Here is a 115,343-nt window from a genome sequence, read left to right as displayed (position 1 = left end):
CCTCTATAAATGAGCTTACCTCCTCATGGGAGTTTTTATCATTTATAACAGAATCACCTATATTCAAATAATCACTCTTCAAGGACAGCAATGTTGAGGAATATTCTGCTTTTGCTTTTTTCATAGAATCATTTAATGTTTCAATATCTCCCAGAGGATTTTCATTCATGTCCATAACATTATTGTTGCTTAATGCCTGTATTATTGCATACTTTTGATTAGCATCCTTTGATAACTGCTGAGTCAACATTCTTTGTCTTGCGAAAAAATCTATTACGGCATACTCATCCCTTCTTTCTATGTTGATAAAGGATATTGTATGCATCAGGAACAAAAGCAAAAAAATAATTAGAATGATCATAGCAGCGAATTTTCTAGTAACAGATCTCATAAAGTTTTTATTTAATTGAGGCATTTAATATACATCCTTTCTCAGATTACTTCTTGCAATTATTCCTTTTAAAAAGTATATCATCTTTTTAAATAATTTGTCGATATATCTGTGCACATAAAATTAGACTAGACCGGCAGCATGGCCGGTCTAGTCTAAGCTAAGATCTCCAAATATGCCATAATGCATTATTTCGTCCTCTTGCAAATACATCCAATCTATTTCCACCCCAAGATACTGCTGCAGGTTCTGATGTTATTACTCCTCCAAGGGATTGCCAATTGCTCCATCTTGTACCGTTCCATGTCCTCATCAAGAGGTCTCCCCTTTGACCTTGTGCAAATACCTCAAGTCTGTTTACTCCTGTAGATGAAGCAGCGGGACCTGAGTTAATTATTCCTCCGCCTAAGTCTTCCCAATCGCTCCACCTTGTTCCGTCCCACCATTTATGCCACAATGATTGATTTTGTCCTCTTCCGAACACATCTATTCTGTTTGGACCCCAGGATACTGCTGCTGGAGCAGATGTCAACACTCCTCCGAGGTCTTCCCAATTGCTCCATCTGCTTCCGTCCCACCATTTATGCCACAATGCATTGTTCTGTCCTCTTGCAAATACATCTAGCCTATTTGGCTGCCAGGAAGCAACTGCTGGAGCAGATGTCAAAACTCCTCCCAAGTCCTCCCATTGGCTCCATCTGGTTCCGTCCCACCATTTATGCCACAATGATTGATTTTGTCCTCTTCCGAACACATCTATTCTATTTCTACCCCAGGATACTGCTGCCGGAGCTGACGTCAATACTCCTCCAAGGTCTTCCCAGTTGCTCCATCTGCTTCCGTCCCACCATTTATGCCACAATGCATTGTTCTGTCCTCTTGCGAATACATCTAGCCTATTTGGCTGCCAGGAAGCAACTGCTGGAGCAGATGTCAAAACTCCTCCCAAGTCCTCCCATTGGCTCCATCCAGTAACAGGAGGTGTTGGTGGAACAGGCACCTGATCGTCAATATTTTCAAGTATAAATCTGATTATATCTCTGAATATTTCATTGATTCGATTATTAGGTACACCAAAGCCTCTTAATGTGGTGAAAGCCCACTGCATATCTCTTCTCATACTATTTAATAACTGATTGGTCTTAGCAGGTATTGCTCCTGTATAATTTCCTTGATTTTGCAACACGTAGGATACTATATTCCTGAAAATGTTCTGCACCATCCATCTTGGAACTCTGTATCCCTGAAGTTCGGTGTAATAATTGCTGAACTGCCTATTTATTAAGTTCATCATTCGATTAATTTCTTGAGGACTTTGTCTTGTAAAGTCGTTGTCATCAAAATAGTCATAATAATCAAAGAGGTCATCATCATAATAGCCGTCATCAAAATAGTCATAGTAGTCATCATCAAAATAATCATCGTAATCATCCATATCATAGGGGAACAAATATGGATTTCTTGCATTGTAAAAAGGACATTCATGACTTGGATTCATTGGACATTTCATATATATCAACCTTCCTCCATAAAAAGTCATTACATAATATGCAATAACTTAATGGAAGGTTAATACATTTTTCAATACTCGAAGCTTTTTGCTGATAGTCCATGCTTTTATAGAAACATATTTAAGTTTGCTAATGCTTTAAATTACACCTGATTCCAATATGGTGAATGTTTTATTATTGCAATCTATTTCTGCTAATACTCCGTAGGGCAGTGTCATCATAGGCTCATTATGTCCAAAGGACATGTTGTAGATAATAGGTATGTGTTTTAAACCTAGTTCATTTACTACTACTTTTTTAATTACTTCTTTATACTCCTCATAGTACTTTTCCTGATAAGGTTTTCCCCATATAATACCCTTTGCCTTTTGAAATATTCCCTGGCTGCCATAATTTCTTAGCCAGTATTCTATATAGACAGGCTCAGGCATATCTTCTGATGTTTCAAAAAATAAAATGGCATCTTCAAAAACATCCAATGACGGCCATAGTAAAGTTCCTTTCATCATTTCCATAACTTCTATACATCCACCAATCAAAGGACCTCGTACCTTTCCTTCACCTTGAATAAATTCGTAACCCTGATTTTTCTTCATAGTTTTAGCCATATTCTTGTTCTCTTCCAACCATTCAATGCGTTCACCTGTCCACATTTCTGCCGGTGGAATGGCCCCAATTATAGAATTATCAAAGAGTGTCTTTCTTACCCAGTGCTTCGTATAATCAAATATCTTTATGTTCTCCGCAAACTCTGCCAATATGGAAGGGCCATAAAAGCTTGTTATGCCAGCCTTTAGACATATGAAGTGAGTGATTGTAGAATCAGAATAGCCTATGAAAATCTTAGGATTATTCCTGATGATATCAAAATCTATATAAGGAAGCATTCTGACACTATCATCTCCGCCTATGCATGAGAAAATTGCTTTTATGGATGGATCAGAAAAGGCATCCATCAAATCCTCTGCCCTCTTCTCCGGATGATTGTATATGTATTTAGAACCCTTCAGCGTATTGGACATCTCAACAACTACCAAACCAAACTCATCTTCCAGACGCTTCTTCCCTAATTCATATCGCCATCTCAGCTCAGTGTCACCGGCACCACCCCATGAAAGGCTTACGGTGGCTACCTTATCACCTTTATTCAACTTCTGCGGTTTTGTCAATCTTAACATGCTATATACCTCTCATTCTCCTGTCTATATAATTTTCTTCCACCTATCCATGAAGCATTTCTCCACAAACTCTTTCTTGCTTAAATAGTCTCTCAGTACATCCCTTATATATTCCGGATTATATCTCTCATTGCAGTTATTAGCCAGACTAGGATAGCCTGTGCCTCTTTGAAGATAGTCAGATGTTGCTATTCTATAGGTCTTTTCTTCTTCCAATTCCTCTCCATCAATCAATACTTTCAATAAATTTTTTCCATTATGCTCTATAACAACATTATTGGATACATGAAGCCTGCCAAGATATCTCCCTCTAAATCCTGAACCTCTGCCATCCTGGAGACATACATCAGCCTGAAGTGATAATTTCAATGCTTTCTTTATGTATTCTCCTTTTATCTCCATATATGTGGGATTCAATGGCGATGGACTTATTTCCAGAAGCTTTTTGTTGGAAACTTCTCCTTTTCTAATGCCTCCGCTGAGTATACCGCTGTTTATGATGCTGAAATCGCAATTTACCACATCTTTAAGGGCATCTGCCAAAAGGTTGGTAATAGGGTTTTCCTCAACCACATCATGCCATATATGACGATCTACCTCATAAAGAGGCTGGCTCAGATTCTCTATAGCTATATCCTTTTGCTTCAAAAGCTCATCAGTAATATCCTTGTCCATGGTCAATGACTCAATCTTGATATTTTCTCCTCTAAAGTTCACAATTTTTCCATCCACCACTTCAATATCCAGAACACCTAAGTGTTCTCCATAACTCCCTGATTGATGTATTATGGTACCATTTATCTTTTCTGCTTCTTCCATGAGAGTATGGCTATGGCCACCAATTATTATGTCAATTTCATCTATATTTTGTGCAATTTCAGTGTCTTCTTTTATCCCTAAATGACTAAGAAGTATTGATATATCATACTTACCCCGATTTTCCTCCAGTTCTTGTTTTATTTCTTCCATATAGTCTGTAGCATGCATATTGAGCAGCGAAAAGAATTCATTATATTGAGGACTTGCTCCTATTATCAGGAATCTAAGTCCTCCCCTATCAATGATTATACTTTTCTTTAATCCTTTAATATGACTCAAATCACTTCTATATAAATTACATGAAATAAAAGGCACAAAATTTGAGGTTGTCATGGTCTCTAGTATATCCAACCCTGCAAAGCCTTCATTGTTACCAACAGTTATTGCATCATATGCGGCCAGATTTAACAAACTACATCCTGCTTTTCCATTAGTACCTTGAAGCTCTAGTCTCATAAAATCACTAAAATCTCCAGCGTCCAGAATTATTGTGTTTTCACTCTTCAGTTCTTTTACTTTGGTAACAATCTTTGCGAAATTTTCAAATCTGCTGTGAACATCATTAGTATGCAGTATTCTTATATTCATGTTCTTTCTCCTTTTATTCTTTTATTCTAGCCATCATAATCTCATCAACATATTCACCATTTCTTATGGCTGCCTTTCTCTTGATGCCTTCTTTTTTGAATCCCAACTTTTCATATAAATGAATTGCTCTTGTGTTGTCTGCATATACGCACAATTCCACTCTTACCAGCATAAGCCAATTATCTGCTATATCCAGCAGTGTTCTCATCAAAGCTGAACCAACACCCTGATTCTGATAATCTTTATGCACTGAAATGCCGATACTTCCGGAATGTCTCATGCGTGGACTGGCAGATACGGTCAACCCTGCGGCTCCAATAACTTTTTCTTCTCCTGAATCATCTTTCACAATAGCAACAAATTGATGTGTATTTCTATCCAGGTTAGCAATAAAATCTTCGGCTCTATTCAACCTTTCAGATGGCAAGCCCAACGTGTTTTCGAATACTCCCGGCATGCGGCGAAGCTCACTTAATCCCTTAGCATCTCTTATTTCAATAGGTCTTATGGTGAAATTCATACTCTTTTCCTTCCTTTTTTCGTATTGCATAAAAGTTCCATTTAAAATATAAATTATTTTTCTTTGGCTTTGAAAACAGTCTTTATTGGTGTAAATCCGAAGTTATTTATAAGAAGCCCAATAATTATTACAATGCCTCCAACCCACTGCATACTGGTAAGCCGTTCATCTAAAACAACCCAAGATACAATAAGCCCGGTTATAGGAACCAGAAGAGAAAGAGGTGCTACTTTTGCAGCAGGATATTTGCCCATTAGGCTGCTCCACACACCATATCCAAACAATGTAGCACAAAAAGCCAAATAAAGTATTGAAAATACAGAAACAATGCTTATATTACTCAATGAACTTATTAGTGTTTCCGGCGAATCCAACAATAATGCCATACCTAAAAGCGGTATAGGTGGTATCAAACTTGACCATACAACCATACCAAACATGTCCAATGTCTTATCCTGTGCCTCAGCTTCCTTATTGGCATATCTTAATACTATGTTTGATATAGCCCAGAAAAAAGCCGCAAGAAGTGTTACTAAGAAGGCTCCAAAAGGAACGGTGGATAACCCTCTATCCCCTATAATTCCACCAATAAGGCAAAGCCCAATGGCAGACACTGCAAGACCTGTAATCTGACTTCCTTTTATAGGCTCCTTTAGCAGCATTGCAGCAAATAAAGGCGTCATAAAAGCTTGAGACTGTGTAACTATAGATGATATGCCTGCGGGCATGCCTATATCCATTGCATAGAACAAGCAAGAAAACTGACCTACTCCAACAGTTAAACCATAAGCTATTATGTATTTCCATTGTATTGACGGTTTCTTCACAAAAAATACTGCGGGAAATGCTGCAAAAATATACCTCATTGCAGCCAAAAGCATAGAAGGAATGCCATAAAGCCCTAACTTTATAACAGTGAAATTCGCACCCCATATGATGACTAGAATAAAAGCTAATATAATATCTCGTCTTTTCATAAATCAAGCCCTCCATTAATTGCATATCGCTAATAAATCGTTTCTTCTGATATTACCACATATTTAGAAAACAGTTCAATCTCCAGTTCACCTTCAAAATCCTTGTCTATAGACTGCATTACGCATTCCTTAAGCTTGTATCCATTTATTCCTATTTCATCATTTCTGCATATGAATCCTATGGATGAACAGCTATGTACAGGCTTTGCTTCCAGATAATCCTTCATAATAAATCGCAGCTGTATATCATCTGGAGTCTCATACTTTATTATTGCAAGGTTTTTACCTTTTGGACATTCAACTTCCAAAGCCTTGGTTATATTCTTTATCACATTTTCTCTCTCTACAGGATCTTCTATCTGCTTTGACTTCTCTATAATATCTTCATAAGGATCATAGGAATATATATCATCAATATAAAAATAACTCTCTTTGCCAAGAGTCTCGTCAAAATAAGCAACTTTTTTTCCAACGTCCTGCTTTCCGAACTTCACAACAAACGGATGTTGAATAGCTACTTCTTTTATATCTCTATCAATCCTCAGCACCACAGACAAATCCTTTGTCTTATCTATTTTTGGAAACTCTTCGGCTTCTATCTGTTCATATCTGGCAATTACAATATTTTCCAGACTTATATCATCCCATTCCTCGGGAATCAATCCTTTCTCAACAAAGTGCTGCAAATGCATTTTCTCTTCTGAACTCCCTTCATGAATGGGACTGCTAGTCCATAAATGGAATCCTATGGTATTACCTTGTATCTCCATCTCCTTGATGTTAAAATTTTTTCGTATATGGCTTTCCATTATGTAATGAAGAAACTCCTCCCTGTTAGTGACAAAGTCTTCCTTTTTCAAACTTAATTCCTGGGGATACTTTTCATCAAAACTTTCATCATGTAATTCATTATTTTCATACATTAACCATAGGCTCTTCCTATTCTTTTCAATAGTAAAGCTTAACAGCAAAACCTTCGTTCCACGGATGGTTACAGTTTTGTTGATAATATACTCTTCCACCGGAAGAAGCATTTGCTGCTTCAAATCTTTAAATATCATTAATCATCTCTCCCTTTATTCTCTATCTAATGCAATTTTTACTTATTTTCCAAACTTAATCAAAATCATATGAAGCTTAGTAATCTTTTTATGTTGATACTTTACATACTAGGTAAATTGTTCTATAAATTCAATAATATTTCTATCATTTTCATCCGGATAATCAAAAAATACCTCACCATGCGCACTATCATCAACTGTAAACATCCTTTTGTTGTCATGGGTAACAGAATTATAAATATCTTCACCCATGAAATATGGTGTAACTCTATCAGTTTTTGTATTTATTACCAATAGTGGTACTTTTGATTTTTCTATATGTTTGCATACATCCGCATCATCATATGAGAATCCTAATTTCATTTTAGTAACAATATTTCCCATAGACATCAAAAAAACTATGGGTATTCCTATGTCCATCCTTTCCATCTCTGTAGAAAACATATATCTCATATTGTTTATGGGACAATCAAGAATTGCAAAATCAACATTTTCATTTGCTTCATCTGAACCAAGATATATTCCTGCAGTTGCTCCTCCAAATGACATTCCCCATATGCCTATTTTCTTATCTGGACTGATATTATCTTTCAGATATGATACACAATCACCTAAGTCATGGCTTTCCAAATAGCCAAATGTATTATATGGGGCTGCATTTTCCCCTCTTCATTATTTTCTCTCCCTTATATATTAGAGATTATTTACTATAAACACATACTAACTTAATCTATGATTAATTTGTGCGACCCATTGTCAATGTCCCCATCATTGAAAATATACAATAGTTAAATAACCATACTATAAAACTATCATTAAATATTGTAAATATAGAAATAAGTCACCAATAAAGGTTTTTCCCACTACTATATGTTCTTTTATCAACATCTGATCAGTAATATAAAATAAATGATTTCATTGAAAAGATGTCGCTCAAACTCCACAATTGCTATTCCTTAAATATGTCTGTTTTATTATCAAAATCGCCTTTAATGCCTGTAAGTATAAACTCAAAACCCTGAAGACCGTTTTTGTTGTAATCTATATTGCAATCAGTATGTATTCTTCTAAATGCAATAGAATTTGAATCAAACAAGATCAAAATTCTATTCTTATTCATCTTAACCACCTCTTTTCTTTTTGGAAAATATATATAAGGAAGTGCAGGTAACTCTACCTTACTCCCATCTTCCAAAATATTGAACACTTCAAATCCAATCCAATTATCAACTCTATCAAATAGCAAAAAGGTGTTGACGCATTGGATTGTATCCACATTTATGCCATCATACTCTCTTAGATAAACATAGATCAGTGAAAGATCAGTATATTTCTCATGTGTAATGCGCATATTTCCCTCCAATTCTTCATGTAAAAAATCTTTATAGATTTATCTATAAATTCACCTCTACCCTATTGTATTCCATATTTCCTTTATACTCTTTAGAGCATAAAAAAGGTAAATACAGCAAGGAAAAAAATACGAAGTTTAATAACGAAACTTTCCAACCAAAAACATTATCCACACCCTCTAATCCGCTATAAATGACAGCACTTAAATTGTTATTTATATAATGAATCAATGAAATTGTCCATATGTTTTCTGTCTTCATATATACAAGTCCAAAGAAAATGGAATAGGCTATGCACACAATAAGCTGATTTAATATGAAATAAGGACTCATTGCTGGACTATTATAGAAAAGATTTACAGGCAAGTGCCATATACCCCAAATCAATCCTAAAAGGATGACTCCTTTCCTTTTCCCCACCTTTTCCTGAAGTATAGGTTGGAGAAAATATCTCCAGCCAAGTTCCTCACCTAAAAAAGGCATAATGGCGACAAAAAAGTCTAGAGGCAATAGAATAATCTTGAACAAAACTACTGGATCCAAAAGAGGAGCAAGAATATCTTTAGGCTCGCTACCAAGGATATAAAATGTTGTAGTTAGTCTGAATAAATAGAGTATAATAAATAGAATAACATACCGAAAGGATATCTTCCCATTTACAGATAACTTCAGCCCTGAATTTCTAATTTTTTCATCATTTTCATCAGCATATAAGATAATCAGAAAAATACTACCAAAAACCATCCAATAACTCAGATGCTTGCTTGGATCTCCATCAAATATAAGTATATGTAACACAAGATAAAGAACTGAAGTAATTGAAAAGAATAAATATCCTCCAAATAATTTTACAGGTAGAAATTTACGTATTTCCTTATCATACAATAAAGCCACCATTACACCCATTGCAGGGTAATACATTTGCAGTAATACAAAAGAATCTATTGGCTTCTTGGAATATAGCAAACCCATAACAATGCCCATAGCCATAGTAAGTCCAAAGGTAACAATTAAAAATATAACTATATCTTTTTTAGAAATACTATATCTGTTCATTTTATTTTCTCCCCCCACTCTAATCACATACACATATTATCAGTTTTACATTTTCCTTCTATATAACGTATATATAACCTAATAAACAAATACGATGTTAATAGTAACTATTAAGATTGCACTGGATTAAAATCGCTAGCATTACTTGATTACAACTCATCCAATCCAGGCAGCATCAACTGCTCATACTCATTTTTAACCTCAAACGTATGAAGATAGTTGAAGCACTTATTAGCATCACATAATATACCATGAGCTTCACATGTACTTTTTACTATACTCATCAACATTTGATTATTATGGCTATTTACCTCATAGGAATACTTATACTTCTCAATATATTTTTCTTTCATTCCTGGAAAATGTTCATCAAGCTTCTTATAGAAATATTCTCTGTTTCCCTCTCTTAGGGTCAATCCAATACCGAAACAGATAATGCCATAGACCTTAGCCTCTATACAATAATCCAGAAGCCCTCTAATATTCTCTTCATTATCATTGATATAGGGCAAAAATGGACTTAACCATACAATTGTAGGTATTCCATTATCCCTCATTATCTTTAATACTTCAAAGCGCTCTTTTGTTGTGCTGACATTGGGCTCAATTATCTTACACAATTCTTCATCGTAAGTGGTAAGGGTCATCTGAACCACACACTTTGTCTTTTCATTTATTTTTTTGAGCAGATCCAAGTCTCTCATGATTCTTGCGGATTTTGTCTGTATAGCTAATCCAAAGCCATAATGATAAATGAGTTCTATACATCTTCTGGTAAGTCCTATTTTCTCTTCCAGATGAATATATGGATCGCTCATTGCTCCTGTACCTATCATGCATTTCTTTCTCTTTCTCCGCAAGGCATCTTCCAGTAATTCAGCAGCATTTATCTTTACTTCAATATCCTCAAAATCGTGATCCATCTGATAGCACTTGCTTCTTGAATCGCAATAAATACAGCCGTGAGAACATCCACGATACATGTTCATTCCATTTTGAGCTGACAGAATACCTTTTACTTTCTTTTCATGCATATTATTCTCCTTTGCAACTCCATGGTTTATATTATTAATTCATATAGCAAATCTTGCTCAAACATGTTGTTAAGTATCAAAAACAATTTTTCCAAGGCTTGTCCCCAGTTATCATAAAAATCCCTTTCCATATTCTCGTCAGCATTATCCGTAATTACCCTTATTGATAATGCTTTAATTTCATTCAAATTTGCAGTCTTTATAATTGAAGATGTTTCCCAATTGCATGCATGGGCATTTAATGCGCTATGTAATTCATCTCTTGTAACTTTATCTTTTATTGTTTTTTCACCGCTGGCTATATTGCCAAATTTTATCCTTGCATCAATTAAATTTTCCATATCTTTCATTGCCATTTCAAAATATGTCTTTTTTTCCTTTGATATATTACAAAACATAGTCTTGCTCGTCAGCTCATGCTTAAATCTAACAAAATTCTCGATCTCACAAATATCATATTCGTATGCTTCTTTGGTGATGATTATATCGTTAAGTTTCAACTCATCGACTAATGAGCCTGTTCCTCCAACATCAATCATTATATCTGCATCAAATTTATCAATAGCTAATTGAGTTGCTGAAGCACACTGTATCTTACCTGGTCCTGCGAACATTGCAATTACCTCCCAAGATTTATACTTTTTCGAACTAACCTTTCTTCCACTTACATTGCTTTCATTTGATAAGTTCAGAATCAACTTGCATTTTTCATACTCTATTTGACAGGGACAAATAATTCCCGCTTTAAATAATGGTCTCAAACTCAAACCCTCCTTATATGCAGAGTATAATTACATTGCTATGCCTTCTTTATAATCACTAATCTGCCCTTGTATATATCTTCTTAGAAGTTTCATTTTCTGCTTCTTTCGGTTTATCTGAATTTCATCTATCTCATCTTTTTAAATAGCCCAGTATTAAATAGTAAATTTCTCAATTTTCCATTTACTGTGATTTAGTTTCTACATTGTTATCGAAAAACTTATCAGTACCCTTAACATTTACAACAAATATCTTACCGTTTCAGATCACGTTAACATCTGTTTTCCTTTCATGAATTCGTAATAAATCAATGTTCCAGTATCCTCTCTAAACTGGGATATGTGTTTTTTCTGTCCACAATATGAATATCTAAAAGACTGGGCAATTCATTACTCAAATCCTTCCCCAGATAATTTTCGTCTCTGCACAAATCTGTAGATGATATAAACTGAATCAAATCTAAGCTAGCTTTCTACCTGAAACATTAGCCTAGATTCTCTTTACTTAATTTTTATTCTAATCCATAAAATTGAAAAAGAGAAGCAAAATACATGACATGATTTTGCTTCTCTTTACAGTTGCAAATATAATTCTTGAACATCGCTCTACTCTACATTAAACCGTTTTGTTCCAAGGCAATGCTTGCATCCAGAAAAGGCTTAAGAGCTCTTGGGAGAATACCTGTGACATATGCAATGAGCACACCGTAATTAGTAATATATACTCCCTGTTGGCGAGCTGTTTCTACGCGATATTGCATTTCCCTTCTGTTTAACATGCAGCCGCCACAATGAACGATAACCACATACTCTGAAATATCCTTAGGATAATATGCACCGCTTGCCCATTGAAAGATTATATCATCACCTGCTATCTGGCGTATCCAACGAGGAATTTTTACTCTCCCGATATCATCTTCCTGTCGATGGTGTGTACATCCTTCCACAATAAGTACCTTATCTCCCGGCGACAAGCGTTCAATACGCTTAACGCCACGGACCATTTCCGCTAAGTCCGCCTTCTTTCGAGCAAACAATATTGAAAAGGATGTCAAGGGTATCTCAGGAGGGGTATCCTCAGATACCTTGGAAAAAGCCTGAGAATCTGTTATCACAATAGCAGGAGGTTGGCTAAGATATTTAAGGGTGTCTTTCAGTTGATTTTCCTTTGTAATTACGGCCATGGCATCATTGTCGATAATATCACGAATTGTCTGCTGCTGTGGCAAAATCAATCGGCCTTTCGGAGCCGATTTGTCAATAGGAGTAACTAAAACAGCAAGATCTCCCGGTCTGATAAGACCTTCTATCAAGGAAGGCTCTTTATCTTCATAGTTTGAACAAGCAATTATTTGCTTCTTAAGTTCATCAACTCCCATGCCACTTCTGCAACTAATGCAAACAAGGGGAGTTTTGAGTTCCTGCTTCAACTTTTCAAGTTCATCAGCATCAGGCATGTGTTTATCACATTGGTTCAGCACGCTTATGCAAGGAATTTTTCGTTTTATAAGCTGTTCAGCAAACTCTTTTTCCCATTGGGTTACTCCAGTTCCAACATCTATAACAACCAAGGCAAGGTCACATTTTCGCAATACCTCATAGGTTTTTTCAATCCTTAGCTTTCCTAACTCCCCAATATCATCAATACCTGCTGTATCAATAAATACAACTGGTCCGATAGGTAGAAGCTCCATAGCTTTATAAACTGGATCTGTTGTAGTTCCTGCAACTTCTGAAGTAACGGCGATATTCTGCTCTGTCAAAGCATTTATCAAAGAAGACTTTCCTGCATTTCTTCTACCGAATATTCCAATGGTAAATCGATTTGCCATTGGTGTTGAATTCATATTTTCCATTGTTTTTTTCTCCTTTCCCATGCTACTGCTGATTTAAGCGCCGTGCTGCATTTTGCATGTCCACGTAATCTCCCCTTGAAAAATCCGGTGTAAGCCCCATGGATTCAATATTGCGGACAAGTGCAGCCAGTTGCTCGGAAGACTCCAATCCAGTATAAAGCTTGTTATCATACAATGTATAATCGCCTCTATGCTCCATTGGTGACAAATTTGGCATTATAACATTTGCGCCGGCAGCAAACCCTTTCCTCTGTCCATTTTTGTCCACTGTTCCTAAAGCAGTTGTAGAAGGAAGCAAAGTTTTTGGAAGCATAATTCTGATTAAAGAGAGCAAAATCAGAGTATGCTGTGAAGACGGATTATAATATCCGGCAAACCTTGTATCTTTATGTGGTATAAAAGGACCGATGCCAATCATGTGAGGTTTCAGTTCTCGTAAAAAAATGAAATCTTCCGCCAATGTCTCATAGGTTTGAAAAGGAGAATCCACCATGAAACCGGCTCCTACCTGAAATCCTATTTCCTTAAGATCATATAAGCATCTTTTCCGATTTTCCAAACTCAATTCTGCTGGATGCAGCTTTCTATAATGTTCTTCATTGGCTGTTTCATGGCGGAGCAGGTAACGGTCCGCACCTGCATCATACAAATTCTTATAGGACTCTCTGCTTCTCTCTCCTGCAGAAAGTGTTACCGCACAATCAGGATATTTTTCTTTGATTTTTGAGATAATACTGCATAATCTAGAATCCGTAAAATACATATCCTCTCCGCCCTGCAATACAAAGGTGCGAAAACCTAATCTATAACCTCTCTCGCAAGATTTGAGAATTTCTTCTTCTGAAAGGCGATAGCGAGTTATATTTTGATTGCTTCTTTGGATTCCACAATAATAACAATCGTTTTTGCAATAATTGGTGAACTCAATTAATCCTCGAAAATATACTCTGCCATTATAATGCATATCCCGTGCCTCACAGGCCAGTCTATGCAATGCTGAGCATTCATTTTCAGTGGCATCTTCATAAAAAAAACTAATAATATTTGAAATATCTTTTTTGTTGGCAGATTCCATCCATTGAGATACTTTTTTTACATCTGTTAAGTCTATGTTCATATAAACCTCCTATAGACGTAAATCACGTTCACCTTTCTCTATTCTTGATAGCTTTTCAAGTATTATGTCATAAACCGGTTCTCCACGGAACTTCTCCACATGATTCTTCAGTACTTCTTCTCCTTTCTGCCTTGTTTCCTCTGAAGCATAATCAAGCAAATACTCCTTCAAAGTAAATATGGCATTAGGAATGCAGAAATTGTACACAAATTTGGATTTTGCAACTTTCATAAAATGTTCTCCTGTTCGACCGGCACGATAGCATGCAGTACAGAAGGATGGAATAGAATTCATATCGCATATTTCTTTCACCACATTATCTAATGACCTTGAATCCCCTATGGAAAATTGCTCCATATCGGGAAGCTGGTTGGCTCTCTTTGATCTTGCATAGGCACCTACACCTATACGAGTTCCTGCATCAATTTGTGAAACTCCAAAGGGTATAACCTCCCGACGCACATGCTCCGATTCACGAGCAGTACATATCAATCCCGTATAAGGAACGGAAAGGCGCAAAATAGCCACAAGCTTCTTAAAGTCTTCATCACTGACGGCATACTCCGGATGCTCTGAATATGGCGTACCTGTTGCAGGAGTTATTCGTGGGAAAGAAATGGTATGTGGTCCTACACCATTGAAGGTTTCCTCCAAATGAATGGTGTGGTAAAGAAGCCCCATTACCTCGAAACGCCAATCATATAACCCGAATAGAACACCTATGCCGTTATCATCTACACCTGCTTGCTGTGCTCTATCCATGGAGTATAGTCTCCAACGATAATGCCCTTTTATTGTTCCCTGAGGATGCAGCTTGCGATATGTGTCATGATGATAGGTTTCCTGGAAAACCTGGTATGTGCCTATCCCAACTTCCTTCAACCTTTTCAATTCATCAACAGTAAGAGGAGCGCAGTTTATATTTGCTCTTCTTATTTCTCCATGTTCGGTCTTTACGCTGTAAACCTTCTTGATGGACTCACATATAAAATCTATATTGGTAGCAGGTGACTCTCCATAAACCAGAATGGTTCGTTTCTGACCTTCTTCTATCATTATTCGAACTTCCTGCTCTATTTCATCCATTGTAAGAGTTTTGCGATGCATTTCTTTATTGCTGGCTCTGAAACCGCAATATAGACAGTTATTAGCACATTCATCGCTTATATAGAGAGGTGCAAAAAACACTATACGGTCTCCATATACTTCTTCTTTCAATTGGTGTGCAAGTTCGTACATTTCTTGTATTGTGGTCTTGTCCTTGTTCTGAATAAGTATTGCAGTTTCCTCCGGCTCAAGTCTTACACATTGCTCTGCTTTCTTCAGTACCCGCCTTACATCTTCCCTTGATGGATTTTCCCACTTGTTTAATTGTGCCCAAATCATATCATCGTCGATGAAATCATGGTCCTGCTTATCATACTCCTCAAATTCTTTCTTATACTTTTCTAAAAAATTCATAACAATGCTTCCTTTCATTTATTTATTTTTGGTTACCATGGATTTTACGGTTATTCCTGAGATTCTGCCAAGCTTGCCAGTCAACGCGCTTATCTCGTCGTTGCTTCCGTCTACAATCAGGGTTATTACCGATACTCCCCTTTCCCTATAGGGAATACCCATTCGCCCCACAATCAGCTCTGCATGTTCATGAAGGATGATGTTAACTCTTTCGGCTGCTGAAAGATCTTCCACCACAATGCCGACAATCCCGATTCTTTTATCCATCACAAAACCTCCTTATATCAAAAACTCCCTTTCCGCTCATACAGCGGAAAGGGAGTAAAACGGCACAAAAAAACTAAACACACATATCATATGCGCGCCTTTCCGCTCAGAAACACTTAACGGTTAGGTAGATAAACAAGCCCTGTATCCCCGACAGATAAACTGAAGCAGATACATTGCAAATTATCATTTATTCAATTCTAATATTTACCTTTACATAATTGATTATAATACAATATTAAAAGTTTGTCAAAAATTTATCGAAGTTTTTATAATAGATTAGTTCATAATCCTATTTATTCATTCTCTCATTTCCATGTTTAAAGTTACCGGTTACTTTAGCCATTATAAGTTGCGCTTCCATTGAATCTGCTTTTTGCACTTTTGATATAAATTTCTCGCTTTCTTTTCCTTTTAATATCATCACTTGCTTTCCATGCCAAAATATAAATACCTTATTGTCTTTAGATATTTTATATGAAAAAGGTTCTTCTTTAAGTTTATCTCGTTTATCAATATTACTCAATTCCTATTATCCTCCTCATCTAAATTCAATTTCTTCTGCCTGTATATCTTTCAAATAATATCTACCGCTCACATTGTAATGAACATATGTAGTATCATTTACAACCTTTAACAGTTCTTTTATTCTTCCTTCAAGCTCAATAAGATAACTATTTTGAATCTCAATGATTTGATGATGTAGCTCCTTATATTCTTCAGATTCTTTTATTGATTCAATAAGTTGCATGAATTTCTCTTCCAATGATTCCTTATGAATTTCCTCTAAAAACTCTTTAAACCTTTTTGATTCAAAATCTTCTCTAATTTTCTCTTGCAACTCATATTCATTGAACTTCAATGATGCGGTATTATCAACCCATGAAAAACAACACAGCCTTCTAGAGGTATCGTTTTATCGTTTTTGAATCATAAATACTATCTATGATATATACATACTTGTCATCTTTGCTCCACTGAGTTTTATACTCATCAAAGCTCCATTTTAATTATGGATTTACACTAATCTCCCTGTAATTCTCATAGATTACTCTTTCATCCTACTCCCCCTTAAAAGCAACACCCAATAGTAACATACCATAACTGCAAACTTCTGTTAAATTGCTTGCCTCTATGCCATAGCTTTAATATTTTTATGCTTTTTGCAATTATCTGACAAGGCAAAAATCAGTAAACACCCATCTGCCTTCTATAAGTTCATATGGAAAAGAATATATCTTTTTATCCACAACTTTTTCAAAATTTTCATCTAATATATCAACAGTTACTTCATAAATTATTTTCTTATCACTCTCACGGATAATTCTGTGATATTCTTCTCCAGCAAAAATGTCTGTTCCTCTAGCAGCATCAATAGTATATAAAACTCCATCGATATCTATATAACGATCAGTTTCTAGTAAAGAATCTATTATTTCATCAGAAAAGAAATCTTTCAAATATGCTTTCAAATCAAATAAGGATTCAAAACCATCTTGAGCAACTTTCCAATAGATATTTCCGTTGTATTCCATTTCGGTATTTTCATAATATGGCATTGTATATAAATCAAATCAGAAGTATGCTTCCCGTGCCTTAAGATATGCAAGCTTCACCTCTTCATCTGTAGGAATTTTTGAAACTCCATCAGACATGTATGCAAACTCTTCAGTATCGGATGTAGCCTTCTCATCTTTATTTGCAGGGGCTTCCAAGGGACTGCAAGCTACAAAACATAACATAGTCAATATAAAACACATACCTCTCAAAACCTTTTTCATAACATACCCCCCCACGCATTACAAGCATCTTTTAATCTTCTATTTTAATTGACCGAAAATCTCTCCATTGCAACAATCCATATCAAGAATTTTATATACTTATGCCATCATGTTTCTTTATCATAATCATCATTACCTTTATACCTTATAAGTCAATGCTTGTAATAGAACAGATCTACAATAGAACACTTGTAAAATATGAAATGGCGTTATACAAGGAATGAGCCAAAATGCAAACAAGCAATGACCCTGTGTTTATATAAAGCAATCCCAATATGAGGCCACATATTACCGCTGATATGATTTGAACAAAATTGAAATGAAGTATGGCAAATAAAAGTGATGATATGACGAGCGAAAGAATTAAACCATATTTATTCTGTAAGGAATTTAATATACAACCTCTTATTAATACCTCTTCCGCTACCGGAGCAAGCAAACATACGCGTATGAAGCTTACAACGGGAAATTGTCTCATCAGCTCTATCGTTCTTCTGTATTCTTCTGCGCTAGTAACAAAAATGCCATCAATAAAAGGATCTATAATCTTATCAAGCAAAATAAAAAATGAAACCGAACAGACGCAAGCCAATAATACTCCTCTAAATGATATATTGCTGAAAATCTTCACTTCTAACTTATATCTCATTATTAAAGTACGCAAAAATATGGTATTCAAAACAATAATCGTTAGAAGATTAATCCAAGCTGAAACCCCTTTATCTAACGCTCTCAAGATTATCACATCTAATGCAACAGGAATTATTCCACATACAATAATGTATACAGCTATCCAAGCAATTACATGCCTCACGCCAATTGCAGCTGAACCCAAATAATCGTCCCCCCAAAGTACATATATATTTTTTCATGTTACATTCTATCTTTTACCTCATAGCTTTCAACTTTAACAAACTCTTCCCCATCCCATCTAAAAATATCCTCAATATGTTTACCTGTTGAATTATCATAATACTGTCTCTTAAATGATATATCATCCGCTTTTTTTAGCTTAGTCGAATAATGTCCTGATTCATCACTGATGAATAATGTCGGATAATCTCTTATAACTAATTCTTCTACATTTCCTTCCTTTCTCAATGTAAACAGCTTGTAATCTGTACCATTGCTTGTTGCATACTGTCCTATTGTAAAATCTATATCCCCATCGTTATTATAATCATCAAATTGAATCTCAAATGGAGAATTAAAAATCAGCGGCTCTTCGAAGGATTTGCTTAAATCGGTAACGGCAATGGTGTTACCATGATCATCCGCCAGTTCAATAATGAAATAACCCTCCCACAATGTGCCCATATATGCACCCGGATTCCAGTTCTCATAATATTTCCCCTTAACCATTTTCAATCTTAAATATTGATGCTTCCCATTTATATTGAATAAATCATTATTGGATAATGTGATTGGTGAATTTACAACAATATCAGGATACCCCTCGTTACTTTCAGTAGAATCATTGGACCAAGTCATATCGCTTTCTTTTTTAGGCGAACATGACGTAAATAGAAATATTAATATACCTGAAAAAAATAGAAAACGGGTTATTCTTCTCAACATAAAATCACCTTCAGCCATTGATTTTTTAATTAACAACTATTTATTTAAATCTCTTTATACTTCCCTCTAAATTTACAGACGATAAACTCCCTAAATTCTTTTAGATTATCAATATCTTTTTTTCTTATTAATGAGGCTTGATTTACATTTAAATAAAAAATAAAATAATCTTTGCTTTCCATTACAGCATAGAACTGCTCATACTTTAGCTCACCTGTTGATTTAAGAGCCTCATTCTCCATAGCAATTTTATCATCATAGAACTTTAATGTATTAACACTGTCAAAAGCACCGGTTTTGTCTGTCTTAATCCGCTGGGCGTTCTTTCTTTCAACTCTAAAAGCAACAACTATAATCGACAAAGCAAGCAAAAAAACCCAACATAACAAAGTATATATCAAATTAATACCGTTATTTCGAAAATTTATCAAAATGCTTCCTATCAGACTGATTAAACATAGCATAGGAATTATCAGTTTGCTTCTCCTAAAGGTAGCTGTATACAAAAATTTCCTGTAATCTTCTTTGGTCATAATGGTATTTACTATGATTTTAGGTTCTTCCATTTCTTATCCTCCATTTCAATATAAACTTCGTTCAATGTTTATATGCAAATTATCTGACTCTACATCAATCTATAGATAATAGATTGCATTTTGCCTAATAAGTTAAAGGTTCGTATATGCTACCTGGAAGACTGTATATCTTAGTCTTTAATATCACTTTCTACTGAAATAAGGTCCACATAATCCGGTCTCATGGGTTTTCACATAGGTCCAATTAAACTCCTTGTCCACAACATAAACATCATGCTCATCCTCAAAATCGCTTGATTTCAATAATCCTGCATTCTCTAGGATTAAAGCATAATCTGTATGCTGCCAAAACACATAACAAGAATCTTTATTCTCATCATTAAAAAACTTTTCGGCCTCTTCTCCCTTCATACAGTCTTTTTTCTCATAACTGAACAAATGCCATAAATATCCGCAGAATCCACCATTGTCTAAAAGATAAATATCCCTTTTCTCTTTGTGGCTTAAATGATTTGCAAAATTGTCTTCCCATTGCTTCCTTAGATAGGTTCCCCATTTATTAATCTCTGTTACCATAACTCCCTTATTCCTAAGTATATTAACTAATTCCATATTATCCTCCTTGATATTTTTACTGTTATATATCCTTTGTTTAATAGATAAATGTGATTAAATCATACAACGGCAAAATTATGTGGATTTCTACATCATTACTCAACATAAAGCAATTTTTCTAAAAATCCTATAAACCATATAACAAACTATTATAAATACAGTAAAAACAGAAATAAATTGCATGGCAAAAGTATTTATAACTGTTGTTACCTCTTTTAGCAATTGGACCGGATTAAAGAATATATCCCAACTATTAAACCTAAGAAATCTTCCTATATAAACACCAATTGCAGATAATAATGAAACTATTAGTACTGTTAAAATAGACGTTTTCTTAGAAGTCATTACTTTCATATTCTGCTCAAAAATATATAAAGACTCCAATCCAACCAGTAAAGAAAATAGGAATCCCACTCCAATAATTAACAATTTAATCCAAATTAAAATATCATTGCCATAAACTACAGGTCTATCCATTGAATACTTTCTAACTTCTTCTATCCACATGAACTTATCTCCCGATATGTGAATAAAATCTGTTATCATGTAAACAGAATTTGGGAAAAACAATATCCATGCCACCATCCATAAAATCGAATATATAGTTTTATCGCTTTTCATACCAACCTCTGCTTTATGTATAAAAAGCAACGGCAATACTGCCAATAAAACATTCCATGATAACATTACATAAATGAAACTAATCTCTTGAAAAAAGGCTAAAAAACAAATAAACCAATATATTAACATGAATAATATTATATCTTTATACTTTTTTGAAAACTTCTCCATCATCACACCTGCCATGTTTGTTTTTCTTGATTAACAATCAAATTTTCGTTTTCAGCCATCAGGATATGAACAAAGCTTTAATGCAAAAAGAGATAAACCCAGCTGTAAAAACTCACCATTCAATATTATTTTGTCAATCTATATATACTCATAATAATCTCTGAACCGTCTGCTGTATTATCTACATAGGAAGCAATCCACAAATAGCCTGAAGAAACATACAATCTCCAATAAGTTTTATTTCCTTCCTTGCCACATATAGTATATTGCCACTCAACCTTGTTTCCATCTATAGCATCAGCATCATACAATGCAGACAAATTACCCTTAACTTCTTCCTTCACATAATCAGGAGATTTGATTTCAACGATACCGTCTTCAGATTCCATTTAAGCAAATCTGGTTCAATAATATATCTAGTCCCTGCCATCTTTTCATTGACATAATCAACGGTAGAAGATGAGAGAGGTGATAAATAGCTTACTTTTTCAAATTTGCATGTACCATAGAAATCCTGATTATCACTTATACTGCCAAGACAGACATATTTATGAGATTAATGCAATTATAGCATTAATGCTTTTTTCATATTTCATCCTTCCCCATTATTACATACTAGTTGATCATATTCATATCTGATCGACTCCATTCATCCCCTTGCGTCGCTGCTTGCAATTGTTATGAAAATCATCCGGTACAGCACATAACTTATATGCAATGAATCAGTTAGCCTATTTTTTTAGTCTCATAATTCCTGCACAATGTGATACCTGCAAATACGAAATCTTCTCTTTTGGAAAAAAATCTTTTAAATAATCAAACACAATGTAACTTTCTTCGGAGTCCCAATCTTCCAAAGAATTTATTCTGCCCTTTTCCAATAACTCTCTTGTTTCAAAGGCAATATCTCCAATGAGGATTTCACCATTATCCAATAGGTAATCAGTCAATTCATTTAAAAATTTGACTTTCTCCTCATCCTCCAAGTGATGGATTGCATAAGTGCTAATAATATAATCAAACCGTACGTTATCAAGTTTCTCCGGCAATCCTTTTGAAAAGTCGTATTGAAACAATTGAGCTAAAGGCATCTTTTCCCTTGCTATCTGAATCATTCTTTCTGAAAAATCAATTCCATATATAAAATATCCGTCATCATACAATTTTTTTGTCAAAGTCCCCGTACCAAAACCAATATCTAATACAGTCGCTTTTTCTTTAGTACAAACAGTATTGTAGATGATGTTTAAAACATCTTTGTATCCCGCAAAAGGGTATCTATTGCTTTCCTCACTTAAATTGACGCTTGCATCATAGCCATTAGCCCACAAATCAAAACCTTTATTATCTAGCATAAGAATGTTCTCCCTTACCAAAATAAAATATCTCAAAATTCATCATTTTTATTATGTCCTCCGCCAATCAACAAAAAGATCCTTTCATTCTCCTTTTTCCATCCAACCTACTGCATACATCTTTTATGCCTCAAAGCTTTACCTAGTCTAATATGGAAAAGCTACAACTGCCGAAAGCAAATAATTCAAATGCTTCTTATGCGCCATCCGGTATCAAGTAATTGCAATGCAAAGATACACCACTAAACATTATACTATAATGTTTATCATTAATGTATATATTTTACTAAAATTCTATAACTTTCTTTATCCCCATTTTATCCAATCAATTTATGATATCGTCAATATACTTACTGAAAACATACACATATAACTATTGCAATCAAAGATACTCTAAACAACTCCTCATTGAGTAGTTATCCCTACAAATAAATAATACCGCGTAGTAAAAAAAGAGCATCCATAAACGGTTGCTCCTACTAATATATAAGTATTATGTATATTCTACAAAGCTGTTGTTTGCTTTTTTTTGTCACTTTAAAGCCGTCGATTAGCTTTGGTATAAATCCAAGACCTTCACCATGAGCCATCTGCTTAAGCCTTTACCTCTATATTCTTTATCAGTCATGACTGTTCTCAGTTGAATATAACACTTTGCTTTGTCTTGCCATCTTGTATTTATTATATTAACAGATTAAAACTTTTTCTTATTTGTTGGTCATCTCTGATATCTTTTATAAAATCATACTCATTTCCATTAATATTGCGTTGCCTTTTCTCTTTAGTCCTCATTCTTTCTTATGAAAAATACGAATATTGTATGCTTTTCACTTCATATAATGCACCTTTTTAGTTAAAAATAAAATTCCCCTTCAGGCAACTCTTCTTTTATAATACAATTGCCCTTTGACCTCAATATATATGCTTTTCGCTTTTCATCTGCTTTTAATATTTGATATTTACCATCTATTTCAACTAATGCAGTGCTGTTTTCCAAAGCAAATCCAGGAATACTTTCGTTGAACATCATCCCATCAAATGTTTCCCTGCCTTCTTCGTTATAGTGAGGGCAATGGGCGGCAGGTATCAATCCTAATCCATAAACTCTTGTATATTGCCACTGATTTTGGTTTTTAAAATATTCGCTATCACTATGACCAAATACAAACCAGCAAATAGAGCCTGCACTTAATCCTGACAGCACAATTCCTTTCTTGTAGGCTTCCTTCAGATAAACATCTACTCTATGCTCTTTCCATTTCTCCATCATTCTTTCAGTATCGCCACCGCCCACATAAATGATATCCGAATTAAATATCTTCTCTCGAATTTGCTCATCGCTATAGATATTTGTGACTAAGCAAAGAGTATCCACCTTACATGCCAATTGACCATATTTATCTTTCACCAATTCAATATAACCCTCTGCATCATTGCTTGCAGTTGGTATGAAAAGCAATCTGGGAGCATCTTTCTTTGATAATCCAACAATAAATCTATCTATTTTTTCGGTTTCACCTTGCCTCAGCTCCCCGCCACCAATAGCAACAATTTTTCCCATAAATCCAACCTCCAGTTTTTCTTTTACAACATACCTCATATCTTATGGATATAGCTTTTATATCATTCAAATTTGCAGTTTTTATCACTGCAGATGTCTCCCAATTGCATGCATGAGCATTTAATATTATATATTCTTATCACTTTATTGCTCTTTCACCACTAGCAATCGAATTTTATATTTACATCAATTAAGCTTGTTTTATCTTTCATTATCATTTCAAGATAACCATATCTTTCTTTTTGAATATCACTTATAACATTCCTGCCTGTTAACTCATCCTTTTGTTTTGACAAATCCTCTATTCTACAAACATCATATTCATAAACTAGTTTTGCAACAATAAAATAGCTAAATTTTAACTCATATAGTACCACTTAACTTTTAAATATCACGATGAATCAAGATCGGTTTCTCCTGACTCAAAGGTAAAATTTCACCATGCTAACATATATGCTTTATAAATAATCTAACGGCTCCACAACTTCAAATAGTCCACTCTCATTAAGAAAATTGGATAATATTCCCACATGACTTGCACCAATCAATAAAAAAATCCTGTCATTTGGTCCTTCAATCAACTGAGACAAATGAGCAAATATTATAAGGTTTCTCTGATACCATCATATGAGCCAACCCATACCCTTATATCCATCATTGATTCCAACTCTCGCCAAGTTAACATAAGCTTTGTGTGTTTTAGTAATAAACTCCTTTTCATTGAATAAGCGATATACATCAGAAATTGCACAATTTTCATCAGGCGTAAAATTTAAACCATCAAATAAGTTCAAAAACTGTGGCTCCTCTTTTTTCATATATTCATAAACCTCACCCATTGTGCAGGCTGAAGCTCCTTTTTCCATCCAATCTACTGCATATATCCTCTTATGCCCCAAAGATTTAGCCAGCCTAAATGCAATTTGCTGTGACTCATGCATTTCCAAATCTGTTTCACCATTAACATATCTTATATATTTCTCATTTAACTCATCTTCATATTTATACTCACGTTCAACCGCTATTTTTGTAGGTTTGAACTTTTTAATTTTATCAACAAGTTCCATTATCTCTTTCTGTCTTTTATCACTCATAAGATCATCAAAATCAGTATTATATAGACTTTTATAACTTCCCATATGAAATGTTCCAAGAATCATTATTTTAGGCTTATCCATTTTCTTTGCATCCTCTCTCAAAAACTATTCTCACACTGCTTAACAAATAGTAGAAACTATCAAATTACTATAAAAGTTTTCGGCAGGATTTTACTTTGCCTTCATATGACTTTAGAGAGCGAGCTGCATCGCCAAGGACACGATTTATACATACTCCATTTACTTTCTAAAGCAGATGGTATAATGGCTTAGAATTGTCTTTTTATATCCTTATATACCATTAACTAACATTATATCACTATGTTATCATAAATGTATATGTTTTCCCGGCTTCTATGTACTTTTCCCTTCTTCATGTATATCAACTAATTTGCAATTTTAGGCATAATAAAAGCCCCACTGATATCTCAGTAGAGCCTTATGAATGGTATTAATCATTTATCAATATAATTTCCTCACCGTTATATCCTTGTCCTTCATGTATTACTTGCTCATCGTAGTAAACCAAAAATTGCTTTGTCTTCTCCAATTGTCCTACATAAATGTTAATATTACCATAAGTCTTATTTATGTCGACATTATTAATGTCCTCAAGCTCTTCAAAGTCTAATCTCCACAAACCACCACTCCAAGAACCTGTGACTGCCTGTTTATCAGAAGCATTAACTGCTTTTATATACCTAAACACTCCAGAATCAGATATTAAGCAATTATTCTCAGTATCGATCTTTATGTCACTTAGATATGGTAAGTCTGGGTTTGATTTTAGAATTAACTTTCCATCATCTTCTCTTACAATGCTTATAGTAGACTTCATACTTTCAATTAAGGTCATCTTATCCCCTGATGATATTAACTCGTTATATTCATCTTCGCTTATACCAAACTTCTCATTCCAAGGAAGAGTTTCTTTATCTCCATGCTCCCTCATGTAGTCGAGAAACCATTCTTGATTTTGTTGTACACTTTGTGCAAACTTTTTATTTATCTCATTTACTCTTTCGGCTATATCATTTGGTAGTCCTATTTGCATAATTGAAATATTATGTTCTCCTTCTGCAAACACTTTATTCAAAATATCTTGTGTATCAGTAAGACTGCTGCTTACAGACACGCCCTCTGAAATAGAACAATTGGATAAAAGAAAAGCACTAATAATTAAAACTACAAATGATACCGTTTTTATGTTTTTCACACTAAAACCCCCATATATCTTGTATTTACAAAATCTTTCACATAGCTACCTTCATTTGCTAATGCCATGAGCTGACACATTCCATGTCCTCATTACAGTTTATATCTTGTATCCACCTGCTCACTCACAAGACATCTGTATATCAAAATCAATGCCAAGGCTTCATTCTGCATTGTAAGCATACTAAGTTTAACTCGCCTATCACTCTGAGAACAGCCTATATCATTAAAATACATGTGTCTAACTCATTTATGAAGGATTTAGCAGGTATTATGCATAACTTACTAACTATCAATTAACATTATACTGCTATGTTTAGCATAAATGTATATGTTTTCCTTAGCTTCTACAAAATTTTACCTATATCCATTCCGTCCGATAGCCTTATGATGCTGCCAATGTATTTCTCGAGGATATGTGCACACACCATGATAGTCTTTCTATCATAACCACAAAGCCACCACTGTATGTACTTGATATAAATATTCCTTTAATAGCTAAGGAATGCTTCAGACATGACAGGATACAGTTTCTTGATATTAAAGCTTTAAAAGGAATCTTTAAATTATTGCTAAGTATCCTCTTTAACATCAGAAAAGTTAAATAAATCATATGGTTGAAAGCAAAAAGAGCCTCCAAATTGGATGCTCCTATAATATTAACCTCACTACGCTTGAGACAACAATGGAAACATAAGCATGTTTTTCTCAAATAGATTTTCTTTTCCTTTTAATATAAACAGTGTTGTATTGTCTTCTTCATGTTTCGCTACTTGAAAGTCCTTTGTTAGCTTTGGTGTAAAGCCAAGAATTACTTTTTCAGTATTTTCATTAGCCATTGTACATAGAATATCATCTAATGAACACTCCCCTGGGCAGTAAACATCATGGCAAATCAACTTTTCAGCTTCATGCTCAGCAATTACTACTGCTTTATATTCCTCAATGTAATAAACATTTTCCTTCATGAGTTGTGAGCAATAAAACATAAGCAACCCAGTATTGTTTTCCATAGGTAAAGCCGAAAAAGGATTTGAATACTTATATGCATCCAGCAGAAGCTCTATATCCTGTGCCAATGACATATCAAGTTTTTTAACATTAACAACCCTTTTGCTTATAGCTTTGCTATACTGATACTCTATTGCCTTTTCAAAACCGAACTTGGGGTAAAAGTCCAACACACTATCATTGGCAAAAAGATAAATAGCATGGCTTTTATCCTTCCAATCCTCCAAAACCTTCTCCATGAGCCATCTAGATAAGCCTTTGCCTCTATATTTCTTATCAGTCATAACTGTTCCCAGTTGAATATAAAGCTTCGCCTGATTATGCCATCTTGTATTTATTATATTGACGGAAACATTTGCCACCACCTTATCCCCGTCTAAAAGAACATAGGGAATATAGTCATTGCCCCAATAACCATTTTTATACCATTGCTCAAAGCTCAGGCCAAAGATTTCCTGTGCCAACCTATTAAAGCTTTTTCTTACCTGGTCGTCATCTTTGATATCTTTAATAAAATCATATTCATTACCGTTAATATTGCATTTCAATTTCTCATTTCACTCATTTCTTATGTAATATATATATACTATCACTACTTCTAACCATAGGAAAATTACCTTTTACAATATACCTTCTTTTTTAAGTTCTTTTATTGCATTTTTTACAGCCATTTTAATTGTAATATACAGTATCAGTATTGATATAGCAATAAATATTGGTAACGTGATGAAACTAGCAAATAGTTTTGACATTGATTATCCTTAGTGAGAGAATGTATTGTAATTACCAATTCCTCACTAAAAGTCACTTCCTTTCGTATCATAGTTGTTTCAGTGCATGACATGTTAATAGCTTTGATGATATTACATCATATAAAAGATGGTTAATTACTTTATATGTATGTTTCCTTTTAATTCTATATTTATAAACTATCCAATTTACCTTCAAATATCCAGTAGCAAGGAAATGAAAAATGTATATTTTGAAAGACAGGTCTTTCCATACAATTCTTGACAACTGCTGTAAGTCTAATAGGACAAGTATAGTTTTCTCCTGCAGCACTTTCTTTTAGTACGTAGGAAACACTTCTATGTATAGCGAATAATTTATCTTTTGATGATATATTTGCTTGAAACAAATTATCAATTTCGTCTAAAACCCGCTCATATAATTTTTCTTCTGTTAAGCTGCCCTTTAATAAACCACAAACAGTTACCCATGTAATTCCATTCTGCTTTGAAACAATAGCGTGTTCTAAATCTAACGCGAGAGTAGTTCCGCTATTCATGTCAAAGAATTCCTTTATTTGTTCTGCTCCTATACAGCATTTGTTGTCTGTCTCAATAATATAAGGAGCACTATCAATAGTGAAGTATTTGCTGATTAATTCTTTTGAAATATATTGCTGACCAAATAATTCTGTTTCTAAACTTTCCAATAGTGATTTTATTTCTTTATCTATCTGGCTCTTACTATTCAAATATTTATCAGCAATTGCATTTTGATTGTTATAATTGATAATGTACTCTTTAGAGTTTTCAAAACGCTCATCTGGAAAGTCTGATTTTGGAATAGAAAAGTGTATTTGAGCAAACTTCCACTTACCATTATCTTTTAATAGAACTCCACTTAAACCCAGAGCCCATAAATATTCTCTTTGTTTATCTATTCTTTGGTGATATGTTAGAGCTAAAACCCAGTTAATAAATGCAACTTTTTGTTTCCCTGTGAGTTCAGATTCTTTAGTTTTGTTTTTGATAAAATTTATATAATTATCATACCTTTCTTCTGTATCTTGAAAAGTATATTTAACAGTACCTGTAGTAGCAAACCAAGCAACCTCATTTTCAATGTCAATATGTATGTTCTCTAAATCTATATTGACATCTCCCCAATACTCCCAGTCATTTTTGAGCAATGTTTTTACCTGTTCAATACCTAAAAACAGTTCACCTGTTCCAGTTCCAAGAACATACGTATCATCACTTTTTATAAAGAGTTCTTTAACATAATCATCAATATTTTTTATGTCTCTCTTTGTATATCCAGCTTGAAATTGACGAAGAACCTCCCTAATCTCCAAACTCTCCGTATTAGACTCTTGCAACATATTGTTCTTTTCTACTGGTATTTCGGATAACTTATTTAGATATTGAATTCCAAAACTTTTCATTATCAAAAATCTCCCTTACCACATTTTAACAGTTTACTTCTCTAAATCAAAAAATTCTTTTGATAATGACATAATTTAAAAGTCCTTTATATCTTATTTTACAACTTCCTGCTTCTATATCAGATTTTTACCTCAAAAATACAGTCTTTACCACCACAAGCCACTGTTTCAATAATTCTTGATGAAGTATTTTCCTCACAAATCATGTTAATTATTTTTATAACATGACCATTGCAACATTCACACTTTGACATTGCCTATCCTTAGTGAGAGAATGTATTGTAATTACCAATTCCTCCCTAAAAGTCACTTCCTTTCGTATCATAGTTGTTTCAGTGTATAACATGTTAATAACTTTGATAATATTTCATCATATAAAAAACTAGTCGCAAGTAGAATCCATTATTTTTGCAATTCCCATACCATTGAATATTCTATTTCTTTGGTATCTTCATTCTCTTTTTCTTGTTCTATTTTAAATCCATGTTTTTTATAAAAGTTTACTGCTTTTAAATTTTTAGCATAAACATCCAATTTTAAAAAAGGATATTCTTGCTTACATCTATCAAGCAACTTTCCGCCTATACCATTAGATTGATATTTTTGCGAAACAAACAACCCTGCAATATATGAATTTTCAACAATACCTATGAATCCTTTTATTTCATCACAATCTTCATATACAAAAACAGTTGCATTTGGTAAAGCATCTTTCACATATTCATAGTTTGCTTCCCAATAATCTTTAGGGATAAAATCATGAGCGTTAATATTTTCTTCAGCCCAGATTCTCATTATATCATCTATTTTGGATATATCTAATTCTTTTATCATAACTTTTCTCCTTGCCTTATAAATTTAAAACTTTGCTTCACACTTAATTACACTTTATACTCAGTGATTTATATAATTATTCTCTTAATCTTTTATTTTCATTTTTAAGTTTTTCCATGGAATTTAGCTTTGATTTTGAGATGAGTATGTATATCAGATGTTTACTTCAAAAATACAGTCTTTGCCGCCACAAGCCACTGTTTCAATAATTTTTGACGAAGTGTTTTTTTCACAAATCATGTTAAATATTTTTATAACATGACCATTGCAACATTCACACCATGTTTCTGAAACCGGCTCATAGTTTTCTAGTTTGCGAAACATGCCACATACACATTTGCCCCAACCAAATGAAAAAGTAAGTGAGTTTTCATGTCTTTTTACATGTCCTGGAGAGAGAAAATCAGAATACTCTGTTAGTATTTCATCAATGCTGCTGCATCTTCCTTTAAGCTCTTTAATTTTTACGATATGCTCCTTTGGAACATTACAACAATGCTTATGTCTTACCCTTGAAATAGTTTCTTTATCTAATAGCTCATCCATTCTATCTGTTATTAACTTACCTAACTTAGCCTGTTCTTGTGAAGACATTTTATCCGGTAAGGTTGGGTATTCAGGAAATAGTTTTAAAACCATGTCTTCTCCTAGCTCTTCCTTAATACTCCTGTAAATTTGGTAAAACTTAAATATTGCCATTGTCATCACTCTCCGTAATCAAATTGATCCTATGCACGATATTCCTCATCTAATATTTCTTCTGTTTTAAATCGAGACCCTAAGAGACACAGCCCTCAGGGTCTTATATGCATTACTTTTAGTATCGGATATTTATTTTCCCTAATATTGGAGATTAAGTAGAATCGATATTTTAACTTTAGAAAAATATTGAGTTTTTATATAGTTAATATGCTGTCTATCCAGTTATAACAACGCTCAAGATCTTCATCTGAAATAAGTTCTTATCTATGCTCAAATAATATATTGCAAGTTATATTTTCTTTTCCTATTATACTGAGATAAGCTTCAACATCCGCCCAGCCTTCTTCCGGCAGCAAATGAGACAATGCCGGATAATAGCTGTTTTCTAAATTGGTGGTGACTTTAACATTCCATAAATGAATTACTTCAGCATGCTTGGCAAACTTCTTGGTAAATGTTAATCCATCAAAGTTTCTATCCAATTTATCTTGTAAATGTATTCTGCCTATATCTAACATAGCTTTATACGAGGATATTTCTCCAATAAAGACTCAACTAAATCGGATTCATACATGTACTTGTTCACTGCATCAAACTCCAATACTGGTGTGAAGTTATGTCTTATGCTGATATCATTTAGCCAATTAAAAAACTCCTCACTGTTGGACTTAAAGTCCTCGTATGGATATTCTGATTCCCAGTAATATTCTGTATCATCAGCAAATCTCCAATTTGACCAGTCGACTCTTTCATCCAATAATACTGGTTTGGGATAATGAAATAATAGATGCGCTATGTTAATATTTTTCAGTAAACTAATTTGATCTTCTATGTATTCATAAGAACTTCTCTTTATCTCTTCATTTTTAGATAAATATTGAGGATCTCTTAATCTCCAACCTCCGGTCTTAAAAGGAAAGTGAACTCCTATCTTAAAATTATCATGCTCTGCTTTTTTAATTAGCCTTTCTATATCAGCATCATCTTCTAGTAAGCAGGCTTCAACACCATAAAAATCACTTCTAAAATCTCTCAGTTGCTTTTCTTCATTATAACGGCCGAATTGGCCTATCATAAATCTTTTCGTTTAGTCTTCTCCTTAAAATTATTAGGTATTTTTATGGCTACTTTTTCTTGCATACATACAAATTATGCAGGCTATATCCTATAAGAGTTGGATTGCTATATGTCATAAAGTGATAGTCCAGCCATTTCTTAAACTCATCTTCATCTAAAGCGTTGATATTATCCCTCATCATGTGAACTATCCCGTCGGTCCCAACATGTTCTAGCTTATCTACATCAAAACTAGCCATAGTTTCTTCCATCTCATCGTAGGTTGAAAAATAAAACAATTTTTGACTTCATCATGCTTGAATTCCATTCCACATTCAGCTATATTACTTAAAGATTCATCATTAATATAGTTCTTATCTCTACTTATATGAACAACATATGCAGCATACCTGTTTATATAAGCAACAGCCAAAATACCGCCTGGCTTCAATACTCTTATGCTTTCACCTATACATTTAATTTTATCTTCTGATTTTGGAAGATGATAAATAGGCCCTAGACATAAAACAGCGTCAAAAGTATTTGAATCAAATTGGGATAAATTCCTTGCATTGATTGCTTTAGCTTTTCTTTCATTATTTCAACATTCTTAGGTACAATATCTAAAGCTGTTACTGCATGTCCTTCATCGAGGTAATAAAATGAATATCTTCCAGTTCTAGCTCCTACTTCTAATATTCTAGCACCTTTTTTTATTTTATCGTCCAGTGTATGAATCGTTGTAATAAACTCCACTTTATGAGAATTATCCTTAATCAATCTAGATTCCTCATCATATCCTTCATAATATTGTGCTATTTGATCCAATACAAAATCACCTCCATAGGATTATTGAATCTTTATAGATTATGTCTGACTATAATAATAAATAAGTTCACTAATACTTTTTAAAATTGAATCCTAATATTTCTACTTCATCTTCTTTGTCTAACCTTTTATCATAGTTCTTCCTCAATTGAATCAAATTTAGATGATCAAATCCCAATTCTCTATACAGTTTAATAGCACCAGTATTTCTCGGTATAACATCAACAAATATGGCCACCACGTTTTTCTCAATCATTAGCTCGTCCAATTTTTTCATAGCATATCTTCCGATACCTTTATTTCTATATTGCTCTAGTATGAATAAATCCTCCAACCATGCTGCATTTTGTCCACCAAATCTAACATAAAAAAATCCTACCACTTCGTTATCCAAAAACACATTATATACTGACCCTTCCTGAATCCACTCTCTTAAAGTTTCTTGAGATTCTTCATCAGTTTGCCAATATTCTTTTGGAGCATTATTTAACTTCCTATGATAATTCATTAATTTTGTAATCATTTTTGCAGTAGTTAAAAACAAATCATCTGGTAATTCCTTAATTTGAATGTTCATTTCCTTGTCCCCTTATCTGCTTATATTATGTTATCCTTATAGATTTTTCTTAAAACAGATTATTCTATTGGCTTCCTCAAAACCAACTTGCAAATGAAACTTTAAACTCTCCGTATTATCTAGTTCACAATCGCTGGCAAACTCACTGCACCCTTTACTTTTTGCCCATTCTTCACATTGGATGAGGAGTTTTTTCCCTATCCCTTTTTTACGGTACTCATCCTTTACATAGATACCTTCTAAATAGCCAACAGGACTGCTTTCTGTTCCCTCCACATAATCGTATCTTAAGCTGCATTGTGCAAACCCAACTGGCGTAGTTTCACTATAATATATAAAAACTGCCCCATCCTCTGAAGTAATGCTATTTATCATCTCTTTTTCTAAATCATTAACTTCATTATCCGGCCATAATAATATTGCCAATTCTGCAACGACTCTACTGTCATTTATACCTGCTTGTCTTATCATGAAATATAACCTCCACAATAACTCAAATGGTTGTATCTTTCGCACACTAAAACAGCCTGAATACTAGCGTCTTTATTAACAATAATATCTGTCAGAACTTTAGTACATCATAAATTCTCTCTAAGATAACAGATATATCATCTATACTATCAATAACAATCTCTTTTTCTAATGGTTCAATATTAAGTTTGTTATAATACTCATCTGCCTCTTTTGCACTTTTGAAAAGTTGATTGGGCAAAGGATTAGCCAATCTCTTTTCTATTCTTTTACACCATTCCTCTTTATCGCTGCAAATACATAGGAACTGATAAACTTTTGAATTCTTAAAATCGATTTTTGATAAGAACTGTTCATAATATGGATTATGAGCTAAGCTAATATCAACAATTACATCACTGCCAATATCTATATTAGTCTGAATAATTTTTGCAATAATATCATATGTAGCACTATTATTTATTGAGTGTTCCAGATTATACATTGACAAACTATCATAAATATCATCTTTACGGATAACTGCAATATTAAGTTTCTTACTTAGATAATTCGTTACAAAAGTTTTCCCTGTAGCTGCCTTTCCTCTGAATATAATAACTTTACTCATTAATCATTCTCCTAAAGAATTATTAGTCTCTTTATCATTATCATATGGTTTGCTTTATTTCAAAAACTTTTAAAAAAATCCTTATATCTTAGTTTCATATAACATCTAGTTTCTACTTTGTCCCTGATCATGACACAAAAAGAATTACCTTTGTAATATTCTTAATAAAGTGTGTGGCTCGCATATATAATATGCCTTATCGAATATTTTTACAAATATACGGATTATGCGAAGTATTTGCACATATCTTTTAATTAAAAATCATTTAGAATCTGTTCAAGACTTATGATTTTACTAAATACAAGCTCTTTTGTATCTGTATCAAAACGACTTTTAGCTTCCTTAATAGCTTTAATTATTTCAGAACGTTCTTGCTCTTTGTCGATTATAATATACGATATATCTTGAGGAGAAAAATCTAGGCTAATTGAATCATCGATTCTTCTATTCAAGTAATTCTTGTATGAATCATCATTTTCAAACCTAACCAGTTCATCACCTAAAATCCACACCTTTAATCCCTCATCCAATCTCTTTAATTCATCGATTGATGGGATATAGCGCTATTCTCTTTCGTCATAATACTTTTTCGGTGAAATACTTTTCTCAAATCTATTAAACTGCATTCCTATATAAGGTTTCATAAACCATAGATTATAATAATCTGATATTAAATCAGGATTACTTTCTCCATTGTTCAATTTCTGTCTCATATAAAGTAATGCTTTTGATAGATATTTCATAGCATGCGATTCTGGATTGTAATAATGAACTGGAGTTAATCCTTTCTTTAAAGCCCATTCTTTCTTCATCCCAATACCATATCTACCATACCACTTCACGTGTTCATCAATACTTGAAAGTGTAATATCACAAAAGCAAAGCATTGGTAAAGCAGCTTTAATCAACTCTCCTGATTCAACAGTAAACTTTTCTATTACATACCTCGGGCGAAAATTATTCTTAAGTATACTAATTAAATATTCCTTTTTTCTTACATAATGAAATAAAGTTTCCGAGCTTAATCTCGACATATTCTACCTCCTATTTACTTTATTAACATAAAGCAATTATTGAGGATGAAGTTTTCACATAACCGACATATGTGAATTCTAGATAACTCCTATCTCAGCGAAGACATATTTACCGACTCTATTCCGAAGCTTATCCTGCCAGCACGAAAGATCCTACTATATAAGGAGTCAACATGCTTATGATTACTTGATCGTTTTAATGTCTAATTTACTTCCCCATAATTTATCTCTTTCTTGATCGCTTAATGACCAAAATTTGTCAATTGAATTATTATTCAAAAACCTATCCAGCAAATCAGGATTTAAAAACAGTTTTATATATATGTTTCTTGCAATCTCCTCAAGCTTTCTTACATGGGAATCTATTATTTCTGATGCAACGTCTCTTGACATGGTTGGAAATACTTCTGTAAGAGGATGAATATGTTCTACTTTATTCCTTAATTCATAAATCTCTTGAAGAATTGCTTCGCTATCCGGATTTGGAATTACAAAGGTTTTACATCTATGGGCAAAATCTTTCTTTGTCTTACCAATCCTAGGTTTTATTAATGCTTCAATAGCTCTAACTAATTGAGAGATTCTGTAATAATTTTCTTTTTCTTTAATCGCTTTAAAATATGCATTTAGTCCATATCTTATCCTAAAATATTTGTCTTGCTTAATATTAGATTCACTATATATCTGAGATAATACTTTATATATTTTATAAATCTCAAATATATCCATTTTGTTAATAATTTTAGGATTACCATTGTAAACAAAATGAAAATAATCCAAATATGAAAATCCTCTTATAGAGACACTTTCTTCATTAATTGATCCAATAATCATATTAGCTTCAGAATATCTTGGAACACCATAAAGAGCTAATGAATAATAAAATTCAAGAACTCTTCGTTTAACATATTCATGTCCTTGATCAATTATATCTGGATTATCTGTTATCTTGCTGCTGTAAATAACAAGGTTTGAATTTTTAATTGCACTTATTTTTATGGCTCCTAGCCATTTTTCCCAGTAATCATCTATATTGAATGGCATTCTAGGATATATTTTTAATTCATCAGATAAATATATTTCTTCATTAATTTTTGATGAGCTTTCACTAAAAGCAATAAATGCAAATTTTTCTTTCATATTTCCTCCGTATTTTTATACTTACTAGTGGTTTTGAATAATGTATTAATATTTTAATAGCTAGACCCTTAAAGTAACAATCTTAGAGTCGTAATTGAAAAAAGTTGCATTTAGATATTTATCCACTATAACCTTTCAGTAAATACATGTCATATAAATCTCTTATTATTACAAATCAATTCAATATAAATTATGTAATATAATTTCTATGGTTTTATATTCCAAGTTGATATATAATCTTTTATTATATTTTTTGTTTCTTTCGACAATAATCTTTTTGAGTCTTTAAATAACTTTCTCATTTTAAAGTTTAAGCTGTTTGAATTTATGTATCTCATTTCCTTTAGCATAACTTTCAAAATAGAATTTCATAGAGTTGTTAATAACATGTCTATTTAAGAGATGATAATTCATCTCCAAAAAAGCTATAATAAATGAAAAGTTCAAGTTAATATCCATTTCATTTTTTTCTGCATCAATTTGTACCTGCTGCGAATAAACAGAAGCATGTGTGAACTGACACAATAATTTCCAAAAATTTTTAAATCTTTTTTGTAAAGACTCTGTTAGATGAGGAATAATTTCTCTTCCTAAATAAATATCCTCCCCATTTTCCCATTTTTTGATTAATATATAATTTTTACTTAAACTGCAATACTTCGCAAGTAATAAGTATTCAAAAGCATGTCTAAGAAGTATTCTGGCTGACCCATATTGTCCTTTTATATTTAAATCATAAGCACTATAAATACTTAATAGACTTTTATAAAAGCCACTCATGGTAACAGTGTAATTTTTTTTATTGCTTGAATTTCAGGTTTAACAGTCCAACCTATTAATTCAAAAAGTTCTATTTCTATATCAAAAACTCTATCTATAAGTAATATAATGTTTATAAACTCCTTGTTTATTTTAATAGAATTTTTATTAAAAATCTCGGTAAACTTATTCATAATATAATTATCCCTTCTAATTTTACTTTAACATTGTTGAATATCTAATATGCCTGTCATATCTTTACCTAAGATAAATCATATTTTGCAAGCATGGTGGATACCCTTCTTAGATACTTGTCCAAATATCATAAATAGTTTCACTGTGTCAGATACAACTATAATATCTGCTCTCTTATAATCTATAGTTCTTTGTGGGCCCATAAAGCAAATTATATTGTTCATATGCCATATTATCTGTCATTTCAGCAATATAATCAGTAATATTCCTTAAGAGTAGAGCCTTCCATCCATCATAAGGATTTTGATCATAATTTTTTCTTAGCACTGTCCTCATTTCTCCAACTGTCATTTCACTTTTCTCAAACATTCCATTCTTAATTATGTCATTAAAAAAATTTTGTATTACAATATCCGGTAATTGCTGTGGATTTGATAAGTATGCTTTAAATAACTGTCTAATAATATAATATGCCTTTCCATCCATGCTCTGTACTTTATGAGAATTTAGTATCGAATTATACAAATAGTCTTGAAATTCATCTTCTAATTCATAAAGCTCTTTATCATAGTTAATTAATTTGCTAATATCTACTTTGTTATAAATTTGTGACTTTAGATGATGAAAATCTTCGTTTGACTTTATATCAAAATTAATTATTAAATTTCTAATATTAACTTTAGATTGATTAATGAGATTCATTACAAAAAAATTGACTATTAGCTTTGAATATAATGGCAATAATAGTTCTAAATCTGTTTCATTTTTTATCGCTTCCAATATTCTAATATCTTCTTTTGTCATATATTTTCTAAATATATCTATGAACACATCATAAAGATCTGCAGATTTTATTAATCCAGCAATTAATCCATCCTCAACATCATGATGTCTTTGTGCTATTTCATCAGCAATTTTAACTACTAACGCTTCTATAGTCCAAGAGTTATCTATTTTTATTAAATCTATATATTTTTTATAATAATTGAACAGTAAATTACCTTCACTATTACATTTTTTTCGTTTGCTTCTATAATTACAAATGGTTTCATCGCTCGTACTCTTATCTTTATCTTTTACTAAATCATTTTTACACTTCATTTTTGCATTATACTTGCTATGAATTAATATTCCACATAATGTATAATTGGTTAAATTAAGACCTTTGTAATTATTAGAAATACTTTCAATATCTACAACTTGGCGAACTCCTTGAAAATTATGCTTAAACCCTTTATCGCTATCCTTTAACTTAACCCCAAACTTGTTAAGCGTTTCACAATTATTCATAATTAAGTTTAGTGCCCTTTCACCAGCATGTCCAAACGGTGTATGACCAATATCATGGCCTATAGCTATAGCTTCAATTAAATCTAAATCTAATCCTAAATTCTTCCCAATTGTTTTAGCTATTTGAGCAACTTCAAGAGTATGTATAAGCCTCGTTCTAGCATGATCATCATATCCTGATATAAAAATTTGAGTTTTACCACTTAATCTTCTAAATGCCTTTGAATAAAGTATCCTATCTCTATCTCTCTCAAACTTTGTTCTTATTGAATGTTCATTTTCATTAAAAAATCTTATCGCATTTTTCTCGTCAGCTTTAACCCAAGCAAACCTCATATATATCCCTCCTGTTTAGTAATTGTATAAAATATTTTAATAATCTTGATACTAATCCACTTAAAGCAGCTCCTTTTAAGAACACAAATGTGATGTGATCACACACTGATTTTTTCCTCCTTTAAATTATCATCGTGTTATTTAGAGCATAGAGTACATCCTTATATTTTTATAAGTTATAAAAAATCTAAATTGAATATTGAATATGGAACTCATGCATAGCTAATAAAGCAAAATAGCTTATATATATTACCCTGCTATTTTTACATCTTCTTATATTTCAAAGAAGTAAGATAATTTATATAGAGTATTAATTAGCTTGTGAAGAAGCTCATAATTTTCCCTTAGCCTATTATGTATTACAGACGTAGACATACGCATGTTTATGTGTTGCTAATGAATGTTGCAAGCAACAAAAATATACTTTTCTTTACAAATTTGCCCGGGAAATAGTCTCTCTAAGTCTATTTTTAAATATAGCTTGTCCTATTTTCCGCCGTATTGACACTCAATACTTTCCATACTTTTACTTATTACAATAAATATACCATATAATATTGGTTATTTCTACATATTATCTCTAATTCTGTAACATTACCACAAAAATGCAGCATGACGTTTGCCATGCTGCTATATATCATTCAGTGAAACCCATTGTTCATATAGGGTGTCAAGTTCTTCTTCAATGGTTGTTTTCTCATCATAGAGTGAACTCAATGCTTCATAATCATCACCTGAATTTTCCATAGATATGTTGATATCTTTTAGCTTTTCTTCAAGGCTGTTTATCAGGTTTTCTAACTCCTCCAGCTTTTTATAAGAATCGTCTTCCTTCTTATTGGGCTTTTCACCTTTCTCTCTCTTCACTTTTTCTTTTTTCACCGGAAGAGATTCTTTTTGCTCCTGCTTTATTGCTTTTCTTTCCTTATAGTATTCATAGTCGCCATAATAGTCTTCTATATTTCCGTCAACCATCTCACATATTCTGCTTGCAAACTTGTTGATAAAGTATCTGTCATGGGATACGAATACCAGTGTGCCCGAGAAGTCCTCCAGTGCACTCTCAAGCCATTCTCTTGAGACAATGTCCAAATGGTTTGTTGGCTCATCCAGTATGAGTAGATTCACATCCTTCTGCATCATGATGCAAAGTCTCAGCCTGCTCTTTTCACCACCGGAGAGATTTTCTACTGTTTTATGCACATCTTCCTGCTTGAATTTATATTTAGCCATGAGGCTTCTTGCAGGACCTTCCTGCATGTTTAACTCCTGAATCACCGTTTCCAAAATGCTTAGCTTTGGATTGTCAAAGGTTACAATCTGTGGAAGATAGGCAAATCTCATGCTATCCCCCAACTTTATGGTTCCTCCATCAGGCTTTACTTCCCCTGTAATAATCTTAATCAATGTAGACTTTCCTGAACCGTTATCCCCCAGTATTGCTACATTTTCATTCTTCCGAATGAGCAAATCCAGATTTTCTATAACCTTTTTATCTCCGTAATACTTTTTAAGTCCTTTAGCCAAAACTACATCTTTGCTTGAAAAATCACATTGAGAGAAACCTCCATTAATGCTTCTTTCACTTACAGGTTTATCTGTCTTTTCCATTCTCTCAATCCTCTTTTCTATGCTGAAAGCTCTCTTGTGCATGGCTCCGTTATCGGCTATTTTTGCCCATTCGTGCATCCTCTTTGCCGCTTCTTCCAACTGCTTTATTTTCTTTTGCTCCTCATTATATTTTGCCAGCTGTATTTCATATCTCTGCTGCTTTTCTTTCACATAGTAAGAATAGTTACCTTCATAAAGTTCAGCTTTTCCGTCTACTATCTCCACAATTCTGTTTACTACCTTGTCTAAAAAATATCTGTCATGAGATATTATTATAGCAGTGCCTTTATACTCACTGAAAAAATTCTCCAGCCATTCTATGGAACTCAAGTCCAGATGATTAGTCGGCTCATCAAGCAAAAGTATGTCCGGTTTCTCCAGCATGAGCCTTCCAAGCATTATCCTTGTCTTTTCACCGCCGCTTAACTTGTTAAATTCTCTTGATGCCATATCATTGTCAATCTTTAAGCCTATACATATGCGATTTATATTGCCTTCTATGGAATATCCATCTTTAGCTTCAAAAAGCTGCTGAAGATTACCATATCTTCTTAAAACAGCATCTGTAACCGCTTTCTCCATTATCTTTTCCAACTCCTTCATCTGATTATGAATTTTCATCAGATCATCAAAGGCGGAGTAAAGCACATCATAGACTGTATATGATTCTGGAAAATCAGGTATCTGATCAAGAAGACCAACGGTTGCACCTTTTCTGACCATTTTGCTTCCACCATCGATACCTTCCACACCCGCTAATATTTTAAAAAGGGTAGTTTTCCCTGCACCGTTTTTACCCAGAAGGCCTATTCTCTCTCCTTGCATGATTTCAAAAGTAACACCTTTCAGCACATGATTTGCGCCGTAATATTTCTCTAAGTTTTTTAAACCAATTTCTATCATATTATTAACTCCCTTCCACCTGGGTACAAAAAAGTTGCTTCCCATTTTTTTCGCTAGGGAATCCCATGATTCCCTTCGACGGATGCTTCGAATCTTGAGCACCATCCTTGGCCGGCAGGAGGAGTTACCCCTTGCATCCCCCTTTTTGAAGGAAAGCACACTTTCCTTCAAAATCCAAAATACCTGGGCAAGCGTAGATACTGCCCAGGTATTTCAGACTCAAACTTCAGATATGCAAGGTTATGATATATACCTAATGAAAATTGTTATTTGAGTATAATAAAACCCGGGCAAGCAAATCGTACCCGGGTATATTACAATATATATAAAATGATGATTCACTTGCTCAGTTAACATAATATGCAATTTACGACAGACTACCCCCTTGGATGCTATTATTTGCTGTAATTGAAGAAACAACATGAGCAAGTCTATCCAAAATTGTGTTAACCGAGATTATAATGTTCATCATTTCACCTCCTGATTGCTATTTCATAGTTTAGCAGAAACAAAAAGAATTTACAATGATATTTATATATAAAAAACCAGTTTTTTTTCTAATTAAATTGTTTTTCCCTATACTAGGTTGTTTCTGGCCAAATAAGAACAATTGCCATCAAAATCCTTCCAAATAAATTCACCATTCTCCAGCACTATATAACCGTTGTTGCTTCCACCTTTGGGTATAGATACAGAGCCCGGATTGATGTAATAATAATTCTCATGCTTAGTAAATTTAGGGATATGGGTGTGTCCATTTAGTAAAATATCTCCCTTTTTCAATGATGGTGGATTTTCTTCATTGTACTTATGCCCATGAGTGGCAAACACCATGCGATTATGAAGGTATAATATGCAGTACTCAGCCATTATAGGGAATTTCAGAACCATCTGGTCCACTTCTGCTTCACAATTGCCTCTCACACACAATATTTCATCAGCTATATCATTCAACATGTTTATTACCTTCTTTGGATCATAATCCTTAGGCAAATCGTTTCTGGGGCCATGATACAAAAGATCCCCAAGCAGCAATAACTTATCTGCTTTTTCTTCTTTATATGCATTTATCATCTTACCACAGTAATAAGCTGAACCATGAATGTCAGATGCTATCATTAATTTCATACCATTTCCTCCTCAAAGCTATAGATTAAGATTATGTTATCACATAAATTTTATTCTTTCTACATTTCTCACCTTTACCTGTTCATCATATGCTTTGTGCAAAGTACCCCAATCTTTTATTTAGATGAGATTTGTCAAGGGAATTTTATCCTAAAAGAATACCAAGTGAAAGAAGCAAGGCTTTCGTTCCTTATATCAACAGATACTCCTAAAAAGGTATTTTTCCATTAAGACAGTTGACCTACCCTTATATGGATAGGTCAATCGTTCTTGTCGCGATTCTCTCAGCCAGATGTTTATTATGTGTCACGGCAATGATTCCCATGTTTCTTTTTCCAGCCTCTTTTAAAACAACATTCCAAATCTGAGCCTGCGTAATCACATCCATCATGGTGCTGATTTCATCACAGATAATATATTCTGCACCGCTCATGAGTGCCCTTGCCACACAAAATCTTTGCAACTCTCCGCCTGAAAGTTCCCGTGGAAAACGATCAAGCCATGCTCGTTCAATACCAAAAGCGTCCAATACATCTTCTCTGAGTTGTCCGCTTTCTTCAAGAACTCGTTTCAATCTCCAACGTGGATTAATCGCCTTTTCCGGATGCTGATAGATTAGCTGCACCGGACATATTCCTCTCTTGGGCAACGGTTTCTCATCCAGCAGTATCTGTCCTTTCGCTGGTTCCAAATATCCCGCCAACAGCATGGCAAGTGTGGTTTTACCATAGCCACTTGGGGCGAAGATTGCCAAACGTTCACCTTTTTCAACTCTCACGCTGCAATCTTCCAGTATCCATGGCTGTTTACGATCATAGCGAAAATAAATGTTTTTTGCTTCAAGCGCCATGATAACACCTCACTTCTCCACCTCTGATCTCACGCACTGGTGGTACCTGTTTCTCACATTGTTCCGTTTTATATGGACAACGGGGCGCAAACAAGCATCCTTTCGGCAGACTTCCTGCATAGGGCTGAAAACCGGGAATCGGCTCAAAACCGTTTTGTGGCAGGGCTTTCCACAAAGCCTTGGAATAGGGATGGCGTAAAGCTTCGGGACCTGTTTTGAAATCGGAAGCCAGTGCTGTTTCAACAGTCGTGCCTGCATAAAAAACAGCAACACGGTCTGCAAACTCAAACGCCAAGTCCATATCGTGAGTAATAAGAATGACAGCCTTACCTTCATCCGCCATCTCTCGGAACATTCGCAAAGCTTCCAGTGCCTGTTCAAGACTCATACCTGGTGTCGGTTCATCCGCGATTATCAGTTCTGCATCTGTTATCAAGGCAGTTGATACCAGCACACGCCTTGCCATGCCCCCCGATAGCTGAAACGGATAGAGTTTTTCTGTATGTTCGGGTAGTTGAAAACGCTCAAACAGTTTTCTTCTCTTCTCAGTCGGCTTCGGTTTATAGTGTCCGTCTGCCTGTGGACCTATTTTCATCAGGGGATCAAGATATGCCACAGACTGAGGTACCAGAGCAATCTTGGTCCCTCGCAACTGTTTTTGACGTTCCCGAGTAAGTTCCTGTCCTTTATAGTGCATATGTCCCTGCACAGTTGCATTATCCGGAAGAATGTCCAGAATAGCAGATGCCAACAGACTTTTGCCTGAACCGGAAGAACCGGCAATCGCAACGATCTCTCCGGAGTGCACTGTCAGATGCAAATCAGAAATGGCTTTCAAATCCTTCTGCTCCAGTCCGTGATCATACATACGAAAGGAAACGGATAAATCATGTATTTCAAGTAGAGTTTCTTTCTTTTGTTCCATTTTGCTCTCCTTATTCCTGCGCACTGTATGGATCAAGTATCATACGCAGGTGATCTCCAAACTTGTCTATAAGCAATACGATCAACACAAGTGTCAGACCGGGCAACACCGCAATCCACCACATGCCTGTTGATAAATAACGCATGCTTTCCGATAAAATGATACCGATCGCTGGCTGTTCCGGCGGCAATCCAAAACCCAGAAAGGAAATGGATGCTTCATGCAAAATCGCATGGGGAAACATGAGAATCAATCCAACAAAGAACTGGGGAACCAAATGGGGCAGCAAGTGATTTGTCAGAATCCATCCGCTGGACTTTCCAAGCTTGCGTGATACGGCAACATATTGTTGTGAGCGAAGCTGCAAGACTTCTCCTCGGATCAGTCGGGCAAGACTGCACCAGTGCGTTGCTGCGATACCCATAAGCAAACCTTTCAAACCACGTCCAAGGGCAAAAGATATCAAAATAATCAAAATCGTATGGGGTACGCTCATCACGAGGTCAATGATCCAGTTGATCAGGGCATCGACCCATTTGGAACCGTTTGCTGCTGCAATCCCAACTAATACTGCAATCACAGCGCTTATGAGGGATGCAACCAATCCGACAGTGATGCTTACAGACAATCCTTTTAATGTGCGCAAAAACAGGTCTCGTCCCAGCGCATCAGTTCCAAAGGGATGTTCCAAACACGGAGGACGTTTCGCATTTAAGAAACTGCCTGTTACAGCTTCTTCCGAAATAAGTATACCGCAAGCGTAAACAGCGACTAATAATACAAACATGACAGCGGTCAGAATAACTACTTTTGTTCTGTGATTCAAACTCTTCATTCTCCCACCTCCCGAATCTGAGGATCAACCACACCATAGAGCAGATTGGCGATCATATTACCTACGCAGACAAACATAGCGGAGAATAAAGTCACACCAAGAAGCAATGGCACATCTCCCTGTAATCCGGCTGCAGAAACAGCACTACCAAGTCCAGGATAACTGAATACATTCTCAGCCATTACTGAACCACCGAACAATTCTGCGAAGGATGCAAACTGCAAAGTCAATGCAGGAAGCAGAATGTTTCGCAGGCCATGACGGCGCAATATAGTCCATTGTCCTTCCCCTCTGGCTTTGGCGAATAAGACATATTCGCTGTTCATGACATCCACCAGTTTCTGACGGGTATGCAGCGCAATATTAGCAAAAGACATCAGACTTAATGTAAATGCTGGCAGAATCAGATGATGAATTTTCTGCCATAATGTCACATTCTCACTAAGTACACCTACTGGGGAGGAAAAGCCAATGGGGAACCATCTGAGCCATACGGCAAAGATTAAAAGGAACAACAGTCCCAGCCAGAACATCGGCACGGAGCTGAGGATATAGCACACTTTTTTCAGTATCTTGTCCGGCAATTTGCCCCGGTACATGCCCATGATACAGCCGAGTGCAAAACCAATCACACCGGAAAACAGCCAAGCACAAAACATCAAAGCAAATGAATTGACAAAACGTTCTCCGATAATATCTGCAACAGGTCTACGGTAAATCGCAGATTCACCTAGATTTCCCCGCAAAAGCTCGGTAAGCCATGTAAAATACCGCTCCACAGGAGGTTCGTTGACGCCCCAATAATCCTCGATTTGGGCACGTTTTTCTGGCGATATTGCTGTCCCGAGTCCTAATATATACTGCTGCACAGGATCAATAGGAGACACAGTGACAAGCACAAATGATATAATACTCACAGCAAACAGCAATGATATGATTTTTATGCTACAAGTCACAAAGATACGGACAATCCGTCCCAATGTCCCTTTCATCACCACACCTCATTTCTATCAGCTTTTATAAACAAACGGCAAAATGTTCTCTTATAAAAACCGACAGAGCTTTTTTAAGAACAGCCTGCCGCACCAATATGATGCAGTAGGCTGATTCTTCATTAATAATTATTCAGTCCAAGCCCATTCGTTCAGGTTCTGAATCAGCGGCAGGCCGTGACCATGACCATGAATCGGCTGTTCACCTATGGAAAGACCATCTCGAACATAGGTTACATGATCCAGATTGACGATCCAGACCCAAGGACACTCGCCCTTCATAGCGGTACCGGTAATGCCATCCCACTGAACTTTCTGCCAGTTCTCATTGGCTTCATCTACTGTCAGTGCAGCCATTGCAGCATTAAGGTAACCATCAGTCACATCGTTCATGTAACCTTCCGGATTATAGAAGTCATCCAGCAAAGCGCCTTCAGAGCGGTACAGGTAGTAAGTTTCGTTCGGACTCGCAGAACCCCAACCCATCAAAACCGCTTCGGAGAACATAACCTTCATGATGTCATCCCAGCTCATGCCTTCAACATTTACTTTGATTCCGATAGCCTGCAGCTGTTCTGCAGCAGCCATGCCAATTGCCTGGCGCACGGAGTCGCCAGAAGGATAAACGCATTTGAATTCAGCCTTCAGACCATCTTTCTCAACAATGCCGTCACCATCGGTATCAGACCAACCAGCATCTGCGAGAAGCTTCTTGGCATATTCAACATCTGTTTCGATTTTGACATCAGGATTGTTCCAAGGCATACCGTCGTTTTCAGAATAGGCAGGTCTGCCGAAGCCGTTCAGAACCACATCAGCAATCTGCTTACGGTCGATAGCATGGGCGATTGCCTGACGGATTTCCAGATTGCAGGTAATATTATTACCGATCGGTACACCGCTTTCAGTAGTTTTTCCTTCGTTGGGAAGAACAGGCAGGGTGAAACCACGGTTATCAACAGAAGTGATCGCCTCTACATGGTAGCCCTTAACTTCAGTAGTGCCGAGAGTTGCGGTGGAGTAGGCAACATCAACTTCACCAGCCTGAACGGCAGCAAGGGCAGCATCCTCAGACATAAATACAACAGTTACATTTTTAATGGCAGGAACATCGCCGTAGTAATTCTCGTTTGCTGTAAAGATGATCTGTTCCTGTGGTTTCCATTCTACAAACTTATAGGGACCGGAACCGATGGGATTAGTGCCGTAATCCTCACCATATGCATGTTCCGGTACGATACCAATGGATGCAAGGGTATTGAGGAAAATAGAAGTCGGTTTTGAAAGAGTGATGACAACAGTGGTATCATCCTGTGCAACAGCACTTTCCATATAGGTAAGGTCAACAGAACCCTGTGCAGTTTTTGCAGTTTCAAGAGTAAAGGCAACGTCAGCTGCGGTTACCTTTTCACCATCAGTAAAATAAGCATCGTCACGAATGGTGAAAGTCCATATCAGACCATCCGGAGACAATTCATAACCCGTAGCCAGATCGTTCTCAAAAGTCAGATCCGCTGTGTATTTCACCAACGTGCTCTGGACGATAGGAGAATTACCATGTCCCCAACCCTGAGTCGGGTCAAGGGTTTCCGGTTCGGATCCGATCGCTATAACCACGCTGTCTTTTTTGCCATTATTGCTTGTTTCACTTCCGCAAGCAGTCATGCTTATAATCATGAACACAGCAAGAAAAATAGCAAAAAATCTTTTCATTCTCATATATAATTTCTTCCTTTCATGTTGAACTTGAACCAGAATCTTTCAGTAGAGGCACCATCTTACAGCCAATTCTCTGATTAGATTTATTTACTCACACCGACTTCATGCACAATGAAAACAAATCAGGATAGATAAGACCTCTCAAATAGTTCTTGATGATTTTTTCAAGGTTCAGCTCGCTCCACAAACCTCCCCTGAAGTTGATATTATCTACTTTTTCTCAATTTTTAACAAAACAGCCTCCATTGAAAGGTTATTCTCTTTTGCAATACTTGAAATATCTTCGTACTCATATTTTTTGCGTTCCACTCCGTAACCTGATGAAACCTTGCAGCGAACAGAACCGTAAGCAGTCTCTACTGTCTCCATGTGTCTATCAAGAACATATCTGCGGAGCATATTCTCACGGATACCGATGGTTGTTGTGTGTTTGAAAATGGTCTGAATGATGGTTTTCTTATCATTTTCACGGCACATAACATTAATCAGTATACCGGGACGGGATTTTTTCATTCCGATTGGAATGGTGTAAACGTCCAATGCACCGGCTTCAAACAATCTGTCCATGGCAAATCCAATGGCTTCACCGGTCATGTCATCCACATTGCAGCTCAGTTCACAGATATGATCCCCGGCATAATCAGTTTCGCCAAGCATCGCACGGATACAGTTGGCTGCTTCAAAGTCCTTTTTACCCATACCGTAGCCAATGCTCTGTGTTTTCATCACAGGTATGCTACCGAAACGTGTAGCAAAATGTTTGAGCAGAGCAGCTCCGGTAGGCGTGCAAAGCTCACCACGGATAGCACCACCATAAATCGGGACATCTCTTAGAATGTATGCTGTAGCGGGAGCCGGAACCGGCAGGATTCCATGGGCACATTTGACTTGTCCACTGCCTACATGGACAGGAGATACAATAACTTCATCAACAGCAAGGCGATCCATCAACATACAAACTGCTGTGATATCGGCAATCGCATCCATTGTACCGACCTCATGGAAATGAATTTCCGATACTGGAACTCCATGGACATGGCTTTCGGCTTCCGCAATCAGACCATATACAGCCATAACATCATCCTGGACTTTCCGTGGAAGTGCAAGATGCCCGCGAACGATATGCTCAATGTCATGCAAACCGTTGTGATGATGGTGACTGTGACCATGATTATGGTCGTGGTCATGGTTATGATGTTCATGATGGTGATCGTAGCTTTCTTCCTCTTCACCATTAACCGTTACAATCATATGCGTTCCGGTGATACCGCATTTTACAGACGGCTCATTTTTAAAAACGACACCCGGAATGTCAAGTGCATTCAATTCTTTTATAAATTCTTCAGGATTGGGAAGCAGCTCAAGCAGAGCAGCTGCCAGCATATCGCCTGCTGCCCCCATACTGCAATCAAGATACAATATTCTCATAATTAACTCTCTTTCCTCACATTCATGTGGTTGATCATATTTGCAAGATACCCGGCTCCAAATCCATTATCAATATTGACTACCGACACACCGCTGGCGCAGGAATTAAGCATGGATAAAAGAGCAGAAAGCCCGTTAAAGGACGCTCCATATCCTACACTGGTCGGAACAGCAATAACCGGACAGTCGGCAAGACCTCCGATCACACTGGCAAGTGCGCCTTCCATTCCAGCAATGGCAATGATGACGCTTGCACTCATAATGTCATCAAGATGGGCAAGTATTCGATGCAGACCTGCCACACCGACATCATAAAGACGTACTACCTCATTGCCAAGAACTGCTGCTGTTAAAGCTGCTTCTTCTGCTACAGGAATATCACTGGTACCGCCGGTGGCCACAACAACTTTCCCGCTGCCGTCAGGAACGGGCATTGGGCCAATAATTCCACATCGTGCATCTTTGTAGTAATTCAGAGGATGGTATTTGCCTATTTCAGAAGCTGTTTCTGCTGAAAGACGAGTAATAAGAATGGTGTTCTGTCCATTTTTCAGCATCGTCTCAGCAATTCCGATTATCTGTTCCGGTGTTTTTCCTGCGCCGTAGATCACCTCTGCTGTTCCCTGCCGCAATTTTCTGTGCATATCCACTTTTGCATAGCCAATATCCTCAAAAGGCTTTGTTTTCAGCTTCAAAAGGGCATCATCAATGGATACCGTTCCATCACTGACACCTTCCAGCAGTTTTCGAATATCTGTGTTCATCCTCTCACCTCCAGATCAAGAACCACGGATTTATAATACATCTTCAGTTTGTCCATAATGGCTTTTCTATGTTCCAGAAGCAGCGGCCATTGATCCTCCAGCAATTGGATTTTTGCGTTTCCATCCTGCCAGCGAACGCGGAAATCCGTAAATCCCAGCGAAAACAGAAAATCTTCTGCTGCTTCGGTTGCTTCCAATTTTTCAGAAGTTATTTTCTCGCCGGTTGGAATTCTTGTGGCAAGACAGGCATAGGCAGGCTTGTCCCATGTGAATAATCCTGCTTCTTTAGATAATCTTCTAATTTCTGCTTTCGTCAATCCGCATTCCCGTAAAGGGGAGAAGACGGACAATTCATGCAATGCTTTCATTCCAGGACGATCATCGGCATCATCCGACGCATTTGTTCCATCCAGCAACACCAAGAATCCATCTGACTTTGCAACACGGATGATTTCATTGAAAATTGCTTTTTTGCAATAATAACAACGATCAGTCGGATTATCACTTACACAAGGAGCCTGAAGAACATTAATATTCATTATTTTCAAATCAGCTTTCAGTTCATCTGCCAATCGGACAACATCGTCAAGCTCAAATCGGGGCTGGAATTGGGATTTTACATAGTAAGCACATACCTTCTGCGCATACTGCTTTGCCGCATACAGAAGATATGAAGAATCCACGCCTCCGGAAAATGCAACTGCAACTTTCGGATTTTTCACAAAAAAATCATATAGAGTCAAATAATCACCTCAATTTCAAAAAAATAAAGCACAAACATCCCCTTCAGAGGATATGTGTGCTTCATTAGCATACGATTCACGCAATATTGATTCTTGTTTTGTCTCAAAAACCTAATGCTTCTGCATTAGCAAGGACAGCTTCTTACTGTCCAAATCATTGTAACATATTTCTTCCTTGAAAACAATATCCAACTTCAACGAATAGGCGGTAGTTGCTTACATATTTTCCCTATTTCATAAGTAACATCCTGGATCAGCTTGCCAATATTCAAATCGTTAGCACCCACAGGAATATTATCGCAATTATTGCTCAGAGTCGGAATACGCTTGGCATGGCTCTGAGCAACTGCTTCATTATAGTAGCTTGAACAGCCCTATTGTAACAGAAAGGCGATTTTTGCGTAACTTCTGTCGATCCCCCCATAGCGTGCAGTTTATTGTTTCCCATGGCTTATTTCTCCCTCGAGAAACCCGTTCATGCTCAACAATTTAAAGCCTATAATCGAAAAGACCTGAGAAGCATATGACACTCATATGTTCCCAGATCTTTCTGCAGTTATATCTCAAAATTCTTTATCTGCTTGAGATACATGGTTTTTGCAAAGACATAGTAAAGGGTCTGAAATACTAAATATATGGCCACAACTGTTAGAAAATACAAGGTTATATTGTTTCCAAGGAGATTGCTCAAAGCAATTATGGCAAAGGTTGAATGAGCAAATGCCACCGCAAAGGGTAGAAAGAACACAATAAAAGATTGCCTTGATACAATTTGTTTTATCTCGTCGTAGGCCATTCCTATCTTCTTTAATGATATAAACTCCAATCTGTCATTTCTGATTTCGTTGAACATTTTAAAGTATATGATACTTCCTGTAGCAATGAAAAATAGTATTGATATGAAGGTTCCTATGAATAAGAACAAGGACATACCCTGCATTAGGTCAACGAAGTCTCTGATTCTGTCATTAAATATAATATTTTCATTTTCAGGTACTATTGAAGCAATTTCCTCCACGGCCTTTTTGGATCTTTGCCAATCCTCAATATTATATCCATAATACATTATTTCGTCTTCTTTTTCAGCTTTTGCCCTAAAGCTTTCATAATCCTTATCATTGACTATAGCTACATTGGTCTTATTGTTATCAGCATCAATTACTCCTCCGATGGATTCATCTTTTATTTTAAACTTATAATTCTCTCCCTTTATACCTAATGTAATAAACTCATTGCCTACAAAAACCTTCTCGCTTTTAATCCCTATAATGTTAAACTGGTGGGAGTTTATATAAACCTCTCCTTGGGCTAATGTCACTTTTTGCTTCTTAAATTGTTCTGCCAGTTTATTATAATCTGAATTGGCCATTATATAAAAATCCTCTGTATTTGGCTTCAAATATGGATTTGACACATTTCTACCCTTCTGTAATTTTAGCTCGCCTTGTCTTGTGGCTTTTATTAACAAAACCTGATTTTTATGCTTCAGCAAAAGCCCATGTTCTCTAAATATATCTTCCGTTTTTTCTAATATAGACATATCGTTTAACCCCGCTCCGATTTCCATAAAGCTCACATCATGAGGATTCTTTAGAAATAATTTATATTTAATGCTCTGCTGGATTGAATAAACTGTAGCAGAGGCAGTAAGAGTAACGGCTCCAAGGATGGCTACTATAAACAATACTTTGGCATTGTCTTTAAGCCTGTGTACTATCTGTGATAAAGTGATAATGTTAGTTCCTTTATAGAAGGTTCTTTTGTTATTCTTAATCTTTGTAGTCATAAAAACACTAAATTGGGTAAATAAGAAATAAGTTCCTGTAACAGTAAAAAACAATATAGGAAACATTGTCAATATAATCATATATCCTGATAGTATGGCCATAATATAGCCGACAGCAATAAACACTATAGCCAGAATAGTTTTAGGCATTGAGAATTTGGGTGCTTCCTGGGCGACTCTTGAACCTTTCAATAATTCAGCTATATTATTATTTTTTATTCGCAGTGTAACAAGAACGCTCATTCCCTGAAACAAAGCAACAAAGCTCAATATCGTTGTTCCCACAGCCTTTAAGGATATGCTAAAGGGGATTTCTCCATCAAAAGCCATGATAACTGTTATAGCCATGAAAAACAGCTTAGAAAACAATATTCCCAAAAGAAGTCCGGTAATAACTGATACAAAGGTAACAATAAGATTTTCATATATTACATATTTCCTTATATCTCCTTTAGTAAGCCCAAAGGTTGATAAAAGGCCAAACTCTTTTTCCCTTGACTTCAGAAAGCCGACCATGGAGTAATAGGTAAACAACACAGTAAACACCATTATCAAAACTTCACATAATATCATAGAGTTTGCTACCATAACACCCTTTAGGCCAAGCGTTCCTACTTTGGATACCGTAGGATTGAATATGAAGTTGGCAAATATGAAAAAAACCATGACTACAAGGGTATTGCTGAGATAGTACATCACATATCTGTTAAAATTACCTTTGATGTTTTTATATGCAATATCACGCAATGTCATTATAATTACCTCCCAGCAAAGAAAGAGAATCCAATATTTCTTTAAAAAATGCATGCCTGTTACTGCCTTTTACTATTTCCAAGAAAAACTTGCCGTCCTTTATCATCACAATCCTATGGCAGAAGCTGGCTGCAAATGGATCATGGGTTACCATCATGATTGTAGCTTTTCTCTCTTCATTAAGGCTTTTAAGAGATTCCATGACTTCATTTGAAGCTTTGGAATCCAAATTTCCCGTTGGTTCATCCGCAAGGATTATGGATGGATTGTGTATAAGAGCACGAGCTATGGCTGCCCTTTGCTGCTGACCCCCTGATACTTCATAAGGTTTTTTATTCAAAATATCTTTTATATTTAGAATCTCTGCCATATCATTAACCTTATCTTCTATAATTTTAGGATCTACTTTTTCCAAAGCTAAGGGAAGTATGATATTTTCTTTAAGAGACAATGTATCCAATAAATTGTAGTCCTGAAATATGAATCCTAAGGTCCTTCTCCTGAATAGAGCTGTGTGTTTTTCATCCAACTTCATAGGATTAGTATCATTTATATATAACTCTCCGGAAGAAGGTGTGTCTATTGTGGCCAATATATTCAACAAAGTGGTTTTTCCACTGCCTGAAGGCCCCATTACTCCTACAAACTCCCCACTTTCTATGTTTATGCTAAAATTATCCAGAGCCTTTACCTTCAATGCTCCTTTTTTACCGCCGTATATCTTGGTTATGTTTTCAGCCTTTAATACCGACATGTTCATTACCTCCGATTCATCTCAACATTTATCCCATGGGTTAACTTTCATGTTTATTTTAAAGAAAAAAAGGAAATCTTAGTATCGATTTTCCTTTCATAAATAACTACTTATCTTACAGTTTTGAAATATAAGTACAACTAGGCTTCGGTGTTGAATATGGTTTTGCCTTTATAAAAAATGATAAAGAACTTGGTCCCTTTTCCCTCCTCTGATTCAAAGGTTAAGCCGTGTCCCAGCTCGTTGCATATTCTCTTGGATAAATACATTCCCATTCCTGTGGATTCCGAGGTCTTTCTTCCGTTTTTGCCGGTGAAGAAGGCATTAAACACTCGACTCCTGTCTTCCTTTGGTATGCCAATTCCCTGATCCTCAATGGACAGCACTATCTTATTTCCTTCATCCTTTATTTCAAATGTTATATGTTTTTCTTCCAGATCTACATCCTTTGAATATTTGATGGCATTGACCAATATTTGGTTTATTACAAAAACTATCCATTTGCTATCGGTTTCTACATATACCGGTTCTGAACAAATTATTTTCGGATATATGGAATGTCTTATCAGGGATTTCTTATTGTTGTTTATAACCTGTCTGACAAGGGATAATATATCTACCTTGTCAACCTTAAAATCCAGATTGAACTGAGTTAATCTGGCATTATACAACATCATTTCAAGGCCATGGGTTATTTTTTCATTCTCTTCTGCTATGCTTTCCAAAGTACCATTTATGTTTTCATTTGATTTATCCTGAATTAGAAGATTGATTACGGATACAGGGGTTTTCATCTGATGTACCCACTGGTTTATAAAATATACATATTGTTTTTGATTTTCTTCATATTTCGCAAGCTTATCAGCATAACCTCTATAGGATTCTTCCAATATTTGATTAAAAATTGCCTGTTCTTCCGTTCGGGTTTCAGAAATATTCAATATGCTGTCTAAATCACCTTTTCCATCTAAAGCTCTGTTTAAGTAGCTATAAAAGGGTTTCATCCTTAAGTAGTCATATATCATGAATATTATAAATAGCACCGTTGATATGAGGAATGCGTATAATATGTTTCCTCTTGTAACATGCACATGACTGATAATCAAAGTCAGATTCATAGTTAGTATTATCAATAGGGTGTTTATAAAATAAACTATCAAATAGCCTATTCTATCCTTCATATGCTTAAGAAAGTTCATCAGACACAGCTCCTATCTCATCTTTTGTCCCAGTTGCTTATCATCCTATAACCCTGTCCCCGCTTTGTCTCAATGGCATCTACGATTCCTATGTCTTCAAGCCTTTTTCTCAGCCTGGTCATATTCACTGATAATGTGTTATCGTCTACAAAATCAATATCATTCCATAATATTTCCAGAAGCTGCTCTCTGGAAACTATGTTATTCACATTCTTCAACAGCGAATAAAGAAGCAAAAATTCTTTGCTGCTAAGTTCAACCTTTTTTCCATTGTACTCTACAATATTTTTATTGATGTGCATATAGAGTCCATCTACCTCAAAAATCTCCATGTGGTTGTTTTCTGAATACTCGCCATAAACTCGTCTTATTACTCCCTTTATCTTTACTATGAGCAAATCATAGGAAAAGGGTTTTGTAATATAATCGTCGCCACCGTTTTCTATGGCCATGACTTGATCCATGTCTGAATCCCTGGCAGAGATGAATATTATAGGAACCTTTGAAACGGTTCTTATCTCCCTGCACCAGTAGAATCCATCAAAGTATGGGAGATTGATGTCCATGAGAATCAAATTAGGGTTATTGTTTATAAATTCCTTTTTTATATCTGAAAAGTCTTTAACTGTACATGTTTCATAACCGTATTTTTCCAGATGACTCCTGATAAGCTCCTGAAGCTTTTTATCATCTTCGATTATCATTATCTTATACATAGCAACACCTCATATTGCTTATGATCGTATTACATTTAAACTTTATCATATTTTGGGTTGAATTGGCTAGGGTATTCCTATTCCATTTTGCTAAGGGCTGTAAGCTGGGTGCTACGTGATATTAGTGTAATCCTTTTGGGTATTTTGAAACCTCTAAAAGCACTAAAGAGCACTGTTTTCTCTTATACCATATAGATAATAGAATAAGCATTTGTGCAAATAATAATATATATTGATTTTTCATAAGCTCTTATCAAAATGTTCTTAGAAATATGGTATGGGCAGCACGGATATTATCCTAGCCTTCCAGGACATGGGTATCCATTGAAAGGTGTTAGATTCTTACCAGAATATGATCTTTAGAGTTTACAAAATCAATACCTTTGTGAACTGCACAAATGCTTGTTCTATTTTGCTATAGTATATAATTTGTACACTTCATTGTATTTCGTGACTTCTAATGGTCAATAATAAAATCCGTGTTTCTCAAAATATTTATATGCTGTATTCACATCTTTGTCTCCACGTCCAGATAAATTGATTATTACTATTTCATCCTTATTCATTTTAGGAACTTCCGAAACTGCATAGCCCAATGCATGGGAGCTTTCTATGGCAGGGATTATCCCCTCCGTTTCGCAGAGCATTCTAAATCCTTCCATGGCCTCATCATCAGTCACTGAAACATACTTTACTCTTCCTATATCCTTGAGATACGCATGTTCCGGGCCTATTCCAGGATAATCAAGCCCTGCGGATATCGAGTAGGCAGGCTTAATATTTCCATTATCATCAGCCATTATATAGGTTTTCATTCCATGAAGTATGCCTATCTTTCCTCCCTCAATGGCACAGGCATGCTCTCCTGATTCAATGCCATGGCCTGCCGCTTCAACTCCTATAATTCTTACTTCATCATCCTTGATAAAATCATGAAACAATCCTATGGCATTACTACCGCCCCCAACGCAGGCTATTATATAGTCAGGCAACCTTCCTTCCACTTCAAGTATCTGAGCCTTGGCTTCCTCACCAATAACCTTTTGAAATTCCCTCACCATCAGGGGATAGGGATGAGGACCTACTGCAGAACCAACCACATAAAAAGTATCATCATATCTTTTCATGTACTCTTCAAAAGCTTCATCCACTGCTTCCTTGAGGGTTCCTGTTCCGTATGCGACAGCTTTAACTTCCGCTCCCAGCATCCTCATTCTAAAAACATTTAGCTTCTGCCTTCTCATATCCTCTTCTCCCATATATATGGTACATTCCATGCCAAACAATGCTGCTCCGGTGGCCGTTGCTACGCCATGCTGCCCTGCACCCGTCTCAGCAATTACTCTTTTCTTGCCCATATACTTTGCAAGAAGAATCTGGCCTATAACATTGTTGATTTTATGTGCTCCTGTATGATTTAAGTCTTCCCTCTTCAGATAAATCTTTGCTCCTCCCAGTTTTTTTGTTAACCTATCTGCATAATAGAGAAGTGATGGTCTTCCCACATATTCTTCTAAATATTTTTTATATATATTTTTAAAATCTTCGCTATAACAGTAATTTTCAAATGCTTCCTCCAATTCAGCAAGAGGTTCTACTAAAGCTTTAGGCACATATTGTCCTCCAAATCTTCCAAAATTCTTATCCATACTAAATTTCCTCCCTACAAAAATTATTCTAATTTCTTTTCATTGATTTTCATTTATTGCACCAAAACATGATTTCACCTCCATTTTTACAAATATATAAAGGCCTGTTCTCATCCACATATGGGACGAAAACAGGCCTTTTCCGCGGTACCACCCAAATTAGATTGAAGTAAATAAAAAGCGCTTCGCCCTATCAGGACGAAACGCTACATGTTTCGCTATGCCACCTAATTTACTCCAAATCTCACTTTTATCAGATACGAAGCATATATGCTTGATATCCTACCCCAATAACGCAGGGATGCGGCATCAGATACTCCAATTTTACTTGTTTCACCTTGCATCTCATGAACCCATTCCTTATGGTTGAAATGCTCCGAACCTTGCACCATCCGCCGGCTCGCTGTGCCACCCTTCCATAAGTACTCTTTCAATCATTGATTTTTCATATAGTTTATATTATACTGCTCTATACTCTTTTTGTAAATATGTCATACTTGAATAATATGGTATGACATTATGAATTAGAACTATTTGCCCAACTAATTATCAAAAAACTCCATCTGTGTCTTGTATTCTTCCACTCCTGTTATCTCATACAATCTATTGAGAAACTCTTTTGCTTTATCATTATTTCTCTCACAATGCTTGTAGTACTGAGTCAATACGTAGAGAGAATGACTATCCTTTGGATTTCTATCAAGATAATCTAAAAACCAGTCCCTTGCTTCTTGATATTTTTTTCTTTATCAATTTATCTCCTTCAAGTTCTTGACTAATCAATACAAAATATCTTGGATATTTCTCCGATTTTATAACAGGCATGCTGCTCCCTATGAGGTTGCCATCCTCATCGTAGGCTTCAATACCATATAATACCTTTGCTCCACCATAAAAACCCAACAATGTCTCAGGTGTAGGAGTATCATCATCATAAAAGGATAAAAACCCCATAAAGTGAGGCCCAAGCTGCTCTCTATATATAGTCACTTTGTTGGAATCAGTATCAGCTTTACCATCAATATCTTTCATATAAACAGAGCTTATATATCCATTTTCATTTATTAATCCTATCACAAGACCATAGCTTGCAGCTCCACCAATCTGTCGCCAGCTAATATCCATTCTGTCCTCCACTACTTCTATTTTGTCATCAGGAGATAAAATCTCTATGGCAGTATTGAATTCAAAATTATTTACCAAAACTCCCGCCTGTTTAAGGATACTTAGGTTGTCTTTGCTGCCTAAGTAGGCTTTACCAAATATTCTCTCAGGATTTATGCCTATTCCAATGTCATATTCCCATGGCAATAAATTATCAATTAAATAGTATCCTTCTTTATCAGTTAGTGTAAAGGGAAGGCCAATGCTGCCGCCAATGAACTCTTCCTCATATATGAATTTATCCTTAATATACACCCTTACACCTTCTACGCCTATTCCATCTACTATGACTCTCCCTCTGCATTCACCGGTTATAACTTCTCCCTTTCTCAATTCTTCTGCCTTTGCAATTTTTCTATTGAGTCTTTCCTTTTCTATTGTAGAACATTCTTCTCCTTCATATCTTTTTTCAAAATCTTCAATTCTAGCTAACGCTTTTTTATAAGTTTTTATGGCCTCTTCATACTTTTGAGATTGAATATATAACTGAGCCAGGTTATCATAATAATCAATATCAAAATTGCTATTATTGCTCTGAATCAAATCTTCCAGTAATTCTATCCCCTTGTCATATTTTCCCCATGAATTATACAGATCATAGATGAAATTAGAATCTGCCTTGTCTTTTTCTGACAGCAGATACTTTTCCGCCTCTTCATATTCTCCCATATAAAGATATATTTCCGCCAGCCTTACATAAGCCCGTTTAGCCCAGGGGTCATAACTGTGATTTTCAATAAGATTTCTATAGAGATTTATCGCTGTATTCAAAGCTTCTTCTGTAGGTACCTTGTTGTTTCCTACTCCACCATTTCCATAGGGGAATATTTTGCATAGAGAGTATTCTGTTGCACCAGCGGACAGAATACTTGCGTAATCATAAATATTCTTACCGCTTCTTAAAAATCAGGAGTTAGAAACAATGATTTCTCATAAAATACTGCAGCATGCTCTTCAACATGCTTCTACCTCTATGGAGCTTACTTTTTATAGTACCTGAAGGCTCACCTGTATATGGCTTATTTCTTCAACCTTTAGATCTTGGTAATAATGCAATATCAATACTTCTTTGTACTTACTAGGGAGATTTTTTATCAAGCTGACTATATTGGCTTTTTGAATTCCTTCCAGCAGCTTGTTCTCATCCCAGACATCATCAGGAGTATCTTCGAAATAATCCACATAGAACTCTTTCTCACTCCCTTAGTTTAGACACCAATGCTGCCATTTCAGTTGCATTTTTTGGATAAAATTAAAAAGTTTGCTCCAATAAACTTAAATAGATTAAAATGAAAAAAGACAATATGTTTAACATTGTTGAAACTGAAAAGACATATGTATGTTTAGTTGAATGAATCAACAAGAGTTAAAGAGGAAAATGATCCTCTTATAAAGGGGTTGTAATTGCAAATGAAACACATATATGCATTTGAATCAATGGATGAATATAAAAAACATGAAGATACCATACAGCAGTTATGTAAGAAATTGAATGACTATCGTGAAATACTCGAAAGAGAATATGCTTTGGTAGATTTACCCAAGGGTGTTTTATGGACAACTGAAGAATTAGCAACTACTGTTTTTTCCGAAATACCTATCCCAGCCTACACAAATAAAGACTTAATTTATATGGTACCTGATATAGAAACATGGCGGAAAATTTTTATAAAGCAATTAGACGGGAAAAAACTACCCCATGTGCAAAGATTTTATGAAAACCATACAGAGTCGGAACTGCTTATTATATTAACACACGAGCTTACACAGCACTCTGATCTATTTCTAGATGACTTTGATGACGAAAAAGAAAGCGGTATATGGTTTGAGGAAGGCATGTGCTTTTATCTGCCCAGAAAAATATTGTTAAGTGAAGATGAATTCAATGAGATAACTGATATAGAGAGGGAATTGTTTGAAGCATTTAAAGATGAATATGGGAATCATTCATTGAAGGACTTTGGAAGTTGTTCCTATCAAGGCACCTTATCAAGTACTATGTTTGATTATTGGCGCAGTTATCTTGCAGTTAAATTCTTGGTAGAAGTGCATGCCAACAACGATATAAAGTTAGTTTTTCATGAATATCATAAGTGGTTTAAAGAAGGTAAAAAAGTAACCTTAACAGAGTATTTTGATATAAACTCTTTATTTTAGTATAAAGGCCTTTACTACATTAGATTATTACAAAATCACTCAGAACTTCCAGCTGATTGGAAGTTCTGCCCTTTTTCATTGAAATCAACATTATCCTTTAAATAAATCAACTTATTACAGTGATATTATAAATGCTTATCCCTTCAAATCATAGGAATACACTATATTAAAACCATTTTCATTCACAATGGATAATTCCAATCTGCTGATCTTGCCAGTAGACTGGACAAAAGTCTTGGACATTTCACTGATTATGGCTGCCAATTCATCTTTTTCGCTGCTGTATGATGATATATGGGGCAACCACATTCCTTTGCTGACACTTGTCCATGCATTGCAATAGGAATCGTATTCCTGATGGTATTCTTTATAATATTCATATAGTTCCAATGAAAATGAAGGTATACAAGCAATGCACTTCGTTGTTTATAGTGCTAATGCTGAGCAGTTGATATTAAAGGTTCTTTTATCGGCTGCATATTTTTTGGTATATTGTATTATCTCATCTACATCCACAATAATGAAATATGAAAAAGTAATATGGCCATAAATAGGGTTATATTCAATACCAAATGTATCCAAAATCTTTAAAATATCATTCAATTTTGTATTGGTTATATCATCTAATACCCAGATGGCACATACCTCATTACCCATCTATTTCACTCCTTTATGAGAAGCAAAAATGTTACTCATATATCTTTTCATGTATTTTAACATTTATTGGTTATAATGGCAACTTTATAAGTGCCACATTGCTGCATTAGATAAACATTTTATCTACATAAAAAATTGTTCACAAATAAATAAAAGTTAATTCCACCATATAAGTGGTAACTAACTTTAAAATATAGTAATAATTATCAGAATCACTGTGAAGTTTTAATCCCAATTATCTTCTCTTTCAACTTTTAGTATCCGCCCTGTTATGGCATCAACATGAACTTCATATAAACCTGATTGATTGCGTATATCAACCTCATAAACCAATCTACCATTTTCATAGTCTAATTCAACTTTAACCACTCGGTCGGGAACTCTCTGCAATGCAATTTGAATGGCTGCCTCGCTATTAATACGGTTGACCCTCCAATAATTATCCCAGATACTATAATACATGTTATTGTTGAAGCCATAAAACATCTGATAAATCCCTCCAAAACAAAAATCCTCATTATTATTGTATTCATAAGCTTCTAATGTGTTCCTCAATTAATGTATTTAGCTTTATTCTTAAAAGGATATATCTCCTGTTAAGAAGGATAGTATACTTTACTATGTGATATAAAAAAAGATAGGAGCTTATCCTCCTACCTCTCAGCAATTATTTATCTTTCTATCCGCCTTACCGGTCTTGCTTCAATATATCCTCTATAGCCTTGAGGTTCTAGCTGAAATCTTGGACTGTCTTCATCGGCCCATTCAAATCCATACAGCTTGGGATCATAGCTTTTCATAACTTCCCATATTTCATCTATAGCGTCTTCAAACTTTTCATCATCATAGGGCTGACTCTGGAATACCATCATTTTGCAAGGTTTAAGTTCTATTATTTCAAATCCTTCAGGCACAGGTCCTGCATAATCTGCAGGAACTTCTACCCCTTGTGCATATACTGAGGTTCCCGGTTTTATGAGATTTTCTGGCAGCCACATGCCTATGGGTTCATAGAGTGCTTCTTTTATGCCTGATAATATATCCCAGACATCACACCCCACTTCCTCACAGTACTCAAAGTAATGTGTAGCCTTAATCCCTCTTTTTAGTATTAGTTTTCTTGCAGGTCTGTCAACCACTTGAACAAATACAGTATTCACATTATAATCCTTAGACATTCTATCGTCTCCTTTTTGCTTTTTCAGGTAATAATCACGAATACGCTCAGGCATGAAAAGATTAACAGGTTGCACTACCTTTTTATAACTATGGGGAGATATGCCAAATTGCTTGGAAAAAGCTCTGGTAAAGCCCTCGTGGGAGTCAAATACAAAATCAAAAGCCACATCTATTACCTTAACATTCTTATCTCTTAGCTTTTCTGCTGCCTTTGAAAGCCTTACTAATCTAATATACTCAAAAGGAGTCTTACCTACCAGTTCTTTGAAAATTTTTGAGCTATACCATGGCGAATAACCTGAAGCCTGTGCCAACATCTTAAGAGTAATGTTTTCATTGATATGCTTTTCAATGTAATCCTGCATTCGCTGAACCCCATTAATCTTTTCCCAGCTTTCCATGATTTCACCTCTCCATTAAAATATATCACTTGTAAAGCACCAATTTCTTGACCTGCGTTGTCATGATGTTGCCAAACCAGAACCGCTCCATTTGTCCTACTTTCTGTAGCTCCTCCTATTTTGTTATATCCAAGGTTGTCTGAAAATTAAGGCCAAAATCCAAAACATTCATTATCTCTTACAACTATAATGATAGTTTAGTACATCAAAATTCATAATCCTTCGACTCTCCTTATCCATGCATCCATCTTTATATATACCGACCAAAATGCTGTCATAACATGGTAAACTATTATTATAAGTTTATCAAAAAACTCAGACAGCTATATATTAACCTCAAGGTAACATGCTTCTCTCCTTAGCTTTTCTTTGAAAAACACTCTTCAAATCCAATTCTGCATTTAGAACACTTATCAGCATGAGGAAAGCACCTGCATATCCTCTTGGAGCAAGTGTTTCATTTAAAAATATGTTTGATAATATGGCGGAAAAAACCGGCTCCAATGACAGTATAAGACCAGTGTGAATTGCAGTTGTATATTGCTGTGCTGTAGATTGGACAATATATCCTACAGCAGTGCAGAATATGCTTAGCATCAAAACAGAAAGCCAGGATATTGGAGTATCTGGAAACTTCATGTTTTCAGTGAGCACGGATATGATTATGCAGAAAAATCCTGCAAAACCAAGCTGTAAGATTCCTAATGCCACTGAATCCACTTCTTTTGTATATATTCCTAACACCACTACATGAACAGCACAAAAAAGTGCACACAATATGCAAAGCAAATCTCCCACATTAATTCTGAACTGGGTATCGAGGGTCAATAATGCTATGCCTATAACCACTAAGCATATACTTAAAATGATTCTCTTCTCAATGTTCTGCTTTAAAAATAAATAAGAAATAATAGGTATCAGAACCACAGAAAGACTTATGAGGAAACCGGCATTTGAAGCTGTAGTATACTGCAAACCATAGGTCATGGATATGAACATGCCCACCAAAAGCATACCTAATATTAAAGAATATTTAATAGTCTTCTTATCAGCTGAAAATACCTGCTTATGAAATACAACCGCTGATAGTACAAATGCGATTATGAACCTCAAGGCAGTAAGATTAAATGGCTGCAAATTTCCAAGGCCTAATTTTGTAAGCATGTATGAAGCTCCCCAGAAGACCGTAATCAAAAGAAGCATCAAATCCGCCTTCATCTGCTTTTTCATAGTATATCCCTCCTTGCAAGTTAAAAGATTGCTTCTCAGCATTTTATCTAGGAAACATTATTGCTCCCTTGGACGGCAGAGTCTCTTATCTTTTAAGAAAGCACATTTCCTAAGAATACAAAAGCCATAAATACGCACGTACCTATGGCTCTATTAATATTCAAAACTATAGTTTACATAATACAGCAATACTTAGCTATAGGTCGCGCAATTTTATAATGGGATTTAGCAAATAATTTTTTCATATTGACGACCTCCTGCTTAAGTATTTCCATTTATCATTATATTACTCTTAGTCGGGAAACTCAATATTGCTTTTCAATGACTTTAAAAAGCTTGTCACATCCGTAATTACTTCATCTGCTGATTGACTTCTCAATATTTGATGACCACCCTTATCATAGTATTTTATTTTCTTATTTTCCGAAGACAAATACTCATATAAATAGTCAACACTTTTCATTCTCACAGTATCATCATCCTTGGCTTGAATAAGCAATACGTTGCATTTCACATTGCATAATAAAGGTTTAGTCTGATTGAGAAGAAGCAGGAAATTATACATAGCAGCAACAGGCGAGTTTTTCCTTGCTCTCATGTATCTCTGCAAATTGTCAGTCTTCCTATTCTTTATATCTTCTATCAGATTTAGAAACACCCTGTTCAAATTCCAATAATGTATAGGTGTGTTTATTGTTACTAAAGCTTTAATATCATGTTTACAGGCAAGATTAACTCCAATAAGACCACCCATAGAAAAACCAACGATTGATATGTCATCAGCTCTCTCTTTCAACTTCAATAGCTCTTCCTCTGCCGAACTTATCCAATCTTCATATGTAGCTTTTTTCATATCTTGTATTCTTCCTGTATGTCCACTCAATTGCGGACATGATACCACAAAACCTTCCTTAGCCAGATATTCGGCTAAGGGTTCAACTTCATATATGCTTCCACCGAACCCATGAATTATAAGACATCCGACTTTGCTATTCTCCATGTATCATCCCTTTTAGCCTAAGTATTCTTCCTTCAATATTGAATAGTATTTGCAATCTACCAATTGACCTTGGCTGTTTCTGCTTATTTTTCTCAATGTACCCTCATATTTAAGACCACATTTTTCCATAACACGGCCAGAAGCATCATTGTTCACATGATGACGTGCTGTTATACGTTTAAAACCAACTTCTTTAAATGCAAAGTCTATTACAGCCATGAATGCCTCAGTGACTAATCCCTGATTCCAAAAAGCCCTGCCTATGCAGTATCCCACTTCACAATTATCTATATTATTATCAATATTCATCAGGCTGATACTGCCTATTACACTTCTTTTTTCTTTGAGTTCTATTGCCCATTGATAATATTCAGGGTTATCATAACTACTTGCCCACATACCAATAACTTTTTTTGTTACATCCAAACTGCTATGGGTAAGCCAGGTAAGATACTTGGTCACCTCGGGATCAGATGCCCAATTGTTATACATATCTACAGCATCCTCTTCAGTAAATGGTCTAAGTATAAGTCTTTTTGTTTCCAGCTTTTTTGTTCCCATATGATTTAACATATGCTTTCACTTCCCTTCAAGACAAAAATTAAATCTTGTTTTATATTATATACATAGTTTTATACAGGTAAATAGGAAATGAGTAATCCACCTGCTATCAAGCTTGCAATATTAGCTAAAATAGCATATAAGACTGCTTTTCTTTTTTTAAACTCCTTCACTAATGATGCAAAGGCTATAGCTTCTGTAACTATAACAATAATCTCACTAAAAATGAAAGCAATCACCCAATAATTAGCTAAATCAGGCCCCGTCAAGAGAACATTCAAACCTCCCTGAGTAATCAAATTAATGATAAAAAAAGTAATCCAACTATCTTTCTTTCGATATCCAAATAAAATAAAAATCAAACCTTCAATTATCAATGTGAACACCACCCGCATTGAAACCAACAGCGGGACTCTTAACGGTGATTGACCTATTTTGAGGCTTTCCTGTTCTAAATCCAGTGTAAGCAGATTATTATACATCTTAAAAGTTGTTGTAGGCAAAGGACATTGAAAGCTTTTCTCATCGGACTGAACTTTAAGGACAGCCTTTTCTAGATTTTTACTTCTTGTAGGGTTCATATGGTAATAGAAACGGTAATATGCTTCCCACCCTTTGCCTTCTTTGCTTAATAAAATTGGAGCTACTCCCTGTTCATCCGGAAAGAGTATATATAATGACAAATCTGCAGGCGGATTTGATACTATGATGGTAAAACCAGGTGGTTCTGCCGAATTAGCGAAAACTCCTGCTGGATATATTGCACTTAGCACAAATATCAATATAACTAACCGGTTGATACCCCTGAACATTATATCCCCCCTTAGATACCATAAAACTTTAGAAACTGTACCAATTTTATCCTTCTTTTTATTATATACCAATCATTTCTGTTTGCCTATGTTTCCTTTAATTGCATTCTAGCAGTAACCTTAACTTCTTCAATTCATAATATGTAATTAGCGGATAAAAAGGGGGTTTATCAATGTTAGAACGCTTATCACAATATAATCTTGTATACCTTGGTATAATCGCAAGTACATGCACAGGCTTGGCCACAGGCATTGGATCCTTGCCTATATTTTTCGCTAAAAACATCTCACGAAAGCTATTAGACGCTCTATTAGGAGCTGCTGCAGGAGTAATGCTGGCTGCCACATCCTTCAGCTTGATAGTTCCTGCCATAGAAAAAGGTGGCGGAGGAATACCTGGAGCCACCATAACGCTAATAGGAATTTTATGTGGAGGATTCTTCATTGACTTTGTTGATAAATTTTTTCCGGATACCAATTTGCTAACTAATGCAGTAAACGGTAAGGAACATAACGGAAATGGATACAAGAAAAGCTTTCTGTCCAAATTTGAGATGAGTCCTGCAATGCGCAAAATATGGCTTTTTATTGTTGCCATAACTATACACAACTTTCCTGAAGGCCTCGCAGTGGGTGTTGGATTTGGTGATGGAGATATAGCCAATGGTATAAGCTTGGCTATTGGTATAGGACTTCAAAATCTTCCTGAAGGTTTAGCAGTAGCTTTGCCTTTGCTTAGAGAAAAATGCTCAAAATTCAAAGCATTTCTAGTGGCTTTAGCCACAGGATTAGTAGAACCCATCGGAGGCCTTATAGGAGTTACACTGGTGCAAATAGCAAAACCTGTCTTGCCCTTTACCTTGGCTTTTGCAGCAGGGGCTATGCTATTTGTCATAAGCAATGAAATCATACCGGAAACTCAAAACCATGAAGGCAGCTCAAAACTTGCCACTCATACATTACTTATAGGTTTTGTAGTAATGATGTTTTTGGATAATACATTAGGTTAACATATCAAAGCCCTATGCCAGAAAGTCAAGAACAAAGATGTAATGAGATAGGCTTCCCAGCATGACAAATATGTGGAATATTTCATGAAAACCAAAATATTTGTTATTACGGAGAGGCCATCTCAATCCATAAATTATGGCTCCTATAGTATAAAATATGCCACCCGCAACAAGCAGTCCAACTCCCCTCAAAGGTATGGCCCTTATCAAAGGTGCAATGGCTATAATTACAATCCAGCCCATCAAAACATAAAAGGAAGTATAGATCCATCTCGGAGCATTAAACCATACCAGTTTCAGTATTATACCTATTATTGCTAAAGACCAGATGCCGATGAGAAGTCCTATACCTAACCTGTCTTTTAACCCCATCAAACACACAGGAGTATATGTTCCTGCTATCAGTATATAAATCATCATATGATCTATTTTTCTTAGAATCTCAATACCCTTCTTGGATATGGAAAGCAAGTGATATAGTGAACTCGCGGTGTATAACAGTATGAGGCTTAATCCAAATATAGATACTGAAACAATACAACTGGCACTTCCTTTACTGACTGCAGAAGACACAAGAAAAAACATTCCGACAACAGATAAGATTGCTCCTATGAGATGAGTCAATCCACTTACAGGCTCTCTTAGTTTTTGTAACATTTACATCATCCTTTCTACTCATTTATCGTAAACTTGATTATGTAGTATTTAATACTATATGTTATGTTTATAATAACTCTTTTATACAAATTATTCAATAGTTTAGAAAAAATATATTATTATTATTTTTATTTATGTAGTATTATATTGTTGGATGAGTTTCATTCAGTAAAGGATATGACTCAATAAGTATTGGTCAAATCCGTACTGATTTTATCGTTTCTAGGACAAATTTAAGAATATTGGTTCAATATTGAATATTAAAGTGGAGATGATGCAAATGAATAAAGATACATTGTTGAGTATGGTGGAAAGATTATCATCATGTAAGGATATCCAGCTTTCTGATATACCTAGTATTGATCTATATGTAGATCAGGTAACAACATTATTTGATGATAAGCTTGGAGATACAAAAAGGGAACCATCTGAAAAAGTTCTTACAAAAACAATGATAAATAACTATACAAAATCGAAAATTATTATGCCCCCAAAGAATAAAAAGTATAATAAGAATCATATGATTCTTTTGTCTTTGATCTATAACTTGAAACAGATATTGTCAATCAATGATATAAAGCTACTTTTTGATCCACTTTTCAATAAAGCCAATGATACTAAAGGGCATCTTAAGAAGAATTTAGACGAGCTATATGCTGCATATCTTGCAATAAAGGAGGATGATATGAAAAACTGCAGCGACTATTTCAGCAATGTGTTGGACCACGTTTTAGCCATATCCTCTGAAAAGAATATTGGTTCCAATAATGATAAAGATATCTTAATGCTTCTTGTTTTAGCCCTTACTGCCCAAGCAGCTTTTAATAAAAGGCTCGCAGAAAGCATAATAGATGAGTATTTCAGTGATAAAAATAATTAGTATATAAAATATAGAAGGCGGTTTATATGTTAATATACTTTATTGTTTCATTATTCTATCTGGAGACCATACTAAGAGCCTCCCTTGGAGAAGATTTCTTTTCCTCGGGTTTTTTGATTTCACTAATATTTTCTGTACCCTTTGCATTTATTTCTTATATAATATGTACCGCTTTCAGCAGCAGTATCAATTATATTATCACTATGGCTATTATGATATTGTGGGCTCTTATATTTGCCTCCCAAATACTTTATTATAAGTTGTTTAAGACATTTTACACCTTATTTTCAGTAGGTAATGCAGGACAGATCATAGAATTCTGGAGAGATATACTAGCTCTAATGGCTAACAACATATCATGGATTATATTATCATTCATTCCATGCATATCCATGATCTGGTTGAAGGAGTTCATGATTTTTGCCGGCATAACCATGAAAACCAGACTTATTATAATTTGTGGTGCCATTGTATTCCACATAATCGGTGTTGCTTTTATATGTTCAGGACAAAAAAATCAATATTCAGCCTACGACTTATATTTCAACAACGATTATCCTCTCATGTCTGTGAAAAAACTTGGATTGATCACTTATATGAGGTTGGATATCCAAAGGCTTATATTTGGCTGGTCTCCTAAAATAGCAGAACCAAAGGAAATAATACACTCTGGGAAAATCATTGATGAGCCCGACCCTACAGCTGAGGAAATCAAATATAACACATTGGGCATAGATTTTGTGAAACTCATTTCCAACGAGCAGAATGAAACAATAGAGAAAATGCACAATTATTTTATGAATGTAAAGCCTACTAAGAAAAATGATTATACGGGAAAGTACAAGGGATATAATCTTATCCTCATTACCGCAGAATCCTTTTCTCCCTATGCTGTGCATAAGGATGTGACTCCAACTCTATACAAGATGGTCCACGAAGGTTATCACTTTACAGATTTTTATACGCCAATATGGGGCGTAAGCACTTCCGATGGTGAATATGTGGCATGCACAGGTCTGATACCTAAAAGGGGAGTTTGGAGCTTCATAGTATCTGCCAATAGATACATGCCTTATGCCATGGGCAACCAGTTAAAAAAATTAGGTTACACTACAAAAGCTTATCATAATAATACCTATACATATTACAAAAGAAACTTATCTCATCCCAATATGGGCTATGAATACAAAGGCGTTGGAAATGGACTTGATATAAAGACATCATGGCCAGCATCAGACCTTGAGATGATGAAAATGACAATACCTGAGTACATAAACAAGGAACCTTTCCATGCATATTATATGACTGTCAGTGGGCATATGAGATATAGCTTTACCGGTAATGCCATGGCAGCAAAGAATAGAAAACTGGTTGAGAATCTGCCATATTCCCAAGCTGGCAAGGCTTATGTAGCCTGCCAGATAGAGTTGGATAGAGCTTTGGAATATTTGCTCAATAAGCTGGAGGATTCAGGTGTGGCAGACAGAACTCTCATAGCCTTAAGTTCTGACCATTATCCCTATGGTCTGGATTTAAAAGATATAGATCTGCTTGCCGGTCATAAGGTGGATAGAGATTTTGAATTGTATAAGAATCATTTCATACTCTATACAAGCGGAATGGAACCTGTTACAATTGATAAACCTTGTTCCAGCTTAGATATACTTCCCACCATTTCTAATCTCATGGGGTTGGATTACGATTCTAGGTTACTTATGGGTAGGGATATTTTTTCTGATGCGGAACCTCTCGTCATGTTTGAAAGCAAGAGCTTTATCACTGACAAAGGCCGCTATAATTCTTTGAAAGGAATCTTTACACCTAAACCTGATGCAAAAGTTGATGAAGATTATGTAAATAATATTAAGAATATAGTAGATAGCAAATTCTATTATTCAGCCAAAATTCTTGAAACGGATTACTATAAGTATGTGTCTAAATAGTGATAAAGTTTTATATGAGGAGTGTTTATGTGAATAAAGGATTATTAAAGAAGATATTTTATGTTCTATCGTATGCTGTAATAATATTTGCTTCTTTTTATGCTAAACGTTATGCCAGTGCCTATAATGATCTAAAAAGCATAATGTATTATGATTTTGACCATTTTGGTAAAGAATTAGAAAATCTCAATGATAACATATGCCAGTTATTGCTTCTTGATCATACATTTAATGAAAATAATGAGTTTATAAATAAAAACATCCTTAGGAATTTGACCAGATCAAATCTCTATACCTCTGATTATGGAGATGGTAAAACTATATATGACTTTTATGAGTTTTACTTCCAGTTGGATGATAACATAAAGAGCATAATAAGTGATAGCAGTATTGATGTCTCAGAGCAAAGATATCTAGAAATTCTATATGACTATAATACTGAATTGATTAAAGAGCATAAAAGTATTATGGGAGATCTTAACGATAATTGGAATATTAAGAAATATAAGCAAATAAAAAGGGATATTATAAAAATATACAGCAGCTATTGTCAGAAAGCTGATGATCTACTCAATAATGATAAATACATAATGCTGAAAAGTTACAAAGGAAGTTTCAAAGATGATGATTTAGAAGAGGCAAAGTTTTACTGTGAACAGATATTTTCAAAACTCGTAGAGCCTAAACCACTGGAATACGATAATAATTCAGGACAATACATTGATGTATATAGATTCTATACCAATACTGAAACTTCATATGAAAAAAAACCTGGCATAAGGGATAATGAAGTAAAATACGAAATCCTCTATGAAAAAAATACCGGCAAAATCACTGTTCAGGCCATAGAATTCTGGGTGCCCTCAAACATATACTCAGAAAACGAACTGGATAACAGAGCTGACACGATAGTATCAAGATTTAATGATAGAGTGTTTCTGTATGACAAACAATCAAAATATGACGATGAAGGAAAACTGGATAGCATAGCTTATTCATATATTAGGAAAATTGATGATATATATGATGAAATGGAAAAAATTACTCTTGTTATTGAATCTCATGGCATAATAAGCAAGTTTGAGATAATCCATCATGAAAATAAAGAAATTACAATGCCTAGTATAAATAAAGAAGATATTATAAACAAGCTTAATGACAAATGTCAGGTAAAAGAAATTATCCTAATAAGAAATATAGCAGGACAGTTAGAATATGAAGCACATGTTGAGTATAAAGGTACATTGTATTCAATAGTTTTCGATGGCGATAATGGACATCTGAAACATTTTGGAAGAGAAATGAGAAATTATAATATCAATTAAAAAATAACCGGTATTTTCATACCGGTTATTTTTCTTCATCTGCCTTATGAGGCTGTTTTATAGCTCTTATTTTTGTTATTCTTTTATCTTCCACTTCTTCAATTCTGAAATATACATCTTCAAATTGAACTTCATCTCCCACTTCAGGCATTTTGCCTGACAGGCTTAAAAACATACCGCTTATGGTATCAAACTCAAGTTCATCTTCAGGTAGATCAATATCCATTATGTCATTTACTTCATCTATGCTGAGCATACCGTTTATAAGGTATGTATTATCATCAATCTGTTCGAATTCCAATACTTCGTCATCATATTCATCGAAAATATTACCAACGATCTCCTCAAGAAGATCTTCAATGGTTATGAGTCCTGCTGTACCACCATACTCATCAATTACTATTGCAATATGGATCTTTGACTTCTGCATTTCCTTAAACAGCTCATCAATTTTCTTATATTCGGAAACAAAATAAGCAGGTCTGATTAAATCTTTTAGTTCAGCTTTAAACTCTTTTCCGTTTTTCATCATGCTGAATAGATCTTTAATATACAATATCCCCACTATATTGTCAATTGTTTCCTCATATACAGGTATCCTGGAGAAATGCTCTTCCAGTATTACATCAAGTATTTCGTCTAAAGTAGCATCTATGCCGACAGCTGCAATATCGGTTCTAGGTGTCATTACTTCCTTTACAACTGTATCGTCAAATTCAAAGATGCTATTTATCATCTCTGTCTCCGTTTCTCTGATAATGCCTTTTTCTTCTCCTGCATTTATCATAAGACGAATTTCCTCTTTGGTTATCTCGTCTTCATGACTTTTTGAAGTTCCACCCATCAGCTTAACCACAAGGTTTGTTGAACCTGTCAATAGTCTAACTATGGGATATGCAACTTTGGAGAAAAACAAGATAGGCCTTGCAACGAAAAGTGCGATTTTATCAGACCATTCCAATGCCAACCTCTTAGGTACAAGCTCACCCAAAACCAGAGTGATATATGAGATTATAAGGGTTATCACAAGAAAGGCTATTGTGTCTGCATATGAAGTTATTACCGGAATATTTGACTTTTTCAAAACATCGGCCAAATATACCGCAATGGTTTGAGCACCCAAACCGCTGGCAAAGAATCCTGCAAACGTAACTCCTACTTGAATGGTAGCAAGCAATTTGCTTGGTTCTTGGATAAATCTGTCTACGATTTTTGCTGCTTTATTTCCGTCTTCAATGAGAGGTTTCAGCTTAGATTGTCTGATTGATACTATTGCCATTTCTGATGCAGCAAAAAAAGCATTGACACCTATTAATAATAAAATAACTAAAATTTGCGACCACAGGTCTACGTCCATTAAAAAAATTCCCCCTAATAAAGTATTTTTTATATATTATACTATTTATTCATATGCGTGCCAAGCTAGGATTAACCCCAATTTCTAAGGATATATTTTAGTATTGCCTTTTTAGATTGATTTTTATCTTCTGTCATTAATAATCTAATGCAAATAATGTATTATTGACAAAATTTAGACAAGAGCCCTTATCTAAAAGATAATAGTTCTTGTCTCAAACCGGATATAAATATAAATACCAGTAAAGCCAAAAAGATTTTATCACATTTATGTTCTATGATAAGAATTATTAATAGACCAAGCAAAAATAAATCTTCAAATGTAAAATTCGTTGAAATAAAATTAACGATTTTTATCAAATCCAACTTTATCTACCTACCTTAAAACCCAGTTTTTCCATTATGCAGATGATATTCATTGCCTTAACGCAGTCATCCAGGGCTTTTTGTCTCCTCTCCGATACAAAGGGTTTAATTGAGTTTAGCAATATTATTCTCTTATCACTTTTATTCCCTTCAAAAAATTTTTCCATAATATTATTTAAAAGGGCATCATCGAATAGTCCAGTTAAAGCATTCTGATAGTTATTCTCCGCCCTTTTATCAAAATTGTCACTTATGTCATTTTTTTTTTGCTGGGTCATACCTTTTATGAGCATTCCCATCAATTCTTCTTTTAAACCTTCAAAATCATTTGTTTTTAGCATATTGCTCAATTTTTGACTCTCAGCACTGTTCTGGTTATCTAAATACCTAATAAGTTCATCTTTTAGTCCATCGATATCTCCTCTGTTTATTTTATCCCTCACATCGTCACTGATATTGATATTTGGATTATTGTTTATCTGATCCAAAACAAATTTCTGCATTTGCTGTTGATCTATATTATCAAGGTTTACTCCGGGCATATGCTGGGAAATTTTTTTCTTAATTTCCTCAATATCCTCCTTATTATATCTGTTATTGTTTCTACCATATATCATGCAATTTACCTCCATCATGCATTTTTAATATACGAGCCGCCTTCGCTCTCTTTTTCCTCTTGTACTTCTATATATGATGCTCTCATTGCATTGACAATCTTCTACGCCACAATCTTTCTTTTTTATAATGGGCTCTGAGCATCTTTGGGGAAATACAAATACCAGCAGAAGCAAAAGAACCACCCAAATTATGTCGTCGTTAAGTAAGTCGTCTAAAAAACCCATACCAAACCCTCCTCGGGATAGATTCTGTTCTCATTACATTTTATTCGCCAAGCATATTTTGGTTACAGCTTTTCCCTGTGAAGTTTTAAGCCCGGCTTAAGCCGGGCTTTTATTAAAAGAATTTTTTACCACAGAAACATATAAAAAATAATATAATCAATATAAGAATAGTGTTATTTCCGAATATATTTCCGCCTAGTAAGCTTCCACCGCAGTTTCCACCAAATCCACCGCAGAAAAAGATTATGGCTATTATTATCCAGATCCAGTTAGAACCAAACAGCCCTGCTGTAGGTTGACAGCAATCCTGTGATGCTATGCCCATATAAGCACCTCCTTATGGGCCAATGCCATCTTGATTTATAGAGGAGTTCCGAAGAAAGTTCTTTCAAAGCCTCCAAATGCTATTACAGCAAGTATTATGATGAAGAAGAAGTTGCTTTCTCTTCCTGATGTTATGCAAGAAGCTAATAGTATAAAGAGCACAAGCAGCAACAAGAAAGAGAATTCACCTGGCTTGCATTTGCAAAAATCCGTAATACCGGCTACAGGACCACCGCACCCGCAGCTTCCAACGCCTGCTACATTGTTAGAATAACCCATGTCTACACCTCCTCAAATATCAATATTGACTATTATTTATTTCAAACCCAGGTTTCCCTGGGTTTGCTATTAACTATGCGCCAAAGAAAGTTCTACCAAAACCTCCAAATGCTATTACAGCTAAGATGATGATGAAGAAGAAATTGCTTTCTCTTCCCCATGTTACACAGGATGCTAGCAATATGAAGAGTAACAGTAAGAGTAAAAAGGAATTTTCATCAAATGCACCTAATACATTATTGAAATTTCCTGACATAAGAGCACCTCCTTCCGAATAGAAGCTTATAATCTTGCTATCATGCTATACAGCAAATCCAAAGGTTCTTCCAAAGCCTCCAAATGCTATAACTGCCAGGATGATGATAAAGAAGAAGTTATTTTCTCTTCCTTTAGTTACACATGATGCTAACAATATGAAGAGGAGCAATAAAAGTAAAAAGGAATTACTTCCCGGACAGCACTTTTTGTCTTCTACTCCTAATACAGGGCCAGAGCCACAGCCACAGCCGCATCCGCCACTTCCTATACCTGCTACATTACCGTAACCCATAATTGCACCTCCTTCCGCTATTTGATTGTTATAGAAGGAAGCTGAGTTTATCCCCTGCACCAAGGCCTAGGATGGCAAGGACTATTATAAATAGTAAATCGCTATTTTTGGCTCCACTAGCTATTAAGATAACCAGCGCCAATAGTAGCAAGGATATATCTTTCATCATTGACCTCCTTCCACCCAAAGGGTTGTTCTCTCTCTTCCCACTTCCATACTATGTACATGTCTTTTTTTTGTTACTGCATGGCTAAATAATTTTGAAATAAAATTCATGCACACTCAGGTTGAATTTTTTTGATCAATGCCTTATTATTGAATAACAACAACATGCCATGGTGATACATGATATGACAGCTATGTTTTTCAGCTTATTCTAGTAGAAAGGATGTGCAGAAATGTCTAAAATTCAATTCAAGCCCGGCACTATGCTATATCCGGTACCTGCGGTGATGGTATCCTGCTCAGATGGTGAAGGCAACTACAACATAATTACCATTGCCTGGACAGGAATAATATGTTCAGACCCACCTATGCTCTATATCTCTGTAAGACCTGAAAGATATTCCTATGAAATGATAAAAAATACCAAAGAATTCGTAATAAATCTGCCAAATAAAAAATTATGCAAAGCTCTGGATTTCTGCGGAGTCAAATCAGGCAGAGATGTGAATAAGTTTCAGTATCTCAATTTAACTCCTGAGAAATCAAATTATGTTAATGCTCCATCAATTGGAGAAGCTCCGGTAAACCTGGAATGCAAAGTAAGAGACATAATATCTTTAGGTTCCCATGATATGTTTATAGGAGAAATTGTCGGTGTTTCAGTTGAAGAAAAATTGATGGACGAAAAGCAAAAACTCCATCTTTCAAAGGCAGACTTAATATGTTATAACCATGGAGAATACTGGTCCTTGGATGAAGCTTTAGGTTTCTTCGGTTATTCAATAAGAAAAAAGGCGAAAATCAAAAGGGAAAGAGATTGATTATTCTCTTTCCCCAAACTTATTTCCTATATAACTAAATATAATCCTTGACTTCTCACTTATTGAACTTTTAGATACATTGTATTTATCAGCCAACTGTTGCTGGGTCACTTCCTTGCATGTAAATTTGCAATAGGCAAACTCCAATGCTGCTGCCCATATCTCTATTTTACCTATTTTTGGAACATAGGGATAGGATGATCTAATAAAATCGTACCAAATATCTTCTACAATCTTTTTATATGGAGTTTTATAGCAGTTTTTCATCATTTTCAGAGTTGTATCTTTTACATCTTCCCATTCTTTCTTCCATTCATCCCTAAGAAGAGTATCAGATTCAATGGTTATGGCTTTTACATCTCCATCTATCAGCACATGATAAGGCTCCTTGGCTCCAATCTTGTTTAATAAAAACACAGACTCAATCTTTATATTTTTATCCACATCAGGCCTTAATATATATTTTCTAATTACATCCTCAAGCTCAATGATTTTTTCCTGTTTTATCTTTTCAAAAAGCATCCTTCTAAGAACATATTTATCAAAACTTATAACAAAGTAAATTACATTCTTAATGCTTTTATCATTGTTTAAGAGTTCTCTTATTTCATCTCTATCCAAAGTTAAGAATTCATATACTATGTCTATTCTTCTTCCTACTTCCTCCTTAGGAAGTTGGCAAATGTACGGCAAATACCTGAATTCTCTAATACCTTCTTTGGTTTCATCAGCTATGTTATAATAATATTCTCCCAAATATCCTTCCTCATCATACTTTTTCAGCTTTTCCCATAAGTTCAATGCCTCATTGTATTTTTTACAGTTAAAAGCTGCAATTGCCATGAGATGTATATATTGAGGATTTTTATCATCCATTCTGATAAGCCTTTTATATGCGTCATAAGCTTCCTTATGTCTATTTAAGCATCCTAAAGTATCAGCGATTTTATAGGCATAGTCTTCATTTTCCGGATAGAGCTTCTTGATTATTCTTATATGTCTCTCCGCCATATTGCTGATCCCAATCTTGCTGTAAAATATAGCAAGATTGCAATTGGCATGTATGTTTTCCTTTTCATAATCCAAAACTTCTTTGGCTATAGTTATAGCAGTGCTTATATTACCCAAATAATAGTGGGTCAGAGACAAATTATTCTTAGCTGGAATGGCATTTGGAAGCTTAGAGACTACTTCCTCAAGGTTTTTCATGGCCTTCTCGTATTCTCTTCTCTCCATGTATTTTATTGCTTCTTCTTCTATCTTGTATATGCGTTCCAGTTCGTCGTCATCCAGATTATTATTGGCTTCTATTATCAAATAAAGCATTTCCATCAAGTGTTCCGCTTCTTCTGCATAATCTCCATAGGGGGCCAATTTTAAGTATTTCTCAAAGCATTCCAAAGCTTTTTTTATCTTTTGCATTTGAAGATAATTGCAACCTAATCCGAAATAACATTCATCATAGCTGGGATCCAGATTATTGACTATGTTCAAAAGAACGCTGGTAGATTGCTCTATATGTCCTAATTCTGCTAAGATTCCTGCATAATTGTATTGCATATAGCTATCATCAGGTTTTATTTTTACTGCTTTTTCTATATATCTTAAAGCAGTTTTAAGCCTACCATTTTGAATATGCTTGAAGCTCAAACCAAAATAAAAATCTGCTCCTCTTTCAAAAGATACTACTTTTTTGTTCTTCATAATACACCACCTAAATGCCTCAGGTCTATTAGTATAAAATACTAAACCCGCCTGGCAATATTACCTTAAACATGTTTCTTTTCTCATTATTTATAAATCTTACCTTGCCGTAGTCCACAAATGAATCCTTGATACGCCTCAGTCCTGATCCTGTCTTCAAAAATCTGTTCTTCTCGTCTAAAACAAGCAGCCTATGATAAAGCCAACTATTCCTTCTATATGGGTTGTTCTCCTTTAATAATGAATGTATATCACTTTTATTATAAAGAGCTCCCGGGTTACTGATTTCTATATGATTTTTTGAAATATATACCACTGTCTCTCTACCATAGCTGAAATAGTCTCTATGAACTACAGAATTGGCAATAGCTTCTGCTATTGCTGCCATAGGGTAATCCTGTTTCTTAATGAGATTTGCCAAATAATCCTCTACCTTATCCAGCATGGAAGTAATATCACCATAGAAATACTGACCTGTATTGTTCTTTCCATCTACAACCTTTATTCCTGTATGAGGGAGAAACTGTTGAGGTCTATTGCCAAACACAAGAAGTCCGCCTATAGTTGGATGATATGACTCCCCATCTTCTTCTCCTGATATTATACCTAATCCTTCCAAAAGAGGATATAGGTTTTCAAATCTATCATATTCGATTTTTAAGCCGGATTTTTCAAGATACTTTATAATAATATCCCTATCAAGCTGATCTATACTTACATTGTTCAAGGCTATGGTCTCATATTGCAAAAGTCCTGAATCCTGAAGCATACCGGCTATTTCTTCTCTCCGAGCTATGTCAGTAGTTGATCCTCTTCTCAGATAGAATGAACCATTGTGCAGTATTTGATGAGGCTTTTGATTGCTTTTATAAATAGTAAGTACTCCAACTGTCTTATCATCATAGTTTACTAAATCAAATTTTACTGTTACGGGTGGATCACATCTTTGGCTTACTATCTGCTGGATTTGTTCCTCCTGATATTCCGGTACATTTATGCCAATGATCTTCTTTGTTTTATCTTGAACACCGAAAATAATGTACCCTCTTCCGCCCTTTGAATTTGCAATGGCAGTCACATCTTTTGCTAGTTCTTTCTTCTCCCAGTCAGTTTTCAAGGACAAGCTTTCTTTAAAATCCAGTTTTGTTGATTCATTCTTTGCCAGAAGAGCTGCAAGTTTTTGTTTATTCATGCAATGCACCTCATTTTGCAAATTCTTATATTAGTTTACCATATTGAGTATAAATAACATAGCCTTTATACATTATATTTAATCAATATATGGTTAAATTGTAAAATTAGTTTACTTTATAAATTTAAAAATACAGCGATATTGCTACCGCTGTATTTTACTTCCTTTAGACAAGTGATCTTAATAAAATTTGGATATCTAAATCCAAACTGGCTGTTTTTTTGCCATTTATGATTTTCTCAATATTTTCATATATAGATACCCAATTATCTCTTTCTATTGAAACTGATGAATTTCTAATCTCTTTGCCATCATTTCTTCTGGAAAGAGTAACATACAATTCGTTTGCAAAGTTCATAATATAACCCCTTTCTTTCTCAATAATTCTCTGTCTTTTAACTATTAGCATTTCATGTTCTCCCTCTTAAATGCCATCTTAATCATTAATGTCATCCCCTCTCATTTTTGCACGCAAAAAGGCCATGGATATCCATGACCTTAATTGCATGCAAACATATTTAATAATAATTAAAGTCACAGACTGTTTAGCCTGCGACTTAAATCCATAATAATATGATAATAAATAACTAACATAATTACAACATATTCTATAGCGGATCTAAAATAATCGCAGGCAGGAATATGAAATTGTATTGAGCATTTACAGTGATTAATCTTGTCATGTTCATTTTTCCTACCTCCTTCTTAAATAGTAGTTTTGTCATTTGCAACACATAATTACTATACCATGTAAAATATTCTATGGCAATATATTTTTCAAATGTTAATTATTACAATTCCGTTACAAAGTCTTTCCATCACCATTTTATATTATTCTTGTATGCATATATGGCAGCTTTAGTCCTATCATTCACATTTATTTTCCTAAATATGCTTGATACATGATTTTTTACTGTCTTTTCACTTATGAAAAGCTTATCAGCTATGTCTTTGTTATTCATACCATCTGCTATAAGCGATAAAACCTCATATTCCCTTTTTGTCAACTCATTTTCATTGTTGGTTTTATATGTCTTTGAACTGTTGAATTCTCGTACAAGCTCTGCCGCAAGCTTCGGCTGTATGTAAGATATGCCTTTATAGGCATCTCTTATGGCTTTGGATAAAGATGCTGAATCCGAATCCTTAAGGACATATCCCAAGGCTCCCAGTTCCAAAGTTTCCATCAGATATTCTCTTCCTTCATGTATAGTCAATATTACAGTCTTAACTTCAATATTTTGCTCTTTTATTTTTCTTAAAGTAGGTATGCCTCCCATTACAGGCATGTTTATATCCAAAAGTAAAACATCCGGTTGAAACTCCTTAATCTTTTCCAATGTTTCCAAGCCATTGGCAGCTTGTCCTACCACTTCAAAGTCCTCTTCCAACTCAAGTAGCTGTTTGATTCCTTCTCTAACAAGAGAATGATCATCAGCAATTAGTATTTTAATTTTATTCATGTTGTACCTCCCCATATATATCAATTGGTATACTTACCAATATTTTTGTCCCTTTACCTGGTGAAGAACTTATATCTATCTTTCCATTTAAAAGAGTAATCCTTTCTTCCATACTCATAAGCCCATATCCGCCACTTTCATCAGCTTTTTTTACGTATTCTCTGTTGAAACCTATACCATTATCACTTATTACAACATTTATAGTGCTTTTTGTAATTTCAATTTTAACTAAAGCCCTAGTTGCTTTAGAATGCTTTCTGATATTATTTAGGGCTTCCTGAATTACTCTAAAAACTGCAACTTCAATAACTGGTAATAGCTTTATTCTTTCACCAAAAACTTTAAACTCTACAAAAATCTGGGACATTTCGTTATGTTGAGTTATAAGTCTTTCTACTGTAGGAATCAGACCTAAATCGTCCAAAGACATAGGCCTTAAATCGTATATTATCTTTCTTACATCCTTCAGACTGCCGCGCATAACATCTCTAAGTACTTTTAGTTCTTCCTTGGCTTTATTTGCATCTATATCAATGAGCTTTTCGCACAACTCTGTTTTCAACACCAAATTTGCTAATACCTGTGCAGGGCCGTCGTGTATCTCCCTTGATAGTCTAAGTCTTTCTTCCTCTTGAGCTTGAATTACTCTTATGCCAAGATATTGCTTCTCCTTAATATCTTCAAGTTGTCCGTAGATGTTTTTTAAGTCTCCGCTCAAATAACCCAAAACAATACTCATCTGCGACATTAATTTTTCTGCTTTTCTGAGGCTCTCTCTTGCAGCTCTTAATCTTAACTCCATTTCTGTTCGGCGTTCTATCAGAACCTGTTCCTCATTCTTCTTCATCATCAACTGAAGCTGCAGTTCTTTAGCCCTTTCATATACTTGCTTAATATCCTCTTCACTAAATTCCCTAAAATTCTTGTTGACTATCATGAGCTTGTATCGTATATCCTTTTCAAGTTTTGTAAGCTTATCAACTTGAAGAATTATTTCCTCCGTTCTTTTCTTTATCCTTTGCAGCTCTTCCTCTATCATCTTGTACTGGCTTCTTGATTCTTCGACTATTTCAAAAATCTGCTTCTGACTGTTTTCTATAGCCTTTAAGGTTTGCTGTATTATTTCCGTTAGCTTATCTATCACTATCATCCCCTTTATAGAGCTTCTGCTGCATATACAGTATTTCAAAAATATCATTAAATAATGATATTTCGCTATAACATACTATATTATACTATTTTTTTTCATTTGTTGTAAGTACATTGTAACAAATTGTAACCTTAACAGTAATTTATTCCCATTAAGTTAATACTTATGCACTAAAAATGTCATGTTATATAGAATATTGCGCTTTTTTATACAAAATAAAAGCAGCTTTTGCCGCTTATTCAATAGGTTCCAATTCTGCAATATACCAATTTCTATTATATTTTTCCAATGCTATCTGATAGTGGCTCTCTACTACCTCAGTTCCCTCATAACCTTCCATGTTCCATATTATTTTCCCTTTGACTATTGCTTTATTTTTTTGCTTTTCTATCTTCTCGGGAAGAAGTTCAAGAGATTTTACCCTTTCCATTCCAGTGGGATTTTCTTTTAAGTATGAAAAAGTCTCCAAATCTTCTACTAAAAGCTCCGCTGTAGCAACAGAGCTTATTTCATTGTAAAAATCACTATAGCTATAATCCTCACTTAAAATATTATTCCAGGCTTCGGCTCTTTTCATTAAAAGTTCCTCACTTATAGTGCCTATATCTTTAGAGTCACCAAATGCAAAAAAACTGAACAGCATTACAAAAATAAATGAATAATACACACCTTTTTTCACTATCTCACCTCGTTGAAAACTTGATGAGATAATTATACAATGACTGTCTTGTAAATTTTGGCAATTCTTGAATCCCGTCAAATAGATTTTGTCTACATAATTTTATCAATTGCTTATTTTATCGCTACTAAACAAAGTAATGCGGCAAAAGCCGCATTACTTCAAGTCAAATTATAAGACTTTACATTGCTTCTAAGGACTCTTTTTCCTTATCACTAAATAGCTTGTCCAGATCAAGCAGAATTAATATCCTCTCGCCAATTTTACCAATTCCTGTTATATACTTTCTATCAATTCCTGCAATGATCTCAGGCGGATTTTCAATATCTTCTTCATTTATGGTTCGCACTTCTGAAGCATCATCTACTATGAAGCCTACCTGTTTAGAGTCAATGTTCATAACTATTATTCTGGTTTCATCACTTAATGATTCTTCAGTTATATTGAATCTTTTTCTGAGATTCACTATAGGTATGATCTGGCTTCTCAGGTTTATTATGCCCTCAATAAAGTTAGGGACATTAGGGACTTTCACAGGTTCCTTATATGGCACAATTTCTTTGACTTGCATAATGTTGACACCATACTCCTCATTTCCCAATTTAAATACTACAAATTGAAGCTCGGCCATAATTATCTCCTCCATACTATAATTGATATTTTAATGTTTATGACAATCACAATCGGGACCATGTTTATGATGGTGACCGCAATTACAATTGGGTCCATGTTTGTGATGGTGACCATCAGAATCCACTATTTCTATGGCATCCAATTGTGTTCGAACCTGAAGTTTAATCCAATCTATATATTTTCTTCTCAGCATTTGCTGCTCTTTCTTTTCGTCATCTGTTAGGTTTTCGGTCTTGGATTTTCTAGCGAGAAAATTAATTCTGTCGATATCTTCCTTCGTTATCATGAAATCATCCTATCTATATTAATTTTAATTACTCCAGCTCTCCTAGTTCTTCTTCTACAACTTTTACAAACGCTCCTGCTTTAATCATTTTATCAATCTTATCCATGTCAATATACATTATTCTATCATCATCTACAGGGGCCACATTTTTTCTGATCTCTTCGTAGGCTTTTCTTGTTCCCCTTCCTAATACCACATCTTCCCTGAAGCTTATGGCCTGCGATGCTGCAAAGGCTTCTATGGCAAGAACTTTTTCAACATTATCAAGAATAGCTCTTGCTTTTCTGGCAGCTGTTGTTCCCATGCTTACATGGTCTTCTTGGTTGGCAGAAGATGGGATCGAGTCTACACTGGCAGGATGTGCCAATACCTTATTCTCAGATACCATTGAAGCAGCTGCGTATTGAGTTATCATGAAACCGGAGTTCAATCCTCCTTTTTTTGTCAGGAATGCAGGCAAATCGTTAAGTTGTGGGTTTACGAGCCTTTCAATTCTTCTTTCTGATACATTTGCCAGTTCAGATACTGCTATGCCTAGAAAATCCATTGCCAAAGCTATTGGTTGTCCGTGGAAGTTACCGCCTGAAATGACCATATTATCTTCTGCAAAAATCAAAGGATTATCTGTTGCCGCATTAAGTTCTATAGATATTATTTCCTTGACATAATTTATAGCATCTCTGCTGGCCCCATGTATCTGAGGTATACATCTCAATGTATAGGCGTCCTGCACCCTTAACTCTCCCTGTCGAGTTGTGAGATTGCTTCCTTCAGTTATCCTCAACACATTTCTTGCCGTAGCCATTTGTCCTTTTTGACCTCTTGCCTTATGAACTCTTTCATTGAAAGCATCTGTTATGCCTTTTAAGGCTTCAAGTGTCATAGATGAAATTATATCTGCGGTTTTCATCAGATTCATGGCATCATAAACAGCTAATGCTCCTATAGATGTCATCACAGGTGTTCCGTTAATCAGTGCCAATCCTTCCTTTGATGTAAGCTCAATGGTTTTTATACCGGCTCTATCCATGGCTTCTTTGCCAGGCAATCTTTCTCCCTTGTAAATTGCTTCACCTTCACCAAGCATGACAAGAACCATATTGGCAAGAGGTGCTAAATCTCCGCTGGCACCTAAAGAGCCTTTCTCCGGTATTATTGGATGAACTCCTTTATTAAGCATCTCCAATAAAGTATTCACTGTCTCCAACCTTATGCCTGAGTATCCCTTAGCCAATGCATTAGCACGAAGAAGCATAACTCCTCTAACGGTCTCCTCAGGTAGTGGATTTCCCATGGAGCATGCATGGCTGACGATAAGGTTTCTTTGAAGAGTTTTTGTATCTTCTCTTGATATATAGGTATCACTAAATTTGCCAAAACCCGTGGTAATTCCGTATACCACTTGTTCTTTCTCCACAAGATTATCCACATATTCCCTTGATTTTTTGATCTTTGTTACCGCTTCAGGCGATAGCTCAACCAAGAAGCCTCCTCTTGCTACATTGACCACATCCTTTATGGTCAGGTGTTCTCCGTCGATGTACAAATGTCCCATCTGAATACATCTCCTTTTCCTTTTAATTTTTCCTTCTTGCTTTTTTGCCATTTGCAGCTTTATTGATTGTTTTCTTATTTTTTGGCTTTATAAGACACTTGCTTCCAAAACCTATAAGATCAGTTCTGTTTGCAATGCTTAGAGCCTTATACACCAAATCATAATTCTTAGGATTCCTATATTGTATCAATGCTTTTTGCATTGCTTTCTCAGTTGGACTCTTCGGAACATAAATCCTCTCCATGGTCCTTGGATCCAACTCTATATAATACATGGTTGTAGATAAGCTGCCAGGAGTAGGATAGAAATCCTGTATTTGCTCCGGATTGTATCCCATATCTCTGACATACTCAGCCAATTCTATAGCTGCTTTCAAATCAGATCCAGGATGAGCCGACATAAGGTAGGGAACCAGATACTGTTCCTTCCTTATTTTTCTATTTGTTTCGAAATATTTCTCCTTAAATCTATCATACACTTTTTTGCTTGGTTTTCCCATAAGTTTTAAAACTTTTTCTGATACATGCTCCGGTGCTACCTTTAGTTGCCCACTTACATGATGCTTGCATAATTCAATAATGAAATCATCCCTCTTGTCTTGAATCACATAATCATATCTAATACCTGACCTTATAAACACCTTCTTTACTTTAGGCAGATGCCTCAATTTTCTAAGAAGTTCAATGTAATCACTGTGGTCAACTATAAGGTTTTTACATGGTGTAGGAAACATACACTGTCTATCTGTGCATACTCCGTATTTCTCCTGTTTTTTGCAAGCAGCATGCCTGAAATTGGCAGTCGGACCTCCTACATCATGGATATATCCTTTAAACTCGGGATCTTCTGTCATCAGTTTTGCTTCTTCTATGATTGATTCATGGCTTCTGCTCTGTATCACTCTGCCTTGATGAAAATTCAAGGCACAGAAAGAACAGCCTCCGTAGCAACCTCTATGGGATGTTATGCTGAATTTTACTTCCTGTAATGCAGGTATTCCCCCCTGATTTATATATATGGGATGATAATCCCTGGCATAGGGAAGAGAATATACATCATCCATCTCATATTGATCCAGAGGCTTAGCAGGAGGATTCTGAACAAGGAATCTATCACCATGAGGCTGTACCACTATTCTGCCCGTATGATAATCCTGTTCTCTTGATTGCTTCAAAAAAGCCTTGGCATATTTCTTTTTATCCGCAGCAACCTCTTCATAGCTTTCAATGAATACTGCATCTTTTAATCCTGCTGTGGAATTTGTCACATAGGCCGTACCATCTACATAATTCACATACTTTATATCTATGCCGCTGGATAAAGCTTCAGCAATCTGTCTAATGGGCCTCTCTCCCATACCATATATGAGCAAATCTGCTCTTGAATCCAGAAGTATTGAACGCCTGACTCTATCATCCCAATAGTCATAATGTGCAAATCTCCTAAGGCTTGCTTCCACTCCTCCAATTATTATGGGGACATCCTTATAGGCTTCCCTTAATTTATTGCAATATACTATAACAGCTCTATCAGGTCTAGCTCCTGTTTTTCCCCCTGGAGAATAAAGGTCCTCTTTTCTCCTCTTTTTTGAGGAAGTATAATGATTAACCATAGAATCCATATTTCCGGAAGAAACCAGAAAAGCATATTTGGGTTTTCCCAGTATCATGAAGCTTTCTTTTTTCCGCCAATCAGGCTGAGGTATTATTCCCACTTTATACCCCATATGATCCAGAATCCTTGTTATTATCGCATGTCCAAAGCTTGGATGATCTACGTAAGCATCACCGCTTATATATATAAAATCAAATTGTTCAATTCCTCTCTCCTTCATATCCTCTCTTGATATGGGAAGAAAAGCTGAAGTATCAATATTTTTCAATAAATTCACCTATCCTGTTTTCTATTGACCTATTAACTTAAAAGTAGATATGGGTGTATAGACCCTTCTCCCTTGAATCTGTTCGCTTTTTATCAACGAAACCTCTCTTACATTTATGCTTGGTATCCTGCTCAAGTCAAGAGTTTTTCTCAATTCGTGAAAATCCTTATTGAGCAGAAGATCCTGGGCAATGGTTATATGAGGTGTATAGGTTCTTTTCTCCTTTTCAAAGCCTAATACACTTAGACCATCTTCAATATTCTCATATAAAGCATTTAAAGAATCCAAATCCCCTCCAAGCCCTAACCAAAGAGTCCTGATGTTTGCACCTTTCCCACCAAAGAAGCCTAACTTTTCAATAATCAGGCTGAAGTCGCCCACATTATCTGCTGATCTTTTCAATACTTCATTAATTAGAGGAATCTGGTTCTCAGTTATTTCACCCAAGAATTTCAAAGTCAGGTGAAAATTAGCCACATATTTGAATCTGCCTCTAATAGAATTTTCTTTCACAACAGATTGAAGATTTTTAATCTCATCTTTTATCTTCATATCAAAATCAATACCTATAAATGTTCTCATAAAAACCAACCTTTATTCCTTTTTCATCTTATAGAAAGATAATAGGATATAAAATACAATCCTATTCCCACTAATAAAAGCACATAACCCCAATTTACCTTCTTACTTGACCCCGGTTCCACATTTTCATATATTGGAGTCCTCATAACCTTTCTTTTAAAAATGGTAAAAGATGCTACTACAATAATACCCCCAATAAAAGCCATAATAATTCCTATCCAAAATAAAATATCTATGAACATTGACAAGTTCATCTAAAAATCAACCTCTCATACTGAAGTATGCTTTTCTATATAAAGAAAAATAAAGCATGTTAAGGTTTCACCTTATACATACTTTATTTTAATATATTTTTTGCATTATTACTACTTCTGAATATCAATTATCTGATTATATACTTCCTCAGGTGTCATTCCAGATGCATCTATAACCTTTGCCTTTCCTACAACATCCTGTATTCCCATAATATTTATATCAGCGCCTGAAACTACTACTGCATCATATCTGTTCATGTTCCATGCGGAACTCATCTTCTTGCTGTCAAATTCCTTTACATTTATATCATTCTCTTCAAGGTACCTCTTCACATTGCTTAAGCTAGGCTCTACTCCCACTTTAAGTTTTCCCATGCCTTAACCTCCTTTAAATTATGACTTTTTCTCTTAACATTATTTATTAAACAAATTCAACTTAAATATTCATATTTTATCCCATATGCTATTTTTGTCATTTTTTCGTGAAGACTTTTCTTTTTGGTTTACAAATTTTGTCTTGTACACCATTATCTCTTTAGTTAAAATATATTTGTATTGCAATCGTGTTACAAATTCTATTCTTCTTTTCTGCTTTCTTTAATGTAAAGGGAATATAAAGGGTGATTATATTGAAAAAAGCCTTCACAACTAAGAAAAATAGACATGTTAATTTTTTCTATATACCGGAGAATGGGTCTTCGATATAATCCATACGGATTCCTATTTGGGGTCCTAAGGTTCTAATTCTGTTATTAGGAGCACTAATTATATATTCATCCTTTTCTGCATATGCATTGAATAACATTTACAATAAATATGAAGCAAGCTTGAAAAACATTGAAGAACTTACCAAGATAAACAATCGCCAGAAGATTGAAATAGAAAACCTTAATCTTAACGCAGCAAAAATTCAAGATCAATTGGAAGAAAATATAGCAGCTTTAGAAGAAGTAAAAGCTGCAGTAGGCTTAAAAAGCAAAACCTCCGAAAAAACTGAAGAAGCAAAAACTTCGAATAATATTTCACATAACTCTCTAAATAATACATATTCTTCTAATACCACCAAAAATAACTATGATTTGTCGAGTGAAATATCTGATCTTAAAACTTCTCTAATCAGTTTATCAAAGCAAACTTTAAGTCAGAAATCAGAAATTGATGAGTCCATAGTTTCTGTAAGCGATAGATTGGATTACCTGAGACATGTTCCTTCCATAGCTCCGGTAAATGCAAAGATTACAGCAACTTACGGTTACAGGAAAAATCCATTTACCAGCCGTGGCAGTGAATTCCATGAAGGAGTTGACTTTGGAGCCCCTTATGGTACAGATGTTGTAGCTACTGCTGATGGCACCGTATCTTTTGCCGGATATAAATCAGGATATGGAAAAATGGTTGTCATATCACATGGTTATGGATTTACCACATGCTATGCTCATAATTCAGCTATCCTTGTAAAGGAAGGAGACAAAGTGAAAAGGGGACAGGTTATATCCAGAGTAGGAAACACAGGAAGAAGCACCGGCCCACACCTTCATTATGAAGTAAAACTTAACGGCAAAAATGTAGACCCTGAAAAATATTTTTAGCAAAGGAGATTTGATTATGTTTACTTCAAATAAGAAAACTACAACTATCAATACAGATAAAATAGATACCTTAATAGGCAAGAACACAGGTATTGAAGGTACTTTAACAGCAGAAGGCACTGTCAGAATAGATGGGAAAATGAAAGGTGATGTTACTCTCTTAGGGAATCTTATAGTTGGTGAAGACGGCTCTATTAAGGGAAATATAAAAGCCGATAGCGTAATACTATCGGGTATAGTAGAAGGAAATGTAACTGTAGAAAATCATCTCCATATAACTTCTACAGCTAAGTTAATAGGAGATATCAATGCCAAAAACATAGTAATCGACGAAGGTGCAATATTCAATGGCAATTGCAGGATGGATCTTTCCATTGCAAAGGCTGAAGCGGCAGCAACCAAAGACACTAAAGATACCAAAGAAACTAAAGGGAAATAGTAAAGTTTTCACATCTTGTGCAAATACCATTTAAGACTGTCTATTTCATAACGCAGCTCAAAAACTTTAATTACACCATTGTCAGAGGTTTCGCAGGTATATTTCATCATGGAATTGCCTGCGAATTTATCTTTGTCTTTTTTTATTACCTTGTTCACCTTTACTACACGCAATTCCTCATCTTCATCCTCATATCTGAATCGTATGGGAACTGCATTTCCCTGAAAATCAAACCAGGCTATAACTTCTATGGGTTTTCTCATCAACTTCATAGTTCTCACTCCTTAAAACAATTGATGTAATTATAATATGCTGCCCATCATTACATAATCATCTTCTCCTACGCCACCTGAAACCGGTGAAAACTCGCCATCCGATAATACTGCTCTCATTATAGAATTCTTGCCATATTTGCATCTTATTGAATCTATGGCAAAGTCCAATGCTTCTCTTTTTTGCCTGTTTCTATCATCAAACAATGAAAGTTGAACAAAATCATCCCCTGAAAGGTCACTTACTCTTACTCCTAAATGTCTTATTCTCTCTCCTCTCCAACATTCCTCAAAAAGCTCAGCAACCGTAGCATATATTTCGCTGGTTATACAGGTAGGCGTCATAAGCTTTCTCTGGTGAGAATAGCAATTAAGCTGAGATGTCCTTATTTCCACGGATACTACACTACAGCAGGCTTTAGCTGCTCTAAGCCGCATGGCTACTGACTCTGTAAGAGAAAGCAATACCTTGAAAGCTGTTTTCTTATCATCTACATCAAATCTTATGGTAGTGCTGTTTCCTATTCCTTTAATATTGGTTATTCCACTTCCTGCTACCGGTGAATCCTCTATACCGTTGGCATACTTCCACAAGAGGTTACCAAAAGATTTAAATTTACTATATAAAAACTTTATATCTGTATTTGCCAGATCCCCTATAGTTTTTACGTTTATATCGTATAATTTTTTCTTTGTTCTCCTTCCTACCATAAACAGATCCTCTACAGGCAAAGGCCACATTTTTGAAGGTATTTCATAATCATAGAGAGTATGAACCATATCCGGCTTTTTTAAATCTCCAGCAATCTTAGCTGTAAGCTTATTTCCTCCTATGCCTATATTCACAGTAAATCCTAATTCCTTTTTTATCCTGTCCTTTATCTTGTGAGCAGCCTCAAAAGCTTCACCAAAAAAAGGCTCCATGCCTGTATAATCCAAAAACATTTCATCTATAGAAAAACGCTGAACCTTTGGAGAATATTCTTTGATCAGATTATACAATGCATTGCTTGCCTTCATATAAAGCTCATAATTGGGTGGCACTACTACAAGACCGGGACATTTCTGCTTAGCCTGCCATATAATTTCTCCTGTCTGTATTCCAAAAGCCTTGGCAGGTATGCTCTTTGCCAGCACTATACCTCTTCTTTCTTCTTGGGAACCTCCTACCACAGCAGGTATTTCTCTTAAATCCACATCAGCTCCTCTTTGCAAGTCGTACACAGCCTGCCAAGACAGAAAAGCAGAGTTGACATCTATATGCATTATTGTCCTTTTAGTCATCATATCACCGCTTTTATCAAATATTACTTTCTCTTGCCACAAAGCATCTTAATATAATTATATGCAAATTAATACGAACATATGTTCGTATTAATTATAGCATCTTTATCCAAAAAATAAAAGACCTTTCTTAAAGAAAGATCTCGGCACCATCTATTGAATATAACCATAAAATACAGCCATAAAATATGGGCATATAATAGAACCATATAAGCTATATAATAACGCAATATAAAGCGCGTAATATCAAATTTTACAATACTGTACCATTACACGCATTATATTAATCCCATAAATGCCAATATAATTTTGGCAGCTTCCGCTCTAGTGGTAAAATCATTTGGAGCAAATATATTACCTGGTTTCCCACTCATTATATTTAACTCATACATAAGTTTTACGGCATCAACTGCATAATGGGAAATGCTGCTGCTATCTGTAAAACTATATCCAGAACCTGTATCTATATTCTTGCCAAAAAATCTCAATGCTCTCATCATTATTACTGCTGCATCCTGTCTTGTTATATTGTTTTCTGGATAGAAATATCCATTGTAACCTTGTATCAATCCGGCTCTTGATGCTGCTTCAATATATCCCGCATAAGGGTTTTTTGACGAAACATCCTTATAGCTTCCACGTCCATCAATTTCTCTGAGCCCTATAGCTTTTGTAAGATAAGCAGCAAATTCAGCCCTTGTTATATATTCTCCAGGTTTGTACATGCTGCCTTCCTTCGGGAGAACCACATCTGCTTCAAATAACTTCTGGATATAGTCCTGAGCCCAATTTCCTTCGATATCTGTAAGATATTTTTTAGATGCGTTAGTATCTTTAGGAAGTAACATTATCCTTTCCTCACCAGATATAAGCTTCATATCGACGCCATCTGATTCATAGTAGGAATACTGAACATCTATATCATTTTTTATAGGATTGCTCATATAGCTGATTATCAAGTGCTTGTCTCCGGCTCCTATATTGGCAAAATACTTTTCATTGGGAACGCGCTTTCCGTTATAAGTATATAAAAAGCTAGGCTCTACAGGAATCCATCCTGCTCCTGGAAGATAGAATTCACTCCATGCATGTCTTCTGTCAGATACATCAGTCCATTTGCTTTCCTTCACTTCCCCTTCCAACCAATATCCTTCCACAACTCTGGCAGGTATTCCTGCAGCTCTGCACAACGCTGTAAACAGAGAAGCATACTCATCACATACTCCTCTTCCGGTTATAAAACCGCTAAGAGCTCCTTTGTTTGCATAGTTAGGATCCGTATCATATTTTATATGTAAATTCACAAAATCATATATCTTCTTTGCCTTCTCCACAATGGTGCCCGTTTTAGCAAGTTCCAATGCTTTTGCCTTAATCTGTGGGTTATCACTCTCAATCTTCTCTCCCGGTAAAATATATTTAGAATTTGAAGGATTGCTCAAGAAATACTTATAATCTGCCTTTACATGATAAATGCTTTTATCATAGAAAATTCCCCCATTTAATATTTCCCTATCAACAATCACATCAATTTTCTGCCCCGGTTTCAACTCTTTAATATTGATATAAGCATATGTATTTCCCCATTCGTCCTTTGACAAGGAATCAGGAAATGGATATATGCTAAAAGTTAAGTTCTTCTGATATGGTGAATCAGTATGTGAACCTACAAGAACCTTTATATTCAAGTTATATACGTCTTTAACACCATCATTTATTATTTCATAAGCATTCCTTATAATATATCTTCTTTCATCCTGTATGATGTAGGAGTCAGCACTTACAACAGAAACTAGAAAAATCAGTACCAAAATAAAGGGAATGAATTTTCTACAAAATCTCATAAACAAACCTCCATTATGTCCATACGATAATTAAATTATAACATTAACCGTCATGTTATTATATTAAAAATATATTACAGTAAGAAAGTTACTTCACAGCTTTTTTTCGTCAAAGAACCCTATGTTTGCCTCTTATGGATGCCTCTCACCCTAAGCCTTCCCTACCCTCCATTGTACAGTAAATTATGCTTTTTTTGCACAAAAAAGAAAAAACGGCTTTTTCGCCGCTTATATTTATAGATTTAAGAATTTGCTTGCAATTTCAAAATATATCGATAAAGCTAAAACATCAACAAGGGTAGTTATCAACGGTCCTGCCATTATAGCCGGGTCTAGATGAACTTTTTTTGCTACCATAGGCAATACTCCTCCTACAAGTTTAGCCAGTACAACTGTGCATAAAAGGCTAAAACAAACCACCAAGGCCATTAAATAGTTTACATGCTCAAATATTACCAATCTAAAAAAGTTCACAACCGCTAATACGCTTCCCGCAAGTATGCTAACTTGAAATTCCTTTAAAAAAACTTTCAACATATCAGAAGTTTTTATTTCTCCTAAAGCCATACCTCTTATTATAAGGGTTGAAGCCTGTGAACCAGCATTTCCCCCTGTATCCATGATCATTGGAATAAATGAAGTCAGTATCACCATGGATTGAAGCAATTTCTCATATTTTTGTATTATAATGCCTGTAAAAGTAGCTGAAATCATCAAAACCAAAAGCCATACTATTCTGTGTTTTGCCAATATAAAAGGGCTGGTTTTTAGATATTCCTCTTCCAAAGGCTCCATAGCCGCCATTTTGTGAAGGTCTTCAGTGTTTTCCTGATCTATAATATCGATTATATCATCTATGGTCACAATTCCTACAAGTCTGTGTTCATTATCCACAACAGGGAGAGCTGTCAAGTCATACTTCTTAAACAAATCTGCAACTGTTTCCTGATCGTCCAATGTGTTGGCATATATGACATCCTCATTCATTATATCGCCAATTATAACATCTTCTTCGGCCAATATGAGCTTCCTTATGGATAAAACACCCTCTAGCTTTCTTCCTTTGTCGATGACATAACATGTATTTATGGTTTCCTTATCTACCCCTGTTGCTCTGATATGGTTTAAAGCTTCTTTTACTATCATTTCCTTTTTCAGATCTACAAACTCTATGGTCATTACGCTTCCTGCAGAATAGTCAGGATAATTGAGAAACTGATTTATCAGCTTTCGTGTATCTTCATCCGTGTTTCTTAATACTTTCTTTACCACATTGGAAGGCATTTCTTCCAAAAAATCTACTGCATCATCTATAAACAAGTCATTGACTATATTGCTTATTTCCTTATCTGTTATGGATTCTATAATATACTGCTGCAGTTCCAATGATACATAAGAAAATACGTCTGCTGCAATTTCTTTGGGGAGGATGCGAAATAGTATAAGAAGCTTTGTTCTGTCTAATTCCATTATAAGTTGAGCAATATCTACTATATTCATCTCAGCGATTTCATTTCTAACTTCTTTGTATCTGTTCTCCTCGATTAACTTCATAATGGTTTCCTGCATACTTTAACCTCCTTCGAGGAACCGAAGGCCAAAAGGTGGCAACTATGGTTCCTGATTTATTATTTGATTTTTTCCGATAACTATTAGGTAAAGGGCCAGAATCCATATCTACCACCTCCAAAATTTCATCTAAACATAAAATCCCTTTGCCCGTAAGCAAAGGGATAATAAAAAGCACAATAAAAATAGCATCCCTCTCGTACAGTTTTAGCACCCTGCAACTTTGGGATATCCCAGCTGCATTAGATTAAACCTTAATCCGATAAAATCTGTTAACCGTCGTGGCATCTCTCGATGTTTAGCGGCAGCAGCGTATATTTGCAAGGTAGCCTCACATAACGGGCTATGTTTTATTATATGCACTTCATTATTTATTTGTCAACCTTAGTATATTCATCATTTTTTATTTTTTAGAATCCATAATAAAAGCTGTCATTATACCAATTATGCCTGCAGGAAAAAATATTAAGGCCATAATAAATTGACCCAAACCTTCAAATCCTTTTGATGGTTGCCTCGACATATAAAATAAGTATAATGATACAACTATGGCCATAATTCCAATTACATATTTTACCCACCTTGTATGTTTGAATAATTTCCCCAACAAATAAGTCATCAGCATCACTATAGCAGCTGCAATAAATATCACAAGCAATAACCTGATCATCTTAATAACCTCTTTATCTTATACTATTAATGATAATGCTTTTTTCAGATGTTAACCATTCATTTATAGCATCCTTGCCAAACCTATAGGCGTCATCAATGCATATATAGGGTATGCCTGATCCTTTATTATTGATAATATGGTACACTTGATCCAACTCAATATCCAAGTATTGAGCCAATTCTGTAGGAGACATAACATCATCCCATTTTTTATCTCTTTCGTAATTTACATAGTTGACATTTGATCGATTCTGTCTCTGAATCTGTGCTATTTGATGACTAATACCCTCCATCTCCATCCTAATCTTACTCTCCACTTTATAACTTATATATTGTGCAGTAATAGCATTTGATAATACCACAACAATAGATAATGCTATAATTATCATTATAAGATTTCTTCTACTATTCACCATTACAACCTCCTTTTACTCCATTATTTATTTTAACTAAATATTTGACATTAAATAGATTATATTAGTTGCAGCGGATTTTTGATAATCTAAATATAGGCAGGTTTTATTAAAATGCATTGTGAAATTATATAGTTGATTCATGATTTTTTCATGTAGAGTTTATCCTAAATTATAAAATTACAACTCAATGGGAAATTAATTAAAATTAAATATGGTTATTCCTGGAAAATAATTTATTCTTAATGGCAATCGAGAAGTTCCTAAACCTCTGGATATACAAAATACCTTTTTGCTTGTTACCTTTAAACCTATATGATAGTACCAATACTTGTTTTTTAATTTATTCACTATAGGTATATTTATTTGATTTATATGGGTATGACCAGCTAATAACAAATCATATTTTATATGGTTTTTCTCTATAAATTTAATAATATTAGGAGAATGCGCAAATAATATTCTATAATCAAACTCTGATGCTTCAAGCCCGAAGTCATGCTTTTCATTGCCATATATAGAATTGTCAAATCCATAGAATAGGATTTTCAAATTATCTTTATTGTAAATCTCACTTTCATTTATTAAAACTCTTATTTTTTCTCTATTCGTATCCTCCCTAACCAAGTCTTGTCTATTATCTATTCTTTTTCTATGTAAAAATCTTGATTCGCTTCTTTCACTATTTCCAAGTGCAATTAATATTTTGCAATTAACTTTTATTTTCTTAATCTCCTCTACAATCTTTTTATGTTGAAATATATTATTGGATAAATCTCCTGTTATAATTAGATAATCCAGTTCATACTTGTTGATAATGTTGCTTAGTTTCCCATTAAGAAATAGCACTTTTTAAGAAATAGCACTTTTCCATGAATATCTGAAATTTGTCCGATTTTTAATCGGTATTTTTTTAGTATTATTTGTTACAGTTATTTTCTCTACTTTGATCAAATTTGTATTTACAAATACATATATAAATAAAATTAATAAAACAATTACTCCCATAATTACTATCATTCCTTTTAAATATTCAATATATGAAATTTAATTATTACTTTATCAATTCAATTCCATATCATGGTAATTTTCATTAAAATTCAACCAAAATCAAATTCGAGTAGAATTCATAGTTTTATGTATTAAAACAAAAGTCTTTATTATTAATTTTATATTAAGTAACTTTTGTTGAAAATCATAGACTAATTAAATTCGGGTAGAATTTAATTTTACGATGCATTATAATAATTACATTAGTAAAAGATTGTATTTTTGAGAAAGGGATGATGGTCATGGATAAGATATTCAAATATTTTGAAGAAATATCTAAGATCCCGAGAGGTTCAGGAAACGAAAAAGGCATAAGCGATTATTTAGTTGACTTTGCTAAGAAACATAACTTAGAATACATACAAGATGAAGTACTCAATGTTATTATTAAAAAACCTGCTACACCTGGTTATGAAAATGGACCTACAGTCATACTTCAGGGACATATGGACATGGTATGCGAAAAGAATAAGGACAAAGTTCATGATTTCACCAAGGATCCCATTACCCTAAGATACATAGACGACATGATTTATGCAGATAACACAACCTTGGGAGCGGATAATGGTATCGCTGTTGCCATGGCATTGGCTTTATTATCCTCCGATGATGTAAAGCATCCTGCTCTAGAAGTTTTAATGACAGTTGATGAAGAATCAGGAATGACTGGTGCCAGCGCTCTCAACCCTGAACATTTAAAAGGAAGAATTCTTATAAACATGGATTCGGAAGAAGAAGGTGAACTTCTGGTAAGCTGTGCAGGAGGCTCTAGAACAACCATCTCTTTTAAAGCTGACTGGAAAAAACCAGAAAATAACTTGAAAGCATATACGGTAGCAATAAAAGGTCTCAAAGGCGGCCACTCCGGTATGGAGATAGATAAAGGCAGAGGAAACTCCAACAAGCTTATGGGAAGAGTATTACAGGGCATATATAAGGAAGTACCTTTCCAACTATCGCATTTAAGCGGCGGTTCAAAGACCAATGCTATACCAAGAGAAGCGGATGCAGTTATTTTTGCTCCTGACGACAAATATGAGAAGCTTGTGGAAATAATAAAAGAATGGAATAACATTCTCAAAAATGAGTATAAGGTTACAGATCCTGATGTAACAGTTACTTTAAGCAAGACCGAAGAAAATTATGAAAATGCCATGAGTTATGATGCCACTGAAAAAGTTCTCGCCTTGCTGATGGCTATACCCAACGGAGTTCAGACCATGAGCAGCTCAATGGAAGGCCTTGTTGAAAGCTCAAGTAATCTTGGAGTAGTAGCTACTAAAGAAGAAGGAATATTTTTCGATTCTTCTATCAGAAGCTCTGTAGATAGTCGTAAGGAATATATAAAAGAACAGTTCTGTGCAGTAGCTAAACTTGCAGGCGCAGACTTTGGTGCCCATGGAGAATATCCAGCTTGGGAATACAATCCAGACTCCAGAATCAGAGAAGTATTTAAAAAAGTCTATAAAGAAAAATACGGAAAAGATCCTAAGATAATAGCTATACATGCTGGTGTAGAATGCGGTTTGCTGGGCAAAAAGATTGAAGGACTTGATATGATATCCTTTGGTCCAAATATGTATGATGTTCACACGCCTAACGAACATGTTTCCATATCGTCAGTGAAAAGAACCTATGAGTATTTATTAGCAGTTTTAGAAGCATTAAATAGTTGAATATAGAGTTAACAAAGGAGAGATAAGATGAATCAAAATAAAGTAAGAACAAGATTTGCTCCAAGTCCTACAGGATATATGCACGTAGGAAATCTTAGAACAGCCCTTTATGCTTACCTTATTGCAAAGCATAATGGAGGAGACTTTATATTAAGAATTGAGGATACAGACCAAGAAAGATATGTAGAAGGTGCAGTAGATGTAATATATAATGCATTAAAACTCTCTGGATTGAAGCATGATGAAGGTCCGGACATAGGTGGTCCAGTAGGACCTTATGTCCAGAGTCAAAGAAAACATATATATAGAGAATATGCAGAGAAGTTAGTTGAAAAAGGCGAGGCCTACTATTGCTTCTGTAGCGAGGAAAGATTAGAATCATTAAGAAAACAGTCTGAGGCATTGAAGACGCCTTTTAAATATGATAAACACTGTCTAGGTCTTTCAAAAGAGGAAATAAAAGAGAAACTGGATAGAGGCGAACCTTATGTAATAAGGCAGAACAATCCTAAGACAGGAATTACCACCTTTAACGATGAAATATATGGGACCATAACCGTAGAAAATTCAGAGCTAGATGATATGATACTTATAAAATCCGATGGAATGCCTACCTATAACTTTGCCAATGTTATAGATGATCATCTTATGGGTATAACTCATGTAGTAAGAGGAAGCGAATACCTATCCTCCTCACCTAAATATAACAGACTTTATGAAGCCTTTGGTTGGGATGTTCCTGTTTATGTGCACTGTCCACCCATAATGAGAGATGCCCATAACAAGCTGAGTAAGAGAAAAGGCGATGCATCTTTCGAGGATCTTATAGAAAAAGGATTTTTGAAAGAAGCTGTTCTTAACTATATAGCTTTACTTGGCTGGAATCCTGGAACAGACCAGGAAATATTCTCTCTTGAGGAGCTTATAGAAATATTTGACTATAGAAAGATAAACAAGGCTCCAGCAATTTTTGACATAGAAAAGCTAAAATGGATGAATGGCGAGTATATAAGAAAACTTTCCCTGGATGAATTCCATGAGCTGGCAATGCCATATTATAAAAAAGCTCTTAAAAAGGAATACGACTACAAAAAGATAAGCGAATTGCTCCATACCAGAACCGAAGTTTTGACAGATATACCTTCACAGCTGGACTTCCTTGATGAGCTTCCTGAATATTCCATAGAAATGTACATCCATAAGAAAATGAAAACCACATATGAAATAGCCATAGACAGCTTGGAAAAGGCCCTCCCTGTATTGAAATCCATAGAAATATGGAATCTGGATAACATCCGGGACAACATTACAAAGCTTATAGAGGAAATGGGCATTAAGAATGGTCAAATGCTCTGGCCTATAAGAACTGCTGTATCCGGCAAAGCCTTCACTCCCGGTGGAGCCTATGAGTTAGCAGAAATACTTGGCAAGGATGAAACCATAAGAAGAATAGAGATTGGCATTGAGAAGCTGAAGAATGAACAGTAAATGATGCAAAACCTGCCGGCAGTGTATTCTGCCAGCAGGTTTTATTCTATTTTGATTTCTCTATTATATAAATTACAAAGTAAATTCAAAATGATTTATCGAATATCAGTCTCAATCTCCACATAGTTCATAGAACTATACTCTGTCCATTTATCCAGGTGCTCTTTGTAAGAAAGGCTTCTTTTTGGAAGCGTTTCTTATAATCAAGGTAGCCTTTCTTGAAACCCATTACGGAAAGTTATTATTAAGCTAGAATTATACTTCCCTAGCATTATAAAAATATTTTTCACCATCAATGGTAATATGGGATAAAAACCTGAAGGTATCATAGTTACTAAACTGTTTTCAAAGAATATAGCCCATTCATTTGGGAATAGCAGAACGCAACTGCTTTAATATTTAACTCATTTTAATAACATACCAATAGCTATGACTGTGTATGGCTTCTTCTCCATTAAACTATTGAAAATCATTATAGAACTTTTTCAAATCTTCCTTTATATCATCACTCAAATAATGCCATCTTATGCCTTGAATTGCTCCTTCAAGTGCATACAGAGTATTGAGACATGTACTGCTATCCATATTTCTCAGTGAAATAAAAGCATCCTTGCTCCCGATTTTCTTTAATTGTTCCGAATCCTTAATCCCAGCTTCGATAAGTCTTTTTTCGAGAGCATTACCTATATTGGGCAATTCACTCAACTTCACGACTATTCATTCCTCCTCTCGTCATTTTTTCCGCATATATTATAGCTTTTTAGATATCCTGCTTTTTTCATGCAAACTTTACCGTACTTTACTTAAAAGCTTTAGCAGGTATTCCCTACTATAGCTTACGGATTTTCCGAGTCTTACCTATAAATTTATTTTAGAGGAAATACTATTTTTGTCAGCAACTCACTCTCCGGAACTTCTACAGGTGAATTAAAATAGAATTCGTAAGCTACTCCTGTAGGAACATAACCCTTCTCCATAACCCATTTCGACATCACATCATATGCAGCTACTGATGCTTCATATGAACCTTGGTGCATACAGGATACTTGCTTGCCTGAAGGTATTTGGCTTGCTTTGATTTCATCTTTCCCTTCAAGAACTTTGGATACAGGGAATCCAATCTCTACATCCAGATTCTCCATATCCATGTTATAGTATGCTGTAAAAGGAGCTCCTGCTGGCTGCTCGCCAATTTCATTCAGATATTCAGCAATTGTCTGGTAAGCCCTTCCTAGTTCTTTGGGTAAATTCCCGACTGATGTTCTTGTTCTTATTGATAATACAGGCTGAGCTGGTTGTTCTGTCAATTCAATTTTATAATCCATTTCTTTTCCTCCTTATATTATCTTTTCTTTACAATAAGGAAGCAAACCAGACAACTATATGTCATGTTTTATAAATATTTTTTATATATTTTTTCAGATATTTCTTTTATAATCGTTCTTATATGTATTGGACTTATAACTTCTACCTGATCTCTAAAGCTCAATATAAATCCATAAAGCCAGTTATCCTCTGGCATAACAGCATTTACCAGTATCCTCCCATCGTCTCCATATTGGTAATCATAACCAAAATAATCTATGACTACATCTTCCATTTCTTTTTCAAAAGCAAGCTGGAAGGAAACTAAATTATCAGTATTTTCCCACTGTTCCTCCCATGGACACTCCTTCGATGGTAATTCCCTTTTTAAAAAGCTTTTATCTGATATCATAAGCTCTCTCATTCTAGAAAGCTTAAAAAGCCTGAAACTCTTCCTCAAACTGCACCAGCCATATAAATACCACTTCTGAGACTTCAGGATCAATGAATATGGCTCTACTATGCGAAAAGTCTTTTCACCCTTTGCATTAATGTATTTAAATCTGATTTCCTTAGCATCTTCTATAGCCTTATATATCAGAGATGCATTATATTTTATAGACGAATCTTCTCCCCATGGAGAATGATCTATGATAAGTCGATTAGCCTTTGAATAAACCTTCTCAATCTGAGAGGTTGATAGCGTGTTCATAAACTTCTCCATGAGTACTTCATGCCTGCTATTAGGCAGCATCTTTGCCAATCCTCTAAGGGTAGATATAATTTCAGCCATATCATCTTGTGTCAATACACTTTTATCTAGCCGATATCCTTCGGCAATACCTATTCCTCCATTGGCACCTTGGTAGGTGACAATAGGTACCCCGGCAAGGTTTAAGGTTTCTACATCCCTCAGTATGGTTCTCACAGATACTTCAAATATTCTAGCCAACTCTTTTGCCTGTACTTTTTCTTTTCTTAAAAGTATAACCAATACGGAAATCAATCTGTCAAGCTTCATCATATCACCGCTCAATTTAACTAATTATCCATATTATACCACATGTCCGATTTTTCCAACTACATTATTTTTCACTATTTATCAACAATCATTCTCAATTTCTTCTCATTTATTATCTCCGATAGATGATTCTATACAAACTCTTTAGGGTTCTCAAACTCATATTTTCTGCTATATTCTTTTTCCCACGTATCAGATGTACCCCATAAATATGATCCCCAAATATGGTTCAATCTTTTTTCTTTCCCTATAGCTGTTACAAGAAGCTTGTTTTGGAGACTTTTCATAGATTTATCATATGAATCCATTTACCTCAAGAATATGCAAAATATTCTCAAAAACATCGCCCATATTCTCATCCTTCTCTATCATTTCAATTCTATACCATATTTCATTTCATAGTATTAAAATACAGACTTCATATGTTCCACAGGATGTCGTAGAACAGTTTTTAATTTTTCCGGTGCTGTCTTTCTTGGATCGGATAAATATATTTCATGATGTTTTCTCTCCAATCCTGTAGCATCTCTTAAATTATTCTCCTCCATATACTGCTGCATTAATTTAATAGAACAAGGTTCATCTGCATAGGGGCCTATATGCATAATCTGTACACATAATCCTTCTGTGAAGGATTCAAATCTTGCCAGACTTACATCTAAATCAGGCTTCTTTCTCCTGCATTCATCTACTGCCCAATGAAATACTTCCCGTGTAACAAACTCCGGTTGTCTTATCATTGAAGTCCAGAGCCAAGATTCCCGCTTATCAAAATGAAACCTGTCACCTTCACACCACCATAGTCCTTCCAATGGTGGAATCACATATTCAAAATAGCCCAAAGGCTGCTTGTCTGCCATTTTGCTCATTTTTATTATAAAAGCCAGGGCATATAATATTGATACAGCATTTTGATATTCTTTTCCATTTGGATCTCCTTTGCCATCGATCATAATGAAATTCATAGCAGGCACATCCACCAAAACAGGATTTCTCTTGGGCATGTATAAATCCTTAAACTCTTTCTTGAAATCAAACTTATCAGGCACCTTTATCAACTCCCATTCATCTCCTCATTGCATACTTTAACAAAAATAACATGACATCTATATGTCATGTTATTTTTGTGTTTTTCTGGCAACAATAATGAATCTATGCTCTCTGCTTTCCACGAATCCTTGTTTCTCAAGTATTGATTGTAATTGACACAGTTTCTCATAACATCTTTCCACGGAAAAATTGGGAAATTCCCATTCAATTATTTTTGCAAAATAAACCAAAGCTCCAATATCAAAAAATCTTATGTAAGGAAAGTATTCATCTGATTTTAATATAGTAAATCCCGCATTTTGAACCAGCTCAACATTATTATTAAGATCAAAATTGCTGCTTACGATTTCCTTAAAATCATCAATCAAAAACTTTGACAATTCCTTATTGTTTTTGCCTCCTACCTGCTGAGTTATGAACAATCCATTAGGTTTAAGAAGCCTATGTACCTCATTAACATCAAAAGATTCATGTCTGTTTATTACCATGTCGAACATGTTGTCATCAAAGGGCAGATGTGAATCATCAATTACCTGCTTTACTTCAATACCAAGGGGTTCAAGTTTTTCCATGCATAATTCAACATTCGGAGGATATCCTTCTGTAACGCAGGTATTTTTATATGGATGACCTAAAGACAATAGATATTCTCCTCCACCGGTACCCATATCCAGCAGCATGTAATCCGGATTTAAATATTGTCGCACTATCTTATCATAATCCCAAGGCAACGGTTCCTCTTCTGTTCTATCATTTATATAGGAAAAATCCCAACCTTGAAAGCTTTTCTTCTCTTCTTCTAACCAAAGTTCTTTTAACCCCATATTACCTCTCCTCTATATTAAAGATTTCATAATTCTATATTTACCTTCACATACTCCACAATTCCTTTTATATATTCTTTATCTGTCCAATCACAGCTACGTCCAATGGCTTCCATCAATGCAGCCTCCCATGGCTCATAAGTACTTGGATCTTTTTTCGCAACAGCTTTTTTCAATAAATTACAAAGCACTTTATCTTTCCATGACATAATTCCTTCATTCCATGCTCCTCTACAGTAAAAAACTGGAATCCTTGAAAGCTCCGATCTAAGATTATGTTCCCGCAATGCCTTCATTGCTTTTTCATCATATGGAGATGCTCCTACTGCAAACACTATAAGCTTCTTATTCTTAAGTTTTTCATAATGTTTCTTAAGGAAAGAAATTCCCGCAATACCCGTAGCATATATGCCGCCGCCTAAAATAACAACATCATACTTTTCAATGAGTTCGATTGAAGCTTTTTTTGTTTCAATTAAATCAGCAGATAACTCTTCTGCTAACCATTCAGCATACTTCTTGGTGGATCCGTATTTAGACCGATAAATAACAATTATGTTACTCATATAATCTCAACCTCCTTTCAGAGCAAGTTCACATTTTACATTTTTAGATAGATATCATATAAAACTGTTTAAATAGCTTCCTCTTCCACCTTATAATGAGAAGTATCACCCATCAATATAAACTTTCTGTTATCTTTATTTGCTTCTAATATATTTAAACATGTAGGCTGCATAAAAGCTCCGCTCCAAAAATCCTTTAAGTCTTTCTTTTCAATGTATGAAATAATACCTTTTAGAGCAATCGCATGGGTGACAATTAGCACGCTTTTGTCTTTATATTGAGTTATTATCTTTTCTATCTCATTGCCCACCCTGTCTATAACCTGTGAGAATGTTTCACCATTTATAGGTTTATAAAGATGTGGAAAGTTCCAGAAATTCTTATGCTCTTCCGGCCATTGCCTTTCAACCTCTGTATACAGCATTCCTTCCCATTGTCCAAGATATATTTCCCTCAGGTTATCATTTGGAATTATCTCAATTTCCCTTTTCCCTCTGATATTTTCAGCTGTAGCTATGGTTCTACCACTTGAACTGGATATAATCACATCTATTTTTTCATCCTTCAATCTTTCCCCTAGCCATTGAGCCTGAATTTCTCCTAATGGAGTAAGCTTGGAATCCATCCTCCCTTGTAGCCTTCTTTCTAGATTCCATTCTGTTTGTCCATGTCTTGTTATATATAGCTTTGTCATGATATCCCCCTTAAGAAATAAAATTATTGAATACACCTACTTATATAAATGCTGTAATAATGCTTGTCCTAATTATTTGAACTTCTATGATTAATAACTAATGAAACAGTTAATATAAACGTAAGCAAAATGCTGATTATAAGTGATATATCGTATATTTAGATTAATTGTAATAATAACTGACTAAAACTAGCGACAATAATTCATCTGATAACCTAGACTTATCCTTTGAGACTCTCTTTAAAAATACTGCAAATATAATCCATAATATTAATACAATTATCCTAAATAACATTATATACCCTCTTATAATTATATCTAATATCTCCCATATAATATAAGGCCGGCAATTTCATAAATAGCTATAGCTGCTACAATTATTGCAACAATCCATAATAATATGATAGGCCATGATTTTTTCCAATGCCTTTTGATAAAAAGAATCTTGTTATTATGCAATACAAAATCCTGGAGCCATTTTCTCTTCCACCATGCTGTAGCAAGCAATATTAAGAGTATAGAAATTGAAACTATGACAGGACTTAAATTTTTAAATGTCAAACCATGACCGGTAAAGGTCAGTATTGCATAACCCGGCAATCGTCCTAATACTGAAATGATCACCAAGGAACGAATGGGTATAGTACTAAGCCCCGCAACAAATGATATGAGATCATCTGGAAATGCCGGCAGAAGATAAATTAAAAAAATTACTAACTTTCCTTTCTTGCCCTCAATTAGATGGTCAAACTTATCCAGATTTTTCTTATCTACAAAACATCCGACAAAGGGCCGTCCGAATTTCCGAGTAAGGATAAAAATAAGTGTGAACCCTATGGTTGCACCGATCATTGTGTATATCAAGCCCCATATGGGACCAAAAAGATAACCTCCCGCCAACCCCGCCACCTGTCCAGGTATAGGTGCAACTAAAACTTGTAATATTTGTATCAATATGAATACCAAGGGTCCCCATGGACCTGCTTTATCTATCATATTTCTTATTTTATCCGGATTACCAAGGGAGGAAAGAAATGGCCATGCAAAGTATAAGGCTATTCCCAGTACAACTATGACACCTAAAACAATTATTATGTATAATTTTTTTGCCTTGTTCTGTTGCGATGTGCCATTCATATTCCGAATCCCCCAGTAATCTTATTATGTACTTTTTTGTGTCCAACTATTTCTTTCTTGCTAACAAACAATACCAATCCACATCTTCAAGCTCTACTTCTCTTATATAAGGATAAGGTTTAATTTTGAAATCATAGTAGCCTAATTCATCTAATACTTTGATAATAAAATCCTTTGATACAGGATTATAAATTTCTTCAAATATTTCTCGCTGGATAACCTTGTTTTCTTTTTCAAAAGAATACACTATATTGAACGTGATGGTTCCGTCAGAATTATGATCCCATATCTGAAATAAATTAATTCGTATATCATCTTTAAAGAAAGGAGGGTAAAAATAGAATCTTTGATGGGTCCTAATTATTTTATCCCAGTTTCGAATATCAAAATATAAATAACCTTTATCTCTAACAAGGGCGTCCATTTCTCTTAATACCTTTTCCAGTTCATCATTCTTTACATAAGGCAGAGAGTTTCCGGTACTCATTACGCAGTCATATTTATCATGAAAATTCTTAGATAGATTTCTGAAATCACACTGTTTTAATTCTATGTCCAACCCTTTCTTCAATGCTTTTTCTCTTCCTTTTTCAAGCATAGCTTCACTTATATCCGAAGCTGATACTTTATAACCCATTTCAGCCAATACAATAGTCAGATTTCCCGTTCCAAAGCTGCAATCTAATATACTTGAAATTTGGCAATCCTTAAACATCTTCATGTAATGTTCTTTTAGTATCTTATAAGTTTCTTCAGTATATGCTAAGTCATAAATATCAGGCCTTTCATAGAGCCTGTCCATATTAATGCCTCCTCTTTGCTATTAGCCTCTATAATTTTTTTGTATGGTCTCCTACAAAGTTATATCCGCATATTACCATAGTCGTTTTCTTCTTAGATTTTTTAGAAGCAAAAATCAATACTTATAAATTTTGACAATCCCCAATGAGCTTTATTTATTGTCTTAACTTAATCTGTTAAAATATTAAAACCCCAATTCTTCATTTACTATAAACAGTTTCATTCTACCTTTAGCAAACTGACCTTCTACAATAACTAAGTTATAACAAACCCTTTCAGCGGTTTTACAATCTATGCACTTTTTCAATTCCAAGCATGGTGGATTATATCCGGCTCTTTTAGCATTCAACGGAGCTGATATGCTTCTAGCTCTATGTACTGCATCATCAAGTGTATCGCATATCTTGTTTCTTCCTATTACAACTATTACATTATCGGGTCCATATATCATAGCTGCTACTCTATTTCCACTATGATCTATGTTTACTATATGCCCTTCTGTTGAAATTGCATTAGTACCTGTAATATACCAATCAGACAATAAGGACTTTTTCTTAATCTCTTTACTTTCTTCCTGGCTTTGGGCCTGTGTTTTGTCAAATACAATGTTTCCCCTTGCTCTCAACAGCTCTGAAATATTCATCTTCTTCAAAGTTTGAGAATTTCCAATTCCAACTGAACAAGTTAAAGGTATCAATTCCATTATTTTACCTCTAGCCTCTTCCAAGGTTTCAAAAAATGCCACATCTATATTCCTGGATTTAAAGTTTTTTATTATCTTTAATTCCATATCCTTATCCATTTTTTCACCTTCCCTTGACTTAAGAAGTTAACAAACATTCGTCTATGGTATAAAAATTGCAATCATTCCATGTTCTTATTTTCTGGCAGACAAATCTTTCTTCTTCAATCCGTTTGCTTTTATTGATTTTCTCCATCCTATTTCTGCCGCAAATTTATAGAAGATTCTAGGAATATTGGGAGAGACGAATATATTTTCTCCTGATGCGCCATTCAATATATTATTTGCTAACTGTCTAAATGGCTCCTCCAAACTCTTCTTTGGTCCTTGCCCCATTGGAACATTTTTTATCATCACCATCATTCCACCTCCGCCGATTCCAAGCCCTTGTCCCCACTTAAGCCCTGCTTTTGAACACCAATTCTCCATCATTTCCATCGCCAGCTTATTCTGATGACCTTCATAAAAACCACAGTTTACTATGGAATATACTTTTATATCTTTTTTATTTGCAGATGTAAAAAAAGATTCTAGTTGGATAAGACAATTAAGCAAGTGAGACGGTATTCCATCTACATATAATGGAAATGCGAATACAAGAATATCATAATTTATCAACTGTTCTATCTCTTCTTTATTCAATAAAGGCTTTCTAAAGTTATATTCTGAAATGGCAATATCATCTTGCTCTAAAAGAGGCTTCAACTCCTGCAATAATGAAGCTGATGCACTATATTTTGCTTTGGGACTTCCGTATATAAAAGCTATTTTCATAGTATCTGCCCCTCCATCTCCTCAATGCTTTTGAAGAATAAAATTCTGCCAATATTACAATCCAGATTAACGGAATTAGCTTTCACTAGCTTTTGGGCAGTCTGTCTTTCTTTTTCTGTTATGTTTTCACCATAAAAATACACATTAAGATCTATAACATTTTTGTATCGTCTCTTATGATGCATCTCTCCGTTCTTAATTACAAAATCAGGATGCAAATAAGGAATGCTTCGATCCAATATATTCTTTACAAATGGACTAAATCCACCATAACAACATCTGCTTATGATAATAACTTCTTGAGATTTTGATAAATATTCACCCATATCTCCATATCTATCGCGTATTACACAGGCTCCAGGTGTTTTTATCCAACAGCCGAAGCATCCTATGCAATGCTGGATACTCTCATCATATAAAATGACCTTATCGTCATCAGGCAAGTCAGGAATTAGCTTTCCAAAATCTTTACTTTCCAAGTCACATATAAATAATTTCATTTCTCACTTTCCCTTCAAAACCAATATATCGATATGCATCAACAAAATATCTGCTCGAAAAATGAATTATATCCACATTATACCATAGCTGCTTGCTTATTAAAATTTCTCTTGAATCCCATTACAGAAAGTCTGGGTTAAAAAAGAACCGTCCCTGAATTTCTTAAGGAAACGGTTCTGTAAGCTACAGCATTAGAATTCAGCTGTTCCTACTGTTCTTGGGAAAGGTATCACATCTCTGATGTTGCTTATACCTGTCAGGTACATTATCAATCTTTCAAATCCCAATCCATAGCCAGCATGCTTAGTTCCACCGTACTTTCTAAGCTCCATGTACCACCAGTAGTCTTCCTTATCAAGGCCGAATTCTTCCATCTTCTTTTCTAATACATCATATCTTTCTTCTCTCTGGCTGCCTCCGATTATTTCTCCTACACCTGGCACCAGAAGATCCATGGCCGCCACAGTCTTATTGTCATCGTTAAGCCTCATATAGAAGGCTTTTATCTCCTTTGGATAATTGATTACAAATACAGGTTTTTTGAATATTTCCTCAGTCAGATATCTTTCATGTTCTGTCTGGAGGTCCATACCCCATTCAACAGGATACTCAAATTCCTTACCGGATTTTTTCAGCAATTCTATTGCCTCTGTATAAGTAACCCTTCCAAATTCAGAGTCAACTATGTTTTGTAATCTATCAAGCAAAGTATTATCTATAAACTGGTTAAAGAATGCCATTTCCTCTGGAGCATTCTCCAATACATAGTTTATAACATACTTCATCATATCTTCTGCCAGCTTCATGTTGTCTTCCAAATCCGCAAAGGCTATTTCAGGTTCAATCATCCAGAATTCTGCCGCATGTCTTGGAGTGTTGGAATTTTCAGCTCTGAAAGTTGGTCCGAAAGTATATACATTTCTAAAGGCTAAAGCATATACTTCTGCTTCCAACTGACCGCTTACGGTTAGATTTGTTGACTTGCCGAAGAAGTCTTCTCTGTAGTCAACTTTCCCATCCTCTGTTCTGGGTGGGTTCTCCATATCCAATGTAGTTACTCTAAACATTTGACCTGCACCTTCAGCATCACTGCCTGTAATTATTGGAGTATGGACATACACGAATCCTCTTTCGTTAAAGAATTTGTGTATTGCATAGGCTGCCAAAGATCTTACCCTAAATACGGCAGAGAAGGTGTTGCTCCTCGGTCTCAAATGAGCAATGGTTCTTAAGTATTCCATGCTATGTCTTTTCTTCTGCAAAGGATATTCCGGTGAAGACAGACCTTCAATCACTATCTTTTCTGCTTTTATCTCGAAAGGTTGCTTAGCTTCCGGAGTTAATACCAGTTGACCTTCCACATAAAGCGATGAACTTATGTTTAACTTTGCAATATCCTTAAAATTCTCCAGTTCTTCACCAAAAACGATTTGAACATTCTTGAAAAAACTGCCATCATTAAGTTCTATGAAACCAAAACTTTTTGATACCCTTATGTTTCTTATCCAACCTGCTACTGATACAGTCTTTCCTGCATAGCTGTCGGTATCTCTGTACAAGCTTTTTACATATACTGTTTTCATTTTTATGCCTCCTTATATTATTGTGTTGACTAACTTACCTTTGCTTGTTAACTTTAAATATTGGGATATATTTGATGCAAAATAATTATAATATCTCCAGTATTTTCTTTGTAATTTTAGATAAATAAGAAAGGCTTCCTTTGGAAGCATTTTAACAATCAAGGTAACCTTTCTTGAAATGCTCTTACGGAAAGTATAAATTAAAAATTTATATTTTCCTGGCATTATAAAAAATCTTTCATCCCATATAGGGACGAAAGATTGAATTCCGCGGTACCACCCTGCTTGCCTATCTGGCCAGCTCTTGCCCAATAACGGTGGGTGCCGTCCGAGCCTACTCTCATAAGATTTCGGGCGGATGCTCCGGGAGGTTCCTCCATACAGTTTCGTATCGGCTTCCACCTGCCGCCGACTCTCTGAAACTCTTCTGTATTTCGCATCCCTTCATAGCTGTTAATAGTATTAACAAATATTATAATAACGATACCTAAACTTGTCAATCATCATGTTATCATAATATATACTTTACACCTCATACTTAGCTCACATATTAAATACATTGCTATAGATTAATGATTGCACCATATTTTATGGATTTCATTTTGCTCATTTATATGCCATTTTTTTTAACTTTCTATAACTCTCTTGAATATGTCCGTATATTTGAGAGAACTTAAATAAGTTTGCCCCTATAATTCCTGCTAATCTTGAAAGCAGTATTCCCATTATTACAAGTATGAAAATACCTATTAGCAATTCCATGCAATCACCCTTCTTTACCGTTATGAAACATTTAACTCATTATAACACTAATCACTAAATTTGTAATGCTTTACATATTATATTAAATATTTTTTGAGTTTATTTTTAGCATACTGGGTAATCCACACCGCTTGGTGCGGGTTGCCGTTATATAAGTAATTATATTAATTTATAACACCTTGCAATGTATTGGCAAGGTGTTATTTTCTTCTTGAATTTTATAAGAAAGAATATCCTTTCAAAAATAGTTCCTATTTTATTTTACCATATGCTGGCATATCACTCAACTAAAACAGCCTACAAATCATTTAATATGATTGTAGGCCATGATCTGCAAACCTTTTGACTTAAATTCTAGATTTCACCAAACTGAGCTTTTGGCTCAACTTTCTCATCCTGATGCTTCCTGTTCAGATTCTTTAACTCGAAGTATAGGAAAATTGCTGTAAGTATAGATGATGATAAATCTGCAACAGGACCTGCCGTAAAGAGTCCCATCAATCCCATAAATGTAGGCAGTATCAATATCATAGGTATCAATAAAAGCACTTGACGTGAAAGGCTTAACAACATAGATTGCTTTGGTTTGCCAACAGCTTGGAAATATGCAGAACTAACAATCTGAAAACCGATTATGGGCATAAATATCATAACTCTCTTCATTCCCATGGCACCCACATTAATAAGCTCAGCATCGTCGGTGAAAACTCCGATCATTTGCGGAGCAAATAATTGAGTTGCTATAAAACCTATGGTAACGACCACTGTGGCAGCTCCTATGGCATATTTCAAGGTGCTTTTTACTCTGTCATATTTTTGAGCTCCATAGTTAAATCCAATTATAGGTTGAGCACCTTGATTAATTCCAAAGACAACCATAGTAAAAAGTGATACCACATTATTTATAATGCCCATGGCTGATACAGCAATGTCTCCTCCGTATTGAGCCAAGCCTTTATTCATGAAAATTACCACTAAACTGGACGCCAATTGCATAGCAAAAGGAGCCAATCCTATAGTAGTAATGGACTTTACAATATGAAATCTTAACTTCAGATTAGATTTCCTTATCTTTAACAAGCTGTTGCCAGAAAGGAAATAATACATTACAAATATTGCAGAAGCCGCCATGGATATAACAGTTGCAAGTGCTGCTCCTTTTATACCCCATCCAAATGCAAATATAAATATTGGATCCAGAATAGTATTAAGTATTGCTCCTATGAGCATGGTTGTCATTGCAACCTTCGGGTTTCCTTCTCCTCGTATGAAGTTATTCATGCCCATTTCAATCATCTGGAATATGGTTCCGTAAACTATGATTGTGAAATATCCTTTGGCATAAGGCATCACAGCATCACTGGCTCCAAATACTCTGAGAAGCGGCTCCATAAATAAGAGTCCCGACACAGTCAGCGCCACTGCTATAATTATCATGCTGACCAAAGCATTGGCCAATATCAGTTCTGCCTCTTCCTTCTTCTTCTGTCCAAGCCTTATGGATACAAGAGAATTGCCTCCTATACCTATAAGCATAGAAAAGGCCATACCTATAACCATTAGTGGAAAGCCAATTCTAACTCCGGCTATTCCCAAAGGACCTACTCCTTGACCTATGAATACCATATCAACAAAGTTGTAAAGGGCATTTACCACCATACCTACTATAGCAGGTATAGAAAACTTAAGTAAAAGTTTCGGTATTTCCTTTTCTCCCAGTAACCTTTCTCTCTCAACTACTTGCATATCATTACTCCTGTCTCTTTAATATTTTTTAGAATTTCTTTAGCAAATTCAATGCTTTCCAATAACTTATAAATATCTTGTGAATCCACTTTTTCAAAAATCCTCTCAAATTCTTTCTCAAAGCAGGACATCAGTTTTGAAATATATTCTTCACCTTGAGAAGTCAGAATGATCCATTGTTTTCTTCTATCTTCACAATCCGCCTCTCTCCTAACAAACCCATATTCCACCAAA

The 115,343-nt window shown here is 35.0% G+C and carries 128 protein-coding genes, 1 pseudogene, 1 riboswitch and 1 other annotated feature (2 of these 131 running past the window's edge); of the genes and pseudogenes, 10 read left to right on the top strand and 119 right to left on the bottom strand.

Annotation, left to right across the window (positions count from 1 at the left end):
- The 65 genes and pseudogenes from BUB48_RS02070 to BUB48_RS01745 all read right to left on the bottom strand — a co-directional run.
- Positions 1–415 carry the 5' end (the start) of an HD domain-containing phosphohydrolase gene (locus tag BUB48_RS02070; protein WP_073023981.1) on the bottom strand. Its footprint begins 1,571 nt before the window's first position, so only the first 415 of its 1,986 coding nucleotides appear in the window; its start codon is at positions 413–415; its stop codon lies off the left edge, out of view.
- Between the two features lie 136 nt (positions 416–551).
- Positions 552–1,826 carry a DUF346 domain-containing protein gene (locus BUB48_RS02065; RefSeq protein WP_084524310.1) on the bottom strand — a complete coding sequence of 425 codons (1,275 nt, stop codon included), beginning with the start codon at positions 1,824–1,826 and terminating at the stop codon, positions 552–554.
- Positions 1,827–2,039: 213 nt separating this feature from the next.
- Positions 2,040–3,080 carry a S66 family peptidase gene (locus BUB48_RS02060; protein ID WP_073023979.1) on the bottom strand — a complete coding sequence of 347 codons (1,041 nt, stop codon included), beginning with the start codon at positions 3,078–3,080 and terminating at the stop codon, positions 2,040–2,042.
- A gap of 24 nt (positions 3,081–3,104) precedes the next feature.
- Positions 3,105–4,487 (bottom strand): bifunctional metallophosphatase/5'-nucleotidase, encoded by a 1,383-nt coding sequence (locus tag BUB48_RS02055; RefSeq protein WP_073023978.1) that lies wholly within the window; start codon positions 4,485–4,487, stop codon positions 3,105–3,107.
- A 13-nt stretch (positions 4,488–4,500) separates the two neighbouring features.
- Positions 4,501–5,007 carry a GNAT family N-acetyltransferase gene (locus BUB48_RS02050; protein WP_073023977.1) on the bottom strand — a complete coding sequence of 169 codons (507 nt, stop codon included), beginning with the start codon at positions 5,005–5,007 and terminating at the stop codon, positions 4,501–4,503.
- A gap of 53 nt (positions 5,008–5,060) precedes the next feature.
- Positions 5,061–5,984, bottom strand: coding sequence for an EamA family transporter (locus tag BUB48_RS02045; RefSeq protein WP_073023976.1), 924 nt, complete (start codon positions 5,982–5,984; stop codon positions 5,061–5,063).
- A 29-nt stretch (positions 5,985–6,013) separates the two neighbouring features.
- Positions 6,014–7,045, bottom strand: coding sequence for a hypothetical protein (locus BUB48_RS02040; protein ID WP_073023974.1), 1,032 nt, complete (start codon positions 7,043–7,045; stop codon positions 6,014–6,016).
- 108 nt (positions 7,046–7,153) lie between these two features.
- Complete coding sequence (locus BUB48_RS02035; RefSeq protein ID WP_073023972.1) at positions 7,154–7,675, bottom strand: alpha/beta hydrolase; 522 nt, start codon at positions 7,673–7,675, stop codon at positions 7,154–7,156.
- Positions 7,676–7,994: 319 nt separating this feature from the next.
- The gene (locus BUB48_RS02030) at positions 7,995–8,396 is read right to left on the bottom strand and encodes a hypothetical protein (RefSeq protein WP_073023970.1); all 402 of its coding nucleotides are present in this window, start codon (positions 8,394–8,396) and stop codon (positions 7,995–7,997) included.
- A 43-nt stretch (positions 8,397–8,439) separates the two neighbouring features.
- The gene (locus BUB48_RS02025; protein ID WP_073023968.1) at positions 8,440–9,453 is read right to left on the bottom strand and encodes a CPBP family intramembrane glutamic endopeptidase; all 1,014 of its coding nucleotides are present in this window, start codon (positions 9,451–9,453) and stop codon (positions 8,440–8,442) included.
- A gap of 149 nt (positions 9,454–9,602) precedes the next feature.
- Complete coding sequence (locus BUB48_RS02020) at positions 9,603–10,487, bottom strand: SPL family radical SAM protein (RefSeq protein ID WP_073023966.1); 885 nt, start codon at positions 10,485–10,487, stop codon at positions 9,603–9,605.
- A gap of 26 nt (positions 10,488–10,513) precedes the next feature.
- A complete protein-coding gene (locus BUB48_RS02015; protein WP_073023964.1) occupies positions 10,514–11,248 on the bottom strand; it encodes a 5'-methylthioadenosine/S-adenosylhomocysteine nucleosidase in 735 nt (244 codons plus the stop codon).
- A 611-nt stretch (positions 11,249–11,859) separates the two neighbouring features.
- Complete coding sequence (gene hydF, locus BUB48_RS02010; protein WP_073024046.1) at positions 11,860–13,095, bottom strand: [FeFe] hydrogenase H-cluster maturation GTPase HydF; 1,236 nt, start codon at positions 13,093–13,095, stop codon at positions 11,860–11,862.
- 31 nt (positions 13,096–13,126) lie between these two features.
- On the bottom strand, positions 13,127–14,221 hold the full coding sequence (hydE, locus tag BUB48_RS02005; RefSeq protein WP_073023962.1) for a [FeFe] hydrogenase H-cluster radical SAM maturase HydE: 1,095 nt from the start codon (positions 14,219–14,221) through the stop codon (positions 13,127–13,129).
- A gap of 9 nt (positions 14,222–14,230) precedes the next feature.
- The gene (hydG, locus tag BUB48_RS02000) at positions 14,231–15,682 is read right to left on the bottom strand and encodes a [FeFe] hydrogenase H-cluster radical SAM maturase HydG (RefSeq protein WP_073023960.1); all 1,452 of its coding nucleotides are present in this window, start codon (positions 15,680–15,682) and stop codon (positions 14,231–14,233) included.
- 18 nt (positions 15,683–15,700) lie between these two features.
- Positions 15,701–15,949 (bottom strand): TM1266 family iron-only hydrogenase system putative regulator, encoded by a 249-nt coding sequence (locus BUB48_RS01995; protein WP_073023958.1) that lies wholly within the window; start codon positions 15,947–15,949, stop codon positions 15,701–15,703.
- A gap of 292 nt (positions 15,950–16,241) precedes the next feature.
- Positions 16,242–16,475, bottom strand: a complete 234-nt coding sequence (locus tag BUB48_RS01990; RefSeq protein ID WP_073023956.1) for a hypothetical protein — start codon at positions 16,473–16,475, stop codon at positions 16,242–16,244.
- A gap of 15 nt (positions 16,476–16,490) precedes the next feature.
- Positions 16,491–16,811 carry a hypothetical protein gene (locus BUB48_RS01985; protein WP_073023954.1) on the bottom strand — a complete coding sequence of 107 codons (321 nt, stop codon included), beginning with the start codon at positions 16,809–16,811 and terminating at the stop codon, positions 16,491–16,493.
- Positions 16,812–17,118: 307 nt separating this feature from the next.
- Positions 17,119–17,508, bottom strand: a complete 390-nt coding sequence (locus tag BUB48_RS01980; RefSeq protein ID WP_073023952.1) for a DL-endopeptidase inhibitor IseA family protein — start codon at positions 17,506–17,508, stop codon at positions 17,119–17,121.
- 15 nt (positions 17,509–17,523) lie between these two features.
- Positions 17,524–17,730: a hypothetical protein gene (locus BUB48_RS01975; RefSeq protein WP_073023950.1), complete on the bottom strand. Its 207-nt coding sequence runs from the start codon at positions 17,728–17,730 to the stop codon at positions 17,524–17,526.
- Positions 17,731–17,905: 175 nt separating this feature from the next.
- On the bottom strand, positions 17,906–18,565 hold the full coding sequence (locus tag BUB48_RS01970; protein WP_073023948.1) for a CPBP family intramembrane glutamic endopeptidase: 660 nt from the start codon (positions 18,563–18,565) through the stop codon (positions 17,906–17,908).
- A 38-nt stretch (positions 18,566–18,603) separates the two neighbouring features.
- Positions 18,604–19,308 (bottom strand): hypothetical protein, encoded by a 705-nt coding sequence (locus BUB48_RS01965; RefSeq protein WP_073023946.1) that lies wholly within the window; start codon positions 19,306–19,308, stop codon positions 18,604–18,606.
- 44 nt (positions 19,309–19,352) lie between these two features.
- Positions 19,353–19,874: a YcxB family protein gene (locus tag BUB48_RS01960; protein WP_242944141.1), complete on the bottom strand. Its 522-nt coding sequence runs from the start codon at positions 19,872–19,874 to the stop codon at positions 19,353–19,355.
- A 153-nt stretch (positions 19,875–20,027) separates the two neighbouring features.
- A complete protein-coding gene (locus tag BUB48_RS01955) occupies positions 20,028–20,456 on the bottom strand; it encodes a DUF4275 family protein (protein ID WP_073023944.1) in 429 nt (142 codons plus the stop codon).
- 102 nt (positions 20,457–20,558) lie between these two features.
- Entirely contained in the window at positions 20,559–21,146 is a 588-nt protein-coding gene (locus tag BUB48_RS01950; protein WP_278308937.1) for a DUF1361 domain-containing protein, read from the bottom strand.
- Positions 21,147–21,376: 230 nt separating this feature from the next.
- The gene (locus BUB48_RS01945) at positions 21,377–21,640 is read right to left on the bottom strand and encodes a hypothetical protein (RefSeq protein ID WP_073023940.1); all 264 of its coding nucleotides are present in this window, start codon (positions 21,638–21,640) and stop codon (positions 21,377–21,379) included.
- A 342-nt stretch (positions 21,641–21,982) separates the two neighbouring features.
- A complete protein-coding gene (locus tag BUB48_RS01940) occupies positions 21,983–22,606 on the bottom strand; it encodes a class I SAM-dependent methyltransferase (protein ID WP_073023938.1) in 624 nt (207 codons plus the stop codon).
- A gap of 853 nt (positions 22,607–23,459) precedes the next feature.
- Positions 23,460–24,167 (bottom strand): Type 1 glutamine amidotransferase-like domain-containing protein, encoded by a 708-nt coding sequence (locus BUB48_RS01935; protein ID WP_073023936.1) that lies wholly within the window; start codon positions 24,165–24,167, stop codon positions 23,460–23,462.
- Positions 24,168–24,328: 161 nt separating this feature from the next.
- Complete coding sequence (locus tag BUB48_RS18765) at positions 24,329–24,463, bottom strand: hypothetical protein (protein WP_278308935.1); 135 nt, start codon at positions 24,461–24,463, stop codon at positions 24,329–24,331.
- Between the two features lie 162 nt (positions 24,464–24,625).
- Positions 24,626–25,234: pseudogene (locus BUB48_RS18410) on the bottom strand (DUF5694 domain-containing protein).
- 481 nt (positions 25,235–25,715) lie between these two features.
- On the bottom strand, positions 25,716–26,480 hold the full coding sequence (locus BUB48_RS01920) for a hypothetical protein (RefSeq protein ID WP_073023932.1): 765 nt from the start codon (positions 26,478–26,480) through the stop codon (positions 25,716–25,718).
- A 667-nt stretch (positions 26,481–27,147) separates the two neighbouring features.
- The gene (locus tag BUB48_RS01910; RefSeq protein ID WP_073023928.1) at positions 27,148–28,038 is read right to left on the bottom strand and encodes a GNAT family N-acetyltransferase; all 891 of its coding nucleotides are present in this window, start codon (positions 28,036–28,038) and stop codon (positions 27,148–27,150) included.
- A 374-nt stretch (positions 28,039–28,412) separates the two neighbouring features.
- The gene (locus BUB48_RS01905; RefSeq protein WP_073023926.1) at positions 28,413–29,663 is read right to left on the bottom strand and encodes a nuclear transport factor 2 family protein; all 1,251 of its coding nucleotides are present in this window, start codon (positions 29,661–29,663) and stop codon (positions 28,413–28,415) included.
- 402 nt (positions 29,664–30,065) lie between these two features.
- Complete coding sequence (locus BUB48_RS01900) at positions 30,066–30,497, bottom strand: N-acetyltransferase (RefSeq protein WP_073023924.1); 432 nt, start codon at positions 30,495–30,497, stop codon at positions 30,066–30,068.
- A 153-nt stretch (positions 30,498–30,650) separates the two neighbouring features.
- Positions 30,651–31,196: a DUF6144 family protein gene (locus BUB48_RS01895; protein ID WP_073023922.1), complete on the bottom strand. Its 546-nt coding sequence runs from the start codon at positions 31,194–31,196 to the stop codon at positions 30,651–30,653.
- A gap of 263 nt (positions 31,197–31,459) precedes the next feature.
- Positions 31,460–31,717, bottom strand: coding sequence for a hypothetical protein (locus BUB48_RS17470; RefSeq protein ID WP_084524304.1), 258 nt, complete (start codon positions 31,715–31,717; stop codon positions 31,460–31,462).
- Positions 31,711–32,274: a hypothetical protein gene (locus BUB48_RS17465; RefSeq protein ID WP_084524303.1), complete on the bottom strand. Its 564-nt coding sequence runs from the start codon at positions 32,272–32,274 to the stop codon at positions 31,711–31,713. The genes BUB48_RS17470 and BUB48_RS17465 overlap by 7 nt, the downstream gene beginning before the upstream one ends.
- A gap of 49 nt (positions 32,275–32,323) precedes the next feature.
- Entirely contained in the window at positions 32,324–32,515 is a 192-nt protein-coding gene (locus tag BUB48_RS01885; RefSeq protein ID WP_073023920.1) for a hypothetical protein, read from the bottom strand.
- Positions 32,497–32,832 (bottom strand): class I SAM-dependent methyltransferase, encoded by a 336-nt coding sequence (locus BUB48_RS19010; protein ID WP_084524302.1) that lies wholly within the window; start codon positions 32,830–32,832, stop codon positions 32,497–32,499. The genes BUB48_RS01885 and BUB48_RS19010 overlap by 19 nt, the downstream gene beginning before the upstream one ends.
- Positions 32,772–33,083: a class I SAM-dependent methyltransferase gene (locus BUB48_RS01875; RefSeq protein ID WP_073023916.1), complete on the bottom strand. Its 312-nt coding sequence runs from the start codon at positions 33,081–33,083 to the stop codon at positions 32,772–32,774. Before BUB48_RS01875 ends, BUB48_RS19010 begins: the two co-directional genes overlap by 61 nt.
- Positions 33,084–33,153: 70 nt before the next feature.
- Complete coding sequence (locus BUB48_RS01870; RefSeq protein WP_073023915.1) at positions 33,154–33,660, bottom strand: GNAT family N-acetyltransferase; 507 nt, start codon at positions 33,658–33,660, stop codon at positions 33,154–33,156.
- Positions 33,661–33,696: 36 nt separating this feature from the next.
- The gene (aac(6'), locus tag BUB48_RS01865; RefSeq protein WP_073023913.1) at positions 33,697–34,131 is read right to left on the bottom strand and encodes an aminoglycoside 6'-N-acetyltransferase; all 435 of its coding nucleotides are present in this window, start codon (positions 34,129–34,131) and stop codon (positions 33,697–33,699) included.
- 91 nt (positions 34,132–34,222) lie between these two features.
- Entirely contained in the window at positions 34,223–34,738 is a 516-nt protein-coding gene (locus BUB48_RS01860) for an AAA family ATPase (protein WP_073023911.1), read from the bottom strand.
- A 254-nt stretch (positions 34,739–34,992) separates the two neighbouring features.
- Positions 34,993–35,250, bottom strand: coding sequence for a hypothetical protein (locus tag BUB48_RS01855; RefSeq protein ID WP_073023909.1), 258 nt, complete (start codon positions 35,248–35,250; stop codon positions 34,993–34,995).
- A gap of 51 nt (positions 35,251–35,301) precedes the next feature.
- Complete coding sequence (locus tag BUB48_RS01850; RefSeq protein ID WP_073023907.1) at positions 35,302–35,772, bottom strand: abortive infection system antitoxin AbiGi family protein; 471 nt, start codon at positions 35,770–35,772, stop codon at positions 35,302–35,304.
- Positions 35,773–35,955: 183 nt separating this feature from the next.
- Positions 35,956–36,912, bottom strand: coding sequence for a HEPN domain-containing protein (locus BUB48_RS01845; RefSeq protein WP_073023905.1), 957 nt, complete (start codon positions 36,910–36,912; stop codon positions 35,956–35,958).
- A gap of 776 nt (positions 36,913–37,688) precedes the next feature.
- A complete protein-coding gene (locus tag BUB48_RS17940; protein WP_175548327.1) occupies positions 37,689–37,865 on the bottom strand; it encodes a hypothetical protein in 177 nt (58 codons plus the stop codon).
- A 175-nt stretch (positions 37,866–38,040) separates the two neighbouring features.
- Positions 38,041–39,492 carry a dGTP triphosphohydrolase gene (dgt, locus tag BUB48_RS01835; protein WP_073023901.1) on the bottom strand — a complete coding sequence of 484 codons (1,452 nt, stop codon included), beginning with the start codon at positions 39,490–39,492 and terminating at the stop codon, positions 38,041–38,043.
- A 630-nt stretch (positions 39,493–40,122) separates the two neighbouring features.
- A complete protein-coding gene (abc-f, locus tag BUB48_RS01830; RefSeq protein WP_073023899.1) occupies positions 40,123–42,006 on the bottom strand; it encodes a ribosomal protection-like ABC-F family protein in 1,884 nt (627 codons plus the stop codon).
- Positions 42,007–42,582: 576 nt separating this feature from the next.
- Positions 42,583–43,134, bottom strand: coding sequence for a phosphodiesterase (gene yfcE, locus BUB48_RS01820; RefSeq protein WP_073023895.1), 552 nt, complete (start codon positions 43,132–43,134; stop codon positions 42,583–42,585).
- A gap of 247 nt (positions 43,135–43,381) precedes the next feature.
- The gene (locus BUB48_RS01815; protein WP_073023893.1) at positions 43,382–43,984 is read right to left on the bottom strand and encodes an ABC transporter ATP-binding protein; all 603 of its coding nucleotides are present in this window, start codon (positions 43,982–43,984) and stop codon (positions 43,382–43,384) included.
- Positions 43,974–44,909 (bottom strand): ABC transporter ATP-binding protein, encoded by a 936-nt coding sequence (locus BUB48_RS01810; RefSeq protein WP_073023891.1) that lies wholly within the window; start codon positions 44,907–44,909, stop codon positions 43,974–43,976. The genes BUB48_RS01815 and BUB48_RS01810 overlap by 11 nt, the downstream gene beginning before the upstream one ends.
- Positions 44,910–44,919: 10 nt before the next feature.
- Positions 44,920–45,744, bottom strand: a complete 825-nt coding sequence (locus tag BUB48_RS01805; RefSeq protein ID WP_073023889.1) for an ABC transporter permease — start codon at positions 45,742–45,744, stop codon at positions 44,920–44,922.
- Positions 45,741–46,736: an ABC transporter permease gene (locus BUB48_RS01800; RefSeq protein WP_073023887.1), complete on the bottom strand. Its 996-nt coding sequence runs from the start codon at positions 46,734–46,736 to the stop codon at positions 45,741–45,743. Before BUB48_RS01800 ends, BUB48_RS01805 begins: the two co-directional genes overlap by 4 nt.
- Before the next feature lie 129 nt (positions 46,737–46,865).
- Positions 46,866–48,455: an ABC transporter substrate-binding protein gene (locus BUB48_RS01795; RefSeq protein ID WP_073023885.1), complete on the bottom strand. Its 1,590-nt coding sequence runs from the start codon at positions 48,453–48,455 to the stop codon at positions 46,866–46,868.
- Between the two features lie 210 nt (positions 48,456–48,665).
- Positions 48,666–49,883, bottom strand: coding sequence for a nickel pincer cofactor biosynthesis protein LarC (larC, locus tag BUB48_RS01790; RefSeq protein WP_073023883.1), 1,218 nt, complete (start codon positions 49,881–49,883; stop codon positions 48,666–48,668).
- Positions 49,884–49,885: 2 nt separating this feature from the next.
- Positions 49,886–50,647, bottom strand: coding sequence for a nickel pincer cofactor biosynthesis protein LarB (gene larB / locus BUB48_RS01785; protein ID WP_073023881.1), 762 nt, complete (start codon positions 50,645–50,647; stop codon positions 49,886–49,888).
- Entirely contained in the window at positions 50,644–51,390 is a 747-nt protein-coding gene (gene larE, locus BUB48_RS01780; RefSeq protein ID WP_073023879.1) for an ATP-dependent sacrificial sulfur transferase LarE, read from the bottom strand. Before larE ends, larB begins: the two co-directional genes overlap by 4 nt.
- A 556-nt stretch (positions 51,391–51,946) precedes the next feature.
- Entirely contained in the window at positions 51,947–53,929 is a 1,983-nt protein-coding gene (locus BUB48_RS01775; protein WP_073023877.1) for an FtsX-like permease family protein, read from the bottom strand.
- On the bottom strand, positions 53,916–54,683 hold the full coding sequence (locus BUB48_RS01770; RefSeq protein ID WP_073023875.1) for an ABC transporter ATP-binding protein: 768 nt from the start codon (positions 54,681–54,683) through the stop codon (positions 53,916–53,918). Before BUB48_RS01770 ends, BUB48_RS01775 begins: the two co-directional genes overlap by 14 nt.
- Positions 54,684–54,823: 140 nt before the next feature.
- Positions 54,824–55,882, bottom strand: a complete 1,059-nt coding sequence (locus tag BUB48_RS01765) for a sensor histidine kinase (protein WP_073023873.1) — start codon at positions 55,880–55,882, stop codon at positions 54,824–54,826.
- 17 nt (positions 55,883–55,899) lie between these two features.
- Positions 55,900–56,598 (bottom strand): response regulator transcription factor, encoded by a 699-nt coding sequence (locus tag BUB48_RS01760; protein ID WP_073023871.1) that lies wholly within the window; start codon positions 56,596–56,598, stop codon positions 55,900–55,902.
- Positions 56,599–57,062: 464 nt separating this feature from the next.
- Positions 57,063–58,247 (bottom strand): tryptophan synthase subunit beta, encoded by a 1,185-nt coding sequence (trpB, locus tag BUB48_RS01755; protein WP_073023869.1) that lies wholly within the window; start codon positions 58,245–58,247, stop codon positions 57,063–57,065.
- A 699-nt stretch (positions 58,248–58,946) separates the two neighbouring features.
- On the bottom strand, positions 58,947–60,182 hold the full coding sequence (locus BUB48_RS01750) for a tetratricopeptide repeat protein (RefSeq protein WP_073023867.1): 1,236 nt from the start codon (positions 60,180–60,182) through the stop codon (positions 58,947–58,949).
- Positions 60,183–60,398: 216 nt separating this feature from the next.
- The gene (locus BUB48_RS01745) at positions 60,399–60,593 is read right to left on the bottom strand and encodes an RNA polymerase sigma factor (protein ID WP_073023865.1); all 195 of its coding nucleotides are present in this window, start codon (positions 60,591–60,593) and stop codon (positions 60,399–60,401) included.
- Positions 60,594–60,821: 228 nt separating this feature from the next.
- Between BUB48_RS01745 and BUB48_RS01740 the strand changes: the two genes are divergently transcribed.
- Positions 60,822–61,568, top strand: coding sequence for a hypothetical protein (locus BUB48_RS01740; protein ID WP_073023863.1), 747 nt, complete (start codon positions 60,822–60,824; stop codon positions 61,566–61,568).
- 135 nt (positions 61,569–61,703) lie between these two features.
- On the opposite strand, the gene BUB48_RS17935 is transcribed toward BUB48_RS01740, so the two are convergent.
- The 8 genes from BUB48_RS17935 to BUB48_RS01700 all read right to left on the bottom strand — a co-directional run bounded on the left by BUB48_RS17935 (position 61,704) and on the right by BUB48_RS01700 (position 67,408).
- Positions 61,704–61,871 (bottom strand): hypothetical protein, encoded by a 168-nt coding sequence (locus BUB48_RS17935; RefSeq protein ID WP_175548326.1) that lies wholly within the window; start codon positions 61,869–61,871, stop codon positions 61,704–61,706.
- A 123-nt stretch (positions 61,872–61,994) separates the two neighbouring features.
- On the bottom strand, positions 61,995–62,225 hold the full coding sequence (locus BUB48_RS01730; RefSeq protein WP_073023859.1) for a hypothetical protein: 231 nt from the start codon (positions 62,223–62,225) through the stop codon (positions 61,995–61,997).
- 225 nt (positions 62,226–62,450) lie between these two features.
- On the bottom strand, positions 62,451–62,711 hold the full coding sequence (locus BUB48_RS01725; protein WP_073023857.1) for a PepSY domain-containing protein: 261 nt from the start codon (positions 62,709–62,711) through the stop codon (positions 62,451–62,453).
- 185 nt (positions 62,712–62,896) lie between these two features.
- A complete protein-coding gene (locus BUB48_RS01720; RefSeq protein ID WP_073023855.1) occupies positions 62,897–63,805 on the bottom strand; it encodes a helix-turn-helix transcriptional regulator in 909 nt (302 codons plus the stop codon).
- Between the two features lie 336 nt (positions 63,806–64,141).
- Positions 64,142–65,035: a DMT family transporter gene (locus BUB48_RS01715; RefSeq protein WP_073023853.1), complete on the bottom strand. Its 894-nt coding sequence runs from the start codon at positions 65,033–65,035 to the stop codon at positions 64,142–64,144.
- Positions 65,036–65,327: 292 nt separating this feature from the next.
- Positions 65,328–66,035, bottom strand: a complete 708-nt coding sequence (locus BUB48_RS01710; protein WP_073023851.1) for an alpha/beta hydrolase — start codon at positions 66,033–66,035, stop codon at positions 65,328–65,330.
- Positions 66,036–66,047: 12 nt separating this feature from the next.
- Positions 66,048–66,608 (bottom strand): GNAT family N-acetyltransferase, encoded by a 561-nt coding sequence (locus BUB48_RS01705; RefSeq protein WP_073023849.1) that lies wholly within the window; start codon positions 66,606–66,608, stop codon positions 66,048–66,050.
- A 59-nt stretch (positions 66,609–66,667) separates the two neighbouring features.
- Complete coding sequence (locus BUB48_RS01700; RefSeq protein ID WP_073023847.1) at positions 66,668–67,408, bottom strand: hypothetical protein; 741 nt, start codon at positions 67,406–67,408, stop codon at positions 66,668–66,670.
- A 173-nt stretch (positions 67,409–67,581) separates the two neighbouring features.
- Between BUB48_RS01700 and BUB48_RS01695 the strand changes: the two genes are divergently transcribed.
- Positions 67,582–68,418 carry a ZIP family metal transporter gene (locus tag BUB48_RS01695; protein WP_073023845.1) on the top strand — a complete coding sequence of 279 codons (837 nt, stop codon included), beginning with the start codon at positions 67,582–67,584 and terminating at the stop codon, positions 68,416–68,418.
- Positions 68,419–68,430: 12 nt separating this feature from the next.
- Here the strand turns inward: BUB48_RS01695 and trhA are convergent, their stop codons facing one another.
- Positions 68,431–69,075, bottom strand: coding sequence for a PAQR family membrane homeostasis protein TrhA (trhA, locus tag BUB48_RS01690; RefSeq protein ID WP_073023844.1), 645 nt, complete (start codon positions 69,073–69,075; stop codon positions 68,431–68,433).
- A 280-nt stretch (positions 69,076–69,355) separates the two neighbouring features.
- Here trhA and BUB48_RS01685 point away from each other — a divergent pair, with 280 nt between their 5' ends.
- Genes BUB48_RS01685 through BUB48_RS01675 form a run of 3 tightly spaced genes read left to right on the top strand, consistent with a single transcriptional unit; the run spans position 69,356 to position 73,223 of the window.
- Positions 69,356–69,955, top strand: a complete 600-nt coding sequence (locus BUB48_RS01685) for a DUF1836 domain-containing protein (protein WP_073023842.1) — start codon at positions 69,356–69,358, stop codon at positions 69,953–69,955.
- 26 nt (positions 69,956–69,981) lie between these two features.
- A complete protein-coding gene (locus BUB48_RS01680) occupies positions 69,982–71,898 on the top strand; it encodes an LTA synthase family protein (RefSeq protein WP_073023840.1) in 1,917 nt (638 codons plus the stop codon).
- Positions 71,899–71,927: 29 nt separating this feature from the next.
- Positions 71,928–73,223, top strand: a complete 1,296-nt coding sequence (locus BUB48_RS01675) for a hypothetical protein (protein ID WP_073023838.1) — start codon at positions 71,928–71,930, stop codon at positions 73,221–73,223.
- Between the two features lie 25 nt (positions 73,224–73,248).
- Here BUB48_RS01675 and BUB48_RS01670 read toward each other — a convergent pair whose 3' ends face one another.
- The 8 genes from BUB48_RS01670 to BUB48_RS17925 all read right to left on the bottom strand — a co-directional run bounded on the left by BUB48_RS01670 (position 73,249) and on the right by BUB48_RS17925 (position 77,109).
- Positions 73,249–74,580, bottom strand: coding sequence for a hemolysin family protein (locus tag BUB48_RS01670; protein WP_073023836.1), 1,332 nt, complete (start codon positions 74,578–74,580; stop codon positions 73,249–73,251).
- Positions 74,581–74,947: 367 nt separating this feature from the next.
- Complete coding sequence (locus tag BUB48_RS01665) at positions 74,948–75,562, bottom strand: hypothetical protein (protein ID WP_073023834.1); 615 nt, start codon at positions 75,560–75,562, stop codon at positions 74,948–74,950.
- Between the two features lie 24 nt (positions 75,563–75,586).
- Positions 75,587–75,787: a hypothetical protein gene (locus BUB48_RS01660; RefSeq protein WP_073023832.1), complete on the bottom strand. Its 201-nt coding sequence runs from the start codon at positions 75,785–75,787 to the stop codon at positions 75,587–75,589.
- Positions 75,788–75,899: 112 nt separating this feature from the next.
- The gene (locus tag BUB48_RS01655) at positions 75,900–76,112 is read right to left on the bottom strand and encodes a hypothetical protein (protein ID WP_073023816.1); all 213 of its coding nucleotides are present in this window, start codon (positions 76,110–76,112) and stop codon (positions 75,900–75,902) included.
- Positions 76,113–76,147: 35 nt separating this feature from the next.
- Complete coding sequence (locus BUB48_RS01650; RefSeq protein ID WP_073023814.1) at positions 76,148–76,390, bottom strand: hypothetical protein; 243 nt, start codon at positions 76,388–76,390, stop codon at positions 76,148–76,150.
- 73 nt (positions 76,391–76,463) lie between these two features.
- Entirely contained in the window at positions 76,464–76,646 is a 183-nt protein-coding gene (locus BUB48_RS01645; RefSeq protein ID WP_073023812.1) for a hypothetical protein, read from the bottom strand.
- Between the two features lie 45 nt (positions 76,647–76,691).
- Positions 76,692–76,940, bottom strand: a complete 249-nt coding sequence (locus tag BUB48_RS17930; RefSeq protein WP_073023810.1) for a hypothetical protein — start codon at positions 76,938–76,940, stop codon at positions 76,692–76,694.
- A gap of 28 nt (positions 76,941–76,968) precedes the next feature.
- Entirely contained in the window at positions 76,969–77,109 is a 141-nt protein-coding gene (locus BUB48_RS17925; RefSeq protein ID WP_175548325.1) for a hypothetical protein, read from the bottom strand.
- A gap of 229 nt (positions 77,110–77,338) precedes the next feature.
- Between BUB48_RS17925 and BUB48_RS01635 the strand changes: the two genes are divergently transcribed.
- Positions 77,339–77,926 carry a flavin reductase family protein gene (locus BUB48_RS01635; protein ID WP_073023808.1) on the top strand — a complete coding sequence of 196 codons (588 nt, stop codon included), beginning with the start codon at positions 77,339–77,341 and terminating at the stop codon, positions 77,924–77,926.
- Here BUB48_RS01635 and BUB48_RS01630 read toward each other — a convergent pair whose 3' ends face one another.
- The 13 genes from BUB48_RS01630 to BUB48_RS01570 form a co-directional block, all read right to left on the bottom strand.
- A complete protein-coding gene (locus tag BUB48_RS01630) occupies positions 77,927–79,630 on the bottom strand; it encodes a tetratricopeptide repeat protein (RefSeq protein WP_073023806.1) in 1,704 nt (567 codons plus the stop codon).
- A gap of 28 nt (positions 79,631–79,658) precedes the next feature.
- Positions 79,659–80,822, bottom strand: a complete 1,164-nt coding sequence (locus BUB48_RS01625) for an RNA-binding domain-containing protein (protein WP_073023804.1) — start codon at positions 80,820–80,822, stop codon at positions 79,659–79,661.
- 166 nt (positions 80,823–80,988) lie between these two features.
- The gene (locus BUB48_RS01620; protein ID WP_073023802.1) at positions 80,989–81,231 is read right to left on the bottom strand and encodes a hypothetical protein; all 243 of its coding nucleotides are present in this window, start codon (positions 81,229–81,231) and stop codon (positions 80,989–80,991) included.
- A 409-nt stretch (positions 81,232–81,640) separates the two neighbouring features.
- A complete protein-coding gene (locus BUB48_RS01615; RefSeq protein WP_073023800.1) occupies positions 81,641–82,285 on the bottom strand; it encodes a response regulator in 645 nt (214 codons plus the stop codon).
- Positions 82,278–83,429, bottom strand: coding sequence for a sensor histidine kinase (locus BUB48_RS01610; RefSeq protein ID WP_175548324.1), 1,152 nt, complete (start codon positions 83,427–83,429; stop codon positions 82,278–82,280). The genes BUB48_RS01615 and BUB48_RS01610 overlap by 8 nt, the downstream gene beginning before the upstream one ends.
- 241 nt (positions 83,430–83,670) lie before the next feature.
- The gene (locus BUB48_RS01605; RefSeq protein WP_073023797.1) at positions 83,671–84,114 is read right to left on the bottom strand and encodes a hypothetical protein; all 444 of its coding nucleotides are present in this window, start codon (positions 84,112–84,114) and stop codon (positions 83,671–83,673) included.
- A 181-nt stretch (positions 84,115–84,295) separates the two neighbouring features.
- Entirely contained in the window at positions 84,296–84,745 is a 450-nt protein-coding gene (locus BUB48_RS01600; RefSeq protein ID WP_084524298.1) for a chemotaxis protein CheW, read from the bottom strand.
- A gap of 30 nt (positions 84,746–84,775) precedes the next feature.
- Entirely contained in the window at positions 84,776–85,033 is a 258-nt protein-coding gene (locus tag BUB48_RS01595; RefSeq protein ID WP_073023793.1) for a DUF896 domain-containing protein, read from the bottom strand.
- A gap of 28 nt (positions 85,034–85,061) precedes the next feature.
- Positions 85,062–86,588 carry a histidine ammonia-lyase gene (gene hutH, locus BUB48_RS01590; protein ID WP_073023791.1) on the bottom strand — a complete coding sequence of 509 codons (1,527 nt, stop codon included), beginning with the start codon at positions 86,586–86,588 and terminating at the stop codon, positions 85,062–85,064.
- 22 nt (positions 86,589–86,610) lie between these two features.
- Positions 86,611–88,422, bottom strand: coding sequence for a YgiQ family radical SAM protein (locus BUB48_RS01585; protein ID WP_073024042.1), 1,812 nt, complete (start codon positions 88,420–88,422; stop codon positions 86,611–86,613).
- A gap of 69 nt (positions 88,423–88,491) precedes the next feature.
- Entirely contained in the window at positions 88,492–89,052 is a 561-nt protein-coding gene (gene thpR, locus BUB48_RS01580; RefSeq protein WP_073023789.1) for an RNA 2',3'-cyclic phosphodiesterase, read from the bottom strand.
- Positions 89,053–89,075: 23 nt separating this feature from the next.
- Positions 89,076–89,306 carry a hypothetical protein gene (locus BUB48_RS01575; protein ID WP_073023787.1) on the bottom strand — a complete coding sequence of 77 codons (231 nt, stop codon included), beginning with the start codon at positions 89,304–89,306 and terminating at the stop codon, positions 89,076–89,078.
- A gap of 111 nt (positions 89,307–89,417) precedes the next feature.
- Positions 89,418–89,681, bottom strand: a complete 264-nt coding sequence (locus tag BUB48_RS01570; protein WP_073023785.1) for a YkuS family protein — start codon at positions 89,679–89,681, stop codon at positions 89,418–89,420.
- Positions 89,682–90,133: 452 nt separating this feature from the next.
- Here BUB48_RS01570 and BUB48_RS01565 point away from each other — a divergent pair, with 452 nt between their 5' ends.
- A complete protein-coding gene (locus BUB48_RS01565; protein ID WP_175548323.1) occupies positions 90,134–90,895 on the top strand; it encodes a M23 family metallopeptidase in 762 nt (253 codons plus the stop codon).
- Between the two features lie 16 nt (positions 90,896–90,911).
- Positions 90,912–91,334 (top strand): bactofilin family protein, encoded by a 423-nt coding sequence (locus BUB48_RS01560; RefSeq protein WP_073023781.1) that lies wholly within the window; start codon positions 90,912–90,914, stop codon positions 91,332–91,334.
- Between the two features lie 8 nt (positions 91,335–91,342).
- Here the strand turns inward: BUB48_RS01560 and BUB48_RS01555 are convergent, their stop codons facing one another.
- The 7 genes from BUB48_RS01555 to BUB48_RS01525 all read right to left on the bottom strand — a co-directional run bounded on the left by BUB48_RS01555 (position 91,343) and on the right by BUB48_RS01525 (position 98,237).
- Complete coding sequence (locus tag BUB48_RS01555; RefSeq protein ID WP_073023779.1) at positions 91,343–91,606, bottom strand: hypothetical protein; 264 nt, start codon at positions 91,604–91,606, stop codon at positions 91,343–91,345.
- A gap of 30 nt (positions 91,607–91,636) precedes the next feature.
- Positions 91,637–92,893: a DNA polymerase Y family protein gene (locus BUB48_RS01550; protein ID WP_333782534.1), complete on the bottom strand. Its 1,257-nt coding sequence runs from the start codon at positions 92,891–92,893 to the stop codon at positions 91,637–91,639.
- A 275-nt stretch (positions 92,894–93,168) separates the two neighbouring features.
- Entirely contained in the window at positions 93,169–94,734 is a 1,566-nt protein-coding gene (locus tag BUB48_RS01545) for an S-layer homology domain-containing protein (protein ID WP_073023775.1), read from the bottom strand.
- 234 nt (positions 94,735–94,968) lie between these two features.
- Positions 94,969–96,303 (bottom strand): magnesium transporter, encoded by a 1,335-nt coding sequence (mgtE, locus tag BUB48_RS01540; protein ID WP_073023773.1) that lies wholly within the window; start codon positions 96,301–96,303, stop codon positions 94,969–94,971.
- Between the two features lie 185 nt (positions 96,304–96,488).
- Positions 96,489–96,653: riboswitch (M-box (ykoK) riboswitch) on the bottom strand.
- A 53-nt stretch (positions 96,654–96,706) separates the two neighbouring features.
- Positions 96,707–96,973, bottom strand: a complete 267-nt coding sequence (locus BUB48_RS01535) for a hypothetical protein (protein ID WP_073023772.1) — start codon at positions 96,971–96,973, stop codon at positions 96,707–96,709.
- A gap of 13 nt (positions 96,974–96,986) precedes the next feature.
- A complete protein-coding gene (locus tag BUB48_RS01530) occupies positions 96,987–97,391 on the bottom strand; it encodes a MerR family transcriptional regulator (RefSeq protein WP_073023770.1) in 405 nt (134 codons plus the stop codon).
- Positions 97,392–97,586: 195 nt separating this feature from the next.
- The gene (locus tag BUB48_RS01525; protein WP_073023768.1) at positions 97,587–98,237 is read right to left on the bottom strand and encodes a metallophosphoesterase; all 651 of its coding nucleotides are present in this window, start codon (positions 98,235–98,237) and stop codon (positions 97,587–97,589) included.
- A 437-nt stretch (positions 98,238–98,674) separates the two neighbouring features.
- Between BUB48_RS01525 and BUB48_RS01520 the strand changes: the two genes are divergently transcribed.
- Positions 98,675–100,114 (top strand): aminoacyl-histidine dipeptidase, encoded by a 1,440-nt coding sequence (locus BUB48_RS01520; RefSeq protein ID WP_408631035.1) that lies wholly within the window; start codon positions 98,675–98,677, stop codon positions 100,112–100,114.
- A gap of 27 nt (positions 100,115–100,141) precedes the next feature.
- Positions 100,142–101,602, top strand: a complete 1,461-nt coding sequence (gltX, locus tag BUB48_RS01515) for a glutamate--tRNA ligase (protein WP_073023764.1) — start codon at positions 100,142–100,144, stop codon at positions 101,600–101,602.
- A 459-nt stretch (positions 101,603–102,061) separates the two neighbouring features.
- Here the strand turns inward: gltX and BUB48_RS01510 are convergent, their stop codons facing one another.
- The 17 genes from BUB48_RS01510 to BUB48_RS01430 all read right to left on the bottom strand — a co-directional run.
- Positions 102,062–102,313, bottom strand: coding sequence for a TfoX/Sxy family protein (locus BUB48_RS01510; protein WP_333782533.1), 252 nt, complete (start codon positions 102,311–102,313; stop codon positions 102,062–102,064).
- Positions 102,314–102,468: 155 nt separating this feature from the next.
- The gene (locus tag BUB48_RS01505; protein WP_073023760.1) at positions 102,469–102,927 is read right to left on the bottom strand and encodes a GyrI-like domain-containing protein; all 459 of its coding nucleotides are present in this window, start codon (positions 102,925–102,927) and stop codon (positions 102,469–102,471) included.
- A gap of 68 nt (positions 102,928–102,995) precedes the next feature.
- Entirely contained in the window at positions 102,996–103,931 is a 936-nt protein-coding gene (locus tag BUB48_RS01500) for a helix-turn-helix transcriptional regulator (RefSeq protein WP_242944138.1), read from the bottom strand.
- Positions 103,932–104,059: 128 nt separating this feature from the next.
- Complete coding sequence (locus BUB48_RS17920; protein ID WP_175548322.1) at positions 104,060–104,236, bottom strand: hypothetical protein; 177 nt, start codon at positions 104,234–104,236, stop codon at positions 104,060–104,062.
- A gap of 96 nt (positions 104,237–104,332) precedes the next feature.
- Positions 104,333–104,932 carry a GyrI-like domain-containing protein gene (locus tag BUB48_RS01495; RefSeq protein WP_073024038.1) on the bottom strand — a complete coding sequence of 200 codons (600 nt, stop codon included), beginning with the start codon at positions 104,930–104,932 and terminating at the stop codon, positions 104,333–104,335.
- A gap of 114 nt (positions 104,933–105,046) precedes the next feature.
- Complete coding sequence (locus BUB48_RS01490) at positions 105,047–105,802, bottom strand: class I SAM-dependent methyltransferase (protein WP_073023758.1); 756 nt, start codon at positions 105,800–105,802, stop codon at positions 105,047–105,049.
- A gap of 26 nt (positions 105,803–105,828) precedes the next feature.
- Entirely contained in the window at positions 105,829–106,368 is a 540-nt protein-coding gene (locus tag BUB48_RS01485; protein ID WP_073023756.1) for a flavodoxin domain-containing protein, read from the bottom strand.
- 68 nt (positions 106,369–106,436) lie between these two features.
- On the bottom strand, positions 106,437–107,063 hold the full coding sequence (locus tag BUB48_RS01480; RefSeq protein ID WP_073023754.1) for a histidine phosphatase family protein: 627 nt from the start codon (positions 107,061–107,063) through the stop codon (positions 106,437–106,439).
- Between the two features lie 318 nt (positions 107,064–107,381).
- Entirely contained in the window at positions 107,382–108,200 is an 819-nt protein-coding gene (locus tag BUB48_RS01475; RefSeq protein WP_073023752.1) for a VTT domain-containing protein, read from the bottom strand.
- A 46-nt stretch (positions 108,201–108,246) separates the two neighbouring features.
- The gene (locus BUB48_RS01470) at positions 108,247–109,002 is read right to left on the bottom strand and encodes a class I SAM-dependent methyltransferase (protein ID WP_073023750.1); all 756 of its coding nucleotides are present in this window, start codon (positions 109,000–109,002) and stop codon (positions 108,247–108,249) included.
- Positions 109,003–109,185: 183 nt separating this feature from the next.
- Complete coding sequence (locus tag BUB48_RS01465; protein ID WP_073023748.1) at positions 109,186–109,803, bottom strand: lactate utilization protein; 618 nt, start codon at positions 109,801–109,803, stop codon at positions 109,186–109,188.
- Between the two features lie 75 nt (positions 109,804–109,878).
- A complete protein-coding gene (locus tag BUB48_RS01460; protein ID WP_073023746.1) occupies positions 109,879–110,517 on the bottom strand; it encodes an NADPH-dependent FMN reductase family protein in 639 nt (212 codons plus the stop codon).
- Complete coding sequence (locus tag BUB48_RS01455) at positions 110,514–111,017, bottom strand: flavodoxin family protein (protein ID WP_073023744.1); 504 nt, start codon at positions 111,015–111,017, stop codon at positions 110,514–110,516. The genes BUB48_RS01460 and BUB48_RS01455 overlap by 4 nt, the downstream gene beginning before the upstream one ends.
- A gap of 192 nt (positions 111,018–111,209) precedes the next feature.
- A complete protein-coding gene (asnS, locus tag BUB48_RS01450) occupies positions 111,210–112,601 on the bottom strand; it encodes an asparagine--tRNA ligase (protein ID WP_073023742.1) in 1,392 nt (463 codons plus the stop codon).
- A gap of 246 nt (positions 112,602–112,847) precedes the next feature.
- Positions 112,848–113,058 (bottom strand) — a binding site (T-box leader).
- 149 nt (positions 113,059–113,207) lie between these two features.
- Positions 113,208–113,363, bottom strand: coding sequence for a hypothetical protein (locus BUB48_RS17915; protein WP_175548321.1), 156 nt, complete (start codon positions 113,361–113,363; stop codon positions 113,208–113,210).
- 354 nt (positions 113,364–113,717) lie between these two features.
- Positions 113,718–115,109 (bottom strand): MATE family efflux transporter, encoded by a 1,392-nt coding sequence (locus tag BUB48_RS01435; RefSeq protein WP_073023736.1) that lies wholly within the window; start codon positions 115,107–115,109, stop codon positions 113,718–113,720.
- Positions 115,100–115,343 carry the 3' portion of a MarR family winged helix-turn-helix transcriptional regulator gene (locus BUB48_RS01430; protein WP_073023734.1) on the bottom strand. Its footprint extends 230 nt past the window's final position, so 244 of the gene's 474 nt are visible here — the last part of the coding sequence; its start codon lies off the right edge, out of view; it ends in the stop codon at positions 115,100–115,102. The genes BUB48_RS01435 and BUB48_RS01430 overlap by 10 nt, the downstream gene beginning before the upstream one ends.

This window comes from Lutispora thermophila DSM 19022 (assembly GCF_900142105.1).
Taxonomy (GTDB): domain Bacteria; phylum Bacillota; class Clostridia; order Lutisporales; family Lutisporaceae; genus Lutispora; species Lutispora thermophila.
This window is presented reverse-complemented; position numbering and strand designations above follow the sequence as displayed.

Coding starts and splice junctions, on each gene's coding strand:
- BUB48_RS02065 (WP_084524310.1), bottom strand. CDS start 1,826: ATGGATGATTACGATGATTATTTTGATGATGACTACTATGACTATTTT.
- BUB48_RS02060 (WP_073023979.1), bottom strand. CDS start 3,080: ATGTTAAGATTGACAAAACCGCAGAAGTTGAATAAAGGTGATAAGGTA.
- BUB48_RS02055 (WP_073023978.1), bottom strand. CDS start 4,487: ATGAATATAAGAATACTGCATACTAATGATGTTCACAGCAGATTTGAA.
- BUB48_RS02050 (WP_073023977.1), bottom strand. CDS start 5,007: ATGAATTTCACCATAAGACCTATTGAAATAAGAGATGCTAAGGGATTA.
- BUB48_RS02045 (WP_073023976.1), bottom strand. CDS start 5,984: ATGAAAAGACGAGATATTATATTAGCTTTTATTCTAGTCATCATATGG.
- BUB48_RS02040 (WP_073023974.1), bottom strand. CDS start 7,045: ATGATATTTAAAGATTTGAAGCAGCAAATGCTTCTTCCGGTGGAAGAG.
- BUB48_RS02030 (WP_073023970.1), bottom strand. CDS start 8,396: ATGCGCATTACACATGAGAAATATACTGATCTTTCACTGATCTATGTT.
- BUB48_RS02025 (WP_073023968.1), bottom strand. CDS start 9,453: ATGAACAGATATAGTATTTCTAAAAAAGATATAGTTATATTTTTAATT.
- BUB48_RS02020 (WP_073023966.1), bottom strand. CDS start 10,487: ATGCATGAAAAGAAAGTAAAAGGTATTCTGTCAGCTCAAAATGGAATG.
- hydF (WP_073024046.1), bottom strand. CDS start 13,095: ATGAATTCAACACCAATGGCAAATCGATTTACCATTGGAATATTCGGT.
- hydE (WP_073023962.1), bottom strand. CDS start 14,221: ATGAACATAGACTTAACAGATGTAAAAAAAGTATCTCAATGGATGGAA.
- hydG (WP_073023960.1), bottom strand. CDS start 15,682: ATGAATTTTTTAGAAAAGTATAAGAAAGAATTTGAGGAGTATGATAAG.
- BUB48_RS01995 (WP_073023958.1), bottom strand. CDS start 15,949: ATGGATAAAAGAATCGGGATTGTCGGCATTGTGGTGGAAGATCTTTCA.
- BUB48_RS01980 (WP_073023952.1), bottom strand. CDS start 17,508: ATGCCATATTATGAAAATACCGAAATGGAATACAACGGAAATATCTAT.
- BUB48_RS01975 (WP_073023950.1), bottom strand. CDS start 17,730: ATGAAAAAGGTTTTGAGAGGTATGTGTTTTATATTGACTATGTTATGT.
- BUB48_RS01965 (WP_073023946.1), bottom strand. CDS start 19,308: ATGTTGAGAAGAATAACCCGTTTTCTATTTTTTTCAGGTATATTAATA.
- BUB48_RS01960 (WP_242944141.1), bottom strand. CDS start 19,874: ATGGAAGAACCTAAAATCATAGTAAATACCATTATGACCAAAGAAGAT.
- BUB48_RS01955 (WP_073023944.1), bottom strand. CDS start 20,456: ATGGAATTAGTTAATATACTTAGGAATAAGGGAGTTATGGTAACAGAG.
- BUB48_RS01950 (WP_278308937.1), bottom strand. CDS start 21,146: ATGTTATCATGGAATGTTTTATTGGCAGTATTGCCGTTGCTTTTTATA.
- BUB48_RS01945 (WP_073023940.1), bottom strand. CDS start 21,640: ATGGAATCTGAAGACGGTATCGTTGAAATCAAATCTCCTGATTATGTG.
- BUB48_RS01940 (WP_073023938.1), bottom strand. CDS start 22,606: ATGCTAGATAATAAAGGTTTTGATTTGTGGGCTAATGGCTATGATGCA.
- BUB48_RS01935 (WP_073023936.1), bottom strand. CDS start 24,167: ATGGGAAAAATTGTTGCTATTGGTGGCGGGGAGCTGAGGCAAGGTGAA.
- BUB48_RS01905 (WP_073023926.1), bottom strand. CDS start 29,663: ATGAAAAGTTTTGGAATTCAATATCTAAATAAGTTATCCGAAATACCA.
- BUB48_RS01900 (WP_073023924.1), bottom strand. CDS start 30,497: ATGATAAAAGAATTAGATATATCCAAAATAGATGATATAATGAGAATC.
- BUB48_RS01895 (WP_073023922.1), bottom strand. CDS start 31,196: ATGGCAATATTTAAGTTTTACCAAATTTACAGGAGTATTAAGGAAGAG.
- BUB48_RS17470 (WP_084524304.1), bottom strand. CDS start 31,717: ATGTTAGATATAGGCAGAATACATTTACAAGATAAATTGGATAGAAAC.
- BUB48_RS17465 (WP_084524303.1), bottom strand. CDS start 32,274: ATGATAGGCCAATTCGGCCGTTATAATGAAGAAAAGCAACTGAGAGAT.
- BUB48_RS01885 (WP_073023920.1), bottom strand. CDS start 32,515: ATGGCTAGTTTTGATGTAGATAAGCTAGAACATGTTGGGACCGACGGG.
- BUB48_RS01870 (WP_073023915.1), bottom strand. CDS start 33,660: ATGAACATTCAAATTAAGGAATTACCAGATGATTTGTTTTTAACTACT.
- BUB48_RS01860 (WP_073023911.1), bottom strand. CDS start 34,738: ATGAGTAAAGTTATTATATTCAGAGGAAAGGCAGCTACAGGGAAAACT.
- BUB48_RS01850 (WP_073023907.1), bottom strand. CDS start 35,772: ATGTCGAGATTAAGCTCGGAAACTTTATTTCATTATGTAAGAAAAAAG.
- BUB48_RS01845 (WP_073023905.1), bottom strand. CDS start 36,912: ATGAAAGAAAAATTTGCATTTATTGCTTTTAGTGAAAGCTCATCAAAA.
- BUB48_RS17940 (WP_175548327.1), bottom strand. CDS start 37,865: ATGAATAAGTTTACCGAGATTTTTAATAAAAATTCTATTAAAATAAAC.
- dgt (WP_073023901.1), bottom strand. CDS start 39,492: ATGAGGTTTGCTTGGGTTAAAGCTGACGAGAAAAATGCGATAAGATTT.
- abc-f (WP_073023899.1), bottom strand. CDS start 42,006: ATGATAGAAATTGGTTTAAAAAACTTAGAGAAATATTACGGCGCAAAT.
- yfcE (WP_073023895.1), bottom strand. CDS start 43,134: ATGAAATTAATGATAGCATCTGACATTCATGGTTCAGCTTATTACTGT.
- BUB48_RS01815 (WP_073023893.1), bottom strand. CDS start 43,984: ATGGCGCTTGAAGCAAAAAACATTTATTTTCGCTATGATCGTAAACAG.
- BUB48_RS01810 (WP_073023891.1), bottom strand. CDS start 44,909: ATGGAACAAAAGAAAGAAACTCTACTTGAAATACATGATTTATCCGTT.
- BUB48_RS01805 (WP_073023889.1), bottom strand. CDS start 45,744: ATGAAGAGTTTGAATCACAGAACAAAAGTAGTTATTCTGACCGCTGTC.
- BUB48_RS01800 (WP_073023887.1), bottom strand. CDS start 46,736: ATGAAAGGGACATTGGGACGGATTGTCCGTATCTTTGTGACTTGTAGC.
- BUB48_RS01795 (WP_073023885.1), bottom strand. CDS start 48,455: ATGAGAATGAAAAGATTTTTTGCTATTTTTCTTGCTGTGTTCATGATT.
- larC (WP_073023883.1), bottom strand. CDS start 49,883: ATGAGAATATTGTATCTTGATTGCAGTATGGGGGCAGCAGGCGATATG.
- larB (WP_073023881.1), bottom strand. CDS start 50,647: ATGAACACAGATATTCGAAAACTGCTGGAAGGTGTCAGTGATGGAACG.
- BUB48_RS01775 (WP_073023877.1), bottom strand. CDS start 53,929: ATGACATTGCGTGATATTGCATATAAAAACATCAAAGGTAATTTTAAC.
- BUB48_RS01770 (WP_073023875.1), bottom strand. CDS start 54,683: ATGTCGGTATTAAAGGCTGAAAACATAACCAAGATATACGGCGGTAAA.
- BUB48_RS01765 (WP_073023873.1), bottom strand. CDS start 55,882: ATGAACTTTCTTAAGCATATGAAGGATAGAATAGGCTATTTGATAGTT.
- BUB48_RS01760 (WP_073023871.1), bottom strand. CDS start 56,598: ATGTATAAGATAATGATAATCGAAGATGATAAAAAGCTTCAGGAGCTT.
- trpB (WP_073023869.1), bottom strand. CDS start 58,247: ATGGATAAGAATTTTGGAAGATTTGGAGGACAATATGTGCCTAAAGCT.
- BUB48_RS01740 (WP_073023863.1), top strand. CDS start 60,822: ATGAAACACATATATGCATTTGAATCAATGGATGAATATAAAAAACAT.
- BUB48_RS01730 (WP_073023859.1), bottom strand. CDS start 62,225: ATGGGTAATGAGGTATGTGCCATCTGGGTATTAGATGATATAACCAAT.
- BUB48_RS01725 (WP_073023857.1), bottom strand. CDS start 62,711: ATGTTTTATGGCTTCAACAATAACATGTATTATAGTATCTGGGATAAT.
- BUB48_RS01720 (WP_073023855.1), bottom strand. CDS start 63,805: ATGGAAAGCTGGGAAAAGATTAATGGGGTTCAGCGAATGCAGGATTAC.
- BUB48_RS01715 (WP_073023853.1), bottom strand. CDS start 65,035: ATGAAAAAGCAGATGAAGGCGGATTTGATGCTTCTTTTGATTACGGTC.
- BUB48_RS01710 (WP_073023851.1), bottom strand. CDS start 66,035: ATGGAGAATAGCAAAGTCGGATGTCTTATAATTCATGGGTTCGGTGGA.
- BUB48_RS01705 (WP_073023849.1), bottom strand. CDS start 66,608: ATGTTAAATCATATGGGAACAAAAAAGCTGGAAACAAAAAGACTTATA.
- BUB48_RS01700 (WP_073023847.1), bottom strand. CDS start 67,408: ATGTTCAGGGGTATCAACCGGTTAGTTATATTGATATTTGTGCTAAGT.
- BUB48_RS01695 (WP_073023845.1), top strand. CDS start 67,582: ATGTTAGAACGCTTATCACAATATAATCTTGTATACCTTGGTATAATC.
- trhA (WP_073023844.1), bottom strand. CDS start 69,075: ATGTTACAAAAACTAAGAGAGCCTGTAAGTGGATTGACTCATCTCATA.
- BUB48_RS01685 (WP_073023842.1), top strand. CDS start 69,356: ATGAATAAAGATACATTGTTGAGTATGGTGGAAAGATTATCATCATGT.
- BUB48_RS01680 (WP_073023840.1), top strand. CDS start 69,982: ATGTTAATATACTTTATTGTTTCATTATTCTATCTGGAGACCATACTA.
- BUB48_RS01670 (WP_073023836.1), bottom strand. CDS start 74,580: ATGGACGTAGACCTGTGGTCGCAAATTTTAGTTATTTTATTATTAATA.
- BUB48_RS01665 (WP_073023834.1), bottom strand. CDS start 75,562: ATGATATATGGTAGAAACAATAACAGATATAATAAGGAGGATATTGAG.
- BUB48_RS01660 (WP_073023832.1), bottom strand. CDS start 75,787: ATGGGTTTTTTAGACGACTTACTTAACGACGACATAATTTGGGTGGTT.
- BUB48_RS01655 (WP_073023816.1), bottom strand. CDS start 76,112: ATGGGCATAGCATCACAGGATTGCTGTCAACCTACAGCAGGGCTGTTT.
- BUB48_RS01650 (WP_073023814.1), bottom strand. CDS start 76,390: ATGGGTTATTCTAACAATGTAGCAGGCGTTGGAAGCTGCGGGTGCGGT.
- BUB48_RS01645 (WP_073023812.1), bottom strand. CDS start 76,646: ATGTCAGGAAATTTCAATAATGTATTAGGTGCATTTGATGAAAATTCC.
- BUB48_RS17930 (WP_073023810.1), bottom strand. CDS start 76,940: ATGGGTTACGGTAATGTAGCAGGTATAGGAAGTGGCGGATGCGGCTGT.
- BUB48_RS17925 (WP_175548325.1), bottom strand. CDS start 77,109: ATGATGAAAGATATATCCTTGCTACTATTGGCGCTGGTTATCTTAATA.
- BUB48_RS01635 (WP_073023808.1), top strand. CDS start 77,339: ATGTCTAAAATTCAATTCAAGCCCGGCACTATGCTATATCCGGTACCT.
- BUB48_RS01630 (WP_073023806.1), bottom strand. CDS start 79,630: ATGAAGAACAAAAAAGTAGTATCTTTTGAAAGAGGAGCAGATTTTTAT.
- BUB48_RS01625 (WP_073023804.1), bottom strand. CDS start 80,822: ATGAATAAACAAAAACTTGCAGCTCTTCTGGCAAAGAATGAATCAACA.
- BUB48_RS01620 (WP_073023802.1), bottom strand. CDS start 81,231: ATGCTAATAGTTAAAAGACAGAGAATTATTGAGAAAGAAAGGGGTTAT.
- BUB48_RS01615 (WP_073023800.1), bottom strand. CDS start 82,285: ATGAATAAAATTAAAATACTAATTGCTGATGATCATTCTCTTGTTAGA.
- BUB48_RS01600 (WP_084524298.1), bottom strand. CDS start 84,745: ATGGCCGAGCTTCAATTTGTAGTATTTAAATTGGGAAATGAGGAGTAT.
- BUB48_RS01595 (WP_073023793.1), bottom strand. CDS start 85,033: ATGATAACGAAGGAAGATATCGACAGAATTAATTTTCTCGCTAGAAAA.
- hutH (WP_073023791.1), bottom strand. CDS start 86,588: ATGGGACATTTGTACATCGACGGAGAACACCTGACCATAAAGGATGTG.
- BUB48_RS01585 (WP_073024042.1), bottom strand. CDS start 88,422: ATGAAGGAGAGAGGAATTGAACAATTTGATTTTATATATATAAGCGGT.
- thpR (WP_073023789.1), bottom strand. CDS start 89,052: ATGAGAACATTTATAGGTATTGATTTTGATATGAAGATAAAAGATGAG.
- BUB48_RS01575 (WP_073023787.1), bottom strand. CDS start 89,306: ATGAACTTGTCAATGTTCATAGATATTTTATTTTGGATAGGAATTATT.
- BUB48_RS01570 (WP_073023785.1), bottom strand. CDS start 89,681: ATGGGAAAACTTAAAGTGGGAGTAGAGCCTAGCTTAAGCAATGTGAAG.
- BUB48_RS01560 (WP_073023781.1), top strand. CDS start 90,912: ATGTTTACTTCAAATAAGAAAACTACAACTATCAATACAGATAAAATA.
- BUB48_RS01555 (WP_073023779.1), bottom strand. CDS start 91,606: ATGAAGTTGATGAGAAAACCCATAGAAGTTATAGCCTGGTTTGATTTT.
- BUB48_RS01550 (WP_333782534.1), bottom strand. CDS start 92,893: ATGATGACTAAAAGGACAATAATGCATATAGATGTCAACTCTGCTTTT.
- BUB48_RS01545 (WP_073023775.1), bottom strand. CDS start 94,734: ATGAGATTTTGTAGAAAATTCATTCCCTTTATTTTGGTACTGATTTTT.
- mgtE (WP_073023773.1), bottom strand. CDS start 96,303: ATGCAGGAAACCATTATGAAGTTAATCGAGGAGAACAGATACAAAGAA.
- BUB48_RS01535 (WP_073023772.1), bottom strand. CDS start 96,973: ATGATCAGGTTATTGCTTGTGATATTTATTGCAGCTGCTATAGTGATG.
- BUB48_RS01530 (WP_073023770.1), bottom strand. CDS start 97,391: ATGGTGAATAGTAGAAGAAATCTTATAATGATAATTATAGCATTATCT.
- BUB48_RS01520 (WP_408631035.1), top strand. CDS start 98,675: ATGGTCATGGATAAGATATTCAAATATTTTGAAGAAATATCTAAGATC.
- gltX (WP_073023764.1), top strand. CDS start 100,142: ATGAATCAAAATAAAGTAAGAACAAGATTTGCTCCAAGTCCTACAGGA.
- BUB48_RS01505 (WP_073023760.1), bottom strand. CDS start 102,927: ATGGATTATAAAATTGAATTGACAGAACAACCAGCTCAGCCTGTATTA.
- BUB48_RS01500 (WP_242944138.1), bottom strand. CDS start 103,931: ATGATGAAGCTTGACAGATTGATTTCCGTATTGGTTATACTTTTAAGA.
- BUB48_RS17920 (WP_175548322.1), bottom strand. CDS start 104,236: ATGGATTCATATGATAAATCTATGAAAAGTCTCCAAAACAAGCTTCTT.
- BUB48_RS01495 (WP_073024038.1), bottom strand. CDS start 104,932: ATGCCCAAGAGAAATCCTGTTTTGGTGGATGTGCCTGCTATGAATTTC.
- BUB48_RS01490 (WP_073023758.1), bottom strand. CDS start 105,802: ATGGGGTTAAAAGAACTTTGGTTAGAAGAAGAGAAGAAAAGCTTTCAA.
- BUB48_RS01485 (WP_073023756.1), bottom strand. CDS start 106,368: ATGAGTAACATAATTGTTATTTATCGGTCTAAATACGGATCCACCAAG.
- BUB48_RS01480 (WP_073023754.1), bottom strand. CDS start 107,063: ATGACAAAGCTATATATAACAAGACATGGACAAACAGAATGGAATCTA.
- BUB48_RS01475 (WP_073023752.1), bottom strand. CDS start 108,200: ATGAATGGCACATCGCAACAGAACAAGGCAAAAAAATTATACATAATA.
- BUB48_RS01470 (WP_073023750.1), bottom strand. CDS start 109,002: ATGGACAGGCTCTATGAAAGGCCTGATATTTATGACTTAGCATATACT.
- BUB48_RS01465 (WP_073023748.1), bottom strand. CDS start 109,803: ATGGATAAGGATATGGAATTAAAGATAATAAAAAACTTTAAATCCAGG.
- BUB48_RS01460 (WP_073023746.1), bottom strand. CDS start 110,517: ATGAAAATAGCTTTTATATACGGAAGTCCCAAAGCAAAATATAGTGCA.
- BUB48_RS01455 (WP_073023744.1), bottom strand. CDS start 111,017: ATGAAATTATTTATATGTGACTTGGAAAGTAAAGATTTTGGAAAGCTA.
- asnS (WP_073023742.1), bottom strand. CDS start 112,601: ATGAAAACAGTATATGTAAAAAGCTTGTACAGAGATACCGACAGCTAT.
- BUB48_RS17915 (WP_175548321.1), bottom strand. CDS start 113,363: ATGGAATTGCTAATAGGTATTTTCATACTTGTAATAATGGGAATACTG.
- BUB48_RS01435 (WP_073023736.1), bottom strand. CDS start 115,109: ATGCAAGTAGTTGAGAGAGAAAGGTTACTGGGAGAAAAGGAAATACCG.